Origin of the sequence: Pedococcus badiiscoriae, from assembly GCF_013408925.1 — a bacterium.
Taxonomy (GTDB): domain Bacteria; phylum Actinomycetota; class Actinomycetes; order Actinomycetales; family Dermatophilaceae; genus Pedococcus; species Pedococcus badiiscoriae.
This window is the reverse complement of the sequence record NZ_JACCAB010000001.1, coordinates 1477109-1591740: the sequence shown is the minus strand read 5'-3', so window position 1 is coordinate 1591740 and position 114632 is coordinate 1477109. Positions and strand designations below refer to the sequence as shown.

The following is a 114632-nucleotide window of genomic DNA, read 5'->3' as shown; positions in this document are numbered from 1 at the left end:
CAGCAGCACGTCCGTGGACAGGAAGGTGTCGCCCATGGCCTGCATGACTGTCTGTGCGTGCTGGAGCACTTGCAGGGTCGCCTGCCCGAGGCCCGGGGTCGCGACGCTGCTGCCCGACGTGCGCGGCTGCGCGGCGAGGCTCGTGCGCGCGGCGGACGCCACGGCCGCTGCGCTGGTGCCGGCGGCCGTCAGCAGGGCGTCGGTGGTCGTGTCGGGCTGCTCCGCCAGGGCGAGGGCGAGGTGCGCCGGGGTGATCTCCGGGTTGCCGGCGCCCTGCGCCTCACGTTGCGCGAGGGCGAGCGCCTCGGCCACCTTCGCGGTCGGCTTCAGGTCCATGCGTGGGTGTTCTCCTGTGATCGGTGACGGGTTCACCATCGACAACCGGGACAAACTTGAGTCTATTCCACTCAACCTTGGGCGTCGACCGGTGTGCCGGCCGGCGCCGTGCGCTGCCCCACAACCCGGCATACGGTGGGGGCGTGCCCATTCCCCTGGCCGTCGGGCGGTGGAACCGCGTGGGGTTCAACCGGCTCAGCACCCCGGTCGCGCGCCACCTGCCGGGCTACGCCGTCGTCCACCACCGGGGCCGTCGGTCGGGACGGGCCTACCAGACGCCGGTGAACCTCTTCAGGGTCGGCGACCGGTACGTCATCGCGCTCACCTACGGCCCGCAGACCGACTGGGTCCGCAACGTCCTGGCGGCCGGCGGCTGCACGATCGAGACCCGCGGACGGCTGGTGCCCTGCGGGCGGCCCCAGCTGTACCGGGACGCCGAGAGGCACGGCATCCGACCGGTCGAGCGCGCGGTCCTCGGCTGGATCGGGGTGCAGGACTTCCTGGAGCTGGTCCCCCTGTGGGGCACCCCGGAGCCCAACGCCTGATGGTCAGGAGTCGGTGCGGGGCTCCGGGTCGTACCAGCCGCCGTGCTCCTCGGCGAGGGCGCTGAACCGGTCACGCAGCCCCGACTCCACCGGGCCCGTCTCGTCCGCGACGTTCTCCTCCACGACGTGGACGGCCCACTCGTGGTCCTCGGAGTCGTCCTCCCCCGCGAGCGCCTCGCGCACGACCCGTACCTCGGAGAAACCCTCATGGGCGAGCTCGGCGGCCACGTCGTCGGCGGTCTCACGGTCGGGGAAGACCAGCAGGTGTTCACTCACGGACACGAGTATGCCGCGTCGCGACCAGCATCAGGCGGTCGCCGTCCAGTCGGACCACCAGCAGGCCCGCTCGAGCCGTGCGCGCTCGGCCGGCAGCGCGTGCGCCAGCCGGAACCGGACCCATCCCTCCGGCACCTTCATGTGCCACACGAAGTCGTGCCAGTCGGTGGCGATGGCCAGTCGGCGCTCCATGACGACGACCGGCATCGCGCGCCGCGCCGCCTCCCGTTCGACGCGGCGCTCGACCGCGGACCCGGCCCAGCCGGCGCACTCGGTGTCGCCGCGCTCCGCGTGCACGAGCTCGTGCCACAGGGAGCGTCGCTCCTCCTCGAGGCTGCGCCCGGAGCGGAGCACGATCGCGCGACGTCCGTGGTAGTACCGGGCCGGCTCGGCGATGGGCTGGCGCAGCATGACGACATCCGGCATCGCGGCCAGCAGCTGCCAGGGGTCAGGAACCCCGGATGCGTCGCTCGAGGGCGTCAAGCCTGCTCCTCACGTCGTCGATCAGCGCGAGGACCTCCTCGTCGCCGACCGCTGGCCGCACTCGTGGACCGGGAGCGGTCACGAAACCCTCATCATGCGGCGACTCACCGACAGGCTCACCGCGGTCGTCCAGTCCGAGCACCTCGAGGACCCTGGCGCGTTTGACGTCCTGCACGCCGAGCCCGTCCTCCACACGCTTCCACGTGATCGAGGAGATCCTCGCCTCCCTCGACGCCTGCTCCTTGCTCCACCCACGGGCCAGGCGCGCGCGCTCGACCCGTTTGCCGAGCCGTTCCAGCTGTTCGGGGTTCATGGCCCGTATCTTGCCAGTCATCCCCAGTCACTCCTAGTCCTGCTCAGTCACGCTTCGATGCCTTCCGAGAGCCCTTCCTTGTCGCGGACGTGGGCGGCTGACTGCTCGGCGGCGTGCACTGCCTATCATTCTGTCGGTTCTTGCGCGTGTCCCTTGCTGCACTGTCCGTCGATGGCTAGGTTAATGGTCATGTCTGGGGGAACATCACCGCGCGGTGCGGTCGAGGTGCACGGCTATGCACTGCGCGTCATCCGTCAGGCACGGGGTCGCGGCGTGTCGGACCTTGCGGCGGCGCTCGAGGTCGACCGGTCCTACATCCGGCACCTGGAGAACGGCAGCAAGCTCCGCGTCAGTCCGGAGCTGTATGCCGCCCTGCTGCGCGAGCTGCAGATCGACGACTACCGCGCGCTGCTCGCGACCGCTCCGTTGCGCGACGGGGCGTCGACCTGACCCTCGTGGACCGCGGGGGCCCTGCCAGCGGCTCGGGCGACCCCGCTGCCGTCGTCAGGGGGAAGTAGGGCGCCACACGACGAGTGCCTGGGAACGCTGCATCCGAGGGCGCTGGCCGGCACGCACGGCGATGACGTCGCCGCTGGGGCCGACTGCGAAGACCCGCGAGGCCAAGTGAGCGGCACTCGACAGGCGCGCCCGCTCGAGCTCGTCGGAGAGCTCGAGCACCCGGGCTCGCAGTGCTGCCACCTGGTTCTCGAGCTCGAGGATCCGCTGGATGCCCGGGAGGCTGACGCCCTCCTCCTGGGACAGGCGCTGCACCTCGCGGAGCAGGGCGACATCGCGCCCGGAGTACCGACGTCCGCCGCCTCGGGTCCGGGACGGACTGACCAGCCCGAGCCGGTCGTACTGCCGCAGGGTCTGGGCGTGCATGCCGGCGAGCGTGGCCGCGACGGAGATGACGAAGATCGGGGCGTCGTCGTCGGGGGAGAACCCGTGCACCTCACTCATCGCCTCCTCACGCCCCTCACGCCTTCGCGTTCGCGAACAGCTCGGCCCGCGGGTCGAACCCCTCGTCCAGCGACTGGAGCGTCTCGACGGCGGCCTTCGCCTCGTCGGACAGGCGCTGCGGCACCACGATGGCGACCTTGGCCATCAGGTCGCCGGGCTTGTCCTTCACCGGCACCCCGCGACCCTTGATCCGCAGGACGCGCCCACTCGGCGTGCCCGGGGCGACGCGCACCTTGACGGTGGACCCGTCCAGCGTGGGCACCGCCACCGTGGCACCGAGGGTCGCCTCCGCGAAGGTCACCGGCAGCTCGATGGTGAGGTTGTCGCCCTCACGACCGAAGACAGGGTGCCGCTCCACGCTGACCGTGAGGATCAGGTCGCCTGCGGCCGCCCCGGCGTCGCCTGGCTGGCCCTTGCCGCGCAGTCGGATCTTCTGGCCGTCCTTGACTCCCGCGGGGATCCGGGTCGTGATCTGGTTGCCGCCGGTGGTGCTCAGCGTCACCGTGGCGCCCTCGACCGCGTCGCGGAACGACAGGGTCGTGCGGGCGGTGAGGTCTGCGCCGCGGCGCGGACCCTGGGGAGCACGGAAACCGGTCCCTCCGTATGCCGGACCGGCACCTGCCCCGAACATCCCGCCGAGCAGGTCCTCCAGGTTGGGCTCGCCTCCACCTCCGGTGGAGTAGCGGACCCGCGTGCCGCCGCCACCGCCTCCGAACATCGCCGAGAAGACGTCGTCGAAGCCGCCGGCCCCACCGCCGGGACCGCCGGGACCACCCGCGGTGAAGCGGGCACCGCCATGCGCCATCTGCCGGATCGCGTCGTACTCGCGCCGCTTCTCGGGGTCGGACAGGACGGAGTTCGCCTCGCCGATGTCCTTGAAGCGCTGCTCGGCCGTCGCGTCCCCGGCGTTCTGGTCGGGGTGGTGCTTGCGCGCGAGCTTGCGGTAGGCCTTCTTGATGGCCGCGTCGTCAGCATCCTTGGGGACCCCGAGGATCGCGTAGAAGTCCTTCTCGAACCAGTCCTGGCTAGCCATGTCGGTGCCCTCCTCCCTGCTGCGTCGTGCGGTTCTCGTCCCCCGCCGGCGGGGGACCGGCGGTCAGCCCATCGTCACTCAGGATCGGCCACGGCCACGCGCGCCGCGCGCAGGACCTGCTCGCCGGCGCGGTAGCCGGGCTGAAGGACCTGCACGACCGTGGTCGAGCCGGTCGGCTCCACCGAGCCGTCCTGCGGCCAGGCGGTGTGCATGAGCGCCTCGTGCAGGTTCGGGTCGAACTCCTCGCCGATCGCGCCGTAGCGCTGGAGCCCGAACTTGGTGAGGGTGGACTCGAGCTTGTCGGCGATGGCGGAGAAGGGTCCCTCGGTGAGGTCGCCGTGCTCCCGCGCTGCGTGGATGTCGTCGAGCACCGGCAACAGCGCCTCGATCACGGACCGTGCGGCACGCTCCTGCACGACGGCCCGGTCACGGTCGACGCGACGCTTGTAGTTGACGTACTCGGCCTGCAGCCGCTGGAGGTCGCTGAGCCGCTCCGCCGCCAGGAACGTGTCCGGGTGGAGGTCGGCGGACGCGCCGGGGCCGTCTGCGTCGGACGCGCTGGGCCCGTCCGCGTCAGCGACCGGGTCAGCGGACGGGTCAGCGGTCGCGGAGGCCGACTCACCGGCGGACGGCGTGAGCTCGCCGTCGTCGAGGATGTCGCCCTGCAGGGCCGCCTCGGCGGTGGTGGGCTCGGCGGTCTCGCCGGCGCCCACCACCTCCTCGGCACCGTCAGCAGGCTGGCGCTGCTCGGTCACTTCTTGGCTCCGTCGGTGTCGTCGTCCTCGACGACCTCGGCGTCCACGACGTCGTCGGACGCACCCGCGTGGGCAGCGCCCTCGGACGTCGCGCTGTCGGAGCCCGCGCCGTCGCCGGAGGTGCCGGCCTGCTCGGACTCGGCGGCCGCGGCATACATCGCGGTGCCCAGCTTCTGGCTCTCCTCGGAGAGCTTCGAGGTCTTGGCCGAGATGTCCTCGGGGGTGGCGCCAGACTCAGGCTTGAGGGCCTCCTTGAGGTCCGCCAGAGCCGCGTCGACGTCGCCGCGGCCGTCGGCCGGGAGCTTGTCGGCGTTGTCACCGAGGAACTTCTCGGTGGAGTAGACGAGGTTCTCCGCGGTGTTGCGGGCCTCGGTCTCCTCGCGACGCTTCTTGTCCTCCTCGGCGTGCGCCTCGGCTTCCTTGATCATCCGCTCGATGTCCTCCTTGGCGAGGGCCGAGCCGCCGGAGATCGTGATCTTCTGCTCCTGGCCGGTGCCGCGGTCCTTGGCGGACACGTTGACGATGCCGTTGGCGTCGATGTCGAAGGTGACCTCGACCTGTGGCACGCCGCGCGGGGCGGGCGCGATGCCGCTGAGCTCGAACGTGCCGAGCTGCTTGTTGTGCTGCGCGATCTCCCGCTCGCCCTGGAAGACCTGGATGAGCACGCTGGGCTGGTTGTCCTCGGCGGTCGAGAACACCTCGGAGCGCTTGGTCGGGATGGCCGTGTTGCGCTCGATGAGCTTGGTGAACAGGCCACCCTTGGTCTCGATGCCGAGCGAGAGCGGCGTGACGTCGATGAGCAGGACGTCCTTGCGCTCACCCTTGAGGACACCGGCCTGCAGGCTCGCGCCCACGGCCACGACCTCGTCGGGGTTGACGCCCTTGTTGGGCTCCTTGCCCCCGGTGAGCTCCTTGACGAGCGTGCTCACGGCGGGCATGCGGGTCGAGCCACCGACGAGGACCACGTGGTCGATGTCGGAGAGGCTGATGCCGGCGTCTTTGATGACGTTCTGGAACGGCTGACGGGTCCGGTCGAGCAGGTCCTTGGTCAGCTGCTCGAACTGGGCGCGGCTGATCGTCTCCTCGAGGTGGATCGGGCCGTTCTCGGACATCGAGAGGTACTGCATCGACACGTTGGTGCTGGTCGAGGAGGAGAGCTCCTTCTTGGCCTGCTCCGCCGCGTCACGCAGCCGCTGCATGGCGATCTTGTCCTTGGACAGGTCGACGCCGGAGGTGTTCTTCACGGTCGTCAGGAGGTGGTTGACGATGCGCTCGTCCCAGTCGTCGCCACCGAGCTGGTTGTCACCGCTCGTCGCGCGGACCTGGATGGTCGAGAAGCCGTCCTCGGGGTCCTTGCCCACCTCGAGCAGGGACACGTCGAACGTGCCGCCACCGAGGTCGAAGACGAGGATGAGCTCGTCCTCCTTGCCCTTGTCGAGGCCGTAGGCGAGGGCCGCGGCGGTGGGCTCGTTGATGATGCGCAGGACGTTGAGGCCCGCGATCTCACCGGCCTCCTTGGTGGCCTGGCGCTCGTGGTCGTCGAAGTACGCGGGGACGGTGATGACGGCGTCCGTCACGTCCTCACCCAGGTAGGCCTCGGCGTCGCGCTTGAGCTTCTGCAGGATGCGGGCGCTGATCTCCTGCGCGGTGTAGGTCTTGCCGTCGATCTCCGGCGACTTCCAGTCGCGGCCGATGTGGCGCTTGACGGAACGGATCGTCCGGTCGACGTTGGTGACGGCCTGGCGCTTGGCGATCTCGCCGACCAGCACCTCACCGCCCTTGGAGAACGCGACGACGGACGGGGTCGTGCGACCGCCCTCCGCGTTGGCGATGATCGTCGGCTCCCCGCCCTCGAGGACGGCGACAGCCGAGTTGGTGGTACCGAGGTCGATGCCGACCGCACGTGCCATGGTGAGTCTCCTGTGTGTCTGGGGTTGTGCTGCGGGTTGAGTTGCCTGCACTCAAGTTAGGACGACGTATGCCGCGTGGCAAATCCTCGCGCCAAACTTGCGTTCACTCGACTCAACTTCGTGGAGCGCGCGAGTGTTCCCGAGATCGCGGACTTTCTGCCCAGCACCTGCTCAGGGCCTGGCCAAGTGCCGGCCAAGCGCCGGCCCAGTGCCGGTTCAGTGACGGCTCAGGTGCCCGGATGGTCACGGAGGTAGAGTCCGGTTCGCACGACCCGACGCGCCGAGGTGTCGCCCCGGCAGAGACCCACGAGGGGGACCGACGTGAAGCCGTGGCGGTCCTGGTCGCTGCAGCGCCGGGTGCTCGTCGTCGCGTCAGCCGTCGCCACGGCGATTCTTGTGCTGGGCCTGACCGCGTTCGGTCTGACCCTGGACCGCATCCTCTACAGCTCGGCGCAGGCTGCTGCCCGCGTCCAGGCTGCCCCGATCGCGGCGGTCGTCGCCGACGGGGAGGCGCCGGCCCAGAACGCTCTGGAGCAGATCCCGGCCCAGGGCTCGATCCTGCAGATCATCGCGCGCGGTGGCGATGTGGTGGCCTCCTCGGAAGTGGCCAAGGACCTCCCGATCACGCGCCTGCGCCCCGCTCCCGGCAAGGTCGCCGTCCAGCAGGTCAGCGGGATCCCGGGTGAGAGCGGAGAACCGCACGCCATCGTGGCGCAGGGCGTCCGCGACCCCTCCGGAGCCCAGTACGTGGTGGTGGTGGGCGCTCCCCTGCACGTGGCCACCAACACGGTCCGCACCGCGACCGGCCTGCTCGCGGTCGTGTCCACAGCCATGCTGGTGCTGTTGCTCTTCCTCATCTGGCGCATCCTGAGGCAGGCGCTCCAGCCCGTGGAGCGGATCCGCAGCGAGGTCGCCCGGATCACCCAGGTCCGCGGGCGCGGCCACCTCACCGTCCCCCCGTCAGGGGACGAGATCGCACGCCTCGCCGAGACGATGAACCTGATGCTCGACCGGCTGGAGCAGGCGGACGCGACGACCCGGCGGTTCGTCAGCGACGCGTCCCACGAGCTGCGCAGCCCCCTGGCCACGATCATCGCCGCCATCGACGTGGCCAACCGCGCCACGACACCCGACCCCGCCCGCGACGAGGTCATCGCCTCCGAGGCCCTGCGGATGCAGAAGCTCGTCGACGACCTGCTCACCCTCGCGAAGGCCGACGACGGGCTCCCCCTCGCGTTGCGCGAGGTCGACGTCGACGACCTGGTCGACGTGGAGGTGCGGCGACTGCGCGCCACCGTGGAGTTCCCCGTCACCGCCTCGATCTCGGCCGCCCGGGTCACCGGCGACCCCACCCGACTCAGCCAGGCCATCCGCAACGTCGTCGACAACGCGGCGCGGCACACCACGGGTGGGGTCTACCTGGGCGTGGGCGTCGACGGCGACGAGGTCGTCGTGACCGTGGACAACGACGGGTCGCCGATCCCCGAGAGCGAACGGCAGAGGGTGTTCGACCGGTTCTCCCGCCTCGAGGAGGCGCGCGAGCGCGACCGCGGTGGCAGCGGGCTCGGGTTGGCGATCGTGCGCACGATGGTGGAGGCGCACGGCGGCACCGTGGAGGCCGGCACGACCCCCACGGGTCAGTGCCGGTTCGAGATCAGGCTGCCCCGGGACCCTGACCCGTCGACCTGACCGGCATGAGCCGGTAGCCCATGCCCCGCACCGTCTCGACCGAGGTCACCCCGAAGGCGGTGTCGATCTTCTTGCGCAGGTAGCCGACGTACACCTCGACGATGTTCTCGCTCCCGTCGAACGCCGGGTCCCACACGTTCTCCAGGATCTCCGCCTTGGAGAGCACGGACTCGGGGTGCCTCATGAAGTAGTGCAGCACCGCGAACTCGCGCGCCGTCAGCGACACCTGGTGGCCGCCACGGCATACCGTCCGCTTGGTGGGGTCCAGCTCCAGGTCGCCCACGGTCAGCGTCACCGGTCGGGCTGGTGCGCCGCGGCGCACCAGCGCCCGCAGCCGGGCCACGAGGACCACGAAGCTGAACGGCTTGGTGAGGTAGTCGTCGGCGCCGAGCTCGAACGCGTCGGTCTGGTCGTACTCCCCGTCCTTGGCCGTGAGCATCAGGGTCGGCGCCCAGATCTTCAGGGACCGGATGTTGCGCAGCACGTCGTAGCCGTTGCGCCCGGGGAGCATGATGTCGAGCACGATGACGTCGTACGGGTTCTCCGTGGCCATCCACTGACCGGTGATGCCGTCGTGGGCCACGTCCACCACGAAGCCCTCGTTGGTCAGGCCGCGGCGTATCGTGTCGGCCAGAGCCAACTCGTCCTCAACGAGCAAGACGCGCATCGGACCCTGCCCCTTCGTCGGTGGATCGTGGGCCCCAGCGTACGGCTCCCGGCGCGCCCGCCGCGGTCGGCGGCACAGCGTGGTGAGTCATGCGTGGAGGTCCCTGCGGTGTATGGTCGCTAGTCTCAGGGCTCGAGTCTGAGCGATTCCTGAGGACCAGCAGCTCTGAGGCATCCCTCAGGAATGACACAGGTTCGAGACTTCATGGTGGTTGGGGTAACCATCGTGGGTACCTGCGAGCGAGGGGATCCCATGGCAGCACTGGCAGCGTCGATGACGCACCAGGACGCCACGTCCGTGCGGCCCCCATCGCGAGCGGCTTCATGGGGCGAATGCCGGCTGGTGGCCGGCAGCCGCGGGGTGCGGGCGGCGCGTTCATGAAGATCCTGCACGTCACGGACACCTACGCCCCCACCGTCGGCGGGATCGAGGTGCTGGTCCACGGGCTCGCCGCACGCCAGGCGGCGGCGGGTCACCAGGTCACCGTGCTCACCCGCACCGCTGGACTCACGGGCCGGGACACGAACGGGGTCAGGGTGGTCCGCGACGTCCACGCGCGCCGCACCCTGGCGTCGGAGTCCGACACCGTCCACTCGCACGTGTCGGCCATCTCACCCCTCGCCCTGCGCACCGCGGAGTTCGCTGCCACCCAGGAGATCCCCGTCGTGGCGACGGTCCACTCGATGTGGACGGGCACGTGGCCGCTGTACCGCGCCACTGCGACAGTCCGCGGCTGGACCGACCTCCCGATCCAGTGGGCAGCCGTGAGCGAGGCGGCGTCGGACCCGCTGCGCCGCGCCCTGGCCGGTCGATCGGTCCTCGTCCTCCCGAATGCCGTCGACACGGCGCTGTGGGCACCGGCCTCCGCCCACCCCGCCGCCGATGGCACGCGGACAGCCCATGGCTCGCCGGGCCTTGCGGCCGAGACGGCGCCTGCGCTGGTCCCTCGAGAGGGTGGCAAGGGTGGCCCCGTCACCATCGTCAGCGTCATGCGGATGACCGGTCGCAAGAGGCCCCTGCCCCTGGTGTCGGCCCTGCGCCGGATGCGCGCGGGCCTGCCCGCCGACGTGGACGTCCGTGCCGTGCTCGTGGGCGACGGACACCAGCTCGGCGAGGTGCGGCGCCGCATCTCGCGGTGGGGCATGCAGGACTGGGTGGAGGCTCCGGGGGCCTTGGAGCACCACGAGATCCGCGCCCTCTACGAGCGCGCCGACGTCTTCGCGGCACCCGCCACCCTGGAGTCCTTCGGGATCGCCGCACTGGAGGCCCGGGCTGCCGGTCTGGCCGTGGTCGCCCGTGCCGGGACGGGAGTCGCCGACTTCGTCTCGGACGGTGTCGAAGGGCTGCTGGCCGGCAGCGACGCGCAGATGGCAACCCAGCTGGGGCAGCTCTGCACCGACCACGCTCTCCGGACGCGCATCAAGCGCTACAACGCTGCTGTCGCCCCGGCCTACGACTGGTCCGACGTCCTGTGGCGCACGGCCTACGCCTACGAGGCCGCTGCCCAGCTCGCCGCCGGCGCGCACCACACCGTGGTGCAGGGTGCGCTGGACCTCGCCCGCTCCCGGCGCGACCGATACCCGGCGATCGCGGCACGGGAGATCGAGGGCGATCCGGCCTGAGGGTCTCCCGCGGCGGCCGGGGTGCCCATCGCTGGACCTCGGGTCGCCAGGGCGTGGCGCGACGCCTCGGGTAGCGTCACGCCGTGGACGACGACCTCTTCGCCCGGACGGTGGCGGCCCTGGTGGCCGACGACCCCGACCTCGCCGAGCTCGTCTCGACCCACGGGGCTCCGCCCCTGTGGCTGCGGCCGGCCGGCTTTCCGAGCCTGGTCCTGTTCATCCTCGAGCAGCAGGTCTCGCTCGCGAGTGCCGCCGCGGCATACCGCAAGGTCGTGGAGCGGATCGGCGCGATGACGCCACGAGCCCTGCTCGCGAGCACCCCTGAGGAGCTGCGCGTCGACGGGGTGTCGCGGCAGAAGGACCGCTACCTGCGCGCCCTGGCCGCGGCGGTCACGACCGGGGCCCTGGACCTGGACGGGCTCGCCGACCTCGACGACGACGCGGTGCGTGCGGCGCTGACGTCCCTGCCTGGCATCGGCCGCTGGACCGCCGACGTCTACCTGCTGGCCTGTCTGGGCCGACCTGACCTGTGGCCGGTCGGCGACCGGGCCCTGCAGGTCGCCGCCGCCGAGACGCTCGGCCTCGACGAGGTGCCCGACCAGGCTCGCCTCGCGGAGCTGGGTGAGCGCTGGCGCCCGCACCGGTCGACCGCGGCTCGGCTCCTGTGGCACGGCTACCTCGTGCGGCGCGGACGGGTCGAGACGCCGAGCGACCTCTTCGCCTGACCCGGCACCGCGCGCTTCAGCCGGCGGTGACCTCGCGGGCCAGGGCCGGGGGCATGTAGTCGTAACGGACGAAGCTGCGGGTGAACGAGCCCGTCCCATGGGAGACCGACCTCAGGTCGACGGGGTAGCGGGACAGCTCGTGGGCTGGCACCTCCGCGTGGATCAGGGTGCGGCCGCCCACCTGCGCGGGCTCGGTGCCGTGGACCTGACCACGACGTCCGCGGAGGTCGGCCAGGACCCCACCCACCGCGTCGTCACTGACCTCGATGTGCACCTCGTCGACGGGTTCGAGCATCGCGACGGTCGAGTCGTTCGCGGCCTCGCGCAGGGCCATGCCGGCCGCGGTCTGGAAGGCCATGTCCGAGGAGTCGACCGAGTGGGCCTTGCCGTCGACGAGGGTGATCCGCACGTCGACGACCGGGTACCCCGCGAGCACGCCCTTCTCGAGCTGGGTGCGCGCGCCCTTCTCCACCGAGGGGATGAAGTTGCGGGGCACGGCGCCCCCGACGACCTTGTCGACGAACTCGATCCCGGCGCCTCGCTCGAGCGGCTCGATCTCGAGGTGGCAGACGGCGTACTGGCCGTGACCGCCCGACTGCTTCACCAGGCGACCCTGCACGGTGGTGGGGCGCACGAAGGTCTCCCGCAACGAGGTCCGCACCGGCTCGACCTCGACGGGCACGTGGTAGCGAGACTCCAGCATCGCAATGAGCTGGTCGACGTGCGCCGGCCCCATCGCCCAGAGGACCAGCTGGTGCGTCTCGGCGTTGTGCTCGAGGCGCATCGTGACGTCCTCCGCGACGAGTCGCTGCAGGGCCGTGGCCAGCTTGTCCTCGTCGCCCTTGGACCGCGCGTGGATCGCGACGGGCAGCAGCGGGTTCGGGAGCAGCCACGGCTCGACGAGGGCAGGCCTGTCCTTGCGGGAGAGCGTGTCCGAGGTCTCGGCGCCGGCCAGCTTGGAGACCACGACGATGTCCCCGGCGATCCCCGCGCCCAGTGGTCGGGTCTCGTCGCCGACCGGCGCAGCCAGCGGCCCGATGCGCTCGTCGTCGGTGTCGTGGTCGGCGTGCTCGTCGACCAGGTGGGACGCGAAGTGCTGCAGGTGCCCCGAGATGTGCACCGGGTCGTCGGGGTGCAGGGTCCCGGAGAACACGCGTACCAGTGACTGCCGGCCGACGAAGGGGTCCGTGGTGGTGCGTACGACTTCGGCGACCAGCGGGCCGTTCGGGTCGCAGGTCACAGCACCGAAGTCGCCACCGGCGGAGGTGTAGACCGTGGGCACGGCGGCTCCGACGGGTGAGGGGAATCCCTTCTCGCACAGCTCGATGAGCGCCTCGACCCCGACCCCCGTGGGCGCATGCGTCGGCAGGATCGGGAAGAAGCGGGCCGTCGCCACCGCCAGGCGCAGGTCGCCGGAGATGACCTCTGTGTCGATCTCCTCGCCCTCCAGATAGCGCTCGAGGAGCCCTTCGTCCTCGGACTCCTCGATCACGGACTCGATCAGCTCCCCACGCTGGGCGTCGATCAGCTCACCCTCGTCGACGCTGGGCTCCCGGTCGGCCTCACCGCCCCCGGGCTGCCGCTCGGTCACGGTGCGCCGCAGCAGGTTGAGCAGACCCACCACCGACCCGTCGACGACCAGGGGCAGCGCCAGCGGCTCGGCGTCGCCGAACGCACGCTGGCAGGCGTCCACGGTCGCCTCGAAGTCCGCCCGCGCCTGCTCGAGGTGCGTCACGACGACGGCGCGCGGCATACCCAGGACGTCGCACTCGCGCCAGAGCAGCCGGGTGGGTTCGTCGACCCCGTCGGCCGCGGACACGACGAACACGGCCGCGTCGGCGGCTCGCAGCCCGGCGCGCACCTCACCCACGAAGTCCGGGTGCCCGGGGGTGTCGAGCAGGTTGAGGGTCAGGCCACCGGTGGGGACGGAGGCGGCCACGAGCGTCAACGTCGCCGAGTCCCCCTCACGAGCGCGGCGGCCCGGGAGCCGGGCCGCCACGAGCTGGTCGAACAGGGCCGTCTTGCCGGCCCCGCTCGACCCCACGAGGACCACGTTGCGGATCTGCTCGGGTGAGGTCGGACCCGCGGCGTCGGTGGCACGGTTCATGGGTTCACCTTGCTCCGGTCCCCCATCGCGCACAAGACCCGAACGGGTCAGCGCCAGCCGGCCGCCACGAGCAGGGGCAGCAGGCTCGCCGCGACGACCAGCCAGTCGGCACCGCGCCACGGGGCCGGCGCAGCCCACGTGCGCCGGTATGCCGTGGCGAACCCGCGCGCATCCATCGCGACTGCCAGCGTGGCCGCGGCCTGCAGGGAGCGCACCAGGATCCCGATGGTGAGGGCCCACAGCTCGGCCAGCACCGAGCTCGGCGAGCGGGGTGTCGCGCCGATCCCGCGCACCCGGCGGGCACGAGCGATCTCCGACCAGATCTCTGCGAACGTGTGCACCCGCTGCAGCGCCGCCGCCACCGCCACCACGGGCCGAGCAGGCAGTCGCAGCCGTTGGCCGAGGTGGTCGCCCAGGGCGTCGGCGTCGACGTGCTGGATGAGCACGGCCGAGGGGAACACGATGATGAGCACCCGCAGCCCCGCGGTGACGGCGGTGTCGACGGCAGGGCCACCCAGCAGCCACGTCGACCACGCCACCGACAGGCCGCCGAGGACTGCCGGACCCAGTCGCAGCACGACGGCGCGCAGACGGCCGGTGGGCGAGGGCCCCTCGCCGGGCGCCGACAGTGCGATCCCCGCCAGCACGGCTTGGACCGCCAGGACCACGAGGCTGGTCGACCACCGGGGCGAGACGACCCCCGCCGGGATGGCGAGGCTCGCCCCCACGATCAGGGACAGTGGACCGGCCCGCGCGACCAGGGGACGTCGCGGGGCGGGGGCGGGCGGGGGCTGCACCGGCCGGACGATCGTCGTCACCGCATCCGCGCGGGCGATGACCGCCTCGTCGTGGGTCGTCAGCACGACGGCCGAACCCGCGTCCCGCAGGCCCTCGACGATGCCCATCACCGCGGCCCAGGTGAGCCGGTCCTGGCCGACCGTGGCTTCGTCGGCGCAGACGAGTGCCGGCCCGTGGACCACGGCGGAAGCCATCGCGAGCCGGCGTTGCTCACCCCCGGACAGGTGCCGTGGGTCCGCCTGCGCGAGATGAGCCAGGCCCAGGTGGTCCAGCAGGGCCCTGGCCCGCTCCATGGCTTCGGACTCCACCAGGCCGACCGCCCGGGAGGTGGTCATCACCTCGTCGAGCACCGTGTGGCGCACGATCGTCGAGCTCGCCCACTGCGGCACCCAGGCCACTCGCCGGGCGAGGTCGACCGTCCCCAGCGCGTGGGGGTCCCGCTCCCCGTCGACGGCGAGGTCGGGCCTCAGCCGCACCTCGCCCTCACGTCGCAACAACCCGGCGAGCGCCAGCATGAAGGTCGACTTGCCCGCACCGCTCGGACCCACGAGCGCGTGCACCTGCCCGGCGCGGGCCTGGAACCACTGGTCACGCACGGCGATGGTCGTGCGGGTCGAGCCGTCGAGCGCCCGCACCGACCGGCCGATCGTCACGTCGACGGCGTCGACGGTGAGCACGTTGGCTCCGGTGGGTGGCGGCTCGAACACCCCAGCCGGTATGCCGCGTGGTTGCGGATCGGGGTGCCCGGGCACCCAGATGCCTTGGGCCGCAAGGGATCCACCATGATCGGCGAGGACACCGAAGGGCTCGCCGTCGGCGATGACCCGCCCGCTCGAGTCGAGGACGACGAGCCGGTCGACGACGTCGAGCCACGGGCCCAGGCGGTGCTCGACGACGACCGTGGTCAGCCCGCGGGCTCGGGTCACCTGGTCGACGGTCCTGCGGACGGAGTCGGAGCTGGCCGGGTCGAGCATCGCCGTGGGTTCGTCGAGCAGCAGGACCGTGGGCTCGAGGGCGAGCGCCCCGGCCAGCGCGAGGCGCTGCTGCTCCCCGCCGGACAGGGCGTACGTCGGGGTGTCCTGGGGCATGTCGAGACCGACCGCGCCGAGCGCGGCGACGACCCGCGCCGGCATGTCCGCGCGCGGCATACCGATGTTCTCGAGCCCGAAGGCGACGTCGCGGCCGACGGTGGCCGACACGATGCCGGCGCCCGGCTCCTGCAGGACGAGGCCGACGTCTCCGGCGCGCGCACCCGGCACCGCGCCGTCGAGCAGCACGGTGCCCCCGCGCTCTCCCGAGTCGGCGACCTCGAGGACCCCGGCGAGTCCGCGCAGGAGCGTTGACTTGCCGGAGCCGCTCGGGCCGACGAGCAGGACTCGCTGCCCTGGCGGGATGTCGAGGTCGAGGCCGGGGATGACCGGCACCCGGCGCCCGAAGGGACGCCAGGTCAGTCCCCGGACCTCGAGGTGGCCACGTCGCCCGGCAGGGTCGTCGTGGCCGGGGCACTCAGACAGCGCGTGACTCCCGGACTTCCTGTCCTGCGGGGAAGGCACCGAGACCGCCGGCACCCGCCAGCGCCCGGGTCAGGGCCCAACCGCCGAGTCCCGCGATGACCACGCCCGAGACCGCGAAGCACACGACATACATCGCCTGCCACCCCAGGGCCCAGTCGCCGTAGTACTTGAACACCTCGTAGACGGCTTCCACCGCGCCGCTGGCCGCACCGGCCAGGGCCGCGACGGTCCACCCGAACCTGCGGTAGAGGAACAGGGCGAGGACGACCTCGACGCCCAGGCCCTCGAGGAGCCCGGAGTAGAGGGTGTCGACGCCCCAGGCCGTGCCGGGGATCATCGAGACGAGGGCCGCGACCACCTCGCAGAGCAGGGCGGCGCCGGGGCGGCGCACGACGAGTCCGCCCACGATCCCGGCGATGAGCCAAGGACCGTAGATCAGTGCAGCCAGCGGGGCGAACACCGCGCCGAGGGCATTGGAGGGGACTGTGTAGGCGATGCCCCAGCCCCAGTAGGCGACACCGAACGCGGCGCCGAGGAAGGCGATCGTGAGGAGGTCGACGGTGCGCCAGCCGGCCAGCGGACGGCTGGCCATGATGCTGCCGCGGCGAGCGGGCCTGGACGAGCTGGTGGGGTCGGCCGAGGCGGCTGGGGGGTTGGTGGTGCTCATGTGTTCTTCTCCCGTGGAATCCGATGGATGCCTCGGGGAGACGCGTGCCGGGAGAGAACACCTGTGGTGGCGCACCTCGCCCGACAGGTGTCTGAGATTTCTCGACTCCCTACGCCGGTGCGAACCGGATCAGGTGTGAGGGTCTGCGGTCTCCCGCACTCTCAGCGCTTGCGCGCTCCCCTGTCGTTACCCGTCGAACCATACTCCTGCGTGTGGCAGGGTGGAGGTTCAGGTCGTCGGCGGTTTCCTGCCGCGACCTGGGACGGCGAGACGCTGACACGGCGGAAAGCGCTGACACGGCGAGAACGCAAGGACATCGCGAGGCGACGGGAGAGGGTGCGACATGGGACCACTGGTGTGGCGGGTGCTGGGGAGCGGGTCAGCGGTGCTCGCTGGAGTCGTGGCCAACAAGCTGGTCACCACCGCCTGGAAGAAGACCGGCCGCGACGCCGTCGTCGACCCGCGGGACCCACGGACCCCGTGGAAGGACGCCATCGCGTTCGCGGCGCTCACCGGGCTGGCCGCTGGCGCTGCCCGCGTGATCGCGACCCGCAAGGCGGCCGAGTACTACGAGAAGTCCGCGGGGCACCTCCCCAAGGCCATGCAGCACGGCGACGCCTGACGCCTCTTCCGAGTCGATGTGAACGCGCCGGGGATGCCCGGCGCGTTCACATCGACCCGCGTCAGGCCTGCACGTCGAGGGCCTTGGCGATCGGCACCCCTGCGCGGTACGACAGGTGCACGTGGGACGGCGCGTCGAGCAGGGTGAGGTCGGCGCGGGCCCCCACGACGATCCGCCCGATGTCGCCGCGCCGCAACGCCTTCGCAGAGCCCGTCGTCGCCGCCAGCACCGCCTCGCCGGGCGTCAGGCCCATCTCGCGCACCGCGAGCGCGATGACGAACGGCATCGAGGACGAGTAGCAGGTGCCCGGGTTGCAGTCCGTCGCGAGCGCGATCGACACCCCGGCCTGCAGCAGCGCGGCCGCATCGGGATACGGCGAGCGGGTCGAGAACTCCACCCCGGGCAGCAGGGTCGCCACCGTCGTGTCCGCCGCGTCGGCCAGCGCGTTCACGTCGGACGCCGACAGGTAGGTGCAGTGGTCGACGCTGGCCGCACCGAGGTCCACGGCGAGCAGGACCCCGGGTCCGTGGCCCAGCTGGTTGCCGTGCACCCGCAGCTCGAGACCCGCGGCGCGCCCCGCGACGAGCACCGCCCGCGCCTCGTCCAGGGTGAACGCGTGGGGTGAGTGCGGTTCGCAGAACACGTCGATCCACCGCGCATGGGGAGCCGCCGCCTCGAGCATCGGCCCGGTGACGAGCTCGACGTAGGTCGCGCGGTCCTCGGCATACTCTCGCGGCACCACGTGGGCGCCGAGGAACGTCGTCTCGGTCGTGAACTCCCTGGCGATGCGCAGCGCCCGGGCCTCGTCCTCGATGGTCAGGCCGTACCCGCTCTTGATCTCGACCGTCGTCGTGCCCTGGGCGCGCATCTCGGCGACCCGCAGGGCCACGAGCGCCCGCAGCTCGTCGTCCGTGGCAGCCCGGGTGGCGGTCACCGAGGCGGCGATTCCCCCGCCGTCGTAGGACGTGCCGGACATCCGCGCGGCGAACTCGTCACCGCGGTCGCCGGCAAAGACCAGGTGGGAGTGCGAGTCGACGAAGCCCGGCAGCACCGCTCGGCCTCCGACGTCGAGGTGGTGGTCGGTCATCGGCGTCCCCGATGCCGGGCCCAGCCACGCCACGTGCCCGTCCTCGATGACGACCGCCGCGTCGTGGATGATGCCCAGCCCGTCCGTGGTGGTCCCGTCACAGGTGACGAGCTCAGCGATGCCGGTCACGACCGTGCTGCTCACTGGTGCTCCCTGACGTCGGACAGCGCCTTGCCGAGCAAGGCGGCCACGTCTCCCAGCCGGTGGCGGCCCGACTCTACGACCGTGCTCCCGCCGACGACCACCCGGTCGACGTCGGACCGCGTTGCGCAGTAGATGATCTGACCCGCCTTGGCGCCCGCGGTGTTGACCGTGTCGGTCCGCACGACGACGAAGTCCGCAGCCGCTCCGTCCGCGATGACCCCCGCGTCCTGCCAGCCGAGGCTGCGGTAGCCGTGCGCGGTGGCGGCGGTCAGCAGCTCGTCGGGGGTGAACCTGCCGCGCTCGTTGCTCGCGAGGCGCTCGTGCATCTCGAGCCCGCGCACCTCCTCGAACGGGTCGATGACCGCGTGCTGGTCCGACCCGAGCGACAGCCGCGCGCCCGCCTCGGTCAGCGCCCTCGCCGGACCGATCCCGTCGGCGAGGTCGCGCTCCGTGGTCGGGCAGAAGCAGGCGGTCGTGCCCGACGCGCCCAGGAGAGTGATGTCCCGCTCCGAGAGGTGGGTCGCGTGGACCGCGCTGAACCGCTCGCCCAGCAGGCCTGCCTCGTCGAGCAGCTCGGTGGGCGTGGCGTCGTAGAACATCTGGGTCGCGAGGTTCTCGGCCGGCTGCTCGCTCACGTGGGCGTGCACGATGCGTCCCCGGGTCACCTCGGCCATGGCCCGCAGGTCGTCGCGCGGCACGGCTCGCACCGAGTGGACCGCGGCACCGATCCGGGTCGTGGCGTCAGGGGACAGCGCGGCGACCCGGGTCGCCCACGTGTCGACGTCGCCGTCGGTGAACCGCCGCTGCACGTCGTCGAGGGGCAGGTGTCCGTCGCCCGCGAGACCGCCCGCGAGGTAGCAGGTGTCGAGCAGGGTGAGGCGCAGGCCGGCATCCCGCGCGGCCTCGATCAGGGCCTGCCCCATCGCGTTCGGGTCGGCGTAGGGCCGGCCGTCCACATCGTGGTGCACGTAGTGGAACTCGCCCACGACGGTGATCCCCGAGAGCACCATCTCGGCGAAGACCGCCCGCGCGAGGGCGAGGTAGGTGTCCGGCGTGAGGTGACGCGTGACGGCGTACATCTGCTGGCGCCACGTCCAGAAGTTTCCGCCGTCGCCATGGGTGCGCCCGCGCAGGGCACGGTGGAAGGCGTGGCTGTGGGCGTTGGCGAAGCCGGGCAGCACCACGCCGTGCAGTCGTTCGTCACCTGGTTCAGGGCGCCCGCGCTGGACCCTGGCGAAGACCCCGTCGACCACGTCGAACCGCACTCCGGTGGCCAGCCCGGTCGGGAGCCACGCGTGTTCGGCCCAGTAGCTGGCCGCGCTCCCGCTCGTCACGCCAGGGCTCCCGCCAGGTCCTCGAGGACGGCGGTCAGGGCCGCCACTCCTTCGAGGCAGTCACTGGGCTCGGCATGCTCCTCGGGTGAGTGCGAGATGCCCGTCGGGTTGCGGACGAAGAGCATCGCGGTGGGGATGCCGGCGTTCGCGAGGATGCCGGCGTCGTGCCCGGCACCAGTGCCGAGGACCGGTATGCCGCCGAGGCGCGTTCCGAGCCGCGCGCTCAGCGAGGCGTCGAACGGCGTGGACGGGGTCCAGGACTCCTCGGTGATCCGCCCGCCCGACTGCTCGACCATGGCGCTGATGTCGGCGACCGCCCGGCGGACGGCCCGTGGGCTCGCACCCCGGGCGTCCAGCCACCCGGTGACGGCACTCGGGATCGCGTTGACGCCGCCCGGAGTCACCACGACCTTGCCGATGGTCGCGACGCAGCCGTTGGTGATGGCGGCTTCACGGGCGGCGAGCACGGCACCGGCATACCCGAGCATCGCGTCGTGGCGGTCTTCGAGCCGCGTGGTCCCCGCGTGGTTGGCCTCGCCGGTGAAGTCCAGCCGCCAGCGGCCGTGGGGCCAGATGTCGCTGCCGACGGCCACGGGGTGGTCGAGGTCGACGAGCCCGCGCCCCTGCTCGACGTGGAGCTCGACGAAGCTGCCGATCCGGCGGATGGCATCGTCGTCGCGACCGATCTGGTGCGGGTCGCGGCCGGCTGCCTTGAGGGCGTCGGCCATGGTGGTGCCGTCGGCGTCGGTCAGGCTCCGGGCCCGGCGTGCGGTCATGGCGCCGGTGATGACGCGCGAGCCCGCGCAGGCGACACCGAACCTGGCGCCCTCCTCGTCGACGAAGTTCACCACGCCGATGGGCCGGGCGGGCTCGAAACCCTTGTCCCGCAACAGGTCGATGGCAGCCAGGGCGCTCACGACCCCCAGCGGCCCGTCGAAGGCGCCCCCGTCGGGGACGCTGTCCAGGTGCGATCCCGTGACGACCCCCTTGTCCCCGAGGGCGACCGCCGCGTCGGGATCGCCCCACCAGGCCCACTGGTTGCCCATCCGGTCCTCGGTGAGGTCGAGCCCGCGCACGGCACACTCGCCGGCGAACCACTCCCGCAGGTCGTGGTCCTCGCGGGTCCAGGCAAAGCGTCGATAGCCACCTGACTGGGCGCTGCGTCCGACGGGCTGGAGGTCAGCCCACATCGACTCGAAGCTCACGGTGCCCTCTCTGGCGGCGGCGGCAGGACTGGAGCCGGTCCCGCGGCGCGCGCAGACCGACGACCAGACCATTCCACACCAGGGGAGCCGATGATGTGGGGGCTCGGGCACCAATCCGTCTCGGATCGCAGACTCGCATGTGGCCATGGGTGGTCGGGGAGCACGACGCCTACGCTTGCGGCGTGAGTGACGACGGGACGGACCGGGCTGCTGCGGCCCTGGCCGCGAGCGGCATCGAGCACACCATCACCCGCCACGGCCGGGTGGGCTCGCTCGAGGAGGCTGCTGCGGCGCGAGGCGTGCAGCCCAGTGACATCATCAAGACCCTCGTGGTGCGCAGGGCGCAGGACGACTACCTCTTCGTCCTGGTGCCGGGTGGTCGCGAGATCTCGTGGCCCAAGCTCCGCGCCCTGCTCGGGGTGAACCGCATGTCCATGCCGGACGCCGCCACCGCCAAGGCCGTCACCGGCTACGAGCGCGGGACGATCACGCCGTTCGGCTCGCTGACGGCCTGGCCGGTGGTCGCCGACGCCACCGTGCTCGGGCGGGTCATCTCCATCGGAGCCGGCGGGCACGGTGTCGCCGCGACGGCGCGAGCCGATGACGTCGTGACCGCCCTGGGGGCCGAGGTCGCCGACGTTACCGACCCCGCCTGACCCGGCGGGGCGAGCTCAGCTCTCCCGCATGGGGATCCGCACGCCCTGCTCCTGGGCAGTCCGCTCGGCGATGTCGTAGCCGGCGTCGACGTGGCGGATGACACCCATCGCGGGGTCGTTGGTCAGGACCCGGGCGAGCTTCTGCGCCGCGAGCTCGGTGCCGTCGGCCAGCGAAACCTGGCCCGCGTGCAGGGAGCGTCCGATGCCGACCCCGCCACCGTGGTGGATCGAGACCCAGGACGCGCCGGACGAGGTGTTGACGAGCGCGTTGAGCAGGGGCCAGTCGGCGATGGCGTCGGAGCCGTCGAGCATGGCCTCGGTCTCGCGGTAGGGGCTGGCCACCGACCCGGTGTCGAGGTGGTCGCGGCCGATGACGATCGGGGCACTCACGTCGCCCTTGCGGACCAGCTCGTTGAACGCCAGACCCGCCTTGTCGCGCTCTCCCTGGCCGAGCCAGCAGATGCGAGCCGGCAGGCCCTGGAACGCGATCCGGTCCTGGGCGCCCCTGATCCACTTGTGCAGGCGGTCGTTGTCGGGGAAGAGGTCGAGGACGGCCTTGTCCGTGGCTGCGATGTCCTTGGGGTCGCCCGAGAGCGCCACCCAGCGGAACGGGCCCTTGCCCTCGCAGAACAGGGGACGGATGTAGGCCGGCACGAAGCCGGGGAACTCGAAGGCACGGTCGTAGCCGCCCTGCCTGGCCTCGTCGCGGATCGAGTTGCCGTAGTCGAAGACCTCGGCCCCGGCGTCCTGGAACTCGACCATGGCCTGCACGTGCTTGGCCATCGACTCGCGAGCGCGGTCGGTGAACTCCTCGGGCTTCTTCTCGGCGTACTCGTGCCAGTCGCCGACCTCGATCCCCTCGGGCAGGTAGGACAGCGGGTCGTGCGCCGACGTCTGGTCGGTGACGATGTCAATCGGCACCCCGCGACGCAGCAGCTCGGGGAAGACCTCGGCCGCGTTCCCGACCACACCGACCGACCAGGCGCGCCGTTCGTTCTTGGCGGCCACCGCCTTGTCGATGGCCTCGTCGAGGGAGTCCGCGACCTCGTCGAGGTAACGGTGCTCGACGCGACGTCGCAGCCGCGACTCGTCGACGTCGACGATGAGGCAGGCGCCGTCGTTCATCGTGACCGCGAGCGGCTGGGCGCCACCCATCCCACCGCACCCGCCGGTGAGGGTGAGCGTGCCCGCCAGCGTGCCGCCGAACCGCTTCTCGGCGATCGCGGCGAACGTCTCGTAGGTGCCCTGCACGATGCCCTGGGTCCCGATGTAGATCCAGGAGCCGGCGGTCATCTGCCCGTACATCGTCAGCCCGAGGTGCTCGAGCCGCCGGAACTCGGGCCACGTCGCCCAGTCCCCGACGAGGTTGGAGTTGGCGATCAGGACGCGCGGTGCCCACTCGTGGGTCTGCATGACGCCGACGGGGCGCCCACTCTGGACGAGCATGGTCTCGTCCTGCTTGAGGGTCGTGAGCGTGCGGACCATCGCGTCGAACGACTTCCAGTCGCGGGCCGCCCGACCGGTGCCGCCGTAGACGACGAGGTCGTCGGGACGCTCGGCGTTCTCCGGGTCGAGGTTGTTCATGAGCATCCGCAGCGGGGCCTCGGCCCCCCAGTGCTGGGCGGTGAGCTGCGAGCCGCGGGGTGCGCGGACGGGGCGAGCGCCTTCCATGTCGTTCTCCTTCAGGCCGGTTCGGGTGGTCGGGTGGTGGGGTATGCCGTGTGGTCAGTGGAGCGGGCCGGTCACCGACTCCGCGGCTGCGACCGCGGCTCGGGTGGCCACGAACTGCACGGCCGTCTCGATCTCCGGAGCGAGGAACCGATCGGGTCCCGGGCTGGGTGCGCCTGCCTCACGCAGGGCGCGCACGACGGCCCCGGTCGCGGGAGCGGGGGTGAGCGGAGCGCGCAGCTCGATGGCCCGGGCCGCGGTGAGCAGCTCGACCGCGAGGACCCGGGTCAACCCGTCGACCGAGCGACGCAGCTTGCGGGCCGCGGACCATCCCATCGACACGTGGTCCTCCTGCATGGCGCTCGACGGGATCGAGTCGACCGAGGCCGGTGCGGCCAGCCGCTTCATCTCGGAGACGATCGCAGCCTGGGTGTACTGGGCGATCATGTGGCCGCTGTCGACACCCGGGTCGTCGGCGAGGAAGGCGTTGAGCCCGTGGTTGCGGGAGACGTCGAGGAACCGGTCGGTGCGGCGCTCCGAGATCGAGGCCAGGTCTGCGGCGACGATGGCCAGGAAGTCGAGGACGTACGCCACCGGGGCCCCGTGGAAGTTGCCGTTGGACTCGACCCGGCCGTCGGGCGTGACGACGGGGTTGTCGACCGCGGAGGCGAGCTCGAAGCCGGCGACCGTCGCGGCATACTCCACGGTGTCGCGGACGGCGCCCGCCACCTGCGGCGAGCAGCGCAGCGAGTAGGCGTCCTGCACGCGGGTGCACGCCTCTGGGTCGCGGTGACTGTCGCGGATCCCGCTGTCCTGCATGAGCTTTCGCAGGTTCTCAGCCGACCTGGCCTGCCCCGGCTGGGGGCGCAGCGCGTGCAGGTCGGCGGCGAAGACGTCGTCGGTGCCGAGCTGCCCCTCGACGCTCATCGCCGCGGTGATGTCGGCCGTCGTGAGCAGCGAGCGCAGGTCGGTGATGGCGAGCACCAGCATGCCGAGCATGCCGTCGGTGCCGTTGATGAGGGCCAGGCCCTCCTTCTCGCGCAGCTCGACAGGGGTGATCCCGGCCGCCTCGAAGGCCTGCGCCGTGGGCATGCGCTCCCCCGCCACGTCGCGGACGACGCCTTCGCCCATCAGGGCGAGCGCGCAGTGGGACAGGGGCGCGAGGTCACCTGAGCAGCCGAGCGAGCCGTACTCGTGGACGACCGGGGTGATGCCCGCGTTGAGCATCGCGACATAGGTCTGGAGGGTCTCCTCGCGGATGCCGGTGCGTCCGGTGGCCAGGGTGGAGATCCGCAGCAGCATGAGCGCCCGGACCACCTCACGCTCGACCTCCGGGCCGGACCCGGCGGCGTGCGAGCGCACCAGCGAGCGCTGGAGCTGGGCCCGCAGCTCGACCGGGATGTGTCGGGTCGCCAGCGCACCGAACCCGGTGGAGACGCCGTAGTGAGCGATGGTGTCGTCGGCGAGCGCCTCGATCACCGCGCGGGTGCGCCGCACCTCCGCGAGCGACTCCGGGGAGATCTCGATCCTGGCGTCGTGCCGCGCGACCGCGACGACGTCGTCGAAGGACACCGGGCCGGTGCCGACGGTGACGGTGTGCGTGGAGGTGGTCTGCGTCATGCCTCCATTGCAGCGGAGGTGGGCCGCCTGCGCGCCCTCCGTGGGTGGCATACCGTCTCGCACCTGAGACACTGGGACCGTGGCCAACGCACCCGCAGCGCGGCATGCCCTCCAGCTGCTCACGCTCCTCGCCCGGCACACCGAGCCCCTGCCCGCGGGGTCGATCGCCCGAGAGCTGGGCCTTCCCCGCTCCACGACCTACCACCTGCTCGCCGTGCTGCGCGATGCCGGCTTCGTCGCCCACCTGGAGGAGGAACGGCGCTACGGGCTTGGCGTCGCCGCCTTCGAGCTCGGCTCGGCCTACCAGCGGCAGGCACCCCTCCAGCGGATCGCGCGGCCCCTGCTGGGACGACTCGTCGACCAGACCACCCACAACGCCCACCTGGCGGTCCTGCACGGCCGGGACGTCCTCTACGTCATCGAGGAACGCGCCCCCGGCCGTCCGCTGTTGGTGACGGACGTCGGGGTGCGGCTGCCGGCCACCCTCACCGCGAGCGGGTTGGCCATGCTCGCGCGGCTGCCCGCCGCGCAGGTGCGGGCGCTCTTCCCGCACAAGGACACCCTCGTGCAGCGCGACGGGCACGGACCCACCTCCGTCAGCGAGCTGCGTCGCGAGCTGACCATCGTGCGCGCCCGCGGCTATGCGACGGAGGACGACTCGGTGAGCGCCGGGCTGTCCTCGGTCGCGCAGGCCGTGCTCGACCACACCGGGCACCCCGTCGCGGGCATCGCCCTGACCTTCCCCCGTGACGGCGTCGACGACGACGAGCGCGCCCGGCTCGCCGCCGCCGTGTCGCGCGTGGCCGCCACCCTGTCGGCGCGGATCGGCGGCGGCCGCTGACACTGCGTGCTGCCGCTGCGCCCGTTGCGACAGAGCGGGCCGTCGCGACCGGCGGGCCCCGCGGACGTGCGCCGGCGTCCACAGCCCCCACAATGGCCGGATGACCCAGCCCGCCGTGACTGCCGTCGTCCTCTGCGGTGGCGCGGGACGGCGGTTCGGGGGCGACAAGACGCGCGCCGACCTCGCCGGGACCCCCGTGTTGGACCACGTCCTCGACGGACTGCCCTCGACCTGGCCGGTGATCTGCGTCGGCGAACCGCGGCACACCGCACGGCCGACCGCCTGGTGTCGCGAGCGCCCACCCGGGGGCGGCCCGGTGGCCGCGATCGCGGCAGCCCTCCCCCACGTCGGGACCCCGGTCGTCGTCCTCCTCGGTGGCGACATGCCGTATGCCGCCGGCCCGGCTCCCAGCCTCGTCTCCCGCCTGGCGGATGCTCCCGACGTCGAGGCGGTGCTCGGCAGCGATGGCGAGGGCCGCCTGCAGCCCCTGCTCGCGGCATACCGGACTAGCGCCCTGCGCGAGGCAATGCCAGACCCGGCTGCCGGAACCCCGTTGATGAGACTGGTCGACCTCCTGGCGACCCTCGTGGTCGACGTGCCCGAGGGATCGGCAGTCGACGTCGACACCGCCGAGGACCTCGAGGCGGCGCGCCATAGGCTCGACCCGTGAAGGCGATCACCATCCCGCAGCCCGGCGACCCGTCCGCCCTCGTCCTGGCCGAGGTCCCCGACCCGCAGCCCGGCCCCGGGGAGGTCAGGGTGCGCGTCGCGGCGGCCGGGGTCAACCGCGCCGACGTCATGCAGCGGATGGGGTTCTACCCGCCACCCGCGGGGGCTCCGGAGTACCCCGGCCTCGAGGTCAGCGGCACCGTGGACCAGGTCGGCGACGGCGTCGAGGAGTGGCGCGTCGGCGACGAGGTCTGTGCGCTGCTCTCGGGGGGTGGCTACGCCGAGCTGGTGTGCGTGCCCGCCGGCCAGCTCCTACCGGTGCCGACCGGTGTCCCGCTGGCGGATGCGGCAGCCCTGCCGGAGGTCGTCAGCACGGTGTGGTCGAACGTGTTCATGACGGCGAACCTCCTTCCGGGGCAGACGTTCCTCGTGCACGGCGGGTCCTCCGGCATCGGGACGATGGCGATCCAGCTGGCCCGCGAGGTCGGGGCTCGTGTCGCGGTCACCGCCGGGTCGGCAGCCAAGCTGGAGGTGTGCCGCGAGCTGGGCGCCGAGATCCTCGTGAACTACCGCGAGCAGGACTTCGTCGAGGAGCTGCGCACCGCCACCGCTGGGGCCGGAGCGGACGTCATCCTCGACAACATGGGCGCGAAGTACCTCGCCCGCAACGTCGACGCGCTCGCCCCGAACGGACGGCTCGTGGTGATCGGGCTCCAGGGAGGCGTCAAGGCGGAGCTCGACCTCGGGCTGCTCATGCGCAAGCGGGCGGCGGTCATCGCCACCTCGCTCCGATCACGCCCCGCCGACGAGAAGGCGACCATCGTCGCGGCCGTTCGCGAACACGTCTGGCCGCTGGTCTCGGCGGGTCGGGTCAGGCCGGTGATCCACGGCCGCTACCCGCTGGCACAGGCGGGCGACGCGCACCGCGAGCTCGAGGCCAGCGGGCACGTCGGGAAGATCCTGCTGACCGTGAGCTGACGGTTGACCCCCTGACCCGCCGACCGCGTCGGCCAGAGTGGCCGCGCGCAACGGCGGCGTCTGCCACCCTGAGGCCATGAACGCAGTCGCCGCCGTGCTGGTCGCCGTCGTCGCCCTGATCCACGTCTACATCGTGGTGCTCGAGATGGCCCTCTGGACGACTCCCCGCGGACGGGCCGCCTTCGGCCTCACGCAGGAGTTCGCCGAGCAGACCCGGACGCTCGCCGGCAACCAGGGCCTCTACAACGGCTTCCTCGCCGCCGGGCTCCTCTGGGGCATCGTCGGCCCGGACCACCTGCGCTTCGGGTTCCAGGTGTTCTTCCTGCTCTGCGTCATCGTGGCGGGCGTCTACGGAGCTGCGACCGCCAGCCGCCGGATCCTGCTCGTCCAGGCAGTGCCCGGAGCCCTCGCACTGGCCGCGGTCCTCCTGGCCCGCTGACCCCGCGCGCCCTGGGCCGGTGGGGCAGGATGGTGGCATGACCCAGACGCCACACGAGCGTGACAGTGAGCCCGTCCCGACCGGCAACGGCGACCAGCAGCGAGTCGTGGTCGTGACCCAGGACGGCATGGGCGTCGCGCCCCACCGCGACGGTGAGGACGGACCCACCAACCCGGCCGACCTGGTGGAGCAGCCGGCCAAGGTCATGCGCATCGGCTCGATGATCAAGCAGCTGCTCGAAGAGGTGCGCAACGCTCCCCTCGACGAGGCCGGCCGGGCGCGGCTGGCCGAGATCCACCGTCGGTCGATCAAGGAGCTGGAGGACGGCCTGGCCCCCGAGCTGATCGACGAGCTCGAGCGGATTGCCCTGCCCTTCAACGAGAACGAACCTCCCACCGATGCCGAGCTCCGCATCGCACAGGCCCAGCTGGTGGGCTGGCTCGAGGGCTTGTTCCACGGGATCCAGACGGCGCTGTTCGCCCAGCAGATGGCGGCCCAACAGCAGCTCCAGCAGATCCGGCGGGCGCTGCCGCCCGGGCACGCCCACGAGGGCGGACCGGGCGTCGAAGGCATGCCGGGAGCACCCGGCATACCTCCTGGCCCCGGCGACAGCGGTCCAACCGGTCAGTACCTCTGAGCGAGCCGGTACGTTCAGCGGCATGAACGACTCGGTGCAGCAGCTGGCGGACGACTTCCACGACCACCGCATGCGGACGTCGCCCACCTGGGCACACATGCTCGGTGACTACCGGTTCGCCGACCAGTTCGAGGACGGCTCGCGGGCGGCGGAGGACGCCGAGACCGCTGCCCTGCGCGAGTTCGCCACCCGCGCCCGGGCCATCCCCGACGACGGCCTCGACGGACCGGACCGCGTCACCCGCGACATCATCGCCTTCGACGCGACCACGTCCGCCGACGTCGCTGAGACGCACCTGGCGGAGTTCGGGGTCGACCCCGTCTTCGGGATGCAGGTGGCCCTCGGCGTGACGGTCGCGGGGCTGTCGCTGCCGACCGCGGAGGTCGCCGAGGCCATGGTGTCCAAGTACCGGGGCATCGGCCGGAACATCCGCGAGTTCGCCGAGCGGCACCGCGAGGGCGTCGCCTCCGGCCGCACTCCGACCACCTTCGCCGTGGAACGCGCGATCGAGCAGGTGGAGCAGTGGCTGGCCACCCCGCTGGACGAGGACGTGCTCCTCACCTCCACGAGCGAGCCCCCGGCGGGCCTTGACGTCGAGGCCTGGCGCGGCCGTCTCACGCAGGTCATCGCCGCCGAGGTGCGTCCGGCCCTCGCGGCGTTCCGCGACGTGCTGCGCGACGAGGTCGCCCCGGTCATGCGCCCCGACGAGCAGTGCGGCCTGTCCTGGCTGCCGGACGGCGAGCAGACCTACGCCCGCCTCCTCGCCCGCGACACCACGACCTCCCTGACCGCCGCCGAGATCCACGAGATCGGGCTCGAGCAGATCGCCTCCCTCGAGGACGAGTACCGCACGCTCGCGCCGCCGGTGGTGGGCACCGACGACCTGCCGTCGATCTACCGTGCCCTGCGCGAGGACCCGGCCCTGCGGCACTCCAGCACCACCGACATCGTGGCCGCCTGCGAGGCGGCGTTCGCCAAGGCGCGCGGCGTCATGCCCCAGTGGTTCGACCGGCTCCCGGTCGCGGACTGCGTGGTGCGGGCGACCGACGTCGGCGCCGCCGCCTACTACTTCCCACCCGCGGACGACGGCAGCCGCGGCGGCACGTTCTACATCAACACGGCTGACCCGGCGCACTGGGGCCGCTTCGAGCTCGAGGCGCTGTCCTACCACGAGGGCATCCCCGGTCACCACCTCCAGCTGGCCATCGCCGGCGAGCTGACCGAGGTGCCGAAGTACCGCAAGTTCACGATCTTCAACGCCTACGCCGAGGGCTGGGGGCTCTACACCGAGCGCCTCGCCGACGAGATGGGGCTCTACACCAGTCCCCTCGAACGGCTGGGCATGCTCACGATGGACTCCATGCGTGCCTGTCGGCTGGTCGTCGACACCGGTGTGCACGCGATGGGGTGGAGCCGGCAGCGAGCCGTCGACTACATGGTCGCGAACTGCCCGCTCAGCGTGGGTGGGGTCAAGGCCGAGATCGACAGGTATGCCGTGACCCCCGGTCAGGCGTGCGGCTACATGATCGGTCGGCTGGAGATCCTGCGGATCCGCCGCGAGGCGCAGGGGCGCCAGGGGGACGCGTTCGACGTGAAGGCCTTCCACAACGCGGTCCTGGACGGTGGCAGCGTCCCGCTGGCCGTGCTCGACACGGTCGTCCGCGACCGCCTCCCCTGATCAGGCGCTCGGCTCGTCAGCCGACGGCCGGTCAGGCGACGGCTGCCGCGGCCGCCCGGCCCGCGGTGCGCCCGGAGAAGATGCAGCCGCCCAGGAAGGTGCCCTCGAGCGCCCGGTAACCGTGCATGCCACCGCCGCCGAAGCCGGCGACCTCGCCCGCGGCATACAGGCCGGGCACGGGCTCTCCTGACGCGGACAGGACCCGCGAGGAGAGGTCTGTCTCGAGTCCGCCGAGGGTCTTGCGGGTGAGGATGTTGAGGCGCACCGCGATGAGCGGACCGGCCTTCGGGTCGAAGATGCGGTGGGGGGTCGCCGTGCGGATCAGCTTGTCCCCACGGTAGTTTCGCGCTCCCCGGATGGCGGTCACCTGAGCGTCCTTGCAGAAGTCGTTGGCGATCTGCCGGTCGCGCTCGATGATCTGGCGTTCGAGGTGGGCCAGGTCCAGCGGGGCGTCCGGAGTGAGGGCGTTCATCTTCGCGACCAGGTCCTGCAGCGTGTCGGCCGAGACGAAGTCCGCCCCCTTGTCGAGGAAGGCCCGCACCGGCGCCGGCATGTCGGCCCGCGCCCGCCCGAGCACGTCCGTGACCGACTTGCCGGTGAGGTCGGGGTTCTGCTCCGACCCCGACAGCGCGAACTCCTTGCCGATGATCTTCTTCGTCAGGACGAACCAGCTGTGGTCGTGGCCGGTCTGCCGCAGGTGGGCCAGGGTGCCGAGGGTGTCGAACCCCGGGAACAGCGGCGCGGGGAGACGGTCACCGTTGCCGTCGAACCACAGCGAGCTCGGCCCGGGCAGGATGCGGATCGCGTGCGACGGCCAGATCGGGTCCCAGTTCTCGATGCCCTCCACGTAGTGCCACATGCGGTCGCGGTTGACCAGGCGGCCACCCGCGGCCTCGGTGATGGCGAGCATCCGGCCGTCGACGTGGGCCGGCACCCCGGTGAGCATGTGCTCGGGAGCCTTGCCGAGGCGCTTCGGCCAGTTCGCCCGGACGAGGTCGTGGTTGGCGCCGATGCCGCCGCTGGTGACGATGACGGCTTGGGCGCTGAGCTCGAACTCGCCCACGGCCTCGCGGCTGGTGGGCCGGCCGCGCTCGGCGCGGTCGTCGGCGAGCAGGGTCCCGCGCACCCCGGTGACCGCGCCGTCGCTGGTGACCAGCTCGTCGACCTGGTGGCGGTGCCTGAGCTCGACCCGGCCGGCCGCCACGTGCTCGGCGACGCGGCGCAGGAACGGAGCCAGCACCCCGGGCCCGGTCCCCCAGACGATGTGGAACCGCGGCACCGAGTTGCCGTGCCCGGACGCGGAGCCGTCGCCACGCTCGGCCCACCCCACGACGGGGAAGAACCGCATGCCCTGCTGGTGCAGCCAGGACCGCTTCTCACCGGCCGCGAAGTCGACGTAGGCCCGGGCCCACTGCGCGCCCCACTTGTCCTCGTCGTCGAGCCGGTCGAACCCCGCCGAGCCCTGCCAGTCCTGCCACGCCAGGTCGACGTCGTCCTTGATCCCCATCCGGCGCTGCTCGGGACTGTCCACCAGGAGCAGGCCACCGAACGACCAGTGGGCCTGGCCCCCGAGGTTGGCCGCGCTCTCCTGGTCCACCACGAGGACGCGGCGTCCTGCATCGGCGATCTCGGCGGCAGCGACGAGTCCGGACAGACCGGCTCCGACCACGATGACGTCAGCGTCCATGAGCCCAACCTACGGTCCGGTAACCTCGCCCGTCACGCGAACTGGTCCAGCCGACCGCCTTCGCTGCCCGTTACGGTGGAGAGGTGAGCACGCCCCCTGAGAGCCCACACCAGTGGCGGCGTGTGTCCCGGTGGCTGCTGCGGATCGGCGCGCTGCTGCTGCTCTTCGTGGCGTGCAACAGCGGTGGCGTGGCTGCGACCACGCTGTTCCCGAGCAGCGCCGAGACCCTCAACTACGGCGCCGACCTGCGGCTGTCACTGGACCCCCACGACGTGTCCGCCATCCAGAGCCCGACCATCTTCGGCGACATCCGGATGGACTTCTCCAGCCTCGTGCCCGCGCCCGGCGTGGTCGCAGAGGTGCACGTCAAGCCCCGCATCACCGACCTGCTCGCGCGCCCCAACGTCTCGGTCCGGTCGCTCCAGCCCGGTCCGCTCGAGCTGGAACGCGCTGCCCGGGTCGGCGCGATCGCGCTGGGCTGGCGGTTCGCGGCGGGTGCCCTCGTCGTCGCACTCCTCAGCCTCGGCGGGTATGCCGCGTGGCGGCGTCGCCGGCCGCGCGTGCGATGGAGCGCGACGGTCGCCTCGGTGTGGGTCGCCTCGTGCGTCGCGACGTTTGCCGTGGTCGGGCTGACCTACCAGCCAGAGCGGCTCGACAGCTTCACCACGACCGGCATCCTCGGGACGGTCCAGCGCAACGCCGACCTCCTGGAAGGCGTCGAGACACGGGCCCAGCAGGTCACGCCCTACCTCAAGAACCTGCTGGCCCTGTCCTCTGCCCTGCAGGACAAGTACCGCCCGCAGGTCCTCGACCAACCGGTGGCGGCGCGGATCCTGCTGGTGTCGGACATCCACGGGGCCAACCAGTACGCCCTCATGAAGACCATCGTCGACCAGGAGCGGATCGACGCGGTGATCGACTCCGGAGACCTGGTGAACTTCGGCAGCGCCACCGAGGCGGACGCCGCCGACCTCTTCAGTGGCATCGCCTCCCTCGGCGTGCCCTACCTGTTCGTCAAGGGCAACCACGACGCCCGTTCCGACGTCGACCGCGAGCTGCTGGACCGGCTGGCCCGTGTCAAGAACGTCGTGCTGCTCGAGCCCGATGCGCAGACCTACACGGTCGAGGGCATCCACGGGATCCGGATCGCCGGGTTCAACGACCCGCGGTGGTTCGGGGACGACAACACGAACAACGCCGCCAAGCAGAAGCCGGCCGCCGCGCGGTTCAACGCTGCGATGGCCGACCAGCCGGTCCCGGACGTCGTCGTGACGCACGAACCCGCGGCGGCGAGGGACGTGGCCAGGGCGGGAATCCGCATCAACGGCCACATGCACGCCGCTCTGCTCGAAGGGGCACGGATCGGGGTCGGCACCTTCACCGGCGGAGGACCCTTCAGCCACTTCATCGCCAGCGGGACCGTCGGCCCCAACGGGGACACGTCGGATCTTGGAGAGCTGACCGGCCAGCCGTCCGCGTTCGACATCGCGACGTTCGGCACCGACTGCCGACTCGCCTCCCTCACCCGGTACCAGTTCCGCAACGTCATCGAGGGTCGCCCCGCCTACGACGACGTGACCCTCATCAACGGGGCCCGGATCGAGGAGCGCGTGCCCGACCTGACGCCGCCGACCGGGCCGACCCGGCCGACCCGGCCGGCTGACGCCGCGGCGACCGCCGGCACCGCGACGCCGGCGCGGGCCTGCGCCTCGACCATGGAGCAGACCAGGGAGCGCGTGGCCATCCCCCCGGGGTGATCCACTCCTGCGGGTAAGAACTTGGCAAGTCTTCGTCCCGTTTCCTCCGGCAGCCCCCGACCCGGTCCTGCTGGCCCTACTGTGCGATCACGGATCCAGCGGAGCACGGGGAGATGTCGATGGCGATGACTCGGACGTTCGGCGCGGTGGCAGCACTCGGCGCCGCGGCCGCCTTCGCTCTCCCGGCGGCCCCCGCCCAGGCCGCGGGCTCCTACGTGGCGCTGGGCGACTCGTACGCCTCCGGCACGGGCACCCGGACCTACCTCCGCGACGGCACCACGTGCCAGCGCTCGGTCTACGCATACCCGTCACTCATCTCGGCGAGCAAGGGGCTGACCCTGAACTTCCGGGCCTGCTCGGGCGCCACGGTCGCCGATGTGACCAACACCCAGCTGAGCGCCCTCAGCTCGGCGACGACGCAGGTCTCGATCTCCGTCGGCGGCAACGACGCGGGATTCGCCAGCGTCCTCACCGAGTGTGCGAAGCCCGGGTGGATGAGCAACTGCAACGGGGCCATCGACGGCGCTCAGTCCATCATCACCGGCACGCTGCCGGCCAGGCTCTCCACGGTGTTTGCCGCGATCAGGGCCAAGGCACCGAACGCCAAGGTCGTCGTCGTCGGCTACCCGCGGATCTTCCAGGGCGAGGACTGCAACGCCTTGACCTGGTTCTCCCCCGCCGAGGAGACGCGGCTGAACCAGACGGCCGACCTGCTCAACAGCAAGATCTCGGCGCAGGCGAGCGCCAAGGGGTTCATCTTCGCGAACCCGACCAGCCGCTTCCTCGGCCACGCCGTGTGCGACCCCGTCGAGTGGCTCAACGGACTCTCCAACCCCGTCGGTGAGAGCTACCACCCCAACGTCGCCGGCCACCGCGACGGCCTCGCCCCGCTGGTCAGCACCCCGCTGACCGGCAGTGCGTTCACGAGCACCACCGCCACCCTGCGCACGGCAGCCGCGTCGGCGGACCGCCTCGCCAGCCAGCAGCGACGCTTCGCGACAGCCGACGCGTCCATCGTTCCCGAGCAGTTCCGGCTGCCCGACCTGACCACCGCGGCCGCCAGGGCCGCGGCCCGGCGCGCGGGGGTCGACCTCGGTTCACGCGCCAGCATCGACTCCGCCGACCGCGCCTGGTCGCAGCGTCAGGCCGCGCAGTACGCCACCCGCTGACGACGGTGGGGTGAACCCTCAGGCGCGCCCGTGGGCGGCACGGCTGCGACGGCTGAGGGAGTCGACGATGACCGCGAGCAACAGGACGCCCCCGGTGATCATGTAGCGCTCCGGAGAGCCCAGGTTGACCAGGCTCAGCCCGTTGGAGATCGACTGGATCACCAGGATGCCCAGCAGCGCGGAGTAGGCCGACCCGCGACCACCGAACAGCGAGGTGCCACCGATGACCGCCGCGGCGATCGCGTTGAGGTTGGTGTCCACGCCGCCGCTGGCCTGGTTGGCCGACGCGAGGCGTCCGGCCGCGAGCAGTCCACCGAGTGCGGCGAGCGTGGAGCAGAACACGAAGACCGAGACGTAGACCCGCTTGACGTTGATGCCGGCCCGGCGAGCGGCCTCGACGTTGCCACCGATCGCCAGCACCGAACGACCCCACCGGGTGCGGCGGATCACGAAGTCGAAGATGACGACCATCGCGACGAACAGCAGGAACATGTAGGAGACCCCGCGGTCGCGGTTGAGCACGTACACCGGGATGCCCAGCAGGAGCAGGATCGCCACGGCGCGGGCTGCGAGCGTCATCAGGGGCGTCGTCGAGAGGCCTGCGGCGGTGCGGCGCTGGTTGGCCCGCCACCGGGTCGCGAGGTAGGCGACGACGACGAGGACGACCAGGACGTAGGAGACCGCGGTGGACAGGAAGCTCGCCTGGGCGAACTTCACCAGCCCGGAGTCGAACGGGATGTTGATCGACCCCTCCTTGCCGAGCACCTTGAGCTGGAGGCCGAGGAACGCCAGCAGCCCGGCAAGGGTGATGACGAAGCTGGGCACCCCGAAGCGGGTGTAGAGCAGGCCGTAGAGCGAGCCGATGACTGCACCGGCCACCAGGGACGCGAGGATCGCGAGCGGCAGGGCCCAGCCGTGCCCGACGAAGCCGACCGCCAGGATCGCCGCCGAGAGGCCACTGATCGAGCCGACCGAGAGGTCGATCTCACCCAGCAGCAGCACCAGGACGATGCCCAGCGCGATCGTGCCCGTGGCGGCGCTCTGCTGGGTGAGGTTGACGAGGTTGCGGCTCGAGAGGAAGGCGTCGTTCTCGTAGGCGAAGACGCCCCAGATGACGACGAGGCCGACGACGACCGGCAGGGACCCCAGGTCTCCGCCGCGCAGCCTCGAGAGGAACACGCGCACGAGGCCGCCGATGCCCTGCGAGGCGATGAGGCGCTCATCCTGGAGGTCGGCGGGGAGGGCGGCCGTCGCGTCGAGCGTCTGAGCCTCGGGGGTGGGGGTCGGGGTGCTCATGACTGCTCCTCCGTGATGGTCGTGGGGGCGGCAGCGGAGGTGGCACTCGAGGTGTCAGCCGGACCCCCGCGACGGGCGGCGCGCTCGGAGACGGCGTTGGTCGTGGCGCCGGTGATGGCGGCGATGATCTCCTGGCTGGTGGTCTGGCTGACGTTGAAGGTGCCGTTGTTGCGGCCGAGCCGCAGCACCGAGACCCGGTCGGCGACAGCCATCACGTCGGACATGTTGTGGCTGATGAGGATGACGCCGAGGCCGTTCTCCCGCAGGCGTTCCACGAGGTTGAGCACCTCGGCGGTCTGCGCGACGCCCAGCGCCGCCGTCGGCTCGTCGAGCATCACGACCTTGGGGGCGCCGAGCAGGGAGCGGGCGATGGCGACGGTCTGCCGCTGGCCACCGGACAGGCTGGCCACCGGGATCCGCACGGAGGGGATCTTGGCGCTGAGCTGGCGCAGCAGCCGCCAGGACTCCTGCTCCATGGTCACCTCGTCGAGGGCCCGGCCGCGGTACAGCTCGCGACCCAGGAACAGGTTGGCGACGACGTCGAGGTTGTCGCAGAGGGCGAGGTCCTGGAACACCGTGGCGATGCCGAGGCCCTGGGCCTCGGCCGGGCTGGCAACGCTCGCGGCCGTGCCGTCGAAGGTCATCTGCCCTTCGTCGGGGGTGTAGACCCCCGCGATCGTCTTGACCAGCGTGGACTTGCCCGCGCCGTTGTCACCGACGAGCGCCACGACCTCCCCGGCGTGCACGTCGAAGTCGATGTCCTTGAGTGCTTGCACGGCGCCGAAGCGCTTGGAGATGCCGGTCAGCGCCAGGACGGCCGTCGTCGGCGGCGAGAGGGTCGCGGTCATGTCAGTCCTTCGATGGTTCGGTGGGCCGGAGCGGGTGCGGGTCCCGTGGCGGACCGGGTCCGTCGTGCCGGTATGCCGCGTGCGCCGGCGGGTGGGAGCGGCGCGGAGGCGCTGCTCCCACCCGCTGGTGCGGGGTGCGTCAGCTCAAGCCTGCCTTGGCGCAGGCACTCGCGAAAGCACCGGTGCAGATGTCGGTGATCTTGTAGACGCTGTCCTTGAGGATCGTGTCCTTGACCTTGTCCTTGGTGACCGCGATCGGGGTGAGGATCGTCGAGGGCACACCCTGGGTGTCGACGGTCGACGTGGGCTTCTGCTTGTTGGCCAGCGCGAGGGCTGCCTTGGCTGCGGCCTCTGCCTCCGGCGGCACCGGCTTGTAGATCGTCATGGCCTGGTCCCCGGCGAGGATCCGCTGGATGGCGGCGAGCTCGGAGTCCTGCCCGGTGACGGGGGGCAGCGGGTTGACGCCGCCGGCCTTGAGGGCGGCGATGGCGCCACCGCCGGTGCCGTCATTGGCCGCGTAGACACCGACGAGGTTGCCCTTGACGGCCGAGATCTGGCCCTCCATCCACGCCTGGGCCTTGTCGGGGCTCCAGTCCGGGGTGTCGTACTCGGCGGCGATCTTGAAGCCGCTGGAGTCGAGGACGCTGTGGGCGCCCTTCTTGAACGACGCCGCGTTGGGGTCGGTCGGCGAGCCGTTGATCATGACGATGTCGCCCGAGGTCTTGCCGTTGGCCTTGATGGTGTCCACGAGCGTCTGGGCCTGGATCTTGCCCACCGTCTCGTTGTCGAAGGAGACGTAGTAGTCCGCGCCGGCGATGAACCGGTCGTAGGCCACCACCGGGACGCCCTGGGCCTTGGCGCTGGCGACGACCGAGGCTGCGGCCTTGCCGTCCACCGGGTCGAGGACGAGCACGTTGGCGCCCTGGGTCAGCGCGGCCTCAGCCTGCTGCTGCTGCTTGGCAGGGTCCTGGTCGGCGTTGCTGTAGATGATCGTGCAGGACGCGCAGTCCTTCTTGACGGCGGCCTCGAACAGCGGGCGGTCGAAGGTCTCGTAGCGGGTCGTCTTGGACTCGGGCAGCAGGAGGGCGATCTTCTTGCCGCCGCCGCCACCACCACTGGACGAGCTGCTACCGGAACCGGTGCTGCCGCTGTTGCCACAGGCGGCAAGCGACGCGAGGCCGAGGCCAGCCACGAGAGCGGCCCCGGCGAGACGAATGGAACGGGTGGGCATAGCTGAACTCCCTTGGTCAGGCGCCGACAACCACGTTGGTGCGGGCGTGCACCTGAGTTAAGCGCGACCTACCCTTGACGTCAAGAGTTGAATTCAAGAAATGGATACGGCGGTCGCCAGCACACCCGCGCCGGCAGGCAGCAGAGCCGCTGCGGACACCAGGGCGCCGACCACGTCGGCGTCCATCTCGAGCTCGCTCTCGCGCAGCACCACGGAGGCCGCGGCGCTCGGGATGGCGCATCGCTCGAGCGAGGCGCGCATCGGGCTGAGGATGATCGAGCCCACCCTGGACAGCTGGCCACCGAGCACGATCACCTCGGGGTTGAGCAGGTTGACCAGGCCCGCGACGGCGACCCCGAGGTGCCGACCGGCATCCTCGAGCACGCGCCGACAGCCCGGGTCCCCGTCGAGCGCGCGGGTGATCACGTCACGCAGGCTCAGCGGTCCGTGCGAGGAGGCCAGCGCGTCGAGCAGCCCGCGGGCTCCGATGTAGGTCTCCAGGCACCCCCTGTTGCCGCAGCGGCAGACGGGCCCGTTCTCGTCGATCGTGAGGTGCCCGATCTCCCCGGCCGTGCCCGCAGCGCCGCGGAACAGGTCGCCGTCGAGGATCAGGCCGGCCCCGACGCCATAGGACAGCTTGATGTAGACGCCGTGCTGAACTCCTTGCAGCACACCGCATCTGAGCTCGCCCAGGGCCGCCAGGTTGGACGTGTTGTCGACCGCCACGGGCGCCTGGATGCGGCCCTGCATCTCGGCTGCCACGGCCACCCCCCGCCAGCCGGGCAGGATGCTCTCGCTCCCCACCTGACCTGAGACGGAGTCGACCGGGGCGGGGATGCCCACGCCCACCGCGCGGACGTCCGCCATGGTCTTGCCGGCCTTCTCCACCAGGTCGAGCAGCAGCCGGGACGCCCGGTCCATCCCCTCGTCGGCGGCGTGGTCGGCGGGCAGCGGCATGCGCTGGCGGCCGATGATGTCGCGCGGGCTCGTGCCCAGCGCCACCCGCACGTCGCGGTCGCCGAAGGCGATCCCGGCGATGAGCGTGCTTCCCGTGGCCAGCGAGACCAGCACGGCCCGACGACCGTTCCTGATGCTCGGCTCGAGCTCGACCGCCCCCGAGGTGTCCAGCTCCTTGACCATGTTGGAGACGGTCGCGGGACTGAGCCCGGTGAACCCGGCGATCTCCACCTGGGTCATCGCACCCTGGTCGCGGAGAGCCTCCAGGACGCGCAGCCTGTTGGCTTCACGCAGGGATGCCTGCGAGCCGGGGGCCGCCTGGGATGGATTCACGGCCTAAACATAAAGGGTGACGCGGTCAAACGGTAGGGATGACTGAGAGGCCGTGCCCGAACGCGAACAGCGGGTCGTCGTAGCCGGGGACGTCCTCGCCGTGCCGGCGGACCTGCTCCATCGAGCGCGGCAGGTCGAAGGGCAGCCGGCCCACCGGCGCGATCGTGCAGGTCAGGGCATCGACCAGCGCCGCGTCGCTCGTGCCGTAGCTGCCGACGAGGGCGCTCGCCAGCGGCAGCAGGGGGGTCAGGACGGCGGGTCGGTCCAGGACGACGTCGATCACCAGCGGGCAGTGCGCCGCGATCCGGGCCAGGCGAGACGCCAGACCGGGCTGGAAGTCGAGCGACCCCTGGTGGAACCACGACTCGAGGAAGAGGTCGGACCTCGGGTCGAACGGCGCCATCAGCCGCACCAGCGCGACGTCGGCGTCCTCGGGCCGGTCGACCTGCTCACCCAGGGCTGCGACCGCGTCCGCGGAGATGTTCTCGGCATAGACCCGCTGGTCCCGGGCGAGCGGGAGCACCGGCGGGCGCCCGTGCGCACCGTTCTGGAGGACGGTCACCGACCGTGCCTGCGCGGCATACCCGGCATCGCGAAAGTCCTTGCGCCCCACGGTCTGCGCGGCGGCGTCCTCGTCGACGAACGGGTCGTCGAACAGGCCGAGCCGGAACTTCACGGCGAGCAGCCGTCGCACCGACTCGTCGATGCGCGACTCGCTGACCCGGCCCTGCGCCACGAGCTCGAGGAGGAGCTCGACACACTCCTCGCCACCGAACTGGTCCGCACCGGCCTCGATGATCAGCTCCATCCGGGCCGCCGGGTCGAGGTGCTCGACCCCCCAGGCCCGCGCCGGCAGCACCTGGTCGCCCACGTGGTTGTCGTTGACGAGCTCCCAGTCGGTGACGACGACCCCGTCGTAGCCGAGGGTGCCGCGCAGCAGCCCCGTGATGATCTGCTTGTTGAAGCCGAACCCGACCTCCTCGATCTTCTCGCCGTCGATGTCGAGCGCGATGGGCATCCCGTAGTACGGCATGATCGCCGCGGTCCCGGCCGCGATGATCGGCGGGAACGGCTTGAGGTGGTCGGCGAACCGGTCTCCGGGGTAGACCTGCTCGCGGCCGTAGGGGAAGTGCGCGTCCTCCCCGTCCTTCTGCGGCCCGCCGCCGGGGAAGTGCTTGCTGGTGCAGGCGACGCTGCCGGCGCCGAGCGAATCCTGTTGGAAACCCTGCAGATACGCGACAGCCAGCTCGGTCACGAGGTCTGGGTCCTGGCCGAACGTGCCCGACTGGCGCGCCCACCGGGGCTCGGTGGCGAGGTCGAGGGTTGGATGCAGCGCGGCACGGATGCCGACGGCGCAGTACTCCTGGCGGGCGATGTCACCGAACTCGCGGACGAGGGCGGCGTCGCGCAGCGCAGCCAGCCCGAGGGACTCGGGCCACTGCGAGAACGCCTTGGCGGCGAACGAGGCGCCGGCGTTCTCGATGAAGGCGTGCCGCGGGTCCGTGGAGATCGTGACCGGTATGCCGTGCGGGGCCTGCTCGGCGATGGCCTGCAGCGCGTTGTGCCAGCGCGCGGCCATCCGGGCGTCGTCGAGGGCGTGGACGTTGAAGTGCGTGAGGTGCTTGCGGAGCACCACCTCGGAGGTGCCCGACTTGCTGATGTCCCCCGGCGCCTCCTTGACCGTGCCGTCGGCACCGGCCTCGATGACGGTCTGGAACATCAGGCCGACCTTCTCCTCCAGCGACAGTCGGGGGAGCAGGTCGGCGACCCGCTCCTCGACGCTGCGTCGAGGGTCCTCGAACGGGTCCATGCGGCCGTTCCCGTTGAGGTCGCGGTACTCGACTCCCTCAGGGCTGGTCTTCCTGACCGGGTGCATGGGGTCGGGTCCTCTCGGTCGTATCTGTCGCTGGGGTCTGTCGCGGGGTCCGTCGGTGTCCGGCGTCGTGCCCCCCGGGGCCCTCCAGGAGGGCGCCCGGGGGCACACGACGACGGGGGTCGGCTAGGCGATGCCTGCGCTGAACTCTTCCATACCGATGACGGGACGGATGGCGCGCTCCACGGCGGGAGTGCTGAACGCGCGACGAATCACGTTGTCCGACAGCACATTTCCGATGGAGCCCATCACCATCGCCTGGTCGAGCGAGAGGTACCGACGCGCGATGGTGCCGGATCGCACGGCGACCGCGTCGAAGAAGCCACCCGCGCCGTAGGCCTTGAGCTCGTGTTGGATCTGCGCCAGGTTGGCGAAGGCGGTGTCGGGCTCGTGCATCATCGCGAGGAAGGACGCATGGGGGGTCACGACACCGTCGCCGAAGGTGGGGTGCGGGTTCGTCCCGGCACGACACTCTCCGAAACCTGCGTCGACGTTGGTCTTCTCCCGGTCGGAGAAGTACCCGTCGGGGTTCATGCCCAGCTGGTCGAGGCCGTACTCACGGTAGTTGGCGAACGGGTCACTGGCCGGCGAGAAGCCCCAGTAGCCGTACCCCGCCTCGAGGAGCCCGTGCTCGCGCTGGGCGCGGACGTGCAGCGGGTGGTTCAGCCCCCACGACCGCGGCGCCCAGCTCGACTCCGGGACGAACATGTCGGGCATGAGCTCCTCGAACATGCTGCCACCCCAGCCGGGCACGATGTTCATGCCACGGTAGGTGTAGGCACCCTCGAAGACGTCGATCCCCAGGTAGCTCCGGTGCTGGCCCACGGGCTTGCTCTCCGGCCAGGACCAGTCACAGGTGTCGGGGAAGGTCCGCCACATGGCGAAGTACTGCTTGGCCGGAATCTGCCCGGTCAGGATCCCGAGGTAGGAGGTGATCCGGGTCTCGGACACCGTGGTGTCGTAGTGGTGGTTGGTGTACCAGACGTCCGGCCCGATGCCGATGTGGTTGCCCGTGTAGCCGGAGAACCCGGGCGGCGGCGGCGCGTCGTAGAAGCCACCGTGGATGAGCCCACCGGGTCGCACCCCCGGGTGGGAGGTGTCGGCGTCGTAGAACATGTCCCAGCGCATCCGGCCGAACAACCGACTGGCCAGCGGCGCCGCGCCCCGGTCGGACGTCATGACGACCCGCAGGGCCGCCCCGAGCCAGCCGTTGTCCACGCTCGACAGGAACGGGTAGACGCGGTTGCCGTCGGTGGGCCACTTCGTGATGACGTCGCCGCTCGCCTCGTCGTACCAGTTGTAGTACATGCCGCTCGGGGTGTGGTGCTTCATGCGCAGCAACGTGTGCAGCGTCTGGACAAGGCGCCGGGTGCACTCACCCCTGGAGATGATCCCGAGCTCCCGGGCGACCACGGTGGACCACATGTAGCCGCCGATGTTGGTCGGGGAGGTGTAGCCCGAGCGGTCCTTCGCAGCCAGGGACTCCGGGATGTTGTCCCCGGGAAGACCGGTCTTCTCGTCGGTCATGGCGACGAGGCTGTGCCACGTGTCGGCGGCCCAGGTGTGCAGCCGAGCCGACCGCGCGGCGTACGCGCTGCCAGGACGGAGGTGTGCCGGTGCGGCAGACGCCGCGGACGAGGCGCGGCTGGCCGTGAAGCCGGTCGCGGCCACGGCGGTGGCTCCGACGAGCAGCTGCCTGCGGGAGGGGCTGGGCAGGGTGAGGGAGGAGGTGCTGGCCATGGGTGAGGCTCCAATCAGGGTGTGGGTCCTGCGCCGGCGAGTGGTGCGTCGTGCTGCCGGCTACGGCGGTTTCGTGATCGGTCACTTGATGCCGGTCGTCGCGATCCCTTCGATGAAGCGACGCTGGAAGACGAGGAAGACGAGCAGCACGGGCACGACCACGACGGTGGCGCCGGCGAGCAGGAGCCCGTACTGGGTGGAGTTCTGGCCGGTGGAGTAGAGCGCGAGCGCCACCGGCAGCGTGTAGTGCTGCTCCTGCTGGGCCACGACCAGCGGCCACAGGAAGTTGTTCCAGCTGCCGAGGAAAGTGAGGATCCCCAACGTGGCCAGGGCGGGCCCGGCCAGCGGCAGGAAGATCCGCGTGAAGATGCGCAGCTCACCTGCCCCGTCCACGCGTCCCGCGTCGAGCAGGTCGCGCGGCAGGCCCAGGAAGAACTGCCGCATGAGGAAGACCCCGAACGGCGTCACCAGGAACGGCAGGATCAGTCCGGGCAGGCTGTCGATCAGACCGATGTTGGCCACGAGGACGAACAAGGGCACGAACGTCACGACGCCCGGGATCATCAGCGTTGCCATGACCACGCCGAACAGCGCCTTCTTGCCCTTGAAGCTCAGCATCGCCAACGCGTAGCCGAGCATCGAGCAGAAGAGCAGGTTGCCCGCAGTCACGGCGACTGCCACGACCGTCGAGTTGAAGAAGTACTGCTTGAAGTTCAGTCGGGAGAACAGCTGGGTGTAGTTGTCCAGGGTCGCCGTCTGGGGCCACCAGGTCGGGGGGTTCTGGAGCAGCTCGCCCTGGGTCTTGAAGCTGCCCAGGACCATCCAGGCGAACGGAGCGACGACGGCGACCAGCATGACGGTCAGCAGGGCGTAGAGCCACCAACGGCCGCGGGTGTGTGCACTCATGACGACCTCACGTGTTGTCACGCAGCAGGCGGAACTGGATGGCAGCCACGATCGCGATGACGACGAAGATGATGTAGCTCATCGAGGCCGCATAGCCGTAGTTGCCGAAGCCGAACTGCTTGTAGGTGTACATGGACATCGAGATGGTGCTGTTGAGCGGACCTCCGCTGGTCATCACGAACGGCTCCTCGAAGAACTGGAGGTAGCCGATCGACGTCGTGACCGACACGAAGAGCATCGTCGGCCGCAGCATCGGCAGCGTGATGTGCCGGAACCGTTGCCACGCACCGGCACCATCGATCGCGGCGGCCTCGTGGAGCACCCAGGGCACGCCCTGCAGGCCCGCCAGGAAGATGATCATGGCCGTGCCGAAGTTGCGCCAGGAGGCCATCAGGATCAGGCCGGGCATCGCCCAGTTCGGGTCGCCGAGCCAGTTGGGCCCGGGGATGCCGACCCAGCCGAGCACCGTGTTGATGAGGCCGAAGTCCTGCTGGAGGAGGAACCGCCAGACCACGGCCACCGCCACGATCGAGGTGATCACGGGGAGGTAGAAGCCGAGGCGGAAGGCCGACCGGAACCGGGTGATCCCCTTGTCCAGCGCCACCGCCGCCGCCAGGGCGATCCCGAGCGTGAGGGGCATGCCGATCAGCACGAAGTAGGCGGTGTTGAGGGCCGCCTTGCGGAAGACCGGGTCGGCGAAGGCCTTCGTGAAGTTGTCGAAGCCCACCACGTTGACCGAGAACGGGCTCCTCAGGTCGCGGGACTTGGTGTCCGTGAAGCTCATGAAGAGCGACTGGAGCACCGGCCACGCGGTGAAGACCAGGAACAACAGGCAGAACGGCAGGGCGAGCGTCCACGCGGCCCGCCCCTCCCGCACGGCTCGCATCCCGGCGCCTCCCCGGCGGGGGGACGGGCTGGTGTGGCCCGTCTCCCCGCGCGGGGTCACCTCGGTGGTGGTGGCCATGGCTACTGGCCGGTGCCGATCGAGTCAGCCTGCTGCTGCACCGTCTTGAGGGCAGCAGCCGGGTCGGCGCCCTGCTTGGTGACCTTCTCCATCTCCGTGTCGAAGCTGGCGATGACCTGCTCCCACGAGGGGAAGCTCGGCGGGGCCTGGGCGGTTTCGAGCTGCTTGCCGAAGGTGGCGAGCTTGGTGTCGGCGCTGATGGCCGGGTCCTGCCAGGCGGACTTGACTGCCGGGAGGTCGGTCGAGGACTGGTACCACTTGACCTGGGTCTTGGGGTCGCTCAGCCACTGGATGAACTTCCAGGCGGTGTCGCGCTGCTTGGACTTCTTGAAGACCACGAGGTCGGAGCCGCCGACGAACGACGACGACTTGACCTTGGCGGGCACCTGCATGACGTCGTACTTGTCCTTGAAGCCGGCGCCACCGACCTTCTCCACGGCCGACATCTCCCACGGGCCGGAGATGAACATCGGCACCTTGCCGCTGACGAAGTCGGGCTCGGTCGTCGGCGTGGCCGGAGCGGCCTTGTTCGAGATGCCGTCGGTGAAGTAGCTCTGGTAGTACTTCACGGCGTCGAGGACCTGCGGGCTGTCGAAGTTGTATCCCTTGCCGCCGTTCTTGGTGAGGTCGGCGCCGTTCGACCACGCGAACGGCATGATCGACTGCCAGGAGCCCTGGCCACCGGCCTGGAACCCCATGCCCCACTTGGCCCCGGCCTTGGTCTGCATCGCCTTGGCCATCGCCTTCAGGCCGGCCCAGTCGGTCGGGGGCGTGGTGATCCCGGCCTTCGCGGCGAGGTCCTTGCGGTAGTAGACGAGACGCGTCTCGACGTACCACGGGACACCGAAGGAGGTGCCCTTCACCTCGGTCGACTTCTGCGCGCCGTCGTAGAACGCGGACTTGTCGATCGACGGGGGCGTCGGGTCGAGCGCGTCGTTGCCGGCGAACTCACCCATCCAGGTGGTGCCGACCATCGCGGCATCCGGCGTCGTGCCGGCCGTGATGGCGGTCGTGAACTTCTGGTAGGCCGCGTCCCAGGGGATCGCGGTCACGTTGACCTTGGCGCCGGGGTTGGCGGCCTCGAACTCCTTGGCCAGCGTGGGGAGCTTGTCGCCCTCCGCACCCATCGCCCAGACGGTGATGGTGCCGGTGGCCTTGCCAGAGCCGACGTTCTTCCCTGTCTCGCTTGCTGTCGAACCACTGCCACCACGGCCGCAGGCCGTCAGGGTCAGCGCGGTGGCGGCGATCGTCGCGACCGCCACGGCGGAGGTGCGTCTCATCGGGTTTCTCTCTTTCATCGGGGAACAGGTGAAACAGCAGTTGTGCGTCGGTGCGGCGTCCGGTCAGGGGTGCCGCGCGGCCGGCTCAGCCGGGGTCTGCTCGGGGCGGGCAGCCGCAGGACGACCGGATCACCACGCTGGTCGGGATGACCTGTGGCTCCACTCCGACGACTGCCCCCGTGATGCGCTGGTGCAGCCGGTCGGAGGCGATCGCGCCGAGCTCGCGGACGGGCTGGCGCACGGTGGTCAGGCCCGGCTCCACGTACCGAGCCGTCATGACGTCGTCCCAGCCGACGATGGCCAGATCGCCGGGGACAGTTCTGCCGCCCTCGCGCAGTCGCTTCATCACGGCAAGGGCGAGCTCGTCGTTCGCGCAGACGAGGGCGTCGGCCGACAGGTCCCCGGCCAGCATCCGCTCGGCGAAAGCGGTGCCGTCGCGCTCCCGCAAGGGGATCCGCACCGGCTCGGCGGCGACGCGGCGAGCCGACTCGTGGGCGGCGACGAAGCCGGCATACCGGTCTCGGACGTCGGGGCCGGAGGCCGGGTCGCCGAGGAACAGGACCTGGGTGCGACCGTGCCTCAGCACGTGACTGGTGATCTCGGCGGCGCTCCCGGTGTTCTCCGAGGTGACGCTGTCGACGTCGGGACGGGGGTCACCGGCAATGAGGACAACGGGTTTGGAGCCGTGCAGCGCCGTGACGGTGTCCTCCGGGATGGCCGCGGAGCCCAACATGGCCAGGCCGTCGACGCGGGTCGCCAGCTTGCGGACGGCGCGGACGAGGTCGTGCTTGCCCTCGGCCAGCATCAGCACGACGCTCTGCCCGAGCTCGGCGGCGCGGGACTCGAAGCCCATCAGCAGCTCGGAGTAGTAGGGACCGGACAGCTCGGGGAGGACCAGGCCGTGGGCTTCGTGATGGCGGACCGCGAGGCTGCGGGCGGCGGCGAGGGGCACGTACCTGAGCTCGTCGGCCGCCTCGAGGACCCGCCGACGGGTCTTCTCGGAGACTGCCGTCGAGCCCTGGAGGACCCGGGAGACAGAGGCGATGGAGACGCCAGCACGCTCGGCGACGGAGTAGATCGTCGTCCCGCTGGTGGGTGTCTGGCCGGTCGCCACAGGTCTGCCTTCCTCGTTGAAAGCGCTTACATCTGAGAACGACCATGCCAGCGTCAGGCGATTAGCGCAAGAGGTACCGCTCGTGAGGGTTGTCCTGCGAAGCCCCAATTGACCGGCTGCGAGGGTCAGGCAGGATGGCCGGTATGAGCTATCCACCGCCCCTCTACGACGGCATCAGCGGCGAGGTCAGTGCCACTGTCCGTCTGGCCGACAGCGCGCCAGATGTCTTGTACCCCAACGGAAACCGGGTCCACTACCTCTCGACCGGTGAGTCGACGGGCGGCCTGTTCGGCCTCTACCGGTGGGAGTTCGCCGGCCCGCCCAGCGGTCCGGATGCGCACTTCCACAAGACCCTGGCCGAGTCGTTCTACGTCCTGTCCGGCGAGGTCAGCATCTTCGACGGGAAGAGGTGGAACCGCAGCCGCCCGGGCGACTACGTGCACGTCCCGCCCGGTGGGCTGCACGGCTTCCGCAACGAGTGGGGCCCCGCCTCGATGTTGCTGCACTTCGCGCCGGGCGCACCCCGCGAGGCCTACTTCGAGGGCCTGGCCCGCGTCGCGGCCGGCGAGACCATGAGCGCCCAGGAGCGCGACGAGTTCATGCGGCACCACGACAACTACTGGGTGGACTGACCCACCGCTGCTGCGATCTGGAGGCGGATGGCGAGTCGGACCGTCGGGTCGTCCAGGTCGAGACCGGCGAGGTCGGCGATGCGGGCCATCCGGTAGCGCATCGTGTTGGGGTGCACGTGGATCGAGTGGGCAGCGCGGGTCGGGGCCCCGGGGTGGTCGAGCCAGGCGGCCAGGGTCAGCAGGTAGTCGCTGTGGTGCTCGGCGTCGTGGTCCCGCAGCACCTCCATCGGCCCGAGCGGATCTCCCACCAGCGTGCTCGCGGCCCTGGCGACGGTGACCTCGGCCCACACCTGCTCGTGCGTGGCCACCGCCGTCGCCGGGTCCACGACCCGGTCGGCCTCCTGCGCCTCGCCCCGCGAGCGCTGGAGCTCCCCCGGTCCGTATGCCGTGCGGCCCGCGCGCGCCGTCAGCGCCCCGGTCTCGTCGCCCACCTGCGCGACGACCGCAGTCAGCCAGCCCCAGGCGCCCGGCGAGTCGTCGACGGCATCCCGCACCACGGCATACACGCGGCCGTCGAGGTCGGCGAGCAGCGGCTGGTTCCACGCGTGCCGGCGGCAGACGGACTCCCACAGGTCGAGCAGGCGGGTGGCGTCGCCCTCCCCGCCGAGCACGACGACGCGCCACGGGCCGGGAGGCAGCCAGTCCTCGGCGCCCGCGACGTTCCCGGAAAGGACCCCGCGCAGGCGGTCCGCCGCGACCCGCCGCGAGAGGTCGGCCTGGGCACGCAGCCGCAGCAGGTGCAGGGCGACCACCGAGGAGGTCTGGACGAGCTCGCCGACGAGGGCGGCGGGTGGGCGTTCCTCGACCACGGCCCAGATCGAGCCCAGCCACTCACCACCCGCACGCACCGGGATGACGAGGCGGGGCTTGGTGCCGCCCGAGGCCGGGACGAAGACGGGTTCGGCGGAGCGGGCCAGCCGGCGGAAGACTCCTTGGGCCCGCAGGCTCGCGAGCACCTCGTCGGGCACCCGGCGGCCCACGATGGTGGAGACTCGAGCCGGGTCGGTGAGGTCCTGTCGTGAGGAGTAGGCGAGCACTCGGGACTGGGCGTCCTCGATCGTGACGGGGGCGTCGACCAGCGCGGCCGCGGCGTCGGCGAGCGCGAACAGGTCGTCCTGCACCGGCGCGTCACCGCGCCGACCCGGTCCGACCGCCGCCCGGTCGATGACGCCACGGAGCAGCCAGACGAGGTGGGCCCAGGACGCCTGCTCGGCGAGCTCGACGAGGGCGATCCCGCTCCTGCGTGCCCGGTCACGGACGGTGCGGCGCCGGGCGATGCTGCGCCGCAGGACCACGCCGCCGGCTCCGGCCGTCGCAGCACGGCGCACCAGGTCGGCCGCGGCCTCCGCCGACTCCACACCCACCCCGAGGACCAGGTCCCCCGGCTGCCCGACGATCCCCTGACCCGGTTCGGCGATCGTCAGGTCGTCGACCTCGGCGCCGTCCCGCTCGACCCCCAGGGCGAGCAGGCCACCGAGGGTGGCCACGAGATCGGTCACGGCGAGCACCCGACCAGCATGCCTGTGCTTGTGTCGGGGGCACAAGTCAGTCGGTGATGTTCGTGCTGTCGGGACAAGGCGGCATACCTCACGCACTGTCACGCTCGAACCATGGCTCCCATCACCGCAGCAGGTCTCCCCGTCCCCCAGCGCGTCGCTGTCGTCGGCGCCGGCATGGTCGGTCTGTCGACCGCCTGGTTCCTCCAGGAGCACGGGGTGGACGTGACCGTCCTGGACCGTGAGGGCGTGGCCGCGGGTTCGTCGTGGGGCAACGCCGGGTGGCTCACGCCCGGCATCGCGACGCCGCTGCCCGAGCCTGCCGTCCTCAAGTACGGCCTGCGCGCGGTGCTGTCGCCGTCCTCACCGGTCTACGTGCCGCCGAGTGCCGACCCCAAGTTCCTCAAGTTCGTCACGGGCTTCACCCGGAACTCCACGATGAAGGCCTGGAAGAAGGCCATGGGCTCGCTCGTGCCGGTCAACGACCTGTCGCTGGAGAGCTTCGACCTGCTGCGTGAGGGCGGCGTGCAGGCCGAGACCCGCGAGGCGAAGTCGTTCCTCGCGTCGTACCGCACCGAGGCCGAGCGGGTGACGCTGCTCGAGGAGATCGAGCACATCCACGCCGCCGGCCAGGACATCGAGTTCGACGCGCTGACCGGTGACCAGGCTCGCGCCATCGAGCCGAGCCTGTCCGACGAGATCGGCTCGGCCATCCTGCTCAAGGGCCAGCGGTTCATCGACCCGGGCAGCTACGTCCACGCGTTGGCCGACTCGGTGCGGGAGCGCGGCGGCAAGATCATGGACGCCTCGACCGTGGCCGACCTTCGCGACACCGGTGCCGGCGTCGTCGTCACCACCGCCGAGGGCTCGGTCGAGGAGTTCGACGCGGCGGTCCTCGCGACGGGTGCCTGGCTCGGGAAGCTGGCTCGCCAGTTCGGCGTCAAGAACGTCGTCCAGGCCGGCCGCGGCTACTCGTTCTCCGTCGAGATCGACCACGTGCCGAACGGCCCGGTCTACTTCCCGGCCCAGCGGGTCGCCTGCACGCCGATCGGTGACCGGCTGCGCGTCGCGGGGATGATGGAGTTCCGCAAGCCCGAGGCCGCACTCGACCAGCGCCGCATCCGCGCCATCGCCGAGGCTGCGCGCCCGCTGCTGCGCGGCGCCGACCTCGACAACCGCAAGGACGAGTGGGTCGGTTCGCGCCCCTGCACCGTCGACGGCCTGCCGCTCATCGGTGCCACGAAGTCGCCGCGGGTCTTCGCCGCGGGCGGTCACGGCATGTGGGGCATCACCCTGGGCCCGGTTACCGGCCGCCTCCTCGCCGAGACGATGGTCACCGGCAAGCAGGTCGAGCAGCTCAAGCCGTTCGACCCGATGCGCTGACCCCGGGTCGCCTCCTCTTCACACACTTTCGTCCCGCTTCGCAGAGACCTGCTCTCTGCGGAGCGGGACGTTTGTCTGTGCACAGACGTGCGTTCAGATACCACCGGGGGGTATAGTCGTGGGCATGGACGAGACGCACCACGGGTACCACGACCAGAAGGACAGCCATCTCAAGCGGTTGCGCCGCATCGAGGGCCAGGTCCGCGGCCTCCAGCGCATGGTCGAGGAGGACAAGTACTGCATCGACATCCTCACCCAGGTGTCCGCTGCGACCAAGGCCCTGCAGTCCTTCTCGCTCGAGCTGCTGGAGGAGCACCTCGAGCACTGCGTCGTCGACGCCGCCCGACGGGGTGGGCCCGAGGCGCAGGAGAAGGTGCGTGAGGCGTCGGACGCCATCGCGCGGCTCGTCCGGTCCTGACCGACCACCCCCCGGCTCTCTCCAGTCACCAACCCCGAACCACCACAGCAAGGAGCACCTCGTGAGCATCCAGAACTTCGCCGTCGACGGCATGACCTGCGGCCACTGCGCGAGCGCGGTGACGCAGGAGCTCCAGGCCCTCGACGGCGTCACGGACGTCCAGGTCTCGCTCGTGGCGGGCGGCACCTCCGCCGTGACCGTCGACGCCACGCGTGAGCTGACTCCCGCGGAGGTGGCGGCGGCCCTCGACGAGGCGGGCGACTACACCCTCGTGCCATGAGCGTGCCCAGCAGCGTCGAGCTCGTCATCGGCGGGATGACCTGTGCCTCCTGCGCGACCCGGATCGAGAAGAAGCTCAACAAGATCGACGGGGTCGTCGCGACGGTCAACTACGCCACCGAGAAGGCCAAGGTGACCTTCCCCGAGGGCGTCACGACCGACGACCTCCTGCAGACCGTCGAGCGCACCGGCTACACAGCCGCCTTGCCCGTGGTCGCCCGGGACCAGGGCGCGCAGCAGGACGCCGAGGCCGACCCGACGCGGGCACTGCGCCACCGGCTGCTGGTCAGCGTCGCGCTGGCCGTTCCCGTCATCGCGATGGCGATGGTCCCGGCGTGGCAGTTCCGCAACTGGCAGTGGGCGTCGCTCACCCTCGCGGCGCCCGTGGTCGTCTGGGGTGGCTGGCAGTTCCACCGGGCCGCGTGGACCAACCTGCGGCACGGCCAGTCGACCATGGACACACTGATCTCGGTCGGCACACTGGCCGCGTTCGGCTGGTCGGTCTACGCCCTGTTCTTCGGCACGGCCGGCGACCCTGGCATGACCCACGCGTTCCGGTTCACGCTGGAGCGCAGCAACGGGGCAGACACCATCTACCTCGAGGCGGCGGCTGGGGTGACCGCCTTCCTGCTGGCCGGGCGCTACGCCGAGGCGCGCGCCAAACGGACCTCCGGCGCTGCCCTGCGGGCCTTGCTCGAGCTGGGCGCCAAGGACGTCGCGGTCCTGCGCGGCGAAGGCGACAGCCGCGAGGAACGCATCCCGGTGGACCAGCTCAGCGTGGGGATGCGGTTCGTCGTCCGTCCGGGGGAGAAGGTCGCGACCGACGGCACCATCGAGCAGGGCACCTCCGCCGTGGACGCGTCGATGGTCACGGGTGAGTCCGTGCCCGCGGAGGTCGGACCGGGCGATGCCGTCGTCGGCGCCACCGTCAACGCCGGGGGCCGGCTCGTGGTGCGGGCCACCCGGGTCGGCGGCGACACCCAGCTCGCCCAGATGGCCCGCCTCGTGGAGGACGCCCAGAACGGCAAGGCCGACGTGCAGCGCCTGGCTGACCGCGTCTCCGGCATCTTCGTCCCCGTCGTGATCGTCCTGTCCGCCCTCACCCTCGTCGTCTGGGTCGCCACGGGCGGAGGCTGGACCGCGGCCTTCACCGCAGCGGTCGCGGTGCTGATCATCGCCTGCCCCTGCGCCCTCGGCCTCGCGACGCCGACCGCCCTGCTCGTCGGCACCGGACGTGGCGCCCAGCTCGGGCTGCTGATCCGTGGCCCCGAGATCCTGGAGTCCACCCGGCGCGTCGACACCGTCGTGCTCGACAAGACAGGCACCGTCACCACCGGCCGGATGACCCTCACCGAGGTGGTGCCGGCCGACGGCGAGGACGCGCAGGAGGTGCTGCGCCTCGCCGGAGCGCTCGAGGACGCCTCCGAGCATCCCGTCGCCCGCGCCGTCGCCTCCGCCGCGCGGGGGATCGGCACACTCCCCACCGTGGAGGGCTTCGTCAGCACCGCGGGCCTCGGCGTCCACGGCACCGTGGACGACCGCGCCGTCATCGTGGGTCGACCGCAGCTGCTCGCCGACTGGGCAGTGCCCGTCCCGGACCACCTCCGGTATGCCGTGAGCTCGGCCCAGCAGCGCGGCGCCACCGCCGTGCTGGTGGCCTGGGACGGCAGACCGAGGGGTGTCCTGGTGGTCTCGGACACGGTCAAGGACAGCTCGGCCGACGCGGTCGCAGAGCTGAAGGCCCTGGGGCTGCACCCGATCCTGCTCACCGGTGACAACGAACCGGCCGCGCGGGAGATCGCGCGCCAGGTCGGCATCGACGAGGTCATCGCCGACGTCCTGCCCCAGGACAAGGTGGAGGTGGTGAAACGCCTGCAGGGACAGGGCAGGACGGTCGCGATGGTCGGCGACGGGGTCAACGACGCGGCCGCCCTGGCCCAGGCAGATCTCGGCCTGGCGATGGGTACCGGCAGTGACGTGGCCATCGAGGCGAGCGACCTCACGTTGGTGCGGGGAGACCTTCGGGCGGCCCCGGATGCGATCCGGCTGGCGAGGCGAACCCTCGGCATCATCAAGGGCAACCTGTTCTGGGCCTTCGCCTACAACGTGGCGGCCATCCCGCTCGCCGCGCTCGGCCTGCTCAGTCCGATGATCGCGGGTGCCGCGATGGCGCTGTCGTCTGTCTTCGTCGTGACCAACAGCCTTCGACTGCGCGGCTTCCAGGCCTCCCACTGACGGCCCTGGGTCGACTCCGGGTCGGCTCTGGACGGCTCTGGGTCAGGGGGCGGCCGGGCGCCGGCGCAGTGACCAGGCCAGCATCGAGAGTCCGCCCACGGGGATCTCCATCCCGAAGATGAAGGCCCGGTAGAGGAGCACTCCGGCAGCTGCGAGGGCCGGCTCCCCATGAAAGGCCACGAGGACCCCGGTCATGCCGAGCTCGACGATGCCGCTGGCACCCGGCGTGATCGCCACCATGCTGAGGATGCGTTCCACGGCGAAGGCGGCCGCGACCACGGCGGGATGCACGTCGGCTCCGACGACCCGTAGGCACTCCCAGAAGAGGACGGCCTGCAGGGCGGAGTACGCGAGCTTGCCACCGATCATCCGGCCCCAGCCGGCCGCCACCAGCCCGGCGCTCTCGCGACGGAACGACACCGCCCGCTCGGCATACCCCTCGTCGGCGGCGGGCAGGAAGCGCACCCGCGCGACCACCACGTCGGCGAGGTGCCCCACCCACCGCACTGCGCAGTCGTCCCGCGCGACCAGCCACACGGCGAGCAGCGTGCCGGTGAGCAGGGCCAGACCGACGTAGGCCGCGGTGCTCACGTTGCCGGAGACCTCGACGCCGGCCACGCCGAGCCAGCACAGCGCCAGGCCGGGCAGCACGAGCTTGAGCAGGGAGTCGAACAGGTTGGTCAGCAGGGCCCAGCGCGCGAAGGCGGGTGACTCGAAACCCCACGACCGCGCCATCCGCCAGTTGGCCACGGTGCCGGCCGCTCCCCCCAGGGGCAGCAGGTTGGAGACGAACGAGCCGGTGAGGTTGAGCAGGAGCGCCCGGCGGTGAGACAGCCCGGGCATGGCTGCGGTGAGGGCCGGCGTGTGCACCCACAGCCCGGCCATCCACAGCAGCGCCAGGGCGCCGAGCTGTCCCGTGGACAGACCCTTGAGAGCGGTGGCGATGTCGGCCCACTGGGCACCGGCGACCTTGGGCAGCGCGAGCGCGAGGATGCCGGTCGCCAGGGCTCCGGAGACGAGCAGCTTGGCGGCCCTCCTCCCGCCGCGACTGCCCCCCGGCGCGCGGCGGGCGACCTGGCCCCGCGCGGTCAGCGACCGCAGCGATGCGGTCCCTGCCGTCGGCGGGAGTAGGTCGGGGTGGAGGGCCATACCTGGAACGGTCTCGCGAAGCTGCGGGCCCCCGCATCCGGCAACCTACCTAGACCTACCCCTGGTCGTGACTAGTCACCTCAGGGTCGACCCCGAGGGACCTCCCTGAGGGACGTGCCTGAGGTGACTGGTCCCGACCGGCTAGTGGACGTGCTCCTGCCAGTCGTCGGGCACCGCACCGGCAGGCCCGGGGGTCGGCTGGTCGAGGGGGTGGTGCAGGGGCGCGGCGAGCTCGGGACCCAGGAAGCCCCTGCTCTCCTCGAAGTCCCAGAACCAGTCCTCCCGCGGCTCGAACGACCGGATCACCGGATGGCCGGTGTCCTCGTAGTGGTGGGACGCGTGCTGGCTCGGCGAGGAGTCGCAGCAGCCGATGTGGCCACACTGGGCGCAGCGTCGCAGATGCACCCACCACCCTTGGGCGGCAAGGCATTCCACGCATCCGTCGCCGCTCGGGCGGACCTCGGGGTTGATGCCTGTCTGCTGCTGTGCCATCTGCCTCCTCCGTCCGGCCCAACGTACCGGGGTGGGCAGGTCACCGCTCCCCGGACCGCGGACCTACCCTGACGACATGGCCAGACCTGTCCCCGACCCGACCGCGCCCGGTCAGGAGTCGGTCTGGGACTACCCCAGGCCGCCTCGGGTCGAGCCCAGCACTGAGGTTGTCGAGGTGTGGCTCGGGGGCCGACCGATCGCACGGACCACGTCGTCATGGCGCGTGCTCGAGACGAGCCACCCGCCCACGTACTACCTGCCGCGCGAGGCCTTTGCGGAGGGTGCGCTGCGCCCCGTCGAAGGGTCGTCGTGGTGCGAGTGGAAGGGTCAGGCGTCGTACGTCGACCTCGTCGCCGGTGCCGTCGTGGCCACCCGCGCCGGGTGGTACTACCCACGGCCAACCCCGGGCTTCGCGGTGATCACGGACGCCGTGGCCGTGATGCCTGCACTGGTCGACCGGTGCGTCGTGGACGGCGAGGTCGTCCGCCCCCAGGCCGGCGGCTTCTACGGCGGCTGGATCACCGACCGGGTCGTCGGCCCCTTCAAGGGCGGCCCCGGCACGCACGGGTGGTGAGCCAGCGCCCTGACCAGCACACCTGGGCAGGGTGCCGACCCTCAGGCGCGCCCGTCAGTCGACTGACAGTCGCGCCCGTCAGTCGCGGCCGGACGCCTCGTCCAGGGCCTGCCGAGCGGTATGCCGGGTGGCCTCGGCCTGCTTGCGCGCCCGGACCGCGTCGGTGACCGCCTCCAGCGCCCGTTCGTCGGCCTCCCTGGCCTTGGCCAGCTGACGCTCGACGACGGCCAGCCGCTCCCGCGTGTCCTGCGCCCGCTCGCGTGCCGTCTCGACCGCCGCCTGGGCGTCCGCGAGACGGCGTTCGGCGAGGGCCAGCGCCTCCTCCAGCTGCTCGGCGGAAGGCACTTCCTCGGCCTCATCGTCTTCCCCGGCACCCCGATCCGGGGCGAGGTCGTCAGCCCCCTCCTGCGCCCCTTCCTCCGTCCCCTCCTCAGGGCCCGATGCGCGCCCGGCATCGCCGCCGCCCGCACGTCGTCCGCGGCCGCCCGGGAGGATGGTCAGGATCGCTCCACCAGCCGTGCGCGCCACGGCCTCGGCAAGGTCGACCTCACCGAATCCGCTGTAGGACAACGCCCGCGTGAGCTGGCCGGACGTCACGGCCGCGGCAGCGCGCTCGTCGGCCAGGGCGGCGATCGCCGTCGCCCGGACGTCCTGGAGGGCTGCCGTGCTGAGGGTGCGCCCCGACTGACCGGCGGCGTCCGACGCGGCCCGGACGAAGGCGTCCACCGCGGCGTCGCGCTCGCCGCGCACGGCCGTCAGCGCGCCCGCATCCATCCGCGACTGGGCAGCCCGCATCCGGGAGCCGAGGTCGGTCAGCGAAGCCACCACGTCCGGGGCGACTCGGGCCGCCAGGTTGACGGCCCAGGCCGCGAGACCGGGTTTGCGGAGCTTGCCGATCTCCGTCGCGGCAGGGGTGTCTCCCGCTGCCTTCGCGGCGGCGACCAGCGCGGACCTCGCGGCCATGAACTCGTCCGGCGCGGCGGCATACAGGCTCTGCATGGCGGTGGCGAGGCGATCGGTCACCACTTCGGGTTCAGGCACCGGCGTCCTCCAACCCGAGAAGGCGGGCGCCGTTGTGCCACAACACCTTCCGCATCCACTCGTCACCCAGTCCGAGGCGGTGCAGCGCCTCGATCTGGTGGGCGTAGGGATAGGGGATGTTGGGGAAGTCGGTGCCCAGCACGACCCGGTCGCCGAGGGAGGCAAGCCGCTCGACGTAGGCCGGGGTCAACGGCGCGAACCTGTTGCTGAAGTCGGTGCCGGCCATCGTCGTGTCGAGGTGCACCCGGGGGAAGGTCTCGGCGAGGTCCGCGAACGCTTCGTACTCGCCCATGCCGAGGTGGGCGATGACGAAGGTGAGCTCGGGATGGCGGTCGAGGACCGCGGCGACGGCCCCCGGTCCGGTGTGCTCGCCCTCCAGAGGTGCGGAGCCGGCATGCAGGACGACCGGGGCCCCAGTGCGTTCGAGGGCCTTCCAGGCGGGCTCGAGCAGTGGGTCGTCGGGGCTGTAGCCACCGACCTGGACGTGCATCTTGAACAGCCGCGCACCCAGCTCCAGCGACCCCTCGACCTGGTCGCCCACGCCGGGCTCGGGGAAGAGCGTCGCGCAGTGGACAGCTCCGTCCACGCGGGCCGCGAAGTCGGTGCACCAGTCGTTGAGCCAGGCCGCCATCCCGGGCTTGTGGGGATAGACGAGCGCCGGGATGGCTCGGACCCCGAGTGCCCGCAGCGTCGCGAGCCGCGTCGCCTCGTCGTCGCGGTAGTGGATCGGCCAGGGCTGCCCGTAGTTGCGCTCGGCGTGGTCGAAGTACGCCCAGACCTTGGCGAGCATCGGCTCGGGCAGGAAGTGCACGTGGATGTCGGCCAGACCCGGGACGCCGAGCGCCTGCCAGTAGGCCGGGACCTCCGCATCCGACCGCGGGGCGGTGAGCAGCGACGGCGACGGCGGGACCACGGTGGCGACGCTACGGCATGGCGCCCGATGAGTTCGGGCGGCGGAGTCGGTCCACCCCGAAAAGCACGTGTGGGCTGTCGGTAGCCGGGGCTAGGCTTTTTCCTGCGTCACGCAGCGTTGCGGGGAAGCGCGACGGCTCACACCTTTTCCGAGAGGACTCCCAGTGACTGCACCTGCCACGACACCCGTGGTCTACCCCGAGAAGATCGACGCCGCCGTGCTCAAGGTCGCTGGCGTCGTGGTCCTCGGGGCCATCATGTCGATCCTCGACATCACCGTCGTCAACGTCGCGCTGCGCACCTTCCAGACCGCGTTCGGCGGCGCGCCGCTCGCCTACTCCACCGTCGCCTGGACCGTGACCGGCTACACGCTCGCCCTCGCGACCGTGATCCCGCTGTCCGGCTGGGCGGCCGACCGGTTCGGCACCAAGCGCCTCTACATGCTGGCCATCCTGCTGTTCACGCTCGGCTCGCTCCTGTGCGCCTCGGCGACCTCGATCGGCATGCTGATCGGGTTCCGCGTCCTGCAGGGCCTCGGCGGCGGCATGCTGATGCCGCTCGGCATGACGATCATGACCCGCGCCGCCGGTCCGGCCCGGATGGGCCGGCTGATGGCGATCCTCGGGGTGCCGATGCTGCTCGGCCCGATCTTCGGCCCCATCCTCGGCGGCTGGCTGATCGACCACTTCAGCTGGCACTACATCTTCCTCATCAACGCGCCGATCGGGATCGTCGCGCTGATCTACGCCCAGTTCGCGCTGGCGAAGGACGACCCGCAGCCGTCCGAGTCGTTCGACTTCGTCGGCATGCTCATGATGAGCCCCGGCCTCGCGCTGTTCCTCTACGGCGTCTCGTCGATCCCGGGTGAGGGCGGCATCGGTCACGCCAAGGTGCTGCTGCCCGGCTTCATCGGCCTGGCGCTCATGGTCACGTTCGTGCTCTACAGCTTCCGGCCCAAGCACCCGCTGCTGGACCTGCGGCTGTTCAAGAACCGCAACCTCACCGTCTCGACGATCACGATGTTCATCTTCGCGGCGTCGTTCTTCGGCGGACTGCTGCTCGTGCCCCAGTTCCTCCAGCAGGTGCAGGGCGAGACGCCCCTGAGCGCCGGCTGGCTGGTCGCGCCCCAGGGTGTCGGCGCCATGCTGACCATGCCGATCGCGGGCACCCTGGTGGACAAGTTTCCGGTCGGGCGGATCGTTCCCTTCGGCCTGGTGCTCATCATCGGCGGGATGTTCGCGCTAACCCAGATCCAGGCCGACTCCTCACACTGGGGATTCCTGATCCCGGTGCTGTTCGTGATGGGGCTGGGCATGGGCGGCACGATGATGCCGATCTTCACGACCGCGCTGAAGACCCTGACCCATCACGAGGTCGCCCGAGGGTCGACGCTGCTCAACATCACCCAACAGATCGCGAGCTCGGTCGGTGTCGCGCTGTTCTCCGTGGTCCTGACCAACGCCCTCAAGGACAACCCGCCGTCCAGCCCGGCGCAGGCACCGGTGGCAGCTGCTGCCGCCTTCGCCCACACGTACTGGTGGGCAGCGATCCTCGTGAGCCTGACGCTGATCCCGGCGTTCTTCCTGCCCCGCAAGCGGGAGGGAGCCCACCTGCTCGACGACCAGGACGGGACCGAGTCGGCCGCGGTGCTCATGCACTGACGGCCGGCCGGGCCCGGCCCGGGTCCGCCCAGTCCGACCGGGGTTCTGCCTGCCCGGTCCAGCCCTGTCGGAAGCCGCGGGGAGCCACTAGGTTCGGCGTGTGGCCGTCGACCGAGAGCCGTCCCCGTGGTGGCGGTCTGCTGTGATGTACCAGGTCTACCCGCGCAGCTTCGCTGACGGGAACGGCGACGGCGAGGGCGACCTGCAGGGCCTGCGCGCCAAGCTGCCGTACCTCGCCGAGCTCGGCGTCGACGGCCTCTGGATCTCGCCGTGGTTCCCGTCGCCGATGGCTGACGGTGGGTATGACGTCAGCGACTTCCGCGACATCCACCCGATGTTCGGGACCTTGGGGGACGCGGACGCGGTGTTGAGTGAGGCGCGCGCGCTGGGCCTGCGGGTCATCATCGACCTCGTCCCGAACCACACCTCGGACCAGCACCCGTGGTTCCTCAGCGCCCTCGCCTCCGAGCCAGGGTCAGCCGAGCGCGCGCGCTACTTCTTCAGGGACGGCCGCGGAGAGAGCGGCGACGAGCCACCCAACAACTGGATCAGCGCGTTCGGGGGTCCGGCCTGGACGCGGATCGTCGAGCCGAACGGTTCACCCGGGCAGTGGTACCTGCACCTGTTCGCCCCCGAGCAGCCTGATCTCGACTGGAGCAACCAGCAGGTGCTGGACGACTTCGACGACGTGCTGCGGTTCTGGTTCGACCGCGGTGTCGACGGGCTACGCATCGACGCGGCGCCGGCGATGTCGAAGAAGGCGGGGCTGCCCGACGCCGACTACGGCGGGGTGCTGCAGTTCCGGACGGTCGACTGGGACGACAACCCGCACTGGGACGTCGACACCGTGCACGACATCTTCCGTCGCTGGAGGGCCATCGCGGACACCTACGACGGCGACCGCGCGTTCGTGGCCGAAGCCGTCGTCAGCTCGCCCGAGCGCCTCGCGCACTACCTGAGACCCGACGAGATGCACACGGCCTTCAACTTCCCCTACCTCAAGGGGCCCTGGGAGGCCGCAGCCCTCCGGCAGGTCATCGACGCGACCCTGTCGTCGTTCGCACCCCTCGGCGTTCCCTCGACCTGGGTGCTGACCAGCCACGACGAGACCCGCCCTGTGACGCGGTACGGTCGGCCGACCACCAGCTCGTACTTCATCAGCGACGGGGAGGGAGAGGTCTCCGACCTGGTGCTCGGGACCCGCCGGGCGCGGGCCGCCGCGATGCTCATGCTCGCGCTGCCTGGCGGGGCCTACGTCTACCAGGGCGAGGAGCTCGGTCTGCCGAACGTCGACGACCTTCCCGACGAGGTGCTGCAGGACCCGATGTTCCTGCGCAGCGGCGGGCAGATGCGCGGGCGCGACGGATGTCGCGTCCCGCTGCCGTGGAGCGGCCAGGAGCCGCCGTTCGGCTTCTCCCCTGATGGTGTCGCGCCCTGGCTGCCACAACCAGCGTCATGGAGCGCGCTCACCGTCGAGGCCCAGGACGGCGACCCCGCCTCGATGCTGACCCTCTATCGCGAGGCCCTTCGGCTGCGCCGCGACACCGACGGCCTCGATGCCGCCGGGCTCGCGTGGCGCGCGTCCTCACCGCAGGTCCTCGACTTCGACCGCGGCGATGTCCTTCGATGCGTGGTCAACCTGTCGGACGAGCCGGTCGAGGTCCCCGAGGACCGGGTGCTGTTGTCCAGCATCCCGCTCGAGGACGGGCGTCTGCCCAGCGACGCCACCGCCTGGCTGCGCCCCTGACCGCCCGGCTCGACCGATGGGCGCCCGGTGAGCTAGGCGGGCGTCCCGGCGATGTTGACCATCCAGCCGATGCCGAACTGGTCGGTGCACATGCCGAACTCGTCGCCCCACATCTGCTTCTCCAACGGGACCCGCACCGTGCCGTCACCGGACAGCTTGTCCCAGTAGCCGCGGAGCTCGTCGCCGTCGTCTCCGGAGAGGCTGATCGCGATGTTGCTGCCCGGGTCGTAGTCCATGCCGGGCGGGGTGTCGGCGGCCATGATCGTGAAGCCGGAGGGGGTCTTGAGGTTGCCGTGCATGACGCCGTCGGCACCCGGCTGGCTGGGGTCGCCGAACTCTCCGAGGGTGCTCACGGTGAGCTCGCCGCCGAAGGTCTCCTGGTAGAACTCGAGAGCCTGGCGGGCATTGTCCTGGAACTGGATGTAGGGGTTGAGGATCGAGGCCATGACGCACTCCTGCCGGGAAGGATGGGGACCTTTCGCAGACTAGCCCTGCACGGTGACACCGTCAGGTGGGCGGCTCAGCCGGCTCAGACGGCTCGGATCTTCTCGAGGCGGGTGCGCAGGGCCGCCTCGCGATGGGCGTTGCCGTGCAGTGCGAGGTAACGGCCGCCGTAGACCGCGAGCAGGGCGTCGTCGAGGCGTCGCACCGCGCCCGCCGGATACCGGTAGCCCATCCGTGCGTTGATCCCCTCGAGGTCGATCGAGGACAGCAGGCCGGAGAGCTCGTCGAGTGAGGTGATGCCGAGCTCGAGCAGCAGGCCCGAGATCCAGGCGTAGTGGTCGGTGCGCGACCAGCCGGCGTCCTGGAACTGACCGGCGAGGAAGGTCGCGAGGTCCGAGGCGCTGATCCGCGGGTCGTCCTCGTCCACGGTCAGCCGCTGGCCGCCCATGGTCGCCTGCAGGGTGTCGCGGATCTCGGAGAACTCCCGGTCGGCCAGCTCGAGCAGACCCGCCGCGAGGGTGAACCGGCGGTCGAGGTCGGGCACGTGCTCCTCGGGGATCGTCCCCTTGTAACGCACGTCGTGCTCGAACTCGGCCCACGCGTGCTGGAGGATCGTGCGCACCTGCACCGAGGCGCTGCGCCCCTTCAACGGTTCGTATGCCGCGGGCACGCCCTTGACGGGGTCGACCGCCACGAGCAGGTGACGGCTCGAGTAGCCAAACCGGCCCTGACGGGCCGTCTCACGGCCCATGTCACGGTCGTCGAGGACGCTGAACTGGTCGGACAGCAGGCCCGCCACGGCGTCCACGTCGCCGTGCAGGTAGGTGACCACCCGGACGCCGATCTGGTCGGTGATCTCGGTGAGCGGGTCGGTGTAGACCTGCTCGCCGTCGATGGTGCGGCCTGCCTTCGCCGCGAAGGATGCGACCGACTTGGCCCGACCCGTGACGCTGACGTAGTTCATGCCCGCGTCGTCGAGCAGTGAGGTGACCAGCGCCACGAACTGGTCTGCGTGCACGCGCAGGCCGGGCTGCCGCACGGCATACTCCTGCACCGCGTCATGGACGCTGACGGGTTCGGGACGTGCGGCCTGGTCGCTCACGCTGCACAGGCTATGGGGCCGGGGCGCGGAAAACCGTCACTGTCCGGTTCGGCCGTCGATGCGCTCGCGGATGAGGTCGGCGTGACCGCAGTGCCGCGCGTACTCCTCGATCATGTGGACGAGCAGCTCCCGCAACGTGATCGGCCCGCGGGTCGCGTGGGTGCTGACCGCCTCGAGGGACTCCGTGCGCTCGACGAACTCCTCGGCGTACGCGACCTCTCGACGCCACGACTCCCAGGCCTCGGCGACGCCGGCCTCGTCAGCCACCGCGCCGTCGAAGTCGGCGTCGCGGTGCTGGTCCTTGCCCCACAGCCGCGGCACGTCCTCGTTGACCATCGTGATCCGGAACCAGGTCTGCTCCACGGCCGCGAGGTGACGCAGCAGCCCCAGCAGCGACATGGTCGACGGCTCCACCGAGCGCCGCGCCAGCTGCTCGGCGTCGAGGCCGTCGCACTTCATCTCGAAGGTCATCCGAAAATGTCGCAGGTAGTCCAGCAGGACGCTGCGTTCGTCCTTCGCCGAGGTGCCGGCGGCCTCGCGGGGGTCGTCTTCGGGGTCGACCCACATGTCGGGGTGCTTCGTCGCCTTCGATGCCATGGGCTCGATCATGGCCGGTGGGCCCGGCCCGCACGAACCTGGGCCCTGGCCCGGTCGAACCCTCGGCGCAGCTCGCGGCGCAGGTCCCACAGGTAGTGGTCGAAGTCGACCTCCATGGTGTGTCGCACCGAGGAGTAGAACTGTCGCTTGTTGCGCTCGTGGTCGGCTCGCATCTGGCGGCGGACCTCGGCGTCCGGCGGCGGCGCGTAGCGACCGATGAGCAGCTGGGCGACCCACTCCCCCTGCGCCTGGGCCAAGGGCATGACCGCGCCCACGGGCTGGACCAGCCCGATGAAGTACAGCCCTGGCAGGTCGGGGTGGATCGTGCGCTTCCACAGCGGCAGGTCGTTGTCCTTGGCCGCCACCAGCGACGGGTCGAGGAACGGGAAGCTCACCCGGTAGCCGGTGGCCCAGACGATCAGGTCGGCCGGCACGCGGGCACCGTCGGCGAACACGACGTGGTCGCCGTCGAGCCGCTCGATGGCCGGACGCGGCGTAACCCTGCCGGATCGCAGCGCCTCGCGGATGCCCTCGGACTGCACGGGATGGGACTGACCAGGCGCGTGGTGGGGTTGTGGGAGGCCGAGCTTGGCGACGTTGCCGGACAGGAGCGCCCCGACCCGCAGCCGGGCGGCCGTCGCCCACCACGGCAGCCAGCCGGGCAGCACGACCTGGTCGGCGGGACGGCCGAGAGCGAACTTGCGCAGCACCCACTGACCGCGGCGTTGCGACAGGTTGGCCGAGCGCGCGACCTTGCCGGCCTCGACGGCGATGTCCAGGGCCGAGTTGCCCGACCCCACCACGACGACGTCGCGGCCGGCCAGCTGCGCCCCGGAGCGATAGTCGTGCGCGTGGATCTGCTCGCCGTCGAACACCCCCGGGTATGCCGGGTCGGGCCACCGCGGGTCCCAGTGGTGGCCGTTCGCGACGAGGACGGCGTCGTACTCCCGGACGTGGTCGCCGTCGGGGCCCGTCGTGCTCACCAGCCAGGTGCCGCCCGGTCCGGGCGAGACGTCGGTGACGGTGGTGTGGAAGGTGATCCGGTCACGGAACCCGAAGTGGTCGACGTAGGCGTTGAAGTAGGCGGCGACCTGGTCGTGGCGGGCATACGGCGGGTAGTCCGGCGGCATCGGGAAGTCGGAGAAGGCCATCCGCGGGCCGGACGTGTTGATCTCCAGCGTCTCGTAGCAGGCCGACACCCCGTTGGGGTTGTCGTAGACCCAGTTGCCGCCCACCACGCTGCCGCGCTCGAAGCAGTCGAACGGGACGTGCGCCTGGTAGAGCGCCTTCGCCGCGGCCAGGCCGGAGGACCCCGCACCGATGACGCAGGCCCGCGGCAGGGACGGGTTGACGGGAATCGGCGCGGTGACCGGGGGCGCGAGGTGGTCCTGCCTGACGAGGTAGGGCATTCCGCGATCATGGCATCCTCGGGGGACGCGCGCTGTTGGACGGCCGGGCTACCCTCGGTCACCATGCGGCATACGGTCTGGTGGGCGATGGCGTGCTTCCTGCTCGTCGCGTGTGCCGGCACGACGGACTCGCGCCGGGAGACGCCACCCACGTCGGCCGTGAGGCCCACGTCGACGTCCACGCCGACGTCCACCGCGACATCCACGGCGAACTCCACGGAGGCAGCGGGCCCGGCCAGCAGCGCGCCGACGACCCCCGCAAGGACCACCACCACCGCGCCGGCGCCGGTCAAGCCGCCGCGGTCTGGCGCACCGTCAGCCGCCGTGCGCACCAGCCTGCGGGGCGACCCCAACGACGCGTTCGCGTTCGCCCCGCTCAGCAACCCGGGCCACGTCACCGTCGAGGGGTCGGTCTCGAGCTACAAGGCGTGGTCGACGTCCAAGGTGCTCGTGGTTGCTGCGTTCCTCGACACCGTGTGCGGCGGCGACCCCGCCAGGGCGAGCGCCCAGCAGAGACGCTGGGTGACGGCCGCCCTCACCGCCTCGGACATGGACGCCGTGCTGGCCCTGCGTGACGCGATCCCCGGCAGCCCCGGCGCGGCGATCACGCGGGTGCTGCGGTCGATCGGCGACAGCCGCACCGTCGCCCCGGACACGTCCCAGGGCGGCATGCAGTGGACCATCCGCGAACAGGTGCGGTTCATGGCCGCCCTCAGCGCAGGGCGCGTCGTCTCGAGGGCGGCGAGCGCCTACCTCTTGTCGTCGATGCGGCCGATTCCCGCGCACCGCTGGGGGTTGGGGACGATCAGCGCCGGACCGTTCAAGGGTGGCTGGTTGCGCAGCGACACGGTCACCCGCCAGATGGGCATCGTGGACGGGTATGCCGTGGCGATCATCACCGACGCGCAAGGCCCGGCGGTGCTCCAGAGCGACGGCGACTCGGCCCACGTCGCGCAGATGAACTATCTCGCGAAGATCCTGAAGCGGCGTCTGGCCCTGGAGTCCGGCCGGGGTTGATGGACGAGATCCTGCTGTCCCGTGCGGAGGCGCGACGCATCGCGGTGCGGGCGCAGCTGCTCGACGCGCCCCAGCCGACTGACCTGCTCGACGCGGTGCGGCATCTCGCGTCGGTGCAGGTGGACCTGACGGCTGCGGTGGCACCCAGCGCCGACCTCGTCTGCTGGAGCCGTCTTGGCCGGCGCTACACGGTGGGCGACCTCGACGAGCTGTTCCAGGAGCGGGCCGTGGTCGAGCTGCGAGGCTTTCTGAGGCCGGCCGAGGACATCCGCCTCTACCGCGCGGAGATGGCCCAGTGGCCCGGCCCGGAACCCCTGCGCGACTGGCAGATGGACGTCGCCGAGTGGGTCTCGGCCAACGACGACTGTCGCCTCGACATCCTCGAGCAGCTCGAGTCGGAGGCTCCGCTGTCGGCGCGCCGGCTGCCCGACTCGTGCGTGGTGCCGTGGCGCTCGACCGGTTGGACCAACAACAAGAACACCCAGCGGATGCTCGACTTCATGGAGGCCCGGGGCGAGGTCGCCGTGGTCAGTCGCGAGGGCCGCGAGCGGCAGTGGGACCTCGCCACTCGGGTGTTTCCGGAGACGGCTGCGATGCCTCTACAGGAGGCCCTTCTCGAACGGGCCCGGCGGCGGCTGGCCGCGCTCGGACTGGCCCGGGAGAAGGCGGCCGAGGCGCCCGGCGAGCCGAACGACGTGGGGCAGGTCGGCACCGTGGCGTTCGTGGAGGGGGTGCGGGGGCCCTGGCGGGTCGATCCGGAGCAGCTGGACCGCCTCGCCGAACCGTTCGTCGGACGCACCGTGCTGCTGTCCCCGCTGGACCGGCTGGTCTTCGACCGCAAGCGGATGGCCGAGCTGTTCGAGTTCGACTACCAGCTCGAGATGTACAAACCGGCCGCGAAGCGGCGATGGGGCTACTGGGCCATGCCGATCCTGCACGGCGACCGTTTCGTCGGAAAGCTCGACGCAACGGCCGATCTGGCGGCGGGAGTGCTCCGCGTCGATGCGGTCCACGAGGACGCACCACTCCCGGCGGACGTCCGCGCCGCGGTCGACGCCGAGATCGCGGACCTCGCCGAGTGGCTCGGGCTGGTCGTCGCCCGCTGACTACGATCAGCCGGGAACCGCAAGGGTGACAGCCGGACGAAGGGCGGTGAGCACAGGTGGGAGACCTCCCGAACGCGCGCGACCTCTCCGTCGAGCTCACCCAGCAGGTAGCAGCCCTGGCTGCGCGGCTCGAGATGGACGGCGGGCTCGAGGCGCACGGCGGGCTCGAGGTGACGCAGAGGCAGGCGTTGGCCGAGATCGCCAGCACCGTGCGACGGCTCGGGGCCGCACTGGGGGTGGACGTCGACGACCCTGCCATGCGCGTGGCCGGTTCGCTGACCACCTCATCGGGCGCCCCGTCACCCGCCCCGCCGGTGGAGGTGATCGTCCCCGTGCTCGGTGTCGACGCCTGCGCGGCCGGATGGGTCGGCGCCATCCTGGACCCCAACGCTCCGCGCCCTCGGATCGCCGTGGCCGCCAGTATCGGCGCCCTCGTCGAGGCGGTGCGCCAGACGCTCGACCTCCAGGCCGTGGCGATCGACATCCCCATCGGGCTGCCCGACGACAGCACTCGCCAGGCCGATGTCCTGGCGCGAAAGGCGTTGAAAGGCAAGGCTTCCACGGTCTTCACCACCCTGACCCGGGAGGCTTACGAGCAGGAGACGCGGGCTGCCGCGGACACGGCCAACCGCGCCAGGTCAGGTCAGGGCGTGGGTGCGCAGGCTTTCAGGCTGCGGGACAAGGTCCTCGAGGTCGACGCGTGGGTGCGCAGCCGTCCGACGGTCGCGGTCTTCGAAGCCCACCCTGAGCTGAGCTTCGCCATCATGGCCGGGGCGCCGATCCGGGCCGCGAAAAGGACCGACGAGGGCCGCGCCGCCCGGCTCGCTGCCCTCGCCGCAGCCGGCATCGCGTCACCCTCCGTGCTCAAGGGCGACGGGTATGCCGCGGACGACGTCCTCGACGCGTGCGCGGCTGCGTGGACCGCCGCGCGTCGCACGACTGGTCTGGCACGGTCCCTGCCGGAGACACCGGAGACCTTCTCGGACGGCATACCTGCAGCGATCTGGGTCTGAGCGCGACGTGGCCTGTCAGCAGGCAGATGCGTTCGGTCGCCGTTTTCGCATCGTGGCACACGCTATGCCGTGCCCCTGAGCGTGGGGCACGGCATAGCGGGCCCACGCGCACTTTTCTTGATCGATAGAAACCTTGTCATGTCCAGTCATCGGCCCATACCTTTGGCTCGCAACCCGGCGGTCGATCGTGAGGCGACGTATGGCAGCTCTCAAGGCACTCGGTGCGGCACTGGTCACTGTCGTGGTGCTTGCGCTCTTGATCGCGGCGACGAACAAGCCCCTCGATTCGATCAGCCTTGCCGTGGGGGCGTTGATGGTGATCGCGGTCGGTTTGGTCACCTATCGCCAGGCGCGGCGCGCTCAGGCCCCGTCTGACGGGACTGCGCGTGCTCGAGACCGTTGGATCACGTGGATCGCAGCGAGGATGCCGAAGATGACCTCGCCTTGCCAGACTTCCGGCACGGGGATCGGGCTGCCCAGCACTGCGTGAAGCAGCGGCTCCAAGCAGAAGGCCGCGACCGCGACGATCGCCCAACGGACTCGACCTCGGCGCCAAGCCCATCCACCGCGGCCGAACAGCGGCCCGGTGATAGCCCCTGCGACGAACCAGCGATAGTTGCCCGCACGCAGAAACGCCCAGACGGATGCCACGCTGAGGTGGGCATTCTCCAATGGGCTCAGGCCCATCAGGCAGTAGCCGGTCAGCGCTGCGAAGGTGGTCGCGGTCCCCATCACCACCGCGGTCTTGGCCGTGGGCTGCGTGGCACCGACGATCAACGGCAGGAGCAACCACGGTGCGGACAGGCCGCTGACGTACGCCCCCCACGGGTGCGCACTCAGGCTGCCCAGGTACTGGTCAGCGGCGCCAAACAGAAGCGATCCACACAGCACCAGACCTTCGAGTACGGCCAGTCGTTTCACACGCCCCGCCAAGCACATGAGCATGATGACGGTCGAGGCCCGCAGGCACCGCGGTTCGTCCAAAGGTTGAGTCTGGTCATGGGCACGTGTCCTCGAGCGCGGACAAGCGGTTGAGGGGTCGTCCGGTCGGGTCGAGACTGACCGGTAAGCGCTGGCCGTTCTGGGTGCGAACTTCAAGGGTCATGTCGTCCAGCCACGCGACGCTCTCGTAGGCATCGGGGCCGTCCCCGTGGACGCAACCCACGGTCCACTTGCGCGAGAGCAGCCCTGCGTTCTGGTGCACGATCACCATCCGCGCGATGTTGACAGTCGGCGCGCCGTCCCGGACCTCCGCCGTGATCCGGCCGTCCGGGGACCGGGCGCTCGACAGTGCAGGGGGGTTCGCCGAGTGCACCATGTAACCGCCGAGCGCGCCCGCCAGACACAGGACGACGACGAGGGCGCGCAGTCCCCAGACAGGCGCACCCCGGCGCTCATCGAACGACGACGCCGCCTGAATCACCGTGGAGACCGTGAAGAACCAGAACGCCGGTGGAAGCACCCGGTCCACCAGGTAGTAGGTGTCCCCGGCGAAGAACACCAGGACGGCCAAGGCGATGCACAGGCCCGACAACGCGAACAGCCACAGGTTGGCCCGGCGGCTCCACCGGGTGCGGTCCACGACAGGGGCAGGAGCTTCACAGAGACATTCTGGACATGCTCAGTCCGCCGTACTGACGATTTCACGCATTGCTTTCAGGTAGCGGCGGCGGTACCAGCGTTGAGCTAACAGGATGACGGGGAATGCCAGACGCCACCGTCCGATCCCAGGTCGAGTCAGGGATCGCAGCGTGAACCAAACGCGCCCGTCGGCGGTGCGGTGAACGATGAACGCCTCCTCCCCGGTGACGGGGTGCCCAGGGCGGGTGGCGTAGGCGAATCCGCACCGGTCGGGCAGGTCCACGACTGACACCACCCGGACGGGTTCGTGGATGCGAAGCGGCCCCACCTCCGCGACCAAGGTGTACTCGGCGCCGTCGACCACGTGCCCGTCGGTCCCGGCACTGTGCAGGACGGCGAACCCGCTTCGGGTCTTCACGCCCCAGGCCAGAACTGCCTCCGTCGCGAGGAGCCACTGAGCGGCAGTGTCGCCAATGAGGACGGTCCGTTCGAACGGTCGAGACCCTGAGGGAGCATCCGACCACGACTCGTCGGCCACGCAGGTCGAGCCCTCAGTCGAATCGCCCCTCATGGCTGAATCAGGTCGGCGCTTAGAAGCCGTCGCGCGCCATGTTGGCGAAGCGGGAGTAGTGGCCCTGGAAGGCCAGCACGAGATCCTTGGTCGGACCGTTACGGTGCTTGGCCACGATCACGTCCGCCTCACCCTCCCGGCCGGGGTCGGCCTTGTCCCGGTGCAGCAGGATCACCATGTCGGCGTCCTGCTCGATCGAGCCCGACTCACGCAGGTCGGACATCTGCGGGCGCTTGTCGGTGCGCTGCTCGGGCCCGCGGTTCAGCTGGCTGATCGCGATCACCGGCACCTCGAGCTCCTTGGCGAGCAGCTTGAGCGCACGCGAGAACTCCGACACCTCCTGCTGACGCGACTCGACCTTCTTGCCCGAGCTCATCAGCTGGAGGTAGTCGATGACCACGAGTCTGAGGTTGTGCTGCTGTTTGAGGCGGCGGCACTTGGCCCGGATCTCCATCAGCGACATGTTGGGCGAGTCGTCGATGAAGAGGGGAGAGTCCGAGATCTGACCCATGATGCGCGCGAGCTTCTTCCAGCCGGCGTCGCCGATCGTGCCCTTGCGCAGGTCCTGCAGCTGGATCTGGGCCTCGGCCGAGAGCACACGCATCGTGATCTCCGACCTGCTCATCTCGAGCGAGAAGACGGCGGTCGCCATCTTGTGCTTGATGGCAGCCGACCGTGCCACGTCCAGGCCCATCGTCGACTTGCCGACCGCCGGTCGAGCGGCGAGGACGATCATCTGTCCCGGGTGCAGTCCATGGGTCAGCTCGTCGAGCTCGATGAACCCCGTCGGCACCCCGATCATCTCGCTGGCGTCACGCCCAGCGGCGACCTCGATCTCGTTGAGCGTCTCCTCGAGGATGTCGCCGAGCGCGTGGTAGTCCTCGCCCCCGCGCTTGTCGGCAACGGCATACACCTCGGCCTGGGCGGCGTTGACGATGTCCTCGACGTCGCCGTTGCCCTGCTGGTAGCCAAGCTGCACGATGCGGGTGCCGGCCTCGACGAGGCGGCGCAGCACTGCCCGCTCGCTGACGATCTCGGCGTAGTAGCCGGCGTTCGCAGCCGTGGGGACGGCTTGGATCAGGGTGTGCAGGTAGGCCTGGCCGCCGATCCGCTGCAGGTCACCGCGCTTGGACAGCTCGTCCGACACCGTGATCGCGTCGGCCGGCTCACCCCGGCCATAGAGGTCGAGGATCGCGTCGTAGATCAGCTCGTGAGCGGGCCGGTAGAAGTCGGTGCCGCGAAGCCCCTCGACGCAGTCGGCGATCGCATCCTTGGACAGCAACATGCCGCCGAGGACGGACTGTTCGGCGTGCAGGTCCTGCGGGGGGACGCGGTCGTCACTCGGCGGGGGACCGTCGCCCCCCGTGCCGAACGCACTCGTGCTCAACTCCGCAAGCGACACCCGTGCAACTCCCCTGCCACGTCATTCGACCCGTCGTCCATCAGTTACAGCTTCCATCAGATACAGCGCCCACCGGTCACGACATCCCCGGCCCCGGCCACGAGTTCCACCGGTGTGGTTCGAGTACACCACCACTCACCGACAACCCTCTTCGGCGACACCGGATCCCGTGACCCGGCACAACGTATGGCCGCCCGCCCCCCGACTCAAACGGGCCCTGTGGACAGGGTGGGGACAACGTGTGCGCAACGCCCGGCCTGCTTGTGCACAGTCGGGGGATAACCCTGTGGATTTCGCGACGGAGCGTCCCACAAATGACCGCTGACCTGCAGGTTCATGATCCACCGGGTGTGGACCCAGGAAAGTTTCGGGCGTGTCCGGGCTGCGAGTCATCCACATGACGCGCGACACATTCCGCCGCCTCGTCGTAGCCTGACGGTATGTGCCGAAACATCCGCCAGCTGCACAACTTCGAGCCCGCCGCCACCTCCGAGGAGGTCCGCGCCGCCGCCCTCCAGTACGTCCGCAAGGTCAGTGGCAGCACCAAGCCCAGCGCGGCCAACCAGGCTGCCTTCGACGAGGCCGTCGCGGAGGTCGCGCACGCGACCCAGCACCTGCTCGACCACCTGACGACGACGGCCGCGCCCAAGGACCGGGAGACCGAGGCAGCCAAGGCCAGGGCCCGCGCCCAGGCGCGCTACGGCGCCGCCTGACCTCCACGGCACACCGACCACGGGGTATGCCGGCTGCTCGCCAGCGGGGACCTGGGCCCGCAAGGCCGCGCAGGGGCTGTGGATATCTACCGGCAGGTCGCTCGGGTCCTGTCATCGTGGGGATATGCCCTCCCACCCTCCTTCGCCGATCCGTCCGCTGACGCCCGGGCCGGCCGTCGCCGCGGGTCCCACGACCGATGTCGACGACTGGTCCAGTCGGTGGGCCGACGAGGTCGATGCCATTGCAGACGGGGCCATGACGGACGGGGCCGCAGCGCCGACCCGCGACCGCGGGCCGCGCGTCACCCATCTGGTGCTCGTCGACGGCCTTCCCGCCGACCACTGGGTCGAGGACTCCAGCGATGGTCGGTGGCAGCCCCGGCGGCGAAGCCGTGCGTCGCTGTCCCTGGCCACGCCGGACGACGAGCGCGAGCGCGAGCTGCGGTGGTTGGACGCTCTCGTCGGTGGCCGCCGAGCCCTGCTCGACCTCGACGACCGGCCGCTGGTCGCGCGACCGCTCGAGCTGGCTGACCTGCCCCCGGAGACCCATGGCAGGGCCGTCGCGATCAGTGCCGAGTGCGACCGCCTGGCGGTCGAGGTGTTCGGGCTGGTGGAGCTGGCCGCAGCGCTGCGGGTACTGCTCACCGCCGCCCTGGTCGCCGACCCCGGGATGCTCCTGCGCAGCACGCGTGACGACACCGCGATGGGGGCGGTGGTCTGGGCCGGCGCCCAGGCCAACGGGCTGATCGGGCCGACGGGTCAGCTGCTGGCGCGCGACCTGTGGCCACGCCTGGGAGTCCCGCCGTCGGCGGCCGGCCGAGGGGGCGCACTGCTGGACCGGCTGGCCCCGGGAGCCGACCAGCTCCTGACCCCACCCGGCGCGCCGCGCCTGCGGGCCACCGGCCAGCCGGGCGCCCTGCTCGGCAGCACCCGCGCGCTGCTCGTGTCCCGACGCGACGACCTGCTCGGCGGCCTCGCGCCATGATCGTGTCCGGACGCGCCGGACGCCAGGCTGGCACCGTGACGCACCCCGTCGTCGAGGCCATCCGGACCGCCCTCGCCGGGGCGGGCGACCCGCAGCGTGCGGCCAGCCAGCAGGCCTACATGAAGTCGTCGATGCCCTACCGCGGCATCACCTCGCCCCAGCTCAAGGCACTGCTGCGGCCGATCCTGGCCGACCCTGCATACCGGATCGAGGAGCGGACGCAGTGGGATGGCGCCGTGCGCGACCTCTGGGACCACGCCACGCACCGCGAGGAGAGGTATGCCGCGACGGCACTCACCGGGCACCGCGCCTACCGCGCGTGGCAGGACCCGGGGGCGGTTCCGCTCTACCGGCACCTGGTCGTCACCGGCGCCTGGTGGGACCACGTCGACGAGGTCGCCACCAACCGGATCGGTCCGATCCTGTTGTCACACCAGGAGATCCTGACCCCGACGGTGCGCTCGTGGGCCACCGACGACGACCTCTGGCTGCGGCGTACCGCCATCATCAGCCAGCTGACCTTCAAGGAGCGGACGGACCTTGAGCTGTTGGCCGACGTCATCGAGCCGAACCTCGCGGACTCCAGCTTCTGGATCCGCAAGGCCATCGGGTGGGCGCTGCGTCAGCACGCACGGACCGATCCGGCCTGGGTGCGGGCGACCGTGTCGGGATACGGAGACCGCCTCAGCGGGCTGAGCCGTCGAGAGGCCCTCAAGCACCTGTGAGCAGCCGGCGGGGCTGTGCGGCGACCCGCGCGACGGCCAGGGCGGCGAGCGCCGATCCCGCAGCCACGAGGAACGCACCGCCGATCCGCCCGCTGTCCGACAGCGACCCCGCCGCTGCCGCCCCTGCGGAGGAGCCGACGAGGAAAGCCGAGATCAGCCACGCGAAGGCCTCGGTCGTCGTGCCGGGTGGCGCCAGCCGGTCGACCAGCTGGAAGACGCACGCGAGCACCGGAGGCAGACCCAGACCGCTGGCCACGGTGAGCAGACCCATCACCACGACGTTCGACGGCACCCAGGCCAGGGCGGCATACGTGAGGGCGATGACGCCGAGGCCGAGGAGCAGGTCGGTGCGCGGGTCGCGGTGCGGGGCGCGCGGGCTGTACGCGACCCCGCCGATGAGGGCTCCGAGGGCGTTCGCGGCCACGAGCCAGGGCGCCAGCCCGCGGTCACCGGTGGACTCGGCGTAGGCCACCAGCGCGACGGCCGGCACCCCGATGGTCAGCCCGACGAGCGCCACCGACGCGTAGAGGACACACAGCCGCCTCGAACGCAGCGGGCCGAGCCAGTGCCGGTCCTCGTGCACGGGCGGCACCCAGGCCCCGGAGGCTCGCGAGGCGACGAACCACGCGGTGCCCACCACCCCGATCACTCCCGCCGCGACGAGACCGCCACCGCTGCCACCCAGCTGGGCGACCAGGACGACCAGGGGGCCCAGGACGAAGATGAGCTCCTGCGCCGCCGCATCGAGGGCGAAGGCCGACGGCACCTGGCGCGGTGGAAGGACCGACGGCCAGAGCGTGCGCAGGGCAGGCTCCAGCGGGGGCGTGGCCAGCCCAGCCACCAGCGCCACGGCGATCGCCCCTGCGGAGGGAACCCACGGCAGCGCCGCCAGCGCACAGGACGAGACCAGACCGCCCAGGGCGAGAGCGCTGCGCTGCCCGCGCAGGTCCATCACGCGCGACAGGGCCGGCCCACCCAGGCAGCACCCGAGCGAGTACGCGGCGGTGAGCAGCCCCGCCCGGCCGTAGCCGCTGCCGGTGTCGCGGGCGAACAGGACCAGGGCCAGCGGCACCATGCCGTTGGGCAGCCGCCCGACCAGGGCCGAGAACAGCAGGCGCGCGACCTGAGGGAGGCGCAGCAGGGCCACCGGGCCGAGCGTGGCCGCCCGTTCAGTCATGGTCAGTCACGGTCAGTCACCGAACGGCCAGCCGACCTGCATCTGCGGGTGCTGTGCCCTGTCGAGGCCGGGCTCGATGTAGTGCTCGCGCCCGAAGAAGACCGCGAAGAACTCCGCAGGCATCGAGAGCATCCCCTCGATGTCGGTCGCCTGGCTGCGGTGCGCCTCCAGGGAGGCGCGGCGCTGGGCGAGGTAGTCGCCCACGTCGACCTGCCAGGTGATCTCGGCCTCGGGGGTGCCGAGGGGATTGCCGTCGTCCATCGGGCTGTCGGGGTCGAACGCCCGGTCCCCCGCGCCGGCGGCCACCGCCGCCTGGAAGACCCCGCGGACGAGGTCGCGGTTCATCGTCGACTCGAGCAGCCGCGGCCGGCGTGCCGCCAGCTCGGCAGCGCGGTGGACGACGGCGTTGACCTTGACGTGGTCGGGGTGCCCATAGCCGCCGTGCCAGTCGTAGCCCACCAGGACGTCGGCGTCCTCCTCGTCGAGGATCGCCACGAGCCGGGTGGCTGCCTCGTCGAGGTCCGCCCCGGTGAAGGCGCCCTCCTCGGAGTTCTGCGCCCAGCCGGTCATGCCGGAGTCGCGATATCCCAGCCACGCGATCCGCTGCACGCCCAACGCGTCTGCACTCGCCTGAGCCTCCCGGCGCCGCCAGTCGACGAGGGTCTCGCCCTCGGGCAGGCCACCGGACGGGAGCTCACCGTGGTCGCCGTGGGTGGCGAAGACGGTGACGACGCGGTGCCCCTCGGCGACGGCGCGAGCCATCGCGCCCGCGGTCTGGGACGCCTCGTCGTCGGGGTGTGCGTGGAGGAACACGATGGTGGACACGACGCAATCATGCCAACGCCCACCGACGAGGACGAGCGGCGCCGGCCGCGACCGGGCCACGCCGCAGGGCCACGCGGCATACGCTCGTCCGTCTCAGTCCGCGAAATAGTTAGCCCTAACTATTTACTGTCCGGGGTCGGACCGCTGCACTGGGAGCCGTGACCAGCACCGACCTCACCGACTTCCCGGCCCTCGTCGCCAACCTCGACCTCGAGACCAAGGTGCGTCTGCTCACCGGCGCCACGTCGTTCACCCTGCACGGGGAGGACTCGATCGGGCTGGCGCCCATGGCGTTCTCCGACGGACCCACCGGCGTCCGCGGCCTCAAGTTCACCGGCGGCGAGCAGGTGGCTCTCTTCCCCAACGCCACTCTGCTGGCGAGCGCCTGGAGCGAGGACACCGCCCACGAGGTCGGTGAGATGCTGGCGCAGGAGGCCCAGCGCCAGCAGATCCACGTCGTGCTCGGGCCGACGATCAACCTGCACCGGTCCCCCCTCGGGGGCAGGCTCTTCGAGGCGTACTCCGAGGACCCGCTGCTGACCGGGCGTCTCGCCGCCGCCTACGTCAAGGGCTTGCAGGGCCAGGGCATCGGCGCCTGCCTCAAGCACCTCGTGGCCAACGAGTCCGAGACCCTGCGCAACTACATGAACTCCGTGGTGAGCGAGGAGGCGCTGCGCGAGGTCTACCTCCTGCCGTTCGAGATCGCCGTCGACGACGCGAACCCGTGGTCGATCATGGCGGCCTACAACGACGTCAACGGCGTCCCGGCCACGGAGCAGGACCACGTCAACAACGAGGTCGTGAAGGGTGAGTGGGGCTGGGACGGCCTGCTCATGAGCGACTGGTTCGCCACGAAGACCTCGGCGCCGGCCGCTCTCGGCGGCCTCGACCTCGTCATGCCGGGCCCGGATGGGCCGTGGGGCGCGGCGCTGGTGGCCGACGTCGAGGCCGGCGCCGTGCCCGAGTCCGTCATCGACGAGCACGTATGCCGGCTGCTCCGGCTCGCCGAGCGCGTCGGCGCCCTCGGTGGTCCCGACGCGCACCGGGTGTGGCCGACCGACTCCTGGGCACCGGACGCGCCCGCCCGCCGCGAGCAGCTGCGTCGGCTGGCCACCGACGGCATGGTCGTCCTGCGCAACAAGGGCGGCGCGCTGCCGCTGACCGCGGCCAGCGCCACCTCGGGCACGGTGGCGCTCATCGGACGGCACGCTGTCGAGACGGTCTGCATGGGCGGCGGCTCCGCCCAGGTCAACCCGCCCTACCAGGTCTCCATCGCCCAGGGGCTGCGTGCCGCGATCGGCGACCGGCTGACCGTGGTCGACGGGGTGGAGGTCCGCGAGCGACCGCTGCCCGCGGCGCCGGACTCCATCAGCGACCCCGTGACAGGCGCGCCCGGCATGCAGGTCGAGCACCTCGACGCCGACGGGGTGGTCATGCTCTCCGAGCACGTGGACGGTGCCGACGTGACGACCGGCTTTGACGAGACCCCGCCCCGTCCGACCGAGCAGCTCCGGCTGCGCGCCCGCCTGGCCAAGGGTGGTCGCGTACGTCTCGGCGCCCTGGGCACCGGCCGGTGGCGGGTCAGTCTCGACGGCGCCGACCTCGGTGGCGCCGATCTCGTCGCCGGTGGCGCCGACCCGGGCGAGGGCATGTTCAAGCCGCCGCACTGGACTGCCGATGTGGACGCAGCACCGGGCGCGCTGGTCGAAGCCGTGCTGACCATCCTGCGCACCGAGCCCCAACCCGGACCGGACGGCAAGCTGAGCACGCTGTCCCACGTCCTGGCGTCGGGCATGGGCGTCAAGTCCCTCGTCGTCGCCCCCGTGCCTGCGCCGACGGACGAGGTCATCGAGGCGGCCGTCGCGGCCGCGCGTGACGCCGAGACGGCAGTCGTCGTCGTCGGGCTCACCCCGGAGCAGGAGACCGAGGGCACGGACAAGTCCACCCTGGCCCTGCCGGGAGACCAGGACCGGCTGGTGTCGGCCGTCGCGGCCGCCGCAGCCCGCACCGTGGTCGTCCTGAACGCCGCGACCCCGGTGCTGATGCCGTGGGCCGAGGACGTCGACGCGATCCTCGTCGTCGGTTTGCCGGGTCAGGAGGGCGGGCACGCCGTGGCCGACGCCTTGCTGGGCCTGCGCGAGCCCGCTGGGCGGCTGGTGACGTCGTGGCCGGCCGCGGACGGCGCGGCCCCGGCCTGGGTCGTCGAGCCCACGGACCTGCAGCTCGAGTACACGGACGGGGTGTTCATCGGCTACCGCGGCTTCCATGCCGGTCACGCCGAGCCGCCCGCCCACTGGCTGGGCGCCGGCGACGGCTACGGGTCATGGGAGTACGAGTCGGCCGAGCTCACCGGGACCGACACGGGCGTCACCGTGCGGGTGACGGTGCGCAACACGAGCGATCGCGAGTCCCGCGAGGTCGTGCAGGCCTACTTCCAGCCCGACGAGGCCGACCAGCCGGTCCGGCTCGTCGGCTGGGGCACCGCCACGGTGCCGGCGGGTGGGCACGCCGACGTCGAGGTCACGACCGACGCGCGGCTGTGGCGGCGGTGGGACACCGCCGCCGGGACGTGGGGCGCCCCCCTGTCCGGCGGGGAGCTGCTGGTCGCCCGCGGCCTCGGCGACATCCGCTCCCGACTTCCCCTGGCCTGACCGCTGTGAGCGTGCCGCACCGCCCACCCGCCACCCGGCGTGGGCGCGGTCGACCGAGGGGTGCCGCCGGTACGGGCGGCACCCGGGAGCGGATCGTCGCCGCCGCGGCCGACCTGTTCGCGGAACGCGGCTTCCACGCGACGCCGATGACCGCCCTGGCGGCCGCAGCGGGCCTGAGCCAGACCGGCCTGCTGCACCACTTCCCCACCAAGGAGGACCTGCTCGCCGCGGTCCTCGAGCAGCGCGACCTGCGCGACCTGGCCAGCCTGTCGGCCCGGCGCGGGGCGCCCGCCCGGGGGTGGGAGGTCTTCGACGACATGGTGGAGCTGGTGCGGCTCAACGCCGGACGCGAGGCGATGGTGCGGCTGTTCACCACCCTTGCCGGCGAGGCGGTCGACCCGGCCCACCCTGGCCACGACTGGCTCCGCAGGCACCACGCAGGTGCCGTCGACTCGCTCACGAGTGCCCTCACCGACGCCGTCGCCGACGGCACCGCCGCACCCGGCATACCCGCGGGCACCATCGCACGGCAGCTCGTCGCCCTCATGGACGGACTGCAGCTGCAGTGGCTCATGGCCCCCGACGAGGTGGACATGGCCGCCGACGTCGCCACCCAGGTCGCCGCGCTGAAGGACCGCTGGGCGACCACCGGCGGGTAGCCCACCGGCAAACCGTTAGCGTGGCGCGGTGAGCAGAGGGGACGTCGGAGCGCGGTCCGCCCAGAGCCGCGACATCCTGCGCCTCGCGATCCCGGCCTTCCTCGCCCTCGTCGCCGAACCCCTGTTCCTGCTGGCCGACTCGGCGATCATCGGCCACCTCGGCACTGCCCAGCTCGCCGGCCTCGGGGTCGCGAGCGCCACGCTGATCACCGCGGCGAACATCTTCGTCTTCCTGGCCTACGGCACCACGTCGATCGTCTCGCGACAGATCGGGGCGGGCAGCGAGCGCGGGGCCCTGGGGGCCGGGATCGACGGCACCTGGCTCGCAGTCGGGCTCGGGGCCGCGACCTCCGTCGTCGTTGCCCTGGCGGCCGAACCGCTGTGCCGCGCCTTCGGTGCGTCCCACGACGCCATCGGGTATGCCGCGACGTACCTTCGCATCTCGGCGCTCGGCATCCCGGCGATGCTCGTGGCCCTGGCCGCCACCGGCGTGCTCCGCGGGCTGCAGGACACCCGGACGCCACTGGTCGCCTCCGTCGCGGGGTTCTCCTCCAACATCGGGCTCAACCTCCTGCTCGTCTACGGACTCGGCTGGGGCATCGCCGGATCCGCGTGGGGCACCGTCATCGCCCAGACGGGTATGGCGATCGGACTCGTAACCGTCCTGGTGCGGCACGCGCGCCGGGCCGGGGCCACCCTGCGCCCGCATCCGGGACGCGTGCTGCGGGCGGCGCTGACCGGCATACCCCTGCTCGTACGGACCCTGGCGCTGCGCGCGATCCTGCTGGTCACCACCTGGGTCGCGGCCGGGCTGGGCGACGTGCCCCTGGCCTCGCACCAGGTGGCGGCGACGGTGTGGAGCTTCCTCGCCTTCGCCCTCGACGCGCTGGCCATCGCCGCGCAGGCCCTCACGGGCAAGGCCCTCGGGGCCGGCGACGTCGAGGCCGCGCGCAATGCGACCACCACGATGGTCCGCTGGGGCATCTGGGTCGGTGCCGTCCTCGGCCTGGCCCTACTGGCCGTGCACTCGCTGCTGCCTTCCCTGTTCACCACCGACCCAGCCGTGCGGGGCGCACTGTCGGCCGCGCTCGTGGTGGTCGCGCTCGGGCAACCGCTGGCCGGCTACGTCTTCGTCGTGGACGGCGTGCTCATCGGCGCGGGCGACGGTCGGTGGCTGGCCGGGGCCATGGCGGCGACGCTGGTGCTCTACCTTCCGCTCGCCGGCTGGGTGCACGGCACCGGCGACGAGCTCCTGGCCCAGGGCGCACCGCGGGCGGTGACCGTGCTCTGGGTGGTGTTCACCGCCTTCATGGCGATCCGGGCGTGCTTCTTCTGGTGGCGGATCCGCGGCGACGCGTGGGCGGTGACCGGGGCAGCCCGCTGACCGCCGCAGCCCGTTGTCACGGTGGGTCGGCCTCAGGAGGAGACGCGGGTCGCCGCCTCGCGGCGGGGGTCACCGGTCGCGTCCACGGTGCCGTCCGGGAGCAGCCGAGCGGCGCCCACCCCACCGAAGAACATCGACCTCGGACCGTGCGAGAACGACGGCAGCCCGAGCGCCCCCACCGCGGCGGAGATGCCCTCGTCGTCCTCGAGGTCCACGCGCGGCGTGCCGTCGTCGAGGATCCGCACGTGGACCCGGGGCGCCTCGATGGCCTGGTCCATGGGCATTCCCTCGAGGCAGTGGCGACCCAGCACCTGCATCAGCGCCGTCGTGATCCGGTCGGCGCCCGGGCTGCCGATCGCCAGCGCCGCGCCCGACGGCGAGCGGGCGACGGTCGGGGACATGTTGGAGGCGAGTCGCGTGCCCGGCGCCAGGGCGTGCAGCCCCAGCCGGTTGAGCTCGGGCTCGCCGAGACAGTTGTTGAGCATCAGCCCGGTGCCGGGGACCGTTGCGCCGGAACCGTATCCGCTCGACGCCGTGATGGCGCAGACCGTGCCGTCGCTGTCGACCGCCGAGACGTGGGCCGTGGACGACGAGGTCGGCAGGCTGGCCAAGCCGTTGAGGTCCACCGACTCCAGCAGGGCGTAGCCGTCCTCCTCCAGGTCGGTGGACAGGTCGTGCACCTGATGGCGGTAGGACAGCACCTGTCGCTGGATCTCGATGATGCGCAACCAGTCCCAGCCACCGGCGGCGAGCTCGCGCAGCATGATCGCGAGCATCGGGCCGCCGATCGAGGGAGGCGGGTTGAGGGCCAGGTCCCACTCCCCGAGGGCGAGCCGCAGCGGCGTGCGGACCACGGCTCGGTAGGCCGCGAGGTCGGCGGCCGTGATCAGGCCACCCCGCTCCTCGCTGTCCGCGGCGATCCGGGCGGCCAGGTCGCCGGTGTACAGCGAGCGCGCTCCCTGCGTGGCGATCTGCTCGAGGGTGTCGGCCAGGTCGGGGTTCGTCGCCAGCTGTCCGGCGACGACGACCGCGCCGTCCGCACCCCTCACCAGGGGACGGGTGTGCTCGTCCCAGCCGAAGACCGAGTCCCCGGTGATGGCGAGATAGCTCGCCGCGGCGCCGCCGATCGCGTAGCCGGTGCGGGCGGCCGTGATGCTGGGTGCGAGCACCTCCCACCACGGGGCCCTGCCATGGCGGTCGTGCGCGGTGCCCAGGGCCGCGAAGGCGCCGGGCGTCGCGACCGAGCCGTGGCCGGCATACAGGGTGAGGCCGCCTCCGTAGGAGGTGGTCACCTCCCGCAACCCCGCGCCGAACCGCGCAGGGTCCTGCCCACGCCCGGGCATCTCGACGTTGCCGTCGATGACTTCGGGGTCGCCCCCGGCAGGCCAGACGCTGACGTAGGCCCCGCCGGCCGCCGACACGATGCCCGGCTCCGTGGTCATCGCCGAGACCATCGCGGCGATGGCTGCGTCGACCGCGTTGCCCCCCGCCGCCGCTGCCGCGAGTCCCGCGTCAGCCGACGCCGGCCCGGTCGCCGCGATCGCCACGCGTGGGTGCATGCGCCGATTCTGTCCCATGCCCTCGACTCGTGCGACCGACGGCGGCGGCGCTACGCCCGGGGCCGGCCGGGTCGGGACAGGACGAAGGCCCGGCCCCCGCGTGCTGCGGGAGCCGGGCCTTGGTCGTGCGGCGGCTGGGTCAGCCGGCGACGACGTCGAGGGTCACCTTGGCCTGCACCTCGGGGTGCAGGCGGATGAGCGCCTCGTGGTTGCCGACCGACTTGATCGGGGTCAGGACCTCGATCTTGCGCTTGTCGAGCTCGGGGCCACCGGCCGCCTTGACAGCAGCGGCGATGTCGGCGGTCGAGATGGCGCCGAACAGGCGACCGGAGTCACCCGCGTGGGCCACGACCTTGACGGCCTTGTTCTCGAGGTTGCCCTTGATCGACTTGGCCTCCTCGAGGGAGTTGATCGCGCGGACCTCACGGCCCTTGGCGATCGCGTCGACCTGCTTCTGCCCGCCCTTGGTCCACGCGGTGGCCAGGCCACGACGGAACAGGAAGTTGCGGGCGTAGCCGTCCTTGACGTCGACGACGTCACCGGCGGTGCCGAGGCTGGAGACCTCGTGGGTCAGAATCACCTTCATGGTTCAGATCCTCCTAGCGCCCGAGCTCAGCGGGACGAGCTCGAGTAGGGCAGCAGCGCCATCTCGCGGGCGTTCTTGACCGCGGTGGCGATGAGTCGCTGCTCCTGGACGGACACACCGGTCACACGACGCGCGCGGATCTTGCCACGGTCGGAGATGAACTTGCGCAGCAGCGCAGTGTCCTTGTAGTCGATGTTCTCGACCTTCGCCGCCTTCAGCGGGTTGGCCTTCTTCTTGGGCTTGCGCACAACGGGCTTGGCCATCGTGGTGCTCTCCTTCTGCTGAGGAACTCAGCGGATGAGCCCTGGTCTCCCAGGGATGGTGTGTTTCGAGTTGTTCAAGAGGTGGGTATGCCGTGCGGCTGGCTTCCTGCGGAGGCCCACTACCCGGCATACCGGATGATCTGGTCTGTCCGACCCTGACGGATCAGAAGGGGGGCTCGTCGTAGGACGGCGCGCCGCCGCCCCACCCGCCACCCTGCTGGCCACCGGACTGCTGGCCGCTGCCGGCCGGAGCCGACTGCTGGCCACCGGAGGGACCGGTCGCCCAGGGGTCTTCCTGCTGGCCACCCTGGCCACCCGAGAAGCCACCCTGGCCGCCGCCGGTGCCGCGCTGGGTGCGGTTGACCTTGGCGGTCGCGTAGCGGAGCGAGGGGCCGACCTCGTCGACCTCCATCTCCACGACCGTGCGCTTCTCGCCTTCCTTGGTCTCGTACGAACGAGACTTCAGACGGCCGGAGACGATGACGCGAGTGCCCCGCTGGAGCGACTCGGCGACGTTCTCCGCCGCGTCACGCCACACCGAGCAGCGCATGAACAGCGTCTCGCCGTCCTTCCACTCGTTGGACTGCCGGTCGAACTGCCGCGGCGTGGAGGCCACGGTGAAGTTCGCGACGGCAGCACCCGAGGGGGTGAAGCGCAGCTCAGGGTCGCCGGTGATGTTGCCGATGACGGTGATGACGGTGTCGCCAGCCATGGAGCATGTCCCCTGTTCGTTTGGGTCAGGTCGGTGGAGCTAGTGGAACAGAATCAGATCGGTGCAGCTCAGGCGCCGGGGCGCAGGAGCTTGGTGCGCATGACCGACTCGTTCAGGCCGAGCTGGCGGTCCAGCTCCTTGGCCGTGGCCGGCTCTGCGGTGAAGTTGACGACGGCGTAGATGCCCTCGGCCTTCTTCTTGATCTCGAACGCCAAGCGACGGCGGCCCCAGATGTCGATGTTGTCGACGGTGCCCTTGTCCTTGGTGACGACGGTGAGGAACTTGTCGAGCGAGGGCGCGACGGTCCTGTCGTCGAGCTCGGGGTCGAGGATGACCATGAGTTCGTACTGACGCATGCTGATAACCCGCCTCCTTTGGTCTATGGCGGTCACGGTCTCTCCGTGACAGGAGGGTTGCAGTGCGATCCCCTGCGAGGCACCGTCGAGGTGCACCGCCGGGGAACCTGACACAGAGTACCGGGACACAGCGACAACGACCGAATCGTTGTCCACAGGGTCAGGCGAAGCGCACCAGCAGCTCGTCCGGGGCGTCGGTGAAGTCGCCGGCCAGCTCGTCGACCACCGCGTCGGACTGATCCTCGGACAGCTCGTCACCGCGCGAGACCGAGGGGTCGGCAGCGTCGAGGTCGGGGGCCTCGGCGCGCTGGGACGCCGTGTCCCAGACCCGCCAGACGAGGTAGCCCACGGCCGCGACCCGCACGATGAGGGCCACGGCATACCAGCCGGGCGGAAGACCGCGCTCGGGCCTGGACAGACCCCCGACGTAGAGCCAGACGGCGACGAAGTGCAGCGCCTCCGCCGACGCCCACACCAGGTGATCCCGCCAGCGCAGCCCACACAGGGCCACCAGCGGGACCAGCCACAGGGAGGACTGGACCGGGAAGGTCTTGCCGGTGACCAGGGCGAGCGCGACCAGGACCAGGGCGACCTCGGCCACGGTCGGTCGACGTCGGGTGCTCAAGGCGAACAGCGCGCCCATCAGCACCGCCACGACGAGCCCGACCACCGTGAGCAGAGTGGTCGCTCCGGTCGGCAGGGGATGACCGACCAGCTCGGGGACCATCCACAGGGAACCCAGGCCCGCTTGGCTGTCCCACCACCGCTCGTACGGCACCGCGATGGCGCCGGGGTTGCCGATGAGGAACGGCAGCAGCACCACACCGACAGCGCCCGCCGCGGCTGCGAGCGTCCGGCCGACCGCGTGGAGGCGGCCGGTGCGCAGGCCCAGCACCACGAGCGCCAGCAGGATCAGGACGGGGTAGGTGCGAGTAGCGACCGCGAGTCCGAGCAGGGCACCGGCCAGCGTCGGGCGACGCCGGGCCCAGGCCCAGATGCCGGCGCTGGCGAGCGCGACCCCGAACAGGTCGGGCGACAGCATCGCCGTGAGCAGGAGCACGGGGCTGAGTGCGACCTGCGCGGCGTTCGCGGAGTGCAGCGGACGCGATGCGGCGGTGAGGTAGACGACGGCGACCGCCAGGGCCGTGCCGAGCAGGGCCCACAGGGCGAAGTACCAGCGGGTCTGGTCGAGGAACGGCCCGTCGGGCACGAGACCTCCCAGCCACGCCATCACCGCTCCGGTGAGGACCGGGTGGTCGGCGCTGGAGCCGTCACCCGCGAGGTAGGCGGCCAGCCCGTGGTGCAGGTTTCCCAGCTGGTAGAGCGAGGGCAGGTCCGAGAAGCAGGCGTGCCAGAACTGGTCGGAGCCCGTCCAGCCCTTCTGGATGCAGTGGGCGCGCTCCACCACCGACAGCGCCATGGTCGCGGCCGCGGCGACGAGCAGCGGCACGACGGTGGCTGCCCACGACCGCGCCCGCGCCGAGGCGTGCCTGCCCAGTGGCCCACCGGCGACCGCCAGCGCGCCATCGGGCAACGGGCCGGAGCTCACGATGGCTCGCGACCCCGGGGCGTACCGCCCCGTCACTGTGTCGTCGTCACTGGGTGGTCGTCACTGTGTCGTCGAGGATGGCCCGCCCGCGCCGAGGGTGATGGTCGTCGGCGGGGGAAGGGTCGGCGGCGGCTTGATCGTGGGGCTGGTCGTGGTCTGGGTGGGCGTGGTCGTCGTCGTGGTCGGCGGCGTGGTGGTCGTCGTCGTGGTCGTGCTGGACGTCGTCGTCGACGTGGTCGTCGGCGGCGGGGTGTAGATCTGGTTGTCACCCAGACCCGCGCGCTTGGGGAAGTCGATGACCTTCTGGCCCTGCAGCGCGGCGGTCATGTAGTCCGTCCAGATGTGCAGGGGCACGGTCGCGCCCGTGAGCTCGCCGACCCCGGGGACGTGGTTCATCGACAGCTCCTCGCCCTTCGGGCCGCTGCTGTAGATGCCCACGGCGGTGGCCAGCTGGGGGGTGAACCCGTCGAACCAGGCCGCCTTGTTGTCGGTCGTGGTGCCGGTCTTGCCCGCGACCGGACGGCCGACGTTCTGCGCGTAGACCGCGGTGCCGTCCTGGACGACCTGCTGCATGGCGTCGACGGTGTCGGCCGTCACGCCCTTGTCGAACGCCACCTTCCTGACCGGCTTGGCCTTGTAGTCCAGGTTGCCTGGACCGCCCGTGACCGAGCGGATGAAGTACGGCGTGACCCGGGTGCCCTGCGACGCGATGGTCGCGTACGCGTTCGCCATGTCCGTCACGGTGACGTGCGAGGTCCCGAGGACGTTGGCGTAGTTGGTGCCGATCCCCTTGGCGGGCAGCCCGGCTGCGACCGCGGCGTCCTTGGTGGCCTGGGGCCCGACCTTGATGTTGAGCTGGGCGTAGACGGTGTTGACGGAGTGCCCCGTGGCCTTGCGCAGGTCGATGTTGCCGAACTGCTCACCGGGGAAGGGCCCGAAGTTCCGGACGCCTCCGCGGCGCAGGAAGTCGGTCTTCGCATTGGGGTCCTGGAACTCCTTGAAGTACTGCGGGCTGTGTCCGTCGAACTTGGTCTTGGTGCTGATCGGCTTGTTCTGCGAGAGGGCAGCCAGGAGGGTGAAGATCTTGAACGTCGACCCGGCCTGCATCGAGGCCTGGGTGGCGGTGTTGAACTGTTCCTTCTGGTAGTCCGCACCGCCGTACATCGCGACCACGGCACCGTCACCGGGCCGGATCGAGGTCAGCCCGACCCGCAGCGACGAGGTGCCCTTGCCCGTGGGCATCCGGGCCTTGATGGCATCCACCGCGGCCTTCTGCGCCTTCTGGTCGATCGTGGTGACGATCCGGTAGCCGCCCCTGTCGATGTCGGTGTCGCTGAGCTTGAGCGTGGCCTTCAGCTCGCGCTTGACCGCGTCGGTGATGAAGCCGTTGGGTCCGGAGGCGTTGCGGTTCGGCTTGTAGGTGATCAGGGACTTGGTGGGGAACTGCGCGGCGGCCCGCTGCTGCGGAGTCAACCAGCCCTCGGTGACCATGCCATCCATGACGTACTTCCAGCGAGCCTCGGCGTTGGCCTTCTCACTGGCCCCCAGGCCGGGGTCGAAGAACGACGGGCCCTTGACCACTGAGGCCAGCAGCGCGCCCTCGGACGGCGTCAGCTTGGACACGTCCTTGTTGAAGTAGGCCTTGGAGGCCGTCTCGATGCCGAACGCCCCGCGGCCGTAGTAGATCGTGTTCAGGTAGTTCTCGAGGATCTGGTCCTTCGACTGCTCCTTGGCGATCTTGATGGCGATGATGATCTCTTTGCCCTTGCGCGTCAGGGTCTGGTCCTGGCTCAGGAAGTAGTTCTTGACGTACTGCTGGGTGATCGTCGACCCGCTCTGCGCCGTGCCCCCGCGCAGGGTCGCCCAGGCGCCGCGCAGGATGCCGGTCGGGCTGATCCCGGAGTTCTGGTAGAAGTTGCGGTCCTCCGCTGCGAGGTGCGCCTCCTGCACAGCCTTGGGCACCTGCTTGAGCGGCACGGACTGGCGGTTCACCTGGCTGATCCGGTCGATCTCGGTCTTGCCGTCCGCGTAGTAGATGATCGAGGCCTGCGCGGCCGCCAGGTCGTTCGGCTTGGGCGCGTCGATCATCGAGTAGGCGACGAAGAAGCCGATCACCAGGAGCAGGAACCCCGCGAGCGCCGTGATGCCGAGCCACTTGGCCCACCGCTTGGCGGCACTGCCCTTGGGCTTCGCGGTCTTCGGCGACTTCGCGCCGCGTTCCTGACCCGCCTTGGCCTGGGCGCGCGTCTTCGGACGTGAGGTACTCATCTGACCTTCCCGATCTGCATACAACTGGCGCGGGTGCGGCCCAGGGGCCACCCGCGCACAGCGAATTGACCCTCAGTATGACTGGCTGACATCTGAAACGTGCATTTCGCCCTCTCAACGCACTCTCAGCGCCGCTCGTTTCCGGAACGTACTCCAGATATATCGGTTCGATATATCTGGTGTACGCTACCTCCGTCTGCCGAACACACGGGGACTGCCACGGACGAGGTCCGTGCGTTGAACGCGAAGGGAGGTGCTGCCAGTCATGAGCCGTCGTTCCGAACTGCTCGAGTTCGCCGTCCTCGGTCTCCTGCACGAGAGCCCCATGCACGGCTACGAGCTGCGCAAGCGCCTCAACGCGGCGCTGGGCGTCTTCCGGGCGCTCTCCTACGGCACCTTGTACCCCTGCCTGCGTGGGCTGCTCGACCAGGGCCTCATCGCGGAGGCAGTCAGCACCCAGCACACGGCAGCCACCTCCGGATCCAAGCGGGCCCGCATCGTCTACGAGCTGACGGCCGACGGCAAGGAGCACTTCCAGGAGCTGCTCAAGGAGGCCGGGCCCACCGCGTGGGAGGACGACACGTTCGACGTCCACCTCGCGTTCTTCGCCCGCACCGAGGCCGAGGTGCGGCTGCGCATCCTCGAGGGGCGCCGGAGCCGGCTGGAGGAGCGGTTGGAGAACATCCGCACCAGCTCGGCCAAGAACCGCGAGCGCTTCGATACCTACACCACCGCTCTCGAGCGGCACGGCCTGGACTCCGCCGAGCGCGAGGTCCGCTGGCTCAACGAGCTCATCACCGCCGAGCGGAACATCCCCGCCTCGGCCACCAACCCCACCGCACAAAAGCTCTAGAAGGAGTAACCCATGGGATCCGTTCGCGTCGCCATCGTTGGCGTCGGCAACTGCGCCAGCTCGCTGGTGCAGGGTGTCGAGTACTACAAGGACGCCGACCCGGCTGGCAACGTCCCCGGGCTCATGCACGTCACCTTCGGTGACTACCACGTCAAGGACGTCGAGTTCGTCGCCGCCTTCGACGTGGACGCCAAGAAGGTCGGCTTCGACCTCGCCGAGGCCATCGGCAACTCCGAGAACAACACCATCCGCATCGCCGACGTGCCGCCCACCGGCGTCACCGTGCAACGCGGTCACACCTACGACGGCATCGGCAAGTACTACGCCCAGACCATCGAGCAGTCCGATGCCGAGCCCGTGGACATCGTCCAGGTCCTCAAGGACACCAAGGCCGACGTGCTCGTCTCCTACCTCCCGGTGGGCTCCGAGGTCGCCGACAAGTTCTACGCCCAGTGCGCCATCGACGCCGGCGTGGCCTTCGTCAACGCCCTGCCCGTCTTCATCGCCTCCGACCCCGAGTGGGCTGCCAAGTTCGAGGCTGCCGGCGTGCCGGTCATCGGTGACGACATCAAGTCGCAGGTCGGCGCGACCATCACGCACCGCGTGATGGCCAAGCTGTTCGAGGACCGTGGCGTGACGCTGGACCGCACCTACCAGCTCAACGTCGGCGGCAACATGGACTTCAAGAACATGCTCGAGCGCGAGCGCCTCGAGTCCAAGAAGGTCTCCAAGACCCAGGCCGTCACGTCCAACCTCACGGGCGCGCTGGCCGGCCTGACGGACAGCCGCAACGTCCACATCGGCCCGTCGGACTACGTCGCGTGGCTCGACGACCGCAAGTGGGCCTACGTCCGCCTCGAGGGTCGCGCGTTCGGCGACGTCCCCCTGAACCTCGAGTACAAGCTCGAGGTCTGGGACTCCCCCAACTCGGCCGGCATCATCATCGACGCCATCCGTGCGGCGAAGATCGCCAAGGACCGCGGCATCGGCGGCGCGCTGATCAGCGCCTCGTCCTACCTCATGAAGTCCCCGCCCGTGCAGCGCGAGGACACCGAGGGTCGCACCAAGCTCGAGGCCTTCATCGCAGGCACCGAAGAGCGCTGACGCTCGGACGCATACGAAAGGGGCACCTGACCACGTGGTCGGGTGCCCCTTTCGTATGCCGGAACGGCGCGCCAGGCCCTCGCACCCCGAGGAGCGGAAGTCTGTGCACAGACGTGGCGCCTTCTGCGCGGAGACCGGCTCCGTGCGCACTGGCACGGAGCTCTGTGCACAGACCCCCGCTCCCCGCGACGCTCACGGACCGGTCGGCTCCGCGGAGGACTCGGGCTGCTGCGCCCACCAGTCGCGCAGCTCCTGCTCGACGGCGTCCTGGCCGATGATCCCCCGGTCGAGGCGCACCTCGAGGAGGTGGGCGTAGGCGCGACCCAGCACCGGGCCCGGCCTGATGCCCAGGACGGCCGCGATCTGGTTGCCGTCGAGCTCGGGCCGCACCTTGGCCAGCTCCTCGGCCTCCATGAGGGCCTCGATGCGGACCTCGAGGGCGTCATAGGTCTGCGAGAGCCGGGCCGCCTTGCGGGCGTTGCGGGTGGTCGAGTCCGACCGGGTCAGCCGGTGCAGCCGCGGGAGCAACGGCCCGGCATCCGTGACGTAGCGGCGCACGGCGGAGTCGGTCCAGGCGCCGTCGCCGTAGCCGTGGAACCGCAGGTGCAGCTCGACCAGGCGCGACACCGCCTTGACGGTGTCCTTGTCGAAGCGCAGCGCCTTGAGCCTCTTCGCGGTGAGCTTCGCGCCGACCACCTCGTGGTGGTGGAACGAGACGCCGCCCCCCGCCTCGAACCGGCGGGTCGCGGGCTTGCCGACGTCGTGCAGCAGCGCGGCCAGCCGGAGCACCAGGTCCGGTCCCGGCACCGAGGACTCCGGTCCGTCGGGCGGTCCCTCGAGCGCGATCGCCTGGTCGAGGACGGTCAGCGAGTGCTCGTAGACGTCCTTGTGGCGGTGGTGCTCGTCGACCTCGAGCTTGAGCGCCGGCAGCTCGGGCAGCACGTGGTCGGCCAGACCCGACTCGACGAGCAGCCGCAACCCGGCCCGCGGCTGCGGGGCGAGCAGGAGCTTGGTCAGCTCGTCGCGGACCCGCTCGGCCGACACGATCTCGATCGACGGCGCCATCGCCCTCATCGCCTCGCGCACCTCGGGGGCGACGTCGACGCCGAGCTGCGCCGCGAACCGGCAGGCGCGCATCATCCGCAGCGGGTCGTCGCCGAACGACACCTCGGGGGGCCCCGGGGTGCGCAGGCGCCGCGCGGCGAGGTCCGCCAACCCGGCATACGGGTCGACGAACTCCATCGACGGAAGCCGCATCGCCATCGCGTTGACGGTGAAGTCACGCCGGACGAGGTCGTCCCCGAGGTTGTCGCCGAAGGCCACCACGGGCTTGCGGGACTGACCATCGTAGGCATCCGCGCGGTAGCTCGTGACCTCGACCGTGTGCTCGCCGCGCCGCGCACCGATCGTGCCGAACTCGCGTCCGATGTCCCAGTGGGCGTCGGCCCACGGCCGGAGGATCGCGAGCGTCTCGTCCGGGGTCGCGCTGGTGGTGAAGTCGAGGTCGGGCGAGAGCCGGCCGAGGAAGGCGTCGCGCACCGGACCGCCGACCAGGGCGAGCTCGTGGCCCTGCGCCGCGAAGAGCTCACCGAGCTCGGTCAGCAGCGGCACCACCGGCGCGAGGTGGGCCGTGGCCCGACGCATCAGCTCGGGCAGCAGCGGCGCCCCGGACGCGGGGGCAGGGCCGGTCTGCGGCTCGCGGGGATCGGCGGTGGACACGGAGGTCAAGGGTAGGCGCTCGTTAGAGTGGCAGCGTGACCTCCCCCGCTCGCGACCCCGAAAGGCTGGTGCCCGCCCGGCCCCGGCTGCCCGCGGTCGAGGAGCGCTCCGCCGGGGGAATCGTCGTCGACGTGCACGAGGGCGTCGCCCGGATCGCGGTGATCGCGCGCCGCAACCGCGCCGGCCGGATCGAGTGGTGCCTGCCCAAGGGGCACCTCGAGAACGACGAGACGCTCCAGCAGGCGGCGGCCCGCGAGGTCGAGGAGGAGACCGGCATCGAGGGCCGCGTCCTGACCGAGCTCGGCACCATCGACTACTGGTTCGCGACCGGCCAGCGACGGGTGCACAAGTTCGTCCACCACTACCTGCTCGAAGCCACCGGGGGCCATCTCACCATCGAGAACGACCCCGACCACGAGGCGATCGATGTCGCCTGGCTGCCGCTGCGCGAGGCCCACGAGCACCTCACCTTCCCCAATGAGCGACGCATCGCGAGGCAGGCCTGGGCGCGTCTGGCCGGGGACGGGTGATGCACCGCGCCTCCGTATGCCGCGTGCTCCTCGCGGCCGCGATCGCGCTGCCTCTGGGAGCCGCGACTCCCGGGACGGCCTCGGGTGTGGCCTCGAGGGCAGGTGTGGGTAGGGGCTCGGCGTCGGCCACGAGCGTCGCCCTCGCCCTCACGGGAATGACTCCCGCCGTCGCCCTGCCCGGCCAGGACCTCGTCGTCACCGGGACGATGCGCAACGACGGCTCCAGGCCCCTCAACGGACCCACCGTGGCCGTCGTGATGCCCACCGACGACACCTCCCTGCGGTCGACCCGCGAGGCCGTCCAGAACTGGGCGACCGAGGTCGGCCCGGCCCAGGGCACCGTCGTCGGCCGGACCCGGCTCGCCGGCGCGGTGCCGGCCGGGGGGACGGCGACCTTCTACGTCACGGTGCATCGACTGGCTTCGCTGGGACGGGCGGCCTACGGCGCCATCCCGCTCAGCGTGCAGACCGGCACCGCCAGCGTCCGGACCTTCGCCGGCTACCAACGGACCAAGCAGTACGAACCCATCTCGATCAGCTGGGCCGTGCCGCTCACCCTGGACCCGGACCCCCAGCTGTTCGGCGGCCCGGGCGCCGGCCGGCAGAAGGCCTGGAGCGACGCCCTCGCCGACGGGTCCCGGGTCAGCCGGGTCATCGACGCCACCCAGGACGCGCCCGTCACCTGGGCGATCGACCCCACCCTCACCCCCACGCTGCTCCAGAGGGGCGTGGACATCGGCTCGAGCGCCGCCCAGAGTGACCCGGAGACGGCGATCCGCACCGCGACCCAGACCCGCATCACCGACGCCGCAGCGCGGCACACCCCGTGGGTCCTGCCTGACACCGACGCCGACCTCGCCGCGGTCGCCGGGGCCAGCACGGCCCAGTCCCTGATGCGCACCCTGGTGGCGCGCTCGCAGGCGGTCGCCCAGAGGCTCGGCGGACGCGCGGACGTGGCGTGGCCGGCCGACGGCGGCTACACCTTGACCCGTGAGACCGCCCTGCGGCGGCTCTTCCAACAGCCGGCCCTCGCCGGACAGGTGACCTCGGCCGCGGTGCTGACCACCCCGGGCACGACCAACTCGCCCGGCTCGGCGCAGCGCAGCACGACCGGCTTGCCCCTCCTGGCATACGACGACGCGCTCAGCACCCTGCTCACCCAGACGACGTCCGCATCCGCAGGGGTGCTGAGCACCCAGCAGTTCGTGGCCGACTCGGTGGCACTGCTCAACGAGCTGCCCGGCACGCAGGGGCGCAGCGTCTTCGTCGCGGCCCCCCGCTCGTTCAACCCCGACCCCGCGGCAGCCCGGGCCTTCTTCGCCGCCGTGGACAGCATCCCCTGGCTCACCCCCACGACGACCGACGTCCTCCTGGCCAGCGCCAGGCACGCGGTCGGGACGGCAGCCGCGCCGGTGACCCGGCCCACGGTCGAGCCCGGCGGTGGCCAGCCCGTCCTGACCAGTGCCCGGATCAGCCAGCTCGAGCAGACGGTCCGGACCGTCCGGGGTGTCGCCCAGATCCGCGACGACGGCAACGAGTTCCTGCGCACCTGGGCCCGCGCCGCCGAACAGCTCGCCTCGACCCGCTGGCGAGCCGCCCCGACCGCCTGGGACACCCTCAGCGGCGGGGTCACCCAGGCGGCCAGGCAGACGACCACGGCGGTCAAGGTGTCGGCCAGCACCATCAACTTCCTGGCGGACTCCGGACGGCTGCAGATCACCGTGACGAACGACCTGGCCGTGCCCGTCGGGAACGTCAAGCTCACGGTGGAAGCGTCCAACCTGCGCCTGCGCATCGACAGCCAGCCCCCCATCTTGCGGATCGGCCCCAAGAGCAGGGCCACCGTGTCCGTGAGCGTGACCGCGCTCGCCGCCGGGTCGGTCCCGCTCCGGACCAGGTTGACCACGCCGGACGGCACGGTCATCGGCGAGGGCGCCGACGTCCAGGTCCGCGTCACCCCGACGGGCAACTGGGTCTACGGCGGGCTGGCCGCGGTGGGCGGGCTCGTCCTACTGCTCGGTATCGTGCGCACCGTCCGACGACGCCCCGGCGCCCGGCTCCCGCGAGAGGCCACCACCGCATGACCGACGACCAGCCGACGACCACGTCATGAGAGGCCTCTCATGACGGACCGGCCCGCCGGCGAGCAGAGCCTCGCCAGGTCCAGCGCCCTGATGGCGGCCGGCACCGTCGTGTCCCGCGTCCTGGGGTTCGGCCGCGCGGCCCTGCTCAGCGGCGTCATCGGCATCGGGCTCGCCGCCGACACCTTCCAGGTCGCCAACACCCTGCCGAACCAGTTCTACCTGCTGCTCGCCGGCGGGGTGCTGAACGCCGTCCTCGTCCCGCAGATCACCAAGGCCGCCAGCCACGACGACGGCGGGCACGCCTTCGTGAACCGGCTGCTGACCCTGTCGCTGGCCCTGCTCGTCGGGGCGACCGTGCTGGTGACGCTCGCCGCTCCCCTCCTGGTCCGGGTCTTCGCGACCCGCGAGTGGGACGCCCACGCCGTCGGGCTGGCGGTGGCGTTCGCGTTCATCTGCCTGCCGCAGGTGTTCTTCTACGGGCTCTACACGCTCTTCGGCCAGGTGCTCAACGCCCGCGGGCACTTCACGGCATACATGTGGGCACCGGCGCTGGCCAACCTCGTCGCCATCGGCGGCCTGCTGTGGTTCAAGCTCGCCTTCCCCGCCAACGTCAAGGTCGGCGCCTGGACCCCCCTGATGATCTGGGTCCTGGCCGGCACCGCCACCCTCGGGGTGGCGGTGCAGGCGGTCGCCCTGTGGCTGCCGCTGCGCGCCAGCGGGTTCCGCTACCGCCCCGTCTGGGGGTTTCGCGGCGTCGGTCTCGGCAGCGCCTCGAGGGTCGCGGGCTGGACCTTCGCCGCGGTGGCCCTCAGCCAGGTCGGCTACATCGTCACGTCGCAGGTGATGACCCGGGCCGGTCACCAGCTGTACGTCCGGGGCGAGGAGGGCGCGGGGCTCGCCGCGTACGGGTACGCCTTCCTGCTGTTCATGCTCCCCCACTCGCTCATCACCGTCTCGCTGGTCACCGCCCTGTTCACCCGGCTGTCCAACGCCGCGCACCAGGGCGACGACGCGGAGGTCGTCGCCGACCTCGGACGAGGGCTGCGGATGCCGGCCGTCCTCCTCGTGCCGGGCACGGTGGCGATGATCCTGCTCGGGACCCAGGTGGCACGGGTGGCGTTCTTCGACAACTCACCCGCCGAGTCCTCCGCCATCGGCCGGGTGATGATCGCGATGATGCTGGGGCTGGTCCCGTTCGGGTGGCTGTACCTCATCCAGCGGGTCTTCTACGCCTACGAGGACGCCCGGACGCCGTTCCGGCTCCAGCTCGTCGTCACCGTCGTGGCGACCATCGCCAACCTCGTCGCCGCAGTGGTAGACCCCACGCACACCGGGGTGGTCGTGGGCCTCGGGCAGACCGTGAGCAACCTCGCGGCCGCCGTGCTCGGGTTCGTCCTGCTGCGTCGCCGGCTCGGGTCGCTGAGGCTGAGCGCGAGCGTCCGCAGCTACGTGCGGCTCGGCCTGGCCTCCGTCGCCGCCGGGGCCGTCACCTGGCTGGTGCTCCGTGCCCTCGAGGCTGCCGGGCAGGAGCGCACGTCGTGGACCGGCGCCCTCACCGAGGTGGTCGTCGGAGGTGGGGTGTTCGTGCTGCTCGCCCTCGGTCTGGCGCACGCGATGCGGGTCGAGGAGGTCGGGCTGCTGCTCGATCCCCTGGTACGACGCCTGCGGCGACGCCGCTCCTGAGCGGTCACGCCATAGGATGACCCCGCACCCGTGCTGGGACCTCAGGACTGGTGCACCAGGAGCGACCCGTCCATCGACACCGCAGGAGGCAGCGTGCACGGGGTAGGCCCTTCGACCGTGCTGGGCGGCCGGTATGCCGTGCAGCGCCGGATCGAGCAGCTGCCGAGGGCCGAGCGCTGGTCAGCCGCCGACACGACGCTCGAGCGCGACGTCGTCATCGTGTGCTTCGCGGAGGACGAGACGCACGCCGAGGCCACCCTCGATGCCGCCCGTCGCGTGGCCGGCCTCGACAACCACCGTCTCGTGCGGGTGCTCGACGTGGGCCGGTCCGACGGGATCGCCTTCTTCGTCGAGGAGGCCATCCACGACGCCCACTCACTCGCCCAGATCCTCCAGCAGGGGGGACTGCCCGCCGAGGAGGTCCGCCGCATCGTCGGCGAGACCGCGACGGGCCTCGAGGCCGCCCGCGGCCGGGGACTGCACCACCTGCGCCTCACCCCTCACTCGGTGCTGCGCGACCACGACGGCACCATCAAGGTGCGGGGCGTGGCCACCCTCGCCGCGATGGCCGCCGAGGACGACCTCGACGCCACGCAGGCGGCGCGCGTCGACGCCATCGGGGTCGTCGCACTCACGTATGCCGCGTTGACCAGCCGGTGGCCGCTGCCCGGCTCGGTGGCCGGCGTGGAGTCCGCCCCGCGCGTGGTCGGGGGCGTCCCGGCTCCGTCCGAGATCGCCGCGGGTGTCCCCGGTGACCTCGACGCGCTCTGCCGCCTCACCCTGAACGAGGACCAGGGCCCGCTCACACCCGGGGACTTCGCCTCCCAGATCGCGCCGTGGGCCACGGCTCAGGTGAACGGGGTCGGGCGCACCACCCCGGTCGAGGACGGCATGGCGCGGACCATCGCGCTGCCGATGGACGAGCTGCGCGCCGAGCTCGCGGACCAGAGCGGCAAGGCGTCCGGCATCGCCGCCGAGACCGTGCTGCTTCCGGCCGTGGACAGCCCGCGCCCCGCCGCAGCGGCCCCCGCGACGGGCAGCACGGCGCCCAGGTTCGACCCGCTCAGTGGTCCGGCCGCCCACTCAGGCGTTTCGGGCGCGGCAGGCGCGGCAGGCGCGGCAGGCGTCGGAGGTCAGGCTGACCCCGCTGCTCCCGGGAGCGGCGAGCCGGGCGCGGGAGCGGCGGCAGCAGCCCAGGCCGCCGCCGCGGCGAGCGCGGTCGGGGCCGCCCTCGGCACCGCCGGTCAGGTGGCTGGTCAGGCGGCCGGTGCCGCGGCCCAGCGCGTGGGCAGCTTCGCCCGAGCGGCCGCCGACAAGGCTGCCGAGCGGCGCGCGATGCGCCAGGCGGCCGAGGAGCGTGCCGACCAGCGCCGGATCTCCCTCGACGAGGCCCTCGTGGAGGGGGCGGAGCCGTTGGACCCCCCTCTGCCGTTGCTCCTGCCGGCCGAGACCGGGGCCCCGCCCACCCGCGACCAGTCCAAGTTCGTCCTGGCGATCGTGGCGGCGTTCCTGATCCTGGCCATCGTGGTCGGCTTCTACGGTGCGTCGAAGATCGGCTCCAACACCAACCTCGGTCTCGGCAACCCTCCCGCTCCGAGGGGCACGGTCAAGGTGACGGCCCCGGCGGTGACGGTCACGCCGACCCAGCCGGGCGCCTTGGCGGGTTCGGGCGGCCAGCAGACCTTCCCCATCCTCGGCGCCACCGGCTTCGATCCCGAGGGGGACGGTGCCGAGCGCAACGGGGAGGCCCCGCGGGTGTTCGACGGCAAGGACACCACCTTCTGGAGCTCCGAGGGGTATGCGTCAGCGAAGCTCGGCGGCCTCAAGAAGGGGGTGGGAGTGCGCCTCGACCTCGGCCAGGCCCGTGCCGTGACCACCGTCAAGCTGGTCCTGCCCAACCCCGCCGACGTGACGGTGTACGTCGGGGACGACCCCCGCAGCCTCAGCAGCGCCAAGGAGGTCGGCTCCTCGCAGGGCAAGTCGGGTGAGGTGGTCCTCAAGGCCCCCGCCCCGGTCAAGGGCCAGTACGTCTTCGTGTGGTTCACGAGCGTGTCCCAGGTCAGCGACGGGCGGTTCCGCGCCACGCTGGCCGAGGTCACGGTCAGCTGACCCGCACCGGGCGGCAGGGCGGCATACCGATGAGCACCCTCCCGCTGCAGGAACGCGACGACCGCGAGCTGCTCCGCGCCCACCTCGACGGCGACCCGGACGCCTTCGGTGAGCTGTTCCGCCGGCACCGCGACCGGATGTGGGCGGTCGCCCTGCGCACCACGCGCAACCGTGAGCTGGCCGCGGACTGCGTGCAGGACGCCTTCATCTCGGCCTTCCGGCGGGCCGAGTCCTATCGCGGCGACGCAGCCGTCACGACCTGGCTGCACCGCATTGTCGTGAACGCCTGCCTCGACCGGCTGCGACGCGACCGGCCGACCAGCCAGCTGCCCGAGCACGAGCTGTCCGACAAGCGCGACGCGCAGGCGTCGGTCGACACCAGGCTCGACGTCCGCGAGGCTCTCGACCGGCTGCCCGAGGGTCAGCGGATGGCGCTCATCCTGGTGGACATGCACGGCCTGTCCGTCGCCGAGGCGGCCGCCGTCCTGGAGGTCGCCGAGGGCACCGTGAAGTCGCGCTGCAGCCGCGGTCGTGATGCCATGGCAGAGCTGCTCAGGGAACCATCGGGGCAGCCGTGACGTCGTACACATGTCGCTCCTGCTGTGTGTTTCCCGGCATCCGCGCGTCTCGATTCCTGGTCCTCGACGTCTGGAGGTTCTCGTGGTGAGCACCCCACCCGTGCCCCCCGTGGACAAGGGCGACCCCGAGCACGACCCGACCGGTATCCGCGAGCTCCTGTCCGCCCTGCCAGACCCGGGCCCGATGCCGGCCGACCTGGTCGCACGCATCAACGCCTCCATCGCCGCCGAGCAGCTGGCCCGCGAAGGTGGCACCGTCGTCCCGCTGCGCCGCCGTCGGTGGGGGTGGCAGCAGGTCGGGGTGGCGGCCGCGGCGGCCGCGATCCTCGGTTTCGGCCTCCCGGCGCTGCTCACCGGCACCGGGCCCGGGGACGTCATTGCCTCCCTCAGTGGCCTGGGCTCCGCCCACAGCGCCAGCAGCGGGGCTGCTGCGAGGAGTGAGGGGATGACGGCCTCCAGCGCCTCCCCGGGCGCCCCACCCGCCAGCGCGGCGGACCAGCGGGCCGGCGGGGCGCTCGGTCCGGTCGTGCTGGGGACCAGCGGCACGGCCTACACCGCCGCCCGCCTCGCTACCCAGGCTCGCACGGCCGTCCACGGCGTCCTGGAGAGCGGCGCGGCCCCCAAGGCGAACGGGGCTGCAGCCGCGCAGAGCGCGCTCGGCCTGCGCGCCTGCCTCACCGCCCTGGGGGTGAAGGCCTGGATGGCGGTGCGCGGTGACATCGCGACCCTCGACGGGGCCCCCGCCGTCGTCGCCGTGGTGACCAGCGGCACCCGGCGGACCGTGTATGCCGTGTCCCCGGCCTGCGACGCCACGCACCCCTTGGTGCTGGCCGGGCCGCTCGCGATCCCCTGAGCAGGCGCACGGCGCGCAGGGCGCGCGGGGGGCGGCTCTGAAGCGGGGCGGCAGCTGTTCGGCGCGTCGTGGCACGGCGCACCGGTGGGGAACATCGAGGGCCTACGATCGGTTGCAGACACAGGCACCGTATGTAGCGGTGCACCGCCTTCTCGACCACAAGGGGCTGTAACCGCGTGAGCACCACCGCACCTGCCGACATCCGCAGTCTGATCATCATCGGCTCCGGTCCAGCGGGCTACACCGCCGCCGTCTACGCGGCTCGGGCCAACCTCAAGCCGCTGCTGTTCGAGGGCGCCGTCACCGCTGGTGGCGCGCTGATGAACACCACCGAGGTCGAGAACTTCCCCGGCTTCCGCGACGGCATCATGGGTCCCGACCTGATGGAGAACATGCGGGCCCAGGCTGAGCGGTTCGGCGCCGAGATCATCACCGACGACGTCGAGTCCGTGTCCCTCGAGGGAGACGTCAAGACCGTCACCGATGCCGAGGGCAACACCTACCGGGCGCACGCCGTGATCCTCGCGATGGGGTCGGCCTACCGTGAGCTCGGCCTGCCCGACGAGAAGCGGCTCTCCGGCCACGGGGTGTCGTGGTGTGCGACCTGTGACGGCTTCTTCTTCCGCGACCAGGACATCGCCGTCGTCGGCGGCGGGGACTCGGCCGTCGAGGAGGCCACCTTCCTCACCAAGTTCGCCCGCTCGGTGACCATCGTGCACCGCCGCGACAAGCTGCGGGCCTCCAAGATCATGGCCGAACGCGCCCTGTCGAACGAGAAGATCAAGTTCGCCTGGAACTCCGCCGTCGAGGCCATCCACGGTGACGCCAAGCTGACCGGGATCACGCTGCGCGACACCGTGACCGGCGAGACCCGCGAGCTGCCTGTCACCGGCCTGTTCGTCGCCATCGGGCACGACCCGCGCAGCGAGCTCGTCAAGGGCTCGGTCGAGCTCGACGACGAGGGCTACGTGCTCGTCCGGGGTCGGACCACGCTGACCAACCTGCCGGGCGTCTTCGCCTCCGGCGACCTCGTGGACCACACGTACCGGCAGGCCATCACGGCCGCTGGTTCGGGCTGTGCCGCGGCCCTGGACGCCGAGCGCTTCCTGGCCGCCCGCGAGCACGCCGGCGCCCCCGCGAGCGACGCCGCGCTGACCGACGAGCCCGCCCTCACCCACTGATCCGACCCCCAACCACAGCACCACCGAAAGGAGCCCCCGAGTGGGAGCCATCAAGGACACCACGGACGCAACCTTCGAGGTCGACGTCCTCCAGAACGACAAGCCGGTCCTGGTGGACTTCTGGGCACCCTGGTGCGGCCCGTGTCGCGCCGTCGCCCCGGTCCTCGAGGAGCTGGCCGTCGCGCACGCCGACAAGATCGACATCGTCAAGCTCAACACCGACGAGAACCTCGCGGTGAGCAGCCGCTACGGCATCACCGGCATCCCGACGCTCAACGTCTACGTCGGTGGCGAGGTCGTGAAGACCCTCGTGGGTGCGATGCCCAAGCCGAAGCTCGTGCGCGAGCTCGCCGACTACCTCGGCTGACCCACCCTCTGGCGGTATGCCGGCCGCGCCCCCTCCGGGCGCGGCCGGCGTCGTCGTCTACCCGCGTGCTCGTCGGGCCGTCCTTCGCGCCGAGGGCATGCCAGTCAGGGCGTCCACGGGCGACCTGGTCCGGTTGGTCCGTGGCCGCGTTCTGACTTAGGCTCGGGCGTCGGCCACCATGCTCCGTGACCCCGGTGCACCACCGCTGACCTGCGCAAACGCCATCCACCAGCCCATACACCGGGCCGAACGCCGATCACCTGAGGAGGCCGTGTGTCCGACAGCAAGAACGGCCTGCTCGGCCTCGGCAGCCACGGCCCCGCTGTCCTGGACGTGCGCGCCCGGCTCGCCGCCCTGCCACCCGACCAGCTGCCCGAGAGGCCGGATCTCGGCCCTCCGGCGACCGATGCCGCCCACGGCAACGGAAGCGCGGACGGTGCGGGCGGGGCGCCCTTCGACCCGGCCCTCTTCGATGCGTCCCTCGAGCGCGCGGTGCGGGCCTTCCAGCAGCACAAGGGCCTGATCGTCGACGGCGTCGTGGGCCCTGAGACCTTCACCGCCATCGACGGCGCCCGCTGGGCCCTCGGCGACCGCATCCTCCAGCACGTCCCGGGCCACCTGCTGCGCGGCGAGGACGTCGTGACGCTCCAGGAGCGTCTCAACACCCTCGGTTTCGCGGCCGGCCGGGTGGACGGTCGGTTCGGACCCGCCACGGAACGGGCCGTACGCAGCTTCCAGCGCGCCTACGGGCTGTCGGGCGACGGTTCGGTCGGTCCCGACACACTGCGAGCCTTCATGGACCTGCGGCGCTCGGTGTCCGGGGGTTCGGCCAACGTCCTGCGTGAGCGCGAGCTCGTGCGCCGGTCCGGGCACAGCCTCACCGGCCGCACGGTCGTGCTCGATCCCGGCCATGGCGGCAGCAACACCGGCGCGACAGCCCACGGACTCGTCGAGTCCGAGCTCGTCATGGACCTCGCTCGCCGGATCGAGGGTCGACTGACGGCCATCGGCGTCACGGTCCTCTACACGCGCACCGAGCACACCTGCCCCACCGAGGACGAGCGCGCCGCCCTGGCCAACGACGCCGGAGCCGACCTGGTCCTGTCGCTGCACTGTGACTCCCACGGCGCCCCGGGGGCCAGCGGGGTGGCGACCTTCTTCTTCGGCCGCGACCGCAAGACCTCGTGGTCCGCCGTCGGCGAGCACCTCGCCGACCTCGTGCTGCGAGAGGTCGTGGCCCGCACGGGCCTGGAGAACTGCCGCTCGCACGGCCGTTCCTGGGCCCTGCTGCAGCAGACCCGGATGCCGGCCGTGCGCATCGAGGCGGGCTACCTGTCGCACCCCGCCGACGCCGCACGGCTGGCCGACCCCGCCTTCCGGGACACCCTCGCCGAGGCCGTGCTGGTCAGTCTGCAGCGGCTGTACCTCGGCGACGACGACACGGCGACCACCGGTGTCCTGCGGCTCGGGGACCTGCGCGACTACCTCGCCTCCCACGGCTGATCCTGCGGCGAATCCGCTACTCCCCCAACGAAATTCCGCGCGCGGAAGGGCGGGGTGCGCTGGCGAGCGGCCCGCGTCAGCTGCTGCGGTCGAGGCCGAGCATGTCGACGATCCGGTTGAGGTCCTCGACCGAGGCAAACTCCACCGTCAGCTTGCCCTTGCGCTGTCCCAGGGCGATGTTGACCCTCGTGTCGAACCGGTCGGACAGCCGAGCCGCGAGGTCGTCGAGCTGCGGATGCCGGTTGCCGGCCCGCGGGCGACGCGGCTTCGCCACGTCGTCCGGTCCGCCCACGGCGACGATCTCCTCGACATTGCGGACGCTCAGTCCCTCCGCCACGATCCGCTGGGCCACTCGCTCCATGGCGGCGCTGTCCGGGAGCCCCAGCAGGGCGCGCGCGTGACCGGCTGACAGGACGCCGGCGGCGACCCGACGGGCCACCAGTGGGGGCAGCTTGAGGAGTCGCAGCGTGTTGGAGATCTGCGGCCGCGAGCGGCCGATCCGGGCGGCCAGCTCGTCGTGCGTGCAGCCGAAGTCCTCGAGCAGCTGCTGGTATGCCGCGGCCTCCTCGAGCGCGTTCAGCTCGCTGCGGTGCAGATTCTCCAGGAGGGCGTCCCGCAGGAGGTCGTCGTCCTCGGTCTCCTTGACGATCGCGGGCACGGTGGCGCGGCCGGCTTCCTGCGAGGCGCGCCAGCGACGCTCTCCCATGATGAGCTCGTAGAGGACGCCATCGGGGGCGTGGCCGAGCTGGTCAGGCCCCTGACCTGCGGGAATGGGCCTGATGACGATGGGTTGGAGCACGCCGATCTCGGTGATGGAGTGGACCAGCTCGGCCATGTCGTCCTCGTCGAACACCGACCGGGGCTGACGCGGGTTCGGGCGGATCTGCTCCACCGGGATCTCGCCGTAGGACACCCCGGGCACCGGCGCCAGGCCGTGCGGGTTGTCCGTCGCGGCAGAGGGCGCCGAGTCATCCGAGCTCGCCCGGCCGTTCGAGTCCGCCGTGCCGTTCGAGTCCGCTGTGACGTTGGATTGCGCCGTACCGTTCGAGCCCTCCGTGCCGGCGGAGCCGTCAGCCTGGCGTTCCGGGGCGTCGACGGGAGCGTCGATGGTGGCAGTGGCGCCGGGGCGCTGGTCCGGGAAGAAGACGTCCACGGGACGGCCGTTGGGGGAGGTCGGGGCGTTGGGGATGAGGGCACCCAGGCCCCGGCCGAGTGCGCGGCGCTTCTCGCTCATGGTGTCTTCTCTCAGTTCTGGGTGGACGCGGTCGAGTGGTCGGCGGTGGCGGCGCCGCGGTCGGCAAGCTCGGCAGCGGCCCCGAGGTAGGACAGGGCGCCACTGGAGTTGGGGTCGTAGGTCATCACGGTCTGGCCATGGCTCGGCGCCTCGGAGATGCGCACGGAACGAGGCACGGTGTTGCGCAGGACCTGCGCGGGGAAGTGGTTGCGGACCTCTTCGGCGACCTGCGCCGAGAGCCGGGTCCGACCGTCATACATCGTCAGCAGGATGGTCGACACGTGCAGCGACGGGTTCAGGTGGTTGCGGATCAGCTCGATGTTCTTGAGGAGCTGCGACAGGCCCTCGAGCGCGTAGTACTCGCACTGGATCGGGATGAAGACCTCCTGCGCCGCGACGAAGGCATTCACGGTGAGCAGGCCGAGGCTCGGCGGGCAGTCGATCAGGACGTAGTCGGGCGCCGGGCCGTCATTCTCGGTGGCCTCACGCAGGTAGGTCGCGATCGCCTTCTGCAGGCGCGTCTCGCGGGCCACCAGCGAGACCAGCTCGATCTCGGCACCGGCGAGGTCGATCGTGGCGGGAGCACACCACAACCCGGCGATATCCGGACACTCCTGGACAACGTCGGCCATCGGCGTGCCATCCACGAGGACGTCGTAGATGCTCGGCACCTCGGCGTGGTGGTCGATTCCGAGGGCAGTGCTCGCATTGCCCTGGGGGTCGATGTCGATGACCAACACGGTGAGCCCGGCCTGCGCCAGCGCGGCGGCCACGTTCACCGTCGTGGTCGTCTTGCCGACCCCTCCCTTCTGGTTGGCCACCGTGAGGACGCGGGTGGCCGTCGGCTTCGGGAAGACCCGCCCGGTCAGGGCGATCCGCTTGCGCGCATCCTCCGCGACCGCCTGAGCCAGAGGCGTGTCCCGGTCAGCGACGGGGAGAGAGGAAGCCAGCTCCTCGCGCTCCTCCGTTTCACGTGAAACGACAGCAGCCAAGGCCTCCTCGGCCGCCGCCGAGTCGACTCTGGAGCTGCCGGCCGGCGTGGTCCCGACCTCAGCCTCGTCGAGACCATCCGTTTCACGTGAAACGGTGACGGCGCTGCCGTCCCCTGCGCCGATTCCGGTCACCGAGTCATCCCCTGCCGTCAGATTCGTGCCGTTCGTGGAGTGCTCGTCCCGCTCGGTCTCGCGGACGGGGATCGAGGCCGTTTCACGTGAAACCGCCTCGACCTTCGGCTGCCGGCCATCGAGGGGCCAGCCGAGAGGGGTGCTGGGGCGGTCTGGCCGCCGCGGCCATCCGAGTCCCTTGGTCAGTTGGAGTGTTGCTGTGCTCACGCACTTACCTCGTTGGCCATGGACATCATCCAACCCTAGATCGCGCGAGGGTCACAACGCGGGAGGCGGCGCCGGACGCACGAGTCCATCAGGAGCGCTTCCCGGAACGACGGGCGGAGGCGCGCCGGGGAGCCGGACGGGCGCCCAGGGTGACCTGGAGCGTGGTCGTCGCCACAGGCAGCAACCCCGCGCCATAGGTCACGACCCTCGCCTCGACCATCCCCAACCTGCGCAGCACCTTCTCCTCAGCTGCCAGCTCGGCCGGGGCGGACTCCCCCTTGAGGGCGACGAGCGTGCCGCCGTCGGCGAGTAGCGGGAACGTCCACCGAGCGAGCTTGTCGATCCGGGCGACCGCCCGTGCCGTGGCATACGGCGCCGTCAGCGTCCCGGCGAACTCCTCGGCCCGCCCGCGGTGGACGGTGCAGTTCTCGAGCCCGAGCTCGGCGATGGTGGTCGAGAGCCAGGTGGTCCGACGCAACATCGGCTCCACGAGGTGGAGGTGAAGGTCGGGTCGCACGATGGCCAGGGCCAGGCCGGGCAGTCCCGCGCCTGAACCCACGTCGACGACGCTTGCACCCTCAGGGAAGGCCTCGTGCGCCACGGCACAGTTCAGGATGTGCCGGTCCCACAGGATCGGCACCTCCCTCGGACCGATCAGCCCGTGCGACACCCCGGTGTCAGCCAAGATCGCAGCGAATCGCTCGGCCAGGGCCACATGGGGTCCGAAGACGACCGCGGCGGCAGCCGGCGCGGTGGGAGCCGGAAGGGCGGCGGGGGGAGCACCCTCGGACGACGCGACGGGCGCGGTCCCGGTCTCACCGGTCCCGCGCCCGTCGTCAGTGCGTTCGTGCGACGTCATGCGTCCTGTTTCACGTGAAACACGCAGGTGTCGACCGTGGTCATGCCGGCAGCACCACGACAAAGCGCCGGGGCTCGACACCGTCAGACTCGGATGTGAGGCCGGCAGCGAGCACCTCGTCGTGCACGACCTTGCGCTCGAAGGCCGTCATGGGCTCCAGCTCGGCCTTCTCGCCCGATGCCTTGACCTGCTCGATGACCGCGTGGGCCACCTCGACCAGGGATGCCCGACGCTCGGCCCGGTGGCCGGCGACGTCGAGCATCAGACGGCTGCGCTCACCAGTGGCCGACTGCACGGCGAGGCGAGTCAGCTCCTGCAGCGCGTCCAGGACCTTGCCGTCCTGGCCGACCAGCCGACGCGGCACGCGGCCCTCGTCGGAGTCGACGATGGATACCGCGGCACGATCGCCGTCCACATCGACGTCGATGTCACCGTCGAGGTCCGCGATGTCGAGCAGGGTCTCCAGGAAGTCAGCCGCGACCTCGCCCTCGCGCTCGAGGTCGGCCACCTTCGTCGGGCGACGGCGGGCCTCGCCCGCCTCGTCAACCGTGTCGTCAACCGTGTCGTCGTCGTCTCCCGCGGGCTCAGCGGTCGCCGGAGCGTCGGGGGCGGGGGCGTCGAGCGCCGGCACCGTCTCACCGGTCTGGGCTTCGGTGGTCTGGCTGGGGTTGGTCTGGTTGGGGTCGGTCTGGGTGTCGTCCACCACGGTGTTGTTCTGCTCGGTCATGGTGGTCACTCTCAGTTGTCGGTCTGGGGCTTGGGGTCGGTGGTGGCACCGCCGGTGGTCGGCTTCTTGGCCGAACCCACCGCAGCGCCCTTCTTCTTCTTGTTCCGCGTGGGCTGCACCCGCTGGCCGCTCGGCTTGGGCGCCTCGGTGTCCTCCGCCTTGTCCAGGCCCTTGACGGTGAACTCCTCGACCGGCTTGCCCTTCTTGCGACGCCGCTCCTGCATGGCCTTCTCGGCCAGCGACCCCGGTGCGGGCATCTTGCGGATCACGTAGAACTGCTGGCACATGGACCAGACGTTGGTGGTGAGCCAGTAGAGCAGCACACCGATGGGGAAGTTCACGCCGGAGATGGCGAAGAACAACGGCATCAGGTAGAGCAGCATCTTCTGCTGCTTGGCGAACGGGTTGTCCAGCGCCGAGGCCGGCATGTTCTTCATCATCAGCTGGCGCTGGGTGGTGAAGGTGCTGGCGGACATGAGCACGATGAGCAGGATCGTGACGATCTGCACGGTGATGCTGTTGGCGCCGATGAACTTGTCGGACAGCTGGGCACCGAAGAACGTCGACGTCTCGGCCTCGCCCGCGAGCTTGCGGGTGATCGGGCCGATGGGGGCGATCGTGCCGTTGGAGATGTTCTTGAGCCCGTTGAGCACGCGGAACAGCCCGAAGAAGAAGGGGGACTGCAGCAGGATGGGCAGGCACGAGCTGAACGGGTTGGTCCCGGTCCGCTTGTACAGGTCCATGGTCTCCTGCGTCATCGCCTGACGGGAGTCCGGGTCCTTCTTGTCCTTGTACTTCGCCTGGATCTTCTGCATCTCGGGCTGGATGAGCTGCATCCGTCGCGAGGCGTGGATCTGCTTGACGAACAGCGGGATCATCGCGGCCCGCATCACCACCACGAGGCCGACGATGGACAACGTCCACGCGACGCCCGAGTCGGACGGGATGCCGAGGGTCGTGAACAGGGAGTGCCAACCCCACAGGATCCACGACACGATCCACTCGAACGGGTAGATCAGGTCACTGAAGCTCATGTCGTCCTCAATCTGGTGGTGGGCCGTCGAGGTGACGGTTCACCGGTGGTTCCGGCCGTGCGACGGGTATGCCGCGCGGCCGGCAGGTCTGGTGCCCGCCGCTAGGCGGCGTGAGCTGGTCGTGCTGGAACGTGGTCGACCCCACCCGCGGCCCAGGGGTGGCACCTAGCCAACCGCTTGGCGGCCAGCCAGGTTCCCTTGACCGGCCCGAAGCGCCTGATCGCGGTGAGCGCGTAGGCCGAGCAGGAGGGGTAGTACCGGCAGCTGGGGGGAGTCATGGGGGAGATGAAGCGCTGGTAGAACACCAGCAGCCCGATCAGGGGCGCGGCGACGACCTTCGTGAGCACGCTCATGCCCGTACTCCGCCGAGTCGTGCGGTCACCCGTGCGAGGAGACCGTCCAGCTCGAGGCCGAGTGACGACGAATTCGCCTGTGCTGCAAAAGGATTCGCCCGGACCACGAGGTCGACCCCCAGGGGCAGGGAGCCCACCCGAGCAGCCATCAGCGCGCGCAGGCGACGCTTGGTCCGGTTCCGGACGACCGCTCCACCCACGGCTTTGGAGACAACAAAACCGACCCGCGGCGGTTGTCCCGCACGCGCGTCGGCCTGGTTGGCGTGAACCACGATCAGCGTGGAGCCAGCTCGAGCTCCCCTGGGCCCCCGAAAGGTCGCCGCGAAGTCCGAACTCGCACGGAGCCGGTGCCCCGCGGGCAGCACGGGGTCGGCCTCAGGCGGAGAGCTCGGTGCGGCCCTTGGCGCGGCGGGCCGACAGGATGGCGCGACCGGCGCGGGTGCGCATGCGCAGGCGGAAGCCGTGGGTCTTGGCCCGACGACGGTTGTTCGGCTGGAAAGTACGCTTGCTCACGAGGATCTCCGTTACTGGTCAGGCCCGGGTGGCCTGCTGAGTGCATGGGCGGCTGGGGGTCGGCCGCAATCGGAGACCCGCAAAGCCGATCTTCGGTGGTTGGCACCGGCGATCGAGGGCGTCACGGGCATGCGAAAACGGCCGACAGGCCGGTTCCAAGGTACGCGAGCGCCCACGGCAGGGTCAAACCAGCGCCGGCCACGCGGCATACGAGGGGGTCGTGAAACGTCAATAGCACCCACTTTGGCGCATTTCCCCCAGACACGCCGTGGAGGTAGGCTCATTTTCCGCAGGGGGGCACCCAATTTCCGCCGTTTCGCTTGCCCGGCCAGCCCGCGGTTGTTAGCGTCCCTCCTCGTCCCATCCCTTGCCCACAGGTTGTGGATAACTATGTGGATAAGGCACAGTGATGGTCGGGCACGGCGGACCAGGCACGACGGCCCTTGCGTCACGCAGCAGCCAGACAGTCGGAAGGGGATGTGGGACCGGTGAGTGAGACAGATCTGGACTTCACACAGATCTGGCAGAACACCATCGCCACCCTCGATGCCGACGGCCTCCCCGCCCGGGAGCGCGCGTTCCTCACCCTGGCCCGCCTCGCCGGCCTGCTCGACGGGACCGCCCTGGTCAAGGTGCCCAACGACTACACCAAGGACGTCGTCGAGCAGCGGGTCCGCGACGCCGTCACCCAGGCGCTGTCCTCCCAGCTCGGCGAGCCGGTCCAGCTCGCCGTCACGGTCGACACGTCCCTCGACGAGTCCCACCACGGTGAGGACACGACGGGGTTCGTCGGCGACCAGCAGCTGGGCGCGGCCCAGCACGAGCTCGGTCACCAGCTCCCGCCGCAGCACGGCCAGCCCGCCCACCATGCCCCGGTCGACAACGTCTACCCGCTCACCCCGGCCGCCGAGCCGCAGCGCCGCCCCCGCGACGAGGTCCCGAGCATCACCGACGAGTCGGCGACCAGGCTCAACCCCAAGTACACCTTCGACACGTTCGTCATCGGTGCGAGCAACCGGTTCGCCCATGCGGCCGCGGTGGCCGTGGCCGAGGCGCCGGCCAAGGCGTACAACCCGCTGTTCGTCTACGGGGAGTCCGGGCTCGGCAAGACGCACCTGCTGCACGCGATCGGGCACTACGCCCGCAACCTCTACCCGCACGTCAAGGTGCGCTACGTGAACTCCGAGGAGTTCACCAACGACTTCATCAACAGCATCCGCGACGACAAGGCGGCCGGGTTCCAGCGCCGCTACCGCGACGTCGACGTGCTGCTCATCGACGACATCCAGTTCCTGCAGGGCAAGGTGCAGACGCAGGAGGAGTTCTTCCACACGTTCAACACCCTGCACAACGCCAACAAGCAGGTCGTCATCACCAGTGACCTCCCGCCCAAGCTGCTGTCCGGCTTCGAGGAGCGGATGCGCAGCCGGTTCGAGTGGGGCCTGCTCACCGACGTCCAGCCGCCCGACCTCGAGACCCGCATCGCGATCCTGCGCAAGAAGGCCATCCAGGAGCGCATGAGTGCGCCCGACGAGGTGCTCGAGTTCATCGCGAGCCGGATCTCGACGAACATCCGCGAGCTCGAGGGCGCCCTGATCCGGGTCACCGCCTTCGCCAGCCTGAACCGGCAGAGCGTCGACATGGGCCTGGCCGAGATCGTGCTCAAGGACCTCATCCCCAACGAGCAGGGCTCCCAGATCACCAGCGCGACGATCATGGCCCAGACCGCCGCCTACTTCGGCCTGACCATCGAGGACCTCTGCGGCACCTCGCGCTCGCGCGTCCTGGTGACCGCCCGCCAGATCGCGATGTACCTCTGCCGCGAGCTGACCGACCTCTCGCTGCCCAAGATCGGCCAGCAGTTCGGTGGACGCGACCACACGACGGTCATGCACGCGGACAAGAAGATCCGTCAGCTGATGGCCGAGCGCCGGGCGATCTACAACCAGGTCACCGAGCTCACGAACCGGATCAAGCAGCAGTCCCGCTGACATCTTCCGCCCGACTCGGGGCCGATCCAGGCCGGATCCACCGAGATCTCCCCACCCGCCGACGGGTTCTCCACAGGCTTGTGCACAGGTGTGCGGGCCTGTTCACCTCCGCGCGACCTTCGCGCATCTCGTGCTCAGCCGAGCGTGGATCGCGCCCCACATCCGGACATTTCGGGAACCTGGCCCATGGTCCACACCTGTGGACAACTCTGTGGGTATGTGGACTGTCCGTCCCGCCATCCACCGAACGGCTGATTTCCGTTCCCCGCCCGTTCGCCGTCGGCAACCAGGGCTGTGGACAAACAGTGGACAACCCGTGCACGAGGTCCGCCCTGCCTGTGGACAACGGGGTATGCCGTGTGGAGAGGGTGTGGGCGGCGTCGGCGTCTCCACAGCCCGCACCAGGTTGTCCGCTGCGTTGTCCACCCGGCATACACACCGGACGCGCCGCCGTGACCTGCACCGATGCGCGTCGTCCACAGGATCCACACCCCCTATGACAACGACTACCCATCTCCACTCAGCGATCCAGCCCCGAGTACCAACCCTGACGAGCACCAGCTCCAGACCCACGAATGACAAGAACAAAACGCAGCGACGATCAGCGACCCGGATTGACCCATCCGGGTTGGCCGAGTGCACCCTGAGCACTAGGGTCAGTGCGCAGTCACATTCGTGAGTCACATTCTTGAAGTTTCGGCGGCGGGGCCGCGTGCGAAGGGCAGGTAGTCACGGTGAAGTTCCGGGTCGAACGTGAAGTCCTCGCCGACGCCGTGACCTGGGTGGCCCGCGGCCTCCCGGCCCGCCCCCCGGTCCCGGTCCTGGCGGGTGTCCTCATCGAGGCGAACGACGAGGGCACCCTGACCCTCTCGGCCTTCGACTACGAGGTCTCGGCCAAGATCACCGTCGCTGCCGAGGTCGCCGAGGGCGGCACGGTGCTCGTCCTGGGCCGGTTGCTGGCCGACATCTCGCGCAACCTGCCCGGCAAGCCGGTCGACATCGCCACCGAGGGATCCAAGGTCTCCGTGGTGTGCGGCTCCTCGCGCTTCAGCCTGATGCAGATGCCGGCGGACGACTACCCGACCCTGCCGACCTCCCCCACGGCCAGCGGGACCATCGCCGGTGACGTGTTCACCCAGGCCGTCGCCCAGGTCGCCATCGCGGCCGACCGCGGCGACACCCTGCCGATTCTCACGGGCGTGCGGGTCGAGATCGACGGCGACAAGATGACCCTGCTCGCGACGGACCGCTACCGGTTGGCCATGCGCGAGCTCACCTGGAACCCCGAGGCCACCGACGCCAGCCACCTCGCGCTCGTCCCGGCGCGCACGTTGTCCGAGACGGCCAAGGCCCTCGGCGCCTCAGGGTCGATCGAGGTCGCCCTCGGATCCTCGGCCGGTGGCGACGGGCTGGTCGGCTTCGAGGCCGGGCAGCGCCGCACCACCACCCGACTGCTCGACGGCGAGTACCCCAAGGTCACCTCGATCTTCCCCACCACCGTCGACACCGAGGCGGTCCTCAAGACTTCCGAGCTCACCGAGGCCGTGAAGCGCGTCGCCCTCGTGGCAGAGCGCAACACCCCGGTCCGGTTGAAGTTCACCGACGGCCAGGTCGCGATCGAGGCCGGCACCGGTGACGACGCCCAGGCGTCCGAGGCGGTCGAGTCGACCCTGACCGGGCCCGAGCTCGAGATCGCGTTCAACCCGCAGTTCCTGCTCGACGGCCTCGGCGCGGTCGGCACCGACTACTCGCGGTTCTCCTTCACCCAGCCCTCGCGCCCGGCGGTGCTGTCCGGCCAGGACGAGCTGGACGGCGAGGCCGACACCTCCTACCGCTACGTGCTGATGCCTGTTCGCTTCGCGAGCTGACCACCCCCGGGCGTAGCCTGAGCACGCGCACCACGGGGTATGCCGCGTAGCCGGCTTCGCGGCACACCGCACCACCCACACGCTCCACCCATTCGAAAGGGCGTCGTTCCATGCAGCTCGGTCTGATCGGTCTCGGCAAGATGGGCGGCAACATGCGCGAGCGGCTGCGCCGCGCGGGGCACGAGGTGGTCGGCTTCGACCGTAACCCCGCGGTGTCGGACGTGAAGTCGATGGCTGCCCTGGTGAAGGCGCTCGACGCCCCCCGGACCGTGTGGGTCATGGTGCCGTCCGGCGCCCCGACGCGGGACACGGTCACCCAGCTCGCGAAGCTGCTCGACAAGGGCGACATGGTCATCGACGGCGGCAACAGCCGGTTCACCGACGACTTCGAGAACGAGAAGCTCTTGAAGGCCGAGGGCGTCGGCTACCTCGACTGCGGCGTCAGCGGTGGCATCTGGGGCCTGGAGAACGGCTACGGCCTGATGGTCGGCGGTTCGGCGGCCAACGTGCGCAAGGCGATGCCGATCTTCGACGCGCTGCGCCCCGAGGGTCCGCGCGAGGAGGGCTTCGTCCACGCCGGCAAGGTCGGCGCGGGGCACTACACGAAGATGGTGCACAACGGCATCGAGTACGGCCTGATGGCGGCGTACGCGGAGGGCTACGAGCTGCTCGAGGCCAAGGACATCGTGACCGACGTCCCGGGGGCCTTCAAGGCCTGGACCCGCGGCACCGTCGTCCGGTCGTGGCTGCTCGACCTGCTGGTCGCCGCCCTGGAGAAGAACCCGCACCTCGAGGACGTCTCGGGCTACACCGTCGACTCGGGCGAGGGCCGGTGGACCGTCGAGGAGGCGATCGCCAACTCCGTCCCCATGCCGGTCATCTCCGCGTCGCTGTTCGCCCGGTTCGCCTCCCGCCAGCAGGAGTCCCCCACCATGCAGGCCGTGGCGGCGCTGCGCGGCGGGTTCGGTGGGCACCAGGTGATGTCCGTCGCCGAGGGCGAGAAGCTGCGCGCCGAAGGGGCGCCGAAGCACGAGAAGGCCGTCGCGGCCAAGGCTGCCACGAAGGAGAAGCCGACCAAGAGTGCGGCCAAGGCGGCTGCCAAGGGACGCAAGGCAGCCAGTGCCGGCCCGTCCTCCGGCACCGGGTCCACCACCAAGCGCGCCGCCAAGAAGTCCAGCTGACCCAGCGCCCCGCGCCCAGCGGCCGATCCCTCGAGCACCCGATCGGGCGACCATGCACGTCCGCCACCTGACCGTCGCCGACTTCCGCAGCTACACCGCGGCGGAGCTCCCCCTGGAGCCCGGCGTTACGACCCTCGTGGGACTGAACGGTCAGGGCAAGACCAACCTCGTCGAGGCCATCGGGTACCTCGCCACGCTGTCGAGCCACCGGGTGGCCACCGACCAGCCGCTGGTGCGCTTCGGTGCCGAGCAGGCGGTGATCCGCGGGGCCGTGGTGCGCGGCGGCCGCGAGACCATGCTCGAGCTGGAGCTCAATCCGGGCAGGGCCAACCGGGCGCGACTCGGACGCTCCCCGGTGTCGCGACCACGCGAGGTCCTGGGCACGTTGCGCACGGTCCTCTTCGCCCCGGAGGACCTCGCCCTGGTCAAGGGTGACCCGTCGGAGCGCCGTCGCTTCCTCGACGACCTGCTCGTCGCCCGCCAGCCGCGCTGGGCCGCGGTGCGCAGCGACTACGACAAGATCCTCAGACAACGCAACGCGCTGCTCAAGTCCGCGCAACCACTGCTGCGCAAGGGGTCCCGGCGCAGGCCCCCCTCGCGAACCGGCGACGAACCCGGCGACGACGCCCGCGCCTCGGCCCTGCACACCCTCGACATCTGGAACGACCACCTCAGCACCGTCGGCTCCCAGCTGCTCTACGCCCGGCTCCGGCTGCTGCGCGACCTCGGTCCCTACCTGGCCAAGGCCTACGACGAGGTGAGCGCCGGCCAGTCCGACGCCCGGGTGTCCTACAAGAGCTCCCTGCGCGAGGCGGCCGCGGCGTCGCTGGCCGCCGGCGAGGTGCCCGAGATCGACGCGCTGCGGGCCGAGCTCCTGGCGACCCTCGACGAGGCGCGGGACAAGGAGATCGAGCGGGGCATCTCCCTCGCAGGCCCCCACCGTGACGACCTCGTGCTGTCGCTCGGCGACCTGCCGGCCAAGGGCTACGCCAGCCACGGCGAGAGCTGGTCCTTCGCGCTGGGACTCAAGCTCGCGGCATACCAGCTGCTGCGACACGACCTCGGTGAGGACCCGGTGCTCATCCTCGACGACGTGTTCGCCGAGCTCGACACCGGCCGACGCGAGCGGCTCGCGGCTATGGTGGCGGACTGCGAGCAGGTGCTCATCACC

Annotated in this window: 106 protein-coding genes and 1 riboswitch (2 of these 107 running past the window's edge); of the genes, 47 read left to right on the top strand and 59 right to left on the bottom strand. The window is 71.1% G+C overall.

The annotated features are described in order from the left end of the window. Positions 1 to 336, bottom strand: the beginning of a protein-coding gene (gene clpB, locus BJ986_RS07600) for an ATP-dependent chaperone ClpB (protein ID WP_179421428.1). It extends 2229 nt beyond the left edge of the window; only the first 336 of its 2565 coding nucleotides appear in the window; its start codon is at positions 334 to 336; the stop codon falls past the left edge of the window. 143 nt (positions 337 to 479) lie between these two features. Here clpB and BJ986_RS07595 point away from each other — a divergent pair, with 143 nt between their 5' ends. Next, positions 480 to 881, top strand: coding sequence for a nitroreductase family deazaflavin-dependent oxidoreductase (locus BJ986_RS07595; protein ID WP_179421427.1), 402 nt, complete (start codon positions 480 to 482; stop codon positions 879 to 881). Between the two features lie 3 nt (positions 882 to 884). Here BJ986_RS07595 and BJ986_RS07590 read toward each other — a convergent pair whose 3' ends face one another. From BJ986_RS07590 to BJ986_RS07580, 3 genes are read right to left on the bottom strand one after another with little or no spacing between them, the layout of a single operon-like run. Continuing rightward, positions 885 to 1157 carry a ribonuclease E inhibitor RraB gene (locus tag BJ986_RS07590; protein ID WP_179421426.1) on the bottom strand — a complete coding sequence of 91 codons (273 nt, stop codon included), beginning with the start codon at positions 1155 to 1157 and terminating at the stop codon, positions 885 to 887. Between the two features lie 30 nt (positions 1158 to 1187). Further along, on the bottom strand, positions 1188 to 1640 hold the full coding sequence (locus BJ986_RS07585; protein WP_179421425.1) for a hypothetical protein: 453 nt from the start codon (positions 1638 to 1640) through the stop codon (positions 1188 to 1190). Continuing rightward, positions 1606 to 1974 carry a helix-turn-helix domain-containing protein gene (locus BJ986_RS07580; protein WP_179421424.1) on the bottom strand — a complete coding sequence of 123 codons (369 nt, stop codon included), beginning with the start codon at positions 1972 to 1974 and terminating at the stop codon, positions 1606 to 1608. Before BJ986_RS07580 ends, BJ986_RS07585 begins: the two co-directional genes overlap by 35 nt. 168 nt (positions 1975 to 2142) lie before the next feature. On the opposite strand from BJ986_RS07580, the gene BJ986_RS07575 reads away from it, so the two are divergent. Next, the gene (locus BJ986_RS07575; RefSeq protein WP_179421423.1) at positions 2143 to 2403 is read left to right on the top strand and encodes a helix-turn-helix domain-containing protein; all 261 of its coding nucleotides are present in this window, start codon (positions 2143 to 2145) and stop codon (positions 2401 to 2403) included. A gap of 54 nt (positions 2404 to 2457) precedes the next feature. Here BJ986_RS07575 and BJ986_RS07570 read toward each other — a convergent pair whose 3' ends face one another. The 4 genes from BJ986_RS07570 to dnaK all read right to left on the bottom strand — a co-directional run bounded on the left by BJ986_RS07570 (position 2458) and on the right by dnaK (position 6611). Continuing rightward, positions 2458 to 2913 carry a heat shock protein transcriptional repressor HspR gene (locus tag BJ986_RS07570; protein WP_179421422.1) on the bottom strand — a complete coding sequence of 152 codons (456 nt, stop codon included), beginning with the start codon at positions 2911 to 2913 and terminating at the stop codon, positions 2458 to 2460. A gap of 16 nt (positions 2914 to 2929) precedes the next feature. Then, positions 2930 to 3946, bottom strand: coding sequence for a DnaJ C-terminal domain-containing protein (locus BJ986_RS07565; RefSeq protein ID WP_179421421.1), 1017 nt, complete (start codon positions 3944 to 3946; stop codon positions 2930 to 2932). Positions 3947 to 4020: 74 nt separating this feature from the next. Further along, entirely contained in the window at positions 4021 to 4701 is a 681-nt protein-coding gene (gene grpE / locus BJ986_RS07560; protein WP_179421420.1) for a nucleotide exchange factor GrpE, read from the bottom strand. After that, complete coding sequence (gene dnaK / locus BJ986_RS07555; protein ID WP_179421419.1) at positions 4698 to 6611, bottom strand: molecular chaperone DnaK; 1914 nt, start codon at positions 6609 to 6611, stop codon at positions 4698 to 4700. Before dnaK ends, grpE begins: the two co-directional genes overlap by 4 nt. A gap of 321 nt (positions 6612 to 6932) precedes the next feature. Here dnaK and BJ986_RS16760 point away from each other — a divergent pair, with 321 nt between their 5' ends. Beyond that, positions 6933 to 8300, top strand: coding sequence for an ATP-binding protein (locus BJ986_RS16760; RefSeq protein ID WP_179421418.1), 1368 nt, complete (start codon positions 6933 to 6935; stop codon positions 8298 to 8300). Here BJ986_RS16760 and BJ986_RS07545 read toward each other — a convergent pair. Then, entirely contained in the window at positions 8266 to 8967 is a 702-nt protein-coding gene (locus BJ986_RS07545; RefSeq protein ID WP_179421417.1) for a response regulator transcription factor, read from the bottom strand. The genes BJ986_RS16760 and BJ986_RS07545 overlap by 35 nt on opposite strands. A gap of 377 nt (positions 8968 to 9344) precedes the next feature. Between BJ986_RS07545 and BJ986_RS07540 the strand changes: the two genes are divergently transcribed. Continuing rightward, positions 9345 to 10589 carry a glycosyltransferase family 4 protein gene (locus BJ986_RS07540; protein WP_179421416.1) on the top strand — a complete coding sequence of 415 codons (1245 nt, stop codon included), beginning with the start codon at positions 9345 to 9347 and terminating at the stop codon, positions 10587 to 10589. 83 nt (positions 10590 to 10672) lie between these two features. Next, entirely contained in the window at positions 10673 to 11314 is a 642-nt protein-coding gene (locus tag BJ986_RS07535; protein WP_179421415.1) for a DNA-3-methyladenine glycosylase 2 family protein, read from the top strand. Between the two features lie 16 nt (positions 11315 to 11330). Here BJ986_RS07535 and BJ986_RS07530 read toward each other — a convergent pair whose 3' ends face one another. Genes BJ986_RS07530 through BJ986_RS07520 form a run of 3 tightly spaced genes read right to left on the bottom strand, consistent with a single transcriptional unit; the run spans position 11331 to position 16400 of the window. After that, the gene (locus BJ986_RS07530) at positions 11331 to 13421 is read right to left on the bottom strand and encodes an elongation factor G-like protein EF-G2 (RefSeq protein ID WP_179421414.1); all 2091 of its coding nucleotides are present in this window, start codon (positions 13419 to 13421) and stop codon (positions 11331 to 11333) included. Positions 13422 to 13468: 47 nt separating this feature from the next. Beyond that, positions 13469 to 15772, bottom strand: coding sequence for an ATP-binding cassette domain-containing protein (locus tag BJ986_RS07525; RefSeq protein ID WP_337794992.1), 2304 nt, complete (start codon positions 15770 to 15772; stop codon positions 13469 to 13471). Next, on the bottom strand, positions 15726 to 16400 hold the full coding sequence (locus BJ986_RS07520; protein WP_179421413.1) for an ECF transporter S component: 675 nt from the start codon (positions 16398 to 16400) through the stop codon (positions 15726 to 15728). The genes BJ986_RS07525 and BJ986_RS07520 overlap by 47 nt, the downstream gene beginning before the upstream one ends. Positions 16401 to 16489: 89 nt before the next feature. Next, positions 16490 to 16592: riboswitch (TPP riboswitch) on the bottom strand. A gap of 151 nt (positions 16593 to 16743) precedes the next feature. Between BJ986_RS07520 and BJ986_RS07515 the strand changes: the two genes are divergently transcribed. Then, a complete protein-coding gene (locus BJ986_RS07515; protein ID WP_179421412.1) occupies positions 16744 to 17022 on the top strand; it encodes a DUF4235 domain-containing protein in 279 nt (92 codons plus the stop codon). Positions 17023 to 17083: 61 nt separating this feature from the next. On the opposite strand, the gene hutI is transcribed toward BJ986_RS07515, so the two are convergent. From hutI to BJ986_RS07500, 3 genes are read right to left on the bottom strand one after another with little or no spacing between them, the layout of a single operon-like run. Further along, positions 17084 to 18253 (bottom strand): imidazolonepropionase, encoded by a 1170-nt coding sequence (gene hutI / locus BJ986_RS07510; protein WP_179421411.1) that lies wholly within the window; start codon positions 18251 to 18253, stop codon positions 17084 to 17086. Continuing rightward, complete coding sequence (locus BJ986_RS07505; protein ID WP_179421410.1) at positions 18250 to 19587, bottom strand: formimidoylglutamate deiminase; 1338 nt, start codon at positions 19585 to 19587, stop codon at positions 18250 to 18252. Before BJ986_RS07505 ends, hutI begins: the two co-directional genes overlap by 4 nt. Beyond that, a complete protein-coding gene (locus BJ986_RS07500) occupies positions 19584 to 20792 on the bottom strand; it encodes an allantoate amidohydrolase (RefSeq protein ID WP_337794991.1) in 1209 nt (402 codons plus the stop codon). Before BJ986_RS07500 ends, BJ986_RS07505 begins: the two co-directional genes overlap by 4 nt. Before the next feature lie 182 nt (positions 20793 to 20974). Here BJ986_RS07500 and BJ986_RS07495 point away from each other — a divergent pair, with 182 nt between their 5' ends. Further along, positions 20975 to 21448, top strand: coding sequence for an aminoacyl-tRNA deacylase (locus BJ986_RS07495; protein WP_337794990.1), 474 nt, complete (start codon positions 20975 to 20977; stop codon positions 21446 to 21448). A gap of 15 nt (positions 21449 to 21463) precedes the next feature. On the opposite strand, the gene hutU is transcribed toward BJ986_RS07495, so the two are convergent. Both hutU and hutH read right to left on the bottom strand, forming a co-directional pair. Then, positions 21464 to 23119 carry a urocanate hydratase gene (gene hutU, locus BJ986_RS07490; RefSeq protein ID WP_179421408.1) on the bottom strand — a complete coding sequence of 552 codons (1656 nt, stop codon included), beginning with the start codon at positions 23117 to 23119 and terminating at the stop codon, positions 21464 to 21466. 54 nt (positions 23120 to 23173) lie between these two features. After that, complete coding sequence (gene hutH / locus BJ986_RS07485) at positions 23174 to 24736, bottom strand: histidine ammonia-lyase (RefSeq protein ID WP_179421407.1); 1563 nt, start codon at positions 24734 to 24736, stop codon at positions 23174 to 23176. Between the two features lie 79 nt (positions 24737 to 24815). Here hutH and BJ986_RS07480 point away from each other — a divergent pair, with 79 nt between their 5' ends. From BJ986_RS07480 to BJ986_RS07455, 6 genes are all read left to right on the top strand, one after another. Continuing rightward, positions 24816 to 25577 carry an IclR family transcriptional regulator domain-containing protein gene (locus tag BJ986_RS07480; protein ID WP_179421406.1) on the top strand — a complete coding sequence of 254 codons (762 nt, stop codon included), beginning with the start codon at positions 24816 to 24818 and terminating at the stop codon, positions 25575 to 25577. 100 nt (positions 25578 to 25677) lie between these two features. Further along, the gene (gene mobA / locus BJ986_RS07475) at positions 25678 to 26247 is read left to right on the top strand and encodes a molybdenum cofactor guanylyltransferase (RefSeq protein ID WP_179421405.1); all 570 of its coding nucleotides are present in this window, start codon (positions 25678 to 25680) and stop codon (positions 26245 to 26247) included. Beyond that, positions 26244 to 27224: a zinc-binding dehydrogenase gene (locus BJ986_RS07470; RefSeq protein ID WP_179421404.1), complete on the top strand. Its 981-nt coding sequence runs from the start codon at positions 26244 to 26246 to the stop codon at positions 27222 to 27224. Before mobA ends, BJ986_RS07470 begins: the two co-directional genes overlap by 4 nt. Before the next feature lie 76 nt (positions 27225 to 27300). Continuing rightward, entirely contained in the window at positions 27301 to 27663 is a 363-nt protein-coding gene (locus BJ986_RS07465; RefSeq protein ID WP_179421403.1) for a DUF1304 domain-containing protein, read from the top strand. Positions 27664 to 27700: 37 nt separating this feature from the next. Then, a complete protein-coding gene (locus BJ986_RS07460) occupies positions 27701 to 28300 on the top strand; it encodes a bacterial proteasome activator family protein (RefSeq protein WP_238338066.1) in 600 nt (199 codons plus the stop codon). Between the two features lie 22 nt (positions 28301 to 28322). Beyond that, positions 28323 to 29978: a DUF885 domain-containing protein gene (locus BJ986_RS07455; RefSeq protein ID WP_179421402.1), complete on the top strand. Its 1656-nt coding sequence runs from the start codon at positions 28323 to 28325 to the stop codon at positions 29976 to 29978. Between the two features lie 31 nt (positions 29979 to 30009). On the opposite strand, the gene BJ986_RS07450 is transcribed toward BJ986_RS07455, so the two are convergent. Further along, on the bottom strand, positions 30010 to 31665 hold the full coding sequence (locus tag BJ986_RS07450) for an FAD-binding dehydrogenase (RefSeq protein WP_179421401.1): 1656 nt from the start codon (positions 31663 to 31665) through the stop codon (positions 30010 to 30012). Positions 31666 to 31748: 83 nt separating this feature from the next. Here BJ986_RS07450 and BJ986_RS16605 point away from each other — a divergent pair, with 83 nt between their 5' ends. Then, positions 31749 to 33422, top strand: a complete 1674-nt coding sequence (locus BJ986_RS16605) for a metallophosphoesterase (protein WP_179421400.1) — start codon at positions 31749 to 31751, stop codon at positions 33420 to 33422. 119 nt (positions 33423 to 33541) lie between these two features. Next, complete coding sequence (locus BJ986_RS07440) at positions 33542 to 34591, top strand: SGNH/GDSL hydrolase family protein (protein WP_179421399.1); 1050 nt, start codon at positions 33542 to 33544, stop codon at positions 34589 to 34591. Positions 34592 to 34609: 18 nt separating this feature from the next. Here BJ986_RS07440 and BJ986_RS07435 read toward each other — a convergent pair whose 3' ends face one another. From BJ986_RS07435 to BJ986_RS07390, 10 genes are all read right to left on the bottom strand, one after another. After that, the gene (locus BJ986_RS07435; RefSeq protein ID WP_179421398.1) at positions 34610 to 35887 is read right to left on the bottom strand and encodes a sugar ABC transporter permease; all 1278 of its coding nucleotides are present in this window, start codon (positions 35885 to 35887) and stop codon (positions 34610 to 34612) included. Then, on the bottom strand, positions 35884 to 36735 hold the full coding sequence (locus tag BJ986_RS07430; protein ID WP_179421397.1) for an ATP-binding cassette domain-containing protein: 852 nt from the start codon (positions 36733 to 36735) through the stop codon (positions 35884 to 35886). The genes BJ986_RS07435 and BJ986_RS07430 overlap by 4 nt, the downstream gene beginning before the upstream one ends. A 139-nt stretch (positions 36736 to 36874) precedes the next feature. Further along, a complete protein-coding gene (locus BJ986_RS07425; RefSeq protein WP_179421396.1) occupies positions 36875 to 37966 on the bottom strand; it encodes a substrate-binding domain-containing protein in 1092 nt (363 codons plus the stop codon). 93 nt (positions 37967 to 38059) lie between these two features. Then, entirely contained in the window at positions 38060 to 39256 is a 1197-nt protein-coding gene (locus BJ986_RS07420; RefSeq protein ID WP_179421395.1) for an ROK family protein, read from the bottom strand. Between the two features lie 25 nt (positions 39257 to 39281). After that, positions 39282 to 41132 (bottom strand): glycoside hydrolase family 3 protein, encoded by a 1851-nt coding sequence (locus BJ986_RS07415; protein ID WP_179421394.1) that lies wholly within the window; start codon positions 41130 to 41132, stop codon positions 39282 to 39284. 123 nt (positions 41133 to 41255) lie between these two features. Further along, positions 41256 to 42869: a glucoamylase family protein gene (locus tag BJ986_RS07410; RefSeq protein ID WP_179421393.1), complete on the bottom strand. Its 1614-nt coding sequence runs from the start codon at positions 42867 to 42869 to the stop codon at positions 41256 to 41258. Between the two features lie 81 nt (positions 42870 to 42950). After that, on the bottom strand, positions 42951 to 43775 hold the full coding sequence (locus tag BJ986_RS07405) for a carbohydrate ABC transporter permease (RefSeq protein WP_179421392.1): 825 nt from the start codon (positions 43773 to 43775) through the stop codon (positions 42951 to 42953). Between the two features lie 7 nt (positions 43776 to 43782). Continuing rightward, entirely contained in the window at positions 43783 to 44739 is a 957-nt protein-coding gene (locus tag BJ986_RS07400) for a carbohydrate ABC transporter permease (protein WP_202881203.1), read from the bottom strand. A 2-nt stretch (positions 44740 to 44741) separates the two neighbouring features. Continuing rightward, entirely contained in the window at positions 44742 to 46019 is a 1278-nt protein-coding gene (locus BJ986_RS07395) for a sugar ABC transporter substrate-binding protein (RefSeq protein WP_179421391.1), read from the bottom strand. Between the two features lie 85 nt (positions 46020 to 46104). Beyond that, positions 46105 to 47133 carry a substrate-binding domain-containing protein gene (locus tag BJ986_RS07390; RefSeq protein ID WP_179421390.1) on the bottom strand — a complete coding sequence of 343 codons (1029 nt, stop codon included), beginning with the start codon at positions 47131 to 47133 and terminating at the stop codon, positions 46105 to 46107. Between the two features lie 143 nt (positions 47134 to 47276). On the opposite strand from BJ986_RS07390, the gene BJ986_RS07385 reads away from it, so the two are divergent. Continuing rightward, positions 47277 to 47765 carry a cupin domain-containing protein gene (locus tag BJ986_RS07385; RefSeq protein WP_179421389.1) on the top strand — a complete coding sequence of 163 codons (489 nt, stop codon included), beginning with the start codon at positions 47277 to 47279 and terminating at the stop codon, positions 47763 to 47765. Here the strand turns inward: BJ986_RS07385 and BJ986_RS07380 are convergent. Continuing rightward, entirely contained in the window at positions 47750 to 49264 is a 1515-nt protein-coding gene (locus BJ986_RS07380) for a PucR family transcriptional regulator (protein ID WP_337794983.1), read from the bottom strand. The genes BJ986_RS07385 and BJ986_RS07380 overlap by 16 nt on opposite strands. Positions 49265 to 49375: 111 nt before the next feature. Between BJ986_RS07380 and BJ986_RS07375 the strand changes: the two genes are divergently transcribed. From BJ986_RS07375 to BJ986_RS07360, 4 genes are all read left to right on the top strand, one after another. Continuing rightward, positions 49376 to 50644: an NAD(P)/FAD-dependent oxidoreductase gene (locus BJ986_RS07375; RefSeq protein WP_179421387.1), complete on the top strand. Its 1269-nt coding sequence runs from the start codon at positions 49376 to 49378 to the stop codon at positions 50642 to 50644. A 124-nt stretch (positions 50645 to 50768) separates the two neighbouring features. Then, positions 50769 to 51062, top strand: coding sequence for a metal-sensitive transcriptional regulator (locus tag BJ986_RS07370; protein WP_179421386.1), 294 nt, complete (start codon positions 50769 to 50771; stop codon positions 51060 to 51062). A gap of 61 nt (positions 51063 to 51123) precedes the next feature. Further along, positions 51124 to 51342, top strand: a complete 219-nt coding sequence (locus BJ986_RS07365) for a heavy-metal-associated domain-containing protein (RefSeq protein WP_337794980.1) — start codon at positions 51124 to 51126, stop codon at positions 51340 to 51342. Further along, complete coding sequence (locus tag BJ986_RS07360; RefSeq protein WP_179421385.1) at positions 51339 to 53576, top strand: heavy metal translocating P-type ATPase; 2238 nt, start codon at positions 51339 to 51341, stop codon at positions 53574 to 53576. The genes BJ986_RS07365 and BJ986_RS07360 overlap by 4 nt, the downstream gene beginning before the upstream one ends. A 42-nt stretch (positions 53577 to 53618) precedes the next feature. Here the strand turns inward: BJ986_RS07360 and BJ986_RS07355 are convergent, their stop codons facing one another. Beyond that, a complete protein-coding gene (locus BJ986_RS07355; protein WP_179421384.1) occupies positions 53619 to 54725 on the bottom strand; it encodes a lysylphosphatidylglycerol synthase transmembrane domain-containing protein in 1107 nt (368 codons plus the stop codon). A gap of 141 nt (positions 54726 to 54866) precedes the next feature. Continuing rightward, on the bottom strand, positions 54867 to 55217 hold the full coding sequence (locus BJ986_RS07350) for a UBP-type zinc finger domain-containing protein (RefSeq protein ID WP_179421383.1): 351 nt from the start codon (positions 55215 to 55217) through the stop codon (positions 54867 to 54869). A 76-nt stretch (positions 55218 to 55293) separates the two neighbouring features. On the opposite strand from BJ986_RS07350, the gene BJ986_RS07345 reads away from it, so the two are divergent. Then, positions 55294 to 55791: a DUF427 domain-containing protein gene (locus BJ986_RS07345; protein ID WP_179421382.1), complete on the top strand. Its 498-nt coding sequence runs from the start codon at positions 55294 to 55296 to the stop codon at positions 55789 to 55791. A gap of 78 nt (positions 55792 to 55869) precedes the next feature. Here BJ986_RS07345 and BJ986_RS07340 read toward each other — a convergent pair whose 3' ends face one another. Both BJ986_RS07340 and BJ986_RS07335 read right to left on the bottom strand, forming a co-directional pair. Further along, complete coding sequence (locus BJ986_RS07340; protein WP_179421381.1) at positions 55870 to 56832, bottom strand: hypothetical protein; 963 nt, start codon at positions 56830 to 56832, stop codon at positions 55870 to 55872. Continuing rightward, entirely contained in the window at positions 56825 to 57745 is a 921-nt protein-coding gene (locus tag BJ986_RS07335) for an amidohydrolase family protein (protein WP_337794977.1), read from the bottom strand. The genes BJ986_RS07340 and BJ986_RS07335 overlap by 8 nt, the downstream gene beginning before the upstream one ends. Positions 57746 to 57908: 163 nt before the next feature. On the opposite strand from BJ986_RS07335, the gene BJ986_RS07330 reads away from it, so the two are divergent. Next, on the top strand, positions 57909 to 59405 hold the full coding sequence (locus BJ986_RS07330; protein ID WP_179421380.1) for a DHA2 family efflux MFS transporter permease subunit: 1497 nt from the start codon (positions 57909 to 57911) through the stop codon (positions 59403 to 59405). A 100-nt stretch (positions 59406 to 59505) separates the two neighbouring features. Then, positions 59506 to 61152 (top strand): glycoside hydrolase family 13 protein, encoded by a 1647-nt coding sequence (locus BJ986_RS07325; RefSeq protein WP_337794975.1) that lies wholly within the window; start codon positions 59506 to 59508, stop codon positions 61150 to 61152. Positions 61153 to 61184: 32 nt separating this feature from the next. On the opposite strand, the gene BJ986_RS07320 is transcribed toward BJ986_RS07325, so the two are convergent. The 4 genes from BJ986_RS07320 to BJ986_RS07305 form a co-directional block, all read right to left on the bottom strand. Continuing rightward, positions 61185 to 61598, bottom strand: coding sequence for a VOC family protein (locus tag BJ986_RS07320; RefSeq protein ID WP_179421379.1), 414 nt, complete (start codon positions 61596 to 61598; stop codon positions 61185 to 61187). A gap of 83 nt (positions 61599 to 61681) precedes the next feature. Then, positions 61682 to 62698, bottom strand: coding sequence for a GTP pyrophosphokinase (locus BJ986_RS07315; protein WP_337794973.1), 1017 nt, complete (start codon positions 62696 to 62698; stop codon positions 61682 to 61684). Positions 62699 to 62734: 36 nt separating this feature from the next. Further along, positions 62735 to 63295, bottom strand: a complete 561-nt coding sequence (locus tag BJ986_RS07310; protein WP_179421378.1) for a DinB family protein — start codon at positions 63293 to 63295, stop codon at positions 62735 to 62737. Positions 63296 to 63303: 8 nt separating this feature from the next. Further along, positions 63304 to 64704 (bottom strand): flavin-containing monooxygenase, encoded by a 1401-nt coding sequence (locus BJ986_RS07305; RefSeq protein WP_179421377.1) that lies wholly within the window; start codon positions 64702 to 64704, stop codon positions 63304 to 63306. A 63-nt stretch (positions 64705 to 64767) separates the two neighbouring features. Here BJ986_RS07305 and BJ986_RS07300 point away from each other — a divergent pair, with 63 nt between their 5' ends. From BJ986_RS07300 to BJ986_RS07290, 3 genes are read left to right on the top strand one after another with little or no spacing between them, the layout of a single operon-like run. Continuing rightward, the gene (locus BJ986_RS07300) at positions 64768 to 65721 is read left to right on the top strand and encodes a serine hydrolase (protein ID WP_179421376.1); all 954 of its coding nucleotides are present in this window, start codon (positions 64768 to 64770) and stop codon (positions 65719 to 65721) included. Then, on the top strand, positions 65721 to 66827 hold the full coding sequence (locus BJ986_RS07295; protein ID WP_179421375.1) for a DNA glycosylase AlkZ-like family protein: 1107 nt from the start codon (positions 65721 to 65723) through the stop codon (positions 66825 to 66827). Before BJ986_RS07300 ends, BJ986_RS07295 begins: the two co-directional genes overlap by 1 nt. A 56-nt stretch (positions 66828 to 66883) precedes the next feature. Continuing rightward, on the top strand, positions 66884 to 67840 hold the full coding sequence (locus BJ986_RS07290; RefSeq protein WP_179421374.1) for a DUF429 domain-containing protein: 957 nt from the start codon (positions 66884 to 66886) through the stop codon (positions 67838 to 67840). A gap of 360 nt (positions 67841 to 68200) precedes the next feature. On the opposite strand, the gene BJ986_RS07285 is transcribed toward BJ986_RS07290, so the two are convergent. Genes BJ986_RS07285 through dnaB form a run of 4 tightly spaced genes read right to left on the bottom strand, consistent with a single transcriptional unit; the run spans position 68201 to position 71379 of the window. After that, the gene (locus BJ986_RS07285; protein WP_179421373.1) at positions 68201 to 68824 is read right to left on the bottom strand and encodes a DUF6518 family protein; all 624 of its coding nucleotides are present in this window, start codon (positions 68822 to 68824) and stop codon (positions 68201 to 68203) included. Positions 68825 to 68837: 13 nt separating this feature from the next. Then, entirely contained in the window at positions 68838 to 69422 is a 585-nt protein-coding gene (locus tag BJ986_RS07280) for a hypothetical protein (protein WP_179421372.1), read from the bottom strand. Positions 69423 to 69461: 39 nt separating this feature from the next. Beyond that, positions 69462 to 69959, bottom strand: coding sequence for a DUF1990 family protein (locus BJ986_RS07275; protein WP_202881200.1), 498 nt, complete (start codon positions 69957 to 69959; stop codon positions 69462 to 69464). 52 nt (positions 69960 to 70011) lie between these two features. Continuing rightward, positions 70012 to 71379, bottom strand: a complete 1368-nt coding sequence (dnaB, locus tag BJ986_RS07270) for a replicative DNA helicase (protein WP_202881199.1) — start codon at positions 71377 to 71379, stop codon at positions 70012 to 70014. A 455-nt stretch (positions 71380 to 71834) separates the two neighbouring features. On the opposite strand from dnaB, the gene BJ986_RS07265 reads away from it, so the two are divergent. The 3 genes from BJ986_RS07265 to BJ986_RS07255 all read left to right on the top strand — a co-directional run bounded on the left by BJ986_RS07265 (position 71835) and on the right by BJ986_RS07255 (position 73817). Next, positions 71835 to 72107 (top strand): DUF2277 domain-containing protein, encoded by a 273-nt coding sequence (locus BJ986_RS07265; RefSeq protein WP_179421369.1) that lies wholly within the window; start codon positions 71835 to 71837, stop codon positions 72105 to 72107. A 124-nt stretch (positions 72108 to 72231) separates the two neighbouring features. Beyond that, the gene (locus BJ986_RS07260; protein ID WP_179421368.1) at positions 72232 to 73092 is read left to right on the top strand and encodes a hypothetical protein; all 861 of its coding nucleotides are present in this window, start codon (positions 72232 to 72234) and stop codon (positions 73090 to 73092) included. Between the two features lie 35 nt (positions 73093 to 73127). Continuing rightward, positions 73128 to 73817: a DNA alkylation repair protein gene (locus tag BJ986_RS07255; RefSeq protein ID WP_337794969.1), complete on the top strand. Its 690-nt coding sequence runs from the start codon at positions 73128 to 73130 to the stop codon at positions 73815 to 73817. On the opposite strand, the gene BJ986_RS07250 is transcribed toward BJ986_RS07255, so the two are convergent. Next, positions 73804 to 74994, bottom strand: a complete 1191-nt coding sequence (locus BJ986_RS07250; protein WP_179421366.1) for an MFS transporter — start codon at positions 74992 to 74994, stop codon at positions 73804 to 73806. The two genes, BJ986_RS07255 and BJ986_RS07250, sit on opposite strands and share 14 nt — an antisense overlap. Positions 74995 to 75006: 12 nt before the next feature. Continuing rightward, positions 75007 to 75819: a PIG-L family deacetylase gene (locus BJ986_RS07245; RefSeq protein WP_179421365.1), complete on the bottom strand. Its 813-nt coding sequence runs from the start codon at positions 75817 to 75819 to the stop codon at positions 75007 to 75009. A gap of 158 nt (positions 75820 to 75977) precedes the next feature. On the opposite strand from BJ986_RS07245, the gene BJ986_RS07240 reads away from it, so the two are divergent. Genes BJ986_RS07240 through BJ986_RS07230 form a run of 3 tightly spaced genes read left to right on the top strand, consistent with a single transcriptional unit; the run spans position 75978 to position 80513 of the window. Further along, positions 75978 to 78470, top strand: coding sequence for a glycoside hydrolase family 3 C-terminal domain-containing protein (locus BJ986_RS07240; RefSeq protein ID WP_179421364.1), 2493 nt, complete (start codon positions 75978 to 75980; stop codon positions 78468 to 78470). A gap of 5 nt (positions 78471 to 78475) precedes the next feature. Then, positions 78476 to 79129 (top strand): TetR family transcriptional regulator, encoded by a 654-nt coding sequence (locus BJ986_RS07235; RefSeq protein WP_179421363.1) that lies wholly within the window; start codon positions 78476 to 78478, stop codon positions 79127 to 79129. A gap of 28 nt (positions 79130 to 79157) precedes the next feature. Further along, entirely contained in the window at positions 79158 to 80513 is a 1356-nt protein-coding gene (locus BJ986_RS07230; RefSeq protein ID WP_337794967.1) for an MATE family efflux transporter, read from the top strand. A gap of 32 nt (positions 80514 to 80545) precedes the next feature. Here BJ986_RS07230 and BJ986_RS07225 read toward each other — a convergent pair whose 3' ends face one another. From BJ986_RS07225 to BJ986_RS07195, 7 genes are all read right to left on the bottom strand, one after another. After that, a complete protein-coding gene (locus tag BJ986_RS07225) occupies positions 80546 to 82072 on the bottom strand; it encodes a gamma-glutamyltransferase (protein WP_179421362.1) in 1527 nt (508 codons plus the stop codon). Between the two features lie 139 nt (positions 82073 to 82211). Next, positions 82212 to 82658 (bottom strand): 50S ribosomal protein L9, encoded by a 447-nt coding sequence (gene rplI, locus BJ986_RS07220; protein ID WP_179421361.1) that lies wholly within the window; start codon positions 82656 to 82658, stop codon positions 82212 to 82214. A gap of 26 nt (positions 82659 to 82684) precedes the next feature. Beyond that, positions 82685 to 82921, bottom strand: coding sequence for a 30S ribosomal protein S18 (gene rpsR / locus BJ986_RS07215; RefSeq protein ID WP_056884210.1), 237 nt, complete (start codon positions 82919 to 82921; stop codon positions 82685 to 82687). Between the two features lie 163 nt (positions 82922 to 83084). Next, positions 83085 to 83633: a single-stranded DNA-binding protein gene (locus tag BJ986_RS07210; protein WP_179421360.1), complete on the bottom strand. Its 549-nt coding sequence runs from the start codon at positions 83631 to 83633 to the stop codon at positions 83085 to 83087. Between the two features lie 68 nt (positions 83634 to 83701). Further along, entirely contained in the window at positions 83702 to 83989 is a 288-nt protein-coding gene (gene rpsF / locus BJ986_RS07205; RefSeq protein ID WP_056921396.1) for a 30S ribosomal protein S6, read from the bottom strand. Between the two features lie 160 nt (positions 83990 to 84149). Next, the gene (locus BJ986_RS07200; protein WP_337794966.1) at positions 84150 to 85538 is read right to left on the bottom strand and encodes a glycosyltransferase 87 family protein; all 1389 of its coding nucleotides are present in this window, start codon (positions 85536 to 85538) and stop codon (positions 84150 to 84152) included. Between the two features lie 60 nt (positions 85539 to 85598). Continuing rightward, positions 85599 to 87806 carry a transglycosylase domain-containing protein gene (locus tag BJ986_RS07195; RefSeq protein ID WP_179421359.1) on the bottom strand — a complete coding sequence of 736 codons (2208 nt, stop codon included), beginning with the start codon at positions 87804 to 87806 and terminating at the stop codon, positions 85599 to 85601. 265 nt (positions 87807 to 88071) lie between these two features. Between BJ986_RS07195 and BJ986_RS07190 the strand changes: the two genes are divergently transcribed. After that, the gene (locus BJ986_RS07190) at positions 88072 to 88659 is read left to right on the top strand and encodes a PadR family transcriptional regulator (RefSeq protein WP_179421358.1); all 588 of its coding nucleotides are present in this window, start codon (positions 88072 to 88074) and stop codon (positions 88657 to 88659) included. Between the two features lie 12 nt (positions 88660 to 88671). Beyond that, positions 88672 to 89763, top strand: a complete 1092-nt coding sequence (locus tag BJ986_RS07185) for an inositol-3-phosphate synthase (RefSeq protein ID WP_179421357.1) — start codon at positions 88672 to 88674, stop codon at positions 89761 to 89763. Between the two features lie 192 nt (positions 89764 to 89955). On the opposite strand, the gene BJ986_RS07180 is transcribed toward BJ986_RS07185, so the two are convergent. Then, a complete protein-coding gene (locus BJ986_RS07180) occupies positions 89956 to 91407 on the bottom strand; it encodes a CCA tRNA nucleotidyltransferase (RefSeq protein WP_179423605.1) in 1452 nt (483 codons plus the stop codon). A gap of 110 nt (positions 91408 to 91517) precedes the next feature. Here BJ986_RS07180 and BJ986_RS07175 point away from each other — a divergent pair, with 110 nt between their 5' ends. The 9 genes from BJ986_RS07175 to BJ986_RS07135 all read left to right on the top strand — a co-directional run bounded on the left by BJ986_RS07175 (position 91518) and on the right by BJ986_RS07135 (position 102370). Then, positions 91518 to 92012: an NUDIX domain-containing protein gene (locus BJ986_RS07175; protein WP_179421356.1), complete on the top strand. Its 495-nt coding sequence runs from the start codon at positions 91518 to 91520 to the stop codon at positions 92010 to 92012. After that, positions 92012 to 94096 carry a DUF6049 family protein gene (locus BJ986_RS07170; RefSeq protein WP_238338064.1) on the top strand — a complete coding sequence of 695 codons (2085 nt, stop codon included), beginning with the start codon at positions 92012 to 92014 and terminating at the stop codon, positions 94094 to 94096. The genes BJ986_RS07175 and BJ986_RS07170 overlap by 1 nt, the downstream gene beginning before the upstream one ends. A 39-nt stretch (positions 94097 to 94135) precedes the next feature. Continuing rightward, positions 94136 to 95779, top strand: a complete 1644-nt coding sequence (gene murJ, locus BJ986_RS07165; protein WP_179421354.1) for a murein biosynthesis integral membrane protein MurJ — start codon at positions 94136 to 94138, stop codon at positions 95777 to 95779. Between the two features lie 30 nt (positions 95780 to 95809). Next, positions 95810 to 97888, top strand: coding sequence for a hypothetical protein (locus BJ986_RS07160; RefSeq protein ID WP_179421353.1), 2079 nt, complete (start codon positions 95810 to 95812; stop codon positions 97886 to 97888). Positions 97889 to 97917: 29 nt separating this feature from the next. After that, positions 97918 to 98466, top strand: coding sequence for an RNA polymerase sigma factor SigM (gene sigM, locus BJ986_RS07155; protein ID WP_179421352.1), 549 nt, complete (start codon positions 97918 to 97920; stop codon positions 98464 to 98466). Between the two features lie 85 nt (positions 98467 to 98551). Next, positions 98552 to 99319: a hypothetical protein gene (locus tag BJ986_RS07150; protein ID WP_179421351.1), complete on the top strand. Its 768-nt coding sequence runs from the start codon at positions 98552 to 98554 to the stop codon at positions 99317 to 99319. A 176-nt stretch (positions 99320 to 99495) separates the two neighbouring features. Beyond that, on the top strand, positions 99496 to 100500 hold the full coding sequence (gene trxB, locus BJ986_RS07145; RefSeq protein WP_179421350.1) for a thioredoxin-disulfide reductase: 1005 nt from the start codon (positions 99496 to 99498) through the stop codon (positions 100498 to 100500). 40 nt (positions 100501 to 100540) lie between these two features. Beyond that, positions 100541 to 100867, top strand: a complete 327-nt coding sequence (trxA, locus tag BJ986_RS07140) for a thioredoxin (RefSeq protein ID WP_179421349.1) — start codon at positions 100541 to 100543, stop codon at positions 100865 to 100867. Between the two features lie 273 nt (positions 100868 to 101140). Continuing rightward, on the top strand, positions 101141 to 102370 hold the full coding sequence (locus BJ986_RS07135; protein ID WP_337794964.1) for an N-acetylmuramoyl-L-alanine amidase: 1230 nt from the start codon (positions 101141 to 101143) through the stop codon (positions 102368 to 102370). A gap of 76 nt (positions 102371 to 102446) precedes the next feature. On the opposite strand, the gene BJ986_RS07130 is transcribed toward BJ986_RS07135, so the two are convergent. The 8 genes from BJ986_RS07130 to rpmH form a co-directional block, all read right to left on the bottom strand. Next, positions 102447 to 103604 (bottom strand): ParB/RepB/Spo0J family partition protein, encoded by a 1158-nt coding sequence (locus tag BJ986_RS07130; protein ID WP_179421348.1) that lies wholly within the window; start codon positions 103602 to 103604, stop codon positions 102447 to 102449. Positions 103605 to 103615: 11 nt separating this feature from the next. Then, positions 103616 to 104728 (bottom strand): ParA family protein, encoded by a 1113-nt coding sequence (locus tag BJ986_RS07125; RefSeq protein ID WP_337794962.1) that lies wholly within the window; start codon positions 104726 to 104728, stop codon positions 103616 to 103618. Between the two features lie 295 nt (positions 104729 to 105023). Then, complete coding sequence (gene rsmG / locus BJ986_RS07120; protein WP_179421347.1) at positions 105024 to 105794, bottom strand: 16S rRNA (guanine(527)-N(7))-methyltransferase RsmG; 771 nt, start codon at positions 105792 to 105794, stop codon at positions 105024 to 105026. Positions 105795 to 105834: 40 nt separating this feature from the next. Beyond that, positions 105835 to 106521, bottom strand: a complete 687-nt coding sequence (locus BJ986_RS16295) for a Jag family protein (RefSeq protein WP_238338063.1) — start codon at positions 106519 to 106521, stop codon at positions 105835 to 105837. Positions 106522 to 106532: 11 nt separating this feature from the next. Further along, a complete protein-coding gene (gene yidC, locus BJ986_RS07110) occupies positions 106533 to 107555 on the bottom strand; it encodes a membrane protein insertase YidC (protein WP_179421346.1) in 1023 nt (340 codons plus the stop codon). Between the two features lie 101 nt (positions 107556 to 107656). Beyond that, a complete protein-coding gene (gene yidD / locus BJ986_RS07105) occupies positions 107657 to 107908 on the bottom strand; it encodes a membrane protein insertion efficiency factor YidD (RefSeq protein ID WP_179421345.1) in 252 nt (83 codons plus the stop codon). Further along, positions 107905 to 108273, bottom strand: a complete 369-nt coding sequence (gene rnpA, locus BJ986_RS07100) for a ribonuclease P protein component (RefSeq protein WP_179421344.1) — start codon at positions 108271 to 108273, stop codon at positions 107905 to 107907. The genes yidD and rnpA overlap by 4 nt, the downstream gene beginning before the upstream one ends. A 10-nt stretch (positions 108274 to 108283) precedes the next feature. Then, entirely contained in the window at positions 108284 to 108421 is a 138-nt protein-coding gene (gene rpmH / locus BJ986_RS07095) for a 50S ribosomal protein L34 (RefSeq protein WP_140739978.1), read from the bottom strand. 488 nt (positions 108422 to 108909) lie between these two features. Here rpmH and dnaA point away from each other — a divergent pair, with 488 nt between their 5' ends. From dnaA to recF, 4 genes are all read left to right on the top strand, one after another. Continuing rightward, on the top strand, positions 108910 to 110412 hold the full coding sequence (gene dnaA / locus BJ986_RS07090) for a chromosomal replication initiator protein DnaA (RefSeq protein WP_179421343.1): 1503 nt from the start codon (positions 108910 to 108912) through the stop codon (positions 110410 to 110412). Between the two features lie 734 nt (positions 110413 to 111146). Beyond that, positions 111147 to 112280 carry a DNA polymerase III subunit beta gene (gene dnaN, locus BJ986_RS07085; protein WP_179421342.1) on the top strand — a complete coding sequence of 378 codons (1134 nt, stop codon included), beginning with the start codon at positions 111147 to 111149 and terminating at the stop codon, positions 112278 to 112280. 110 nt (positions 112281 to 112390) lie between these two features. After that, the gene (gene gnd, locus BJ986_RS07080; RefSeq protein WP_179421341.1) at positions 112391 to 113461 is read left to right on the top strand and encodes a phosphogluconate dehydrogenase (NAD(+)-dependent, decarboxylating); all 1071 of its coding nucleotides are present in this window, start codon (positions 112391 to 112393) and stop codon (positions 113459 to 113461) included. 52 nt (positions 113462 to 113513) lie between these two features. Next, positions 113514 to 114632, top strand: partial view of a DNA replication/repair protein RecF gene (gene recF, locus BJ986_RS07075; protein ID WP_179421340.1) — the 5' portion only. 84 nt of this gene lie beyond the right edge of the window; only the first 1119 of its 1203 coding nucleotides appear in the window; the start codon lies at positions 113514 to 113516; its stop codon lies off the right edge, out of view.

Bases quoted from the DNA above. Each gene is read 5' to 3' on its own strand.
- BJ986_RS07580 (WP_179421424.1), bottom strand. From the start codon at position 1,974: ATGACTGGCAAGATACGGGCCATGAACCCCGAACAGCTGGAACGGCTC.
- BJ986_RS07575 (WP_179421423.1), top strand. From the start codon at position 2,143: ATGTCTGGGGGAACATCACCGCGCGGTGCGGTCGAGGTGCACGGCTAT.
- BJ986_RS07570 (WP_179421422.1), bottom strand. From the start codon at position 2,913: ATGAGTGAGGTGCACGGGTTCTCCCCCGACGACGACGCCCCGATCTTC.
- BJ986_RS07565 (WP_179421421.1), bottom strand. From the start codon at position 3,946: ATGGCTAGCCAGGACTGGTTCGAGAAGGACTTCTACGCGATCCTCGGG.
- dnaK (WP_179421419.1), bottom strand. From the start codon at position 6,611: ATGGCACGTGCGGTCGGCATCGACCTCGGTACCACCAACTCGGCTGTC.
- BJ986_RS07545 (WP_179421417.1), bottom strand. From the start codon at position 8,967: ATGCGCGTCTTGCTCGTTGAGGACGAGTTGGCTCTGGCCGACACGATA.
- BJ986_RS07540 (WP_179421416.1), top strand. From the start codon at position 9,345: ATGAAGATCCTGCACGTCACGGACACCTACGCCCCCACCGTCGGCGGG.
- BJ986_RS07530 (WP_179421414.1), bottom strand. From the start codon at position 13,421: ATGAACCGTGCCACCGACGCCGCGGGTCCGACCTCACCCGAGCAGATC.
- BJ986_RS07520 (WP_179421413.1), bottom strand. From the start codon at position 16,400: ATGAGCACCACCAACCCCCCAGCCGCCTCGGCCGACCCCACCAGCTCG.
- BJ986_RS07515 (WP_179421412.1), top strand. From the start codon at position 16,744: ATGGGACCACTGGTGTGGCGGGTGCTGGGGAGCGGGTCAGCGGTGCTC.
- hutU (WP_179421408.1), bottom strand. From the start codon at position 23,119: ATGGAAGGCGCTCGCCCCGTCCGCGCACCCCGCGGCTCGCAGCTCACC.
- hutH (WP_179421407.1), bottom strand. From the start codon at position 24,736: ATGACGCAGACCACCTCCACGCACACCGTCACCGTCGGCACCGGCCCG.
- mobA (WP_179421405.1), top strand. From the start codon at position 25,678: ATGACCCAGCCCGCCGTGACTGCCGTCGTCCTCTGCGGTGGCGCGGGA.
- BJ986_RS07465 (WP_179421403.1), top strand. From the start codon at position 27,301: ATGAACGCAGTCGCCGCCGTGCTGGTCGCCGTCGTCGCCCTGATCCAC.
- BJ986_RS07460 (WP_238338066.1), top strand. From the start codon at position 27,701: ATGACCCAGACGCCACACGAGCGTGACAGTGAGCCCGTCCCGACCGGC.
- BJ986_RS07455 (WP_179421402.1), top strand. From the start codon at position 28,323: ATGAACGACTCGGTGCAGCAGCTGGCGGACGACTTCCACGACCACCGC.
- BJ986_RS07450 (WP_179421401.1), bottom strand. From the start codon at position 31,665: ATGGACGCTGACGTCATCGTGGTCGGAGCCGGTCTGTCCGGACTCGTC.
- BJ986_RS07440 (WP_179421399.1), top strand. From the start codon at position 33,542: ATGGCGATGACTCGGACGTTCGGCGCGGTGGCAGCACTCGGCGCCGCG.
- BJ986_RS07435 (WP_179421398.1), bottom strand. From the start codon at position 35,887: ATGAGCACCCCGACCCCCACCCCCGAGGCTCAGACGCTCGACGCGACG.
- BJ986_RS07430 (WP_179421397.1), bottom strand. From the start codon at position 36,735: ATGACCGCGACCCTCTCGCCGCCGACGACGGCCGTCCTGGCGCTGACC.
- BJ986_RS07425 (WP_179421396.1), bottom strand. From the start codon at position 37,966: ATGCCCACCCGTTCCATTCGTCTCGCCGGGGCCGCTCTCGTGGCTGGC.
- BJ986_RS07415 (WP_179421394.1), bottom strand. From the start codon at position 41,132: ATGCACCCGGTCAGGAAGACCAGCCCTGAGGGAGTCGAGTACCGCGAC.
- BJ986_RS07410 (WP_179421393.1), bottom strand. From the start codon at position 42,869: ATGGCCAGCACCTCCTCCCTCACCCTGCCCAGCCCCTCCCGCAGGCAG.
- BJ986_RS07405 (WP_179421392.1), bottom strand. From the start codon at position 43,775: ATGAGTGCACACACCCGCGGCCGTTGGTGGCTCTACGCCCTGCTGACC.
- BJ986_RS07400 (WP_202881203.1), bottom strand. From the start codon at position 44,739: ATGGCCACCACCACCGAGGTGACCCCGCGCGGGGAGACGGGCCACACC.
- BJ986_RS07395 (WP_179421391.1), bottom strand. From the start codon at position 46,019: ATGAGACGCACCTCCGCCGTGGCGGTCGCGACGATCGCCGCCACCGCG.
- BJ986_RS07385 (WP_179421389.1), top strand. From the start codon at position 47,277: ATGAGCTATCCACCGCCCCTCTACGACGGCATCAGCGGCGAGGTCAGT.
- BJ986_RS07375 (WP_179421387.1), top strand. From the start codon at position 49,376: ATGGCTCCCATCACCGCAGCAGGTCTCCCCGTCCCCCAGCGCGTCGCT.
- BJ986_RS07370 (WP_179421386.1), top strand. From the start codon at position 50,769: ATGGACGAGACGCACCACGGGTACCACGACCAGAAGGACAGCCATCTC.
- BJ986_RS07360 (WP_179421385.1), top strand. From the start codon at position 51,339: ATGAGCGTGCCCAGCAGCGTCGAGCTCGTCATCGGCGGGATGACCTGT.
- BJ986_RS07355 (WP_179421384.1), bottom strand. From the start codon at position 54,725: ATGGCCCTCCACCCCGACCTACTCCCGCCGACGGCAGGGACCGCATCG.
- BJ986_RS07350 (WP_179421383.1), bottom strand. From the start codon at position 55,217: ATGGCACAGCAGCAGACAGGCATCAACCCCGAGGTCCGCCCGAGCGGC.
- BJ986_RS07345 (WP_179421382.1), top strand. From the start codon at position 55,294: ATGGCCAGACCTGTCCCCGACCCGACCGCGCCCGGTCAGGAGTCGGTC.
- BJ986_RS07320 (WP_179421379.1), bottom strand. From the start codon at position 61,598: ATGGCCTCGATCCTCAACCCCTACATCCAGTTCCAGGACAATGCCCGC.
- BJ986_RS07310 (WP_179421378.1), bottom strand. From the start codon at position 63,295: ATGGCATCGAAGGCGACGAAGCACCCCGACATGTGGGTCGACCCCGAA.
- BJ986_RS07305 (WP_179421377.1), bottom strand. From the start codon at position 64,704: ATGCCCTACCTCGTCAGGCAGGACCACCTCGCGCCCCCGGTCACCGCG.
- BJ986_RS07300 (WP_179421376.1), top strand. From the start codon at position 64,768: ATGCGGCATACGGTCTGGTGGGCGATGGCGTGCTTCCTGCTCGTCGCG.
- BJ986_RS07295 (WP_179421375.1), top strand. From the start codon at position 65,721: ATGGACGAGATCCTGCTGTCCCGTGCGGAGGCGCGACGCATCGCGGTG.
- BJ986_RS07265 (WP_179421369.1), top strand. From the start codon at position 71,835: ATGTGCCGAAACATCCGCCAGCTGCACAACTTCGAGCCCGCCGCCACC.
- BJ986_RS07260 (WP_179421368.1), top strand. From the start codon at position 72,232: ATGCCCTCCCACCCTCCTTCGCCGATCCGTCCGCTGACGCCCGGGCCG.
- BJ986_RS07250 (WP_179421366.1), bottom strand. From the start codon at position 74,994: ATGACTGAACGGGCGGCCACGCTCGGCCCGGTGGCCCTGCTGCGCCTC.
- BJ986_RS07225 (WP_179421362.1), bottom strand. From the start codon at position 82,072: ATGCACCCACGCGTGGCGATCGCGGCGACCGGGCCGGCGTCGGCTGAC.
- rplI (WP_179421361.1), bottom strand. From the start codon at position 82,658: ATGAAGGTGATTCTGACCCACGAGGTCTCCAGCCTCGGCACCGCCGGT.
- rpsR (WP_056884210.1), bottom strand. From the start codon at position 82,921: ATGGCCAAGCCCGTTGTGCGCAAGCCCAAGAAGAAGGCCAACCCGCTG.
- BJ986_RS07210 (WP_179421360.1), bottom strand. From the start codon at position 83,633: ATGGCTGGCGACACCGTCATCACCGTCATCGGCAACATCACCGGCGAC.
- rpsF (WP_056921396.1), bottom strand. From the start codon at position 83,989: ATGCGTCAGTACGAACTCATGGTCATCCTCGACCCCGAGCTCGACGAC.
- BJ986_RS07195 (WP_179421359.1), bottom strand. From the start codon at position 87,806: ATGAGTACCTCACGTCCGAAGACGCGCGCCCAGGCCAAGGCGGGTCAG.
- BJ986_RS07190 (WP_179421358.1), top strand. From the start codon at position 88,072: ATGAGCCGTCGTTCCGAACTGCTCGAGTTCGCCGTCCTCGGTCTCCTG.
- BJ986_RS07185 (WP_179421357.1), top strand. From the start codon at position 88,672: ATGGGATCCGTTCGCGTCGCCATCGTTGGCGTCGGCAACTGCGCCAGC.
- BJ986_RS07180 (WP_179423605.1), bottom strand. From the start codon at position 91,407: ATGCGTCGGGCCACGGCCCACCTCGCGCCGGTGGTGCCGCTGCTGACC.
- BJ986_RS07170 (WP_238338064.1), top strand. From the start codon at position 92,012: ATGCACCGCGCCTCCGTATGCCGCGTGCTCCTCGCGGCCGCGATCGCG.
- murJ (WP_179421354.1), top strand. From the start codon at position 94,136: ATGACGGACCGGCCCGCCGGCGAGCAGAGCCTCGCCAGGTCCAGCGCC.
- sigM (WP_179421352.1), top strand. From the start codon at position 97,918: ATGAGCACCCTCCCGCTGCAGGAACGCGACGACCGCGAGCTGCTCCGC.
- BJ986_RS07130 (WP_179421348.1), bottom strand. From the start codon at position 103,604: ATGAGCGAGAAGCGCCGCGCACTCGGCCGGGGCCTGGGTGCCCTCATC.
- rsmG (WP_179421347.1), bottom strand. From the start codon at position 105,794: ATGACGTCGCACGAACGCACTGACGACGGGCGCGGGACCGGTGAGACC.
- BJ986_RS16295 (WP_238338063.1), bottom strand. From the start codon at position 106,521: ATGACCGAGCAGAACAACACCGTGGTGGACGACACCCAGACCGACCCC.
- yidC (WP_179421346.1), bottom strand. From the start codon at position 107,555: ATGAGCTTCAGTGACCTGATCTACCCGTTCGAGTGGATCGTGTCGTGG.
- yidD (WP_179421345.1), bottom strand. From the start codon at position 107,908: ATGAGCGTGCTCACGAAGGTCGTCGCCGCGCCCCTGATCGGGCTGCTG.
- gnd (WP_179421341.1), top strand. From the start codon at position 112,391: ATGCAGCTCGGTCTGATCGGTCTCGGCAAGATGGGCGGCAACATGCGC.